100 protein-coding genes, 2 tRNA genes and 1 pseudogene (2 of these 103 cut by a window edge) are annotated in these 115,343 nt (G+C 70.0%); 54 read left to right on the top strand and 49 right to left on the bottom strand.

Annotated elements, in window-relative coordinates; translation table 11 throughout:
• Window positions 1–218: the final stretch of a DUF3800 domain-containing protein gene (locus B4915_RS09475; RefSeq protein ID WP_146120071.1), read on the top strand. Its footprint begins 358 nt before the window's first position; 218 of the gene's 576 nt are visible here — the last part of the coding sequence; its start codon lies off the left edge, out of view; its stop codon occupies window positions 216–218.
• 41 nt (window positions 219–259) lie between these two features.
• Here B4915_RS09475 and B4915_RS14495 read toward each other — a convergent pair whose 3' ends face one another.
• The 4 genes from B4915_RS14495 to B4915_RS14480 all read right to left on the bottom strand — a co-directional run bounded on the left by B4915_RS14495 (window position 260) and on the right by B4915_RS14480 (window position 3,552).
• Complete coding sequence (locus B4915_RS14495) at window positions 260–808, bottom strand: hypothetical protein (RefSeq protein ID WP_146120070.1); 549 nt, start codon at window positions 806–808, stop codon at window positions 260–262.
• Between the two features lie 114 nt (window positions 809–922).
• Entirely contained in the window at window positions 923–1,717 is a 795-nt protein-coding gene (locus tag B4915_RS14490) for a DUF6414 family protein (RefSeq protein ID WP_146120069.1), read from the bottom strand.
• Between the two features lie 297 nt (window positions 1,718–2,014).
• Window positions 2,015–3,343 (bottom strand): hypothetical protein, encoded by a 1,329-nt coding sequence (locus B4915_RS14485; protein WP_146120068.1) that lies wholly within the window; start codon window positions 3,341–3,343, stop codon window positions 2,015–2,017.
• 5 nt (window positions 3,344–3,348) lie between these two features.
• Window positions 3,349–3,552, bottom strand: a complete 204-nt coding sequence (locus tag B4915_RS14480; protein ID WP_146120067.1) for a helix-turn-helix domain-containing protein — start codon at window positions 3,550–3,552, stop codon at window positions 3,349–3,351.
• A gap of 150 nt (window positions 3,553–3,702) precedes the next feature.
• Here B4915_RS14480 and B4915_RS09465 point away from each other — a divergent pair, with 150 nt between their 5' ends.
• The 8 genes from B4915_RS09465 to B4915_RS14470 all read left to right on the top strand — a co-directional run bounded on the left by B4915_RS09465 (window position 3,703) and on the right by B4915_RS14470 (window position 8,336).
• On the top strand, window positions 3,703–4,008 hold the full coding sequence (locus tag B4915_RS09465; protein WP_105805531.1) for a hypothetical protein: 306 nt from the start codon (window positions 3,703–3,705) through the stop codon (window positions 4,006–4,008).
• Window positions 4,005–4,694: a hypothetical protein gene (locus B4915_RS09460; RefSeq protein WP_105805530.1), complete on the top strand. Its 690-nt coding sequence runs from the start codon at window positions 4,005–4,007 to the stop codon at window positions 4,692–4,694. Before B4915_RS09465 ends, B4915_RS09460 begins: the two co-directional genes overlap by 4 nt.
• Before the next feature lie 273 nt (window positions 4,695–4,967).
• Window positions 4,968–5,627: a hypothetical protein gene (locus B4915_RS14475; protein ID WP_146120066.1), complete on the top strand. Its 660-nt coding sequence runs from the start codon at window positions 4,968–4,970 to the stop codon at window positions 5,625–5,627.
• A 125-nt stretch (window positions 5,628–5,752) separates the two neighbouring features.
• Complete coding sequence (locus tag B4915_RS09455) at window positions 5,753–5,977, top strand: helix-turn-helix domain-containing protein (protein ID WP_181158526.1); 225 nt, start codon at window positions 5,753–5,755, stop codon at window positions 5,975–5,977.
• On the top strand, window positions 5,974–6,276 hold the full coding sequence (locus B4915_RS09450; RefSeq protein ID WP_105805528.1) for a hypothetical protein: 303 nt from the start codon (window positions 5,974–5,976) through the stop codon (window positions 6,274–6,276). Before B4915_RS09455 ends, B4915_RS09450 begins: the two co-directional genes overlap by 4 nt.
• The gene (locus tag B4915_RS09445) at window positions 6,263–7,054 is read left to right on the top strand and encodes a helix-turn-helix domain-containing protein (protein WP_181158525.1); all 792 of its coding nucleotides are present in this window, start codon (window positions 6,263–6,265) and stop codon (window positions 7,052–7,054) included. The genes B4915_RS09450 and B4915_RS09445 overlap by 14 nt, the downstream gene beginning before the upstream one ends.
• On the top strand, window positions 7,051–7,566 hold the full coding sequence (locus B4915_RS09440; RefSeq protein WP_105805526.1) for a helix-turn-helix domain-containing protein: 516 nt from the start codon (window positions 7,051–7,053) through the stop codon (window positions 7,564–7,566). The genes B4915_RS09445 and B4915_RS09440 overlap by 4 nt, the downstream gene beginning before the upstream one ends.
• Window positions 7,567–7,673: 107 nt before the next feature.
• Window positions 7,674–8,336, top strand: a complete 663-nt coding sequence (locus B4915_RS14470) for a hypothetical protein (protein WP_146120064.1) — start codon at window positions 7,674–7,676, stop codon at window positions 8,334–8,336.
• 551 nt (window positions 8,337–8,887) lie between these two features.
• Here the strand turns inward: B4915_RS14470 and B4915_RS09435 are convergent.
• The 3 genes from B4915_RS09435 to serS form a co-directional block, all read right to left on the bottom strand.
• Window positions 8,888–8,978 (bottom strand) — tRNA-Ser (locus B4915_RS09435).
• Between the two features lie 68 nt (window positions 8,979–9,046).
• Entirely contained in the window at window positions 9,047–9,907 is an 861-nt protein-coding gene (locus tag B4915_RS09430) for an HAD family hydrolase (RefSeq protein ID WP_105805525.1), read from the bottom strand.
• 3 nt (window positions 9,908–9,910) lie between these two features.
• Complete coding sequence (gene serS / locus B4915_RS09425) at window positions 9,911–11,176, bottom strand: serine--tRNA ligase (protein WP_105805524.1); 1,266 nt, start codon at window positions 11,174–11,176, stop codon at window positions 9,911–9,913.
• Between the two features lie 77 nt (window positions 11,177–11,253).
• Between serS and B4915_RS09420 the strand changes: the two genes are divergently transcribed.
• Window positions 11,254–12,261 (top strand): diacylglycerol/lipid kinase family protein, encoded by a 1,008-nt coding sequence (locus B4915_RS09420; RefSeq protein ID WP_105805523.1) that lies wholly within the window; start codon window positions 11,254–11,256, stop codon window positions 12,259–12,261.
• Between the two features lie 63 nt (window positions 12,262–12,324).
• Here B4915_RS09420 and pheA read toward each other — a convergent pair whose 3' ends face one another.
• Complete coding sequence (gene pheA / locus B4915_RS09415; protein WP_105805522.1) at window positions 12,325–13,281, bottom strand: prephenate dehydratase; 957 nt, start codon at window positions 13,279–13,281, stop codon at window positions 12,325–12,327.
• A 103-nt stretch (window positions 13,282–13,384) separates the two neighbouring features.
• Entirely contained in the window at window positions 13,385–15,043 is a 1,659-nt protein-coding gene (pgm, locus tag B4915_RS09410) for a phosphoglucomutase (alpha-D-glucose-1,6-bisphosphate-dependent) (RefSeq protein WP_105805521.1), read from the bottom strand.
• 143 nt (window positions 15,044–15,186) lie between these two features.
• Between pgm and B4915_RS09405 the strand changes: the two genes are divergently transcribed.
• Window positions 15,187–15,921 carry an HAD-IIA family hydrolase gene (locus B4915_RS09405; protein WP_105805520.1) on the top strand — a complete coding sequence of 245 codons (735 nt, stop codon included), beginning with the start codon at window positions 15,187–15,189 and terminating at the stop codon, window positions 15,919–15,921.
• Window positions 15,922–15,962: 41 nt separating this feature from the next.
• Here the strand turns inward: B4915_RS09405 and B4915_RS09400 are convergent, their stop codons facing one another.
• The 6 genes from B4915_RS09400 to B4915_RS09375 form a co-directional block, all read right to left on the bottom strand.
• Window positions 15,963–16,445, bottom strand: a complete 483-nt coding sequence (locus B4915_RS09400) for an FCD domain-containing protein (RefSeq protein WP_181158524.1) — start codon at window positions 16,443–16,445, stop codon at window positions 15,963–15,965.
• 358 nt (window positions 16,446–16,803) lie between these two features.
• Complete coding sequence (locus tag B4915_RS09395; RefSeq protein WP_105805518.1) at window positions 16,804–18,276, bottom strand: APC family permease; 1,473 nt, start codon at window positions 18,274–18,276, stop codon at window positions 16,804–16,806.
• The gene (locus B4915_RS09390; protein ID WP_105805517.1) at window positions 18,273–18,920 is read right to left on the bottom strand and encodes a nitrilase-related carbon-nitrogen hydrolase; all 648 of its coding nucleotides are present in this window, start codon (window positions 18,918–18,920) and stop codon (window positions 18,273–18,275) included. The genes B4915_RS09395 and B4915_RS09390 overlap by 4 nt, the downstream gene beginning before the upstream one ends.
• A gap of 134 nt (window positions 18,921–19,054) precedes the next feature.
• Entirely contained in the window at window positions 19,055–19,837 is a 783-nt protein-coding gene (locus B4915_RS09385; protein ID WP_105805516.1) for a sulfite exporter TauE/SafE family protein, read from the bottom strand.
• A gap of 53 nt (window positions 19,838–19,890) precedes the next feature.
• A complete protein-coding gene (locus B4915_RS09380; protein WP_105805515.1) occupies window positions 19,891–21,432 on the bottom strand; it encodes a gamma-glutamyltransferase family protein in 1,542 nt (513 codons plus the stop codon).
• Window positions 21,429–22,160 carry a FadR/GntR family transcriptional regulator gene (locus B4915_RS09375; RefSeq protein ID WP_105805514.1) on the bottom strand — a complete coding sequence of 244 codons (732 nt, stop codon included), beginning with the start codon at window positions 22,158–22,160 and terminating at the stop codon, window positions 21,429–21,431. Before B4915_RS09375 ends, B4915_RS09380 begins: the two co-directional genes overlap by 4 nt.
• A gap of 252 nt (window positions 22,161–22,412) precedes the next feature.
• On the opposite strand from B4915_RS09375, the gene B4915_RS09370 reads away from it, so the two are divergent.
• From B4915_RS09370 to B4915_RS09360, 3 genes are all read left to right on the top strand, one after another.
• Window positions 22,413–23,294: an ABC transporter substrate-binding protein gene (locus B4915_RS09370; protein WP_181158523.1), complete on the top strand. Its 882-nt coding sequence runs from the start codon at window positions 22,413–22,415 to the stop codon at window positions 23,292–23,294.
• An 81-nt stretch (window positions 23,295–23,375) separates the two neighbouring features.
• The gene (locus tag B4915_RS09365) at window positions 23,376–24,185 is read left to right on the top strand and encodes an amino acid ABC transporter permease (RefSeq protein WP_105805512.1); all 810 of its coding nucleotides are present in this window, start codon (window positions 23,376–23,378) and stop codon (window positions 24,183–24,185) included.
• Window positions 24,182–24,985 carry an amino acid ABC transporter ATP-binding protein gene (locus B4915_RS09360; protein WP_281258206.1) on the top strand — a complete coding sequence of 268 codons (804 nt, stop codon included), beginning with the start codon at window positions 24,182–24,184 and terminating at the stop codon, window positions 24,983–24,985. The genes B4915_RS09365 and B4915_RS09360 overlap by 4 nt, the downstream gene beginning before the upstream one ends.
• An 85-nt stretch (window positions 24,986–25,070) precedes the next feature.
• Here the strand turns inward: B4915_RS09360 and B4915_RS09355 are convergent, their stop codons facing one another.
• The 8 genes from B4915_RS09355 to B4915_RS09325 form a co-directional block, all read right to left on the bottom strand.
• Window positions 25,071–26,300 carry a glycosyltransferase gene (locus B4915_RS09355; RefSeq protein ID WP_105805511.1) on the bottom strand — a complete coding sequence of 410 codons (1,230 nt, stop codon included), beginning with the start codon at window positions 26,298–26,300 and terminating at the stop codon, window positions 25,071–25,073.
• Window positions 26,300–27,487, bottom strand: coding sequence for a glycosyltransferase (locus B4915_RS09350; protein ID WP_105805510.1), 1,188 nt, complete (start codon window positions 27,485–27,487; stop codon window positions 26,300–26,302). The genes B4915_RS09355 and B4915_RS09350 overlap by 1 nt, the downstream gene beginning before the upstream one ends.
• Window positions 27,488–27,604: 117 nt before the next feature.
• Complete coding sequence (locus B4915_RS09345; RefSeq protein WP_105805812.1) at window positions 27,605–28,873, bottom strand: MFS transporter; 1,269 nt, start codon at window positions 28,871–28,873, stop codon at window positions 27,605–27,607.
• Window positions 28,774–29,244: a 6TM ABC transporter family protein gene (locus B4915_RS14460; protein WP_146120063.1), complete on the bottom strand. Its 471-nt coding sequence runs from the start codon at window positions 29,242–29,244 to the stop codon at window positions 28,774–28,776. Before B4915_RS14460 ends, B4915_RS09345 begins: the two co-directional genes overlap by 100 nt.
• Window positions 29,245–29,295: 51 nt before the next feature.
• Window positions 29,296–30,249: a 1,4-dihydroxy-2-naphthoate polyprenyltransferase gene (locus B4915_RS09340; protein WP_105805509.1), complete on the bottom strand. Its 954-nt coding sequence runs from the start codon at window positions 30,247–30,249 to the stop codon at window positions 29,296–29,298.
• Complete coding sequence (locus B4915_RS09335; protein WP_245907424.1) at window positions 30,246–31,580, bottom strand: AMP-binding protein; 1,335 nt, start codon at window positions 31,578–31,580, stop codon at window positions 30,246–30,248. The genes B4915_RS09340 and B4915_RS09335 overlap by 4 nt, the downstream gene beginning before the upstream one ends.
• Before the next feature lie 141 nt (window positions 31,581–31,721).
• Window positions 31,722–32,645 carry a 1,4-dihydroxy-2-naphthoyl-CoA synthase gene (locus tag B4915_RS09330; protein ID WP_105805507.1) on the bottom strand — a complete coding sequence of 308 codons (924 nt, stop codon included), beginning with the start codon at window positions 32,643–32,645 and terminating at the stop codon, window positions 31,722–31,724.
• Between the two features lie 50 nt (window positions 32,646–32,695).
• Window positions 32,696–33,499: a VIT1/CCC1 transporter family protein gene (locus B4915_RS09325; protein ID WP_105805506.1), complete on the bottom strand. Its 804-nt coding sequence runs from the start codon at window positions 33,497–33,499 to the stop codon at window positions 32,696–32,698.
• 75 nt (window positions 33,500–33,574) lie between these two features.
• Here B4915_RS09325 and B4915_RS09320 point away from each other — a divergent pair, with 75 nt between their 5' ends.
• The gene (locus B4915_RS09320; RefSeq protein ID WP_105805505.1) at window positions 33,575–34,627 is read left to right on the top strand and encodes an o-succinylbenzoate synthase; all 1,053 of its coding nucleotides are present in this window, start codon (window positions 33,575–33,577) and stop codon (window positions 34,625–34,627) included.
• Between the two features lie 98 nt (window positions 34,628–34,725).
• Here the strand turns inward: B4915_RS09320 and B4915_RS09315 are convergent, their stop codons facing one another.
• The 3 genes from B4915_RS09315 to B4915_RS09305 are packed head-to-tail and all read right to left on the bottom strand — an operon-like array spanning window position 34,726 to window position 40,233.
• Window positions 34,726–36,501 (bottom strand): AMP-binding protein, encoded by a 1,776-nt coding sequence (locus tag B4915_RS09315; protein ID WP_105805504.1) that lies wholly within the window; start codon window positions 36,499–36,501, stop codon window positions 34,726–34,728.
• Window positions 36,488–39,622, bottom strand: a complete 3,135-nt coding sequence (locus tag B4915_RS09310; RefSeq protein WP_105805811.1) for a DUF2207 domain-containing protein — start codon at window positions 39,620–39,622, stop codon at window positions 36,488–36,490. The genes B4915_RS09315 and B4915_RS09310 overlap by 14 nt, the downstream gene beginning before the upstream one ends.
• Before the next feature lie 50 nt (window positions 39,623–39,672).
• Window positions 39,673–40,233, bottom strand: coding sequence for an adenine phosphoribosyltransferase (locus B4915_RS09305; protein WP_105805810.1), 561 nt, complete (start codon window positions 40,231–40,233; stop codon window positions 39,673–39,675).
• Window positions 40,234–40,420: 187 nt separating this feature from the next.
• On the opposite strand from B4915_RS09305, the gene B4915_RS09300 reads away from it, so the two are divergent.
• The 4 genes from B4915_RS09300 (at window position 40,421) to B4915_RS09285 (ending at window position 42,994) form a co-directional block, all read left to right on the top strand.
• Window positions 40,421–40,497 (top strand) — tRNA-Arg (locus tag B4915_RS09300).
• A 357-nt stretch (window positions 40,498–40,854) separates the two neighbouring features.
• On the top strand, window positions 40,855–42,240 hold the full coding sequence (locus B4915_RS09295) for an MFS transporter (protein WP_105805503.1): 1,386 nt from the start codon (window positions 40,855–40,857) through the stop codon (window positions 42,238–42,240).
• A 154-nt stretch (window positions 42,241–42,394) separates the two neighbouring features.
• Window positions 42,395–42,586, top strand: a complete 192-nt coding sequence (locus B4915_RS09290) for a DUF4113 domain-containing protein (protein WP_105805502.1) — start codon at window positions 42,395–42,397, stop codon at window positions 42,584–42,586.
• Between the two features lie 9 nt (window positions 42,587–42,595).
• Window positions 42,596–42,994: a VOC family protein gene (locus tag B4915_RS09285; protein ID WP_105805501.1), complete on the top strand. Its 399-nt coding sequence runs from the start codon at window positions 42,596–42,598 to the stop codon at window positions 42,992–42,994.
• Here the strand turns inward: B4915_RS09285 and B4915_RS09280 are convergent.
• Window positions 42,970–43,440, bottom strand: coding sequence for a helix-turn-helix transcriptional regulator (locus B4915_RS09280; protein WP_181158522.1), 471 nt, complete (start codon window positions 43,438–43,440; stop codon window positions 42,970–42,972). The genes B4915_RS09285 and B4915_RS09280 overlap by 25 nt on opposite strands.
• Window positions 43,441–43,982: 542 nt before the next feature.
• On the opposite strand from B4915_RS09280, the gene B4915_RS09275 reads away from it, so the two are divergent.
• Window positions 43,983–44,522, top strand: a complete 540-nt coding sequence (locus tag B4915_RS09275; protein WP_105805499.1) for a pyridoxamine 5'-phosphate oxidase family protein — start codon at window positions 43,983–43,985, stop codon at window positions 44,520–44,522.
• 70 nt (window positions 44,523–44,592) lie between these two features.
• On the opposite strand, the gene B4915_RS09270 is transcribed toward B4915_RS09275, so the two are convergent.
• The 3 genes from B4915_RS09270 to B4915_RS14700 all read right to left on the bottom strand — a co-directional run bounded on the left by B4915_RS09270 (window position 44,593) and on the right by B4915_RS14700 (window position 50,605).
• The gene (locus tag B4915_RS09270) at window positions 44,593–46,326 is read right to left on the bottom strand and encodes a sigma-70 family RNA polymerase sigma factor (RefSeq protein ID WP_105805498.1); all 1,734 of its coding nucleotides are present in this window, start codon (window positions 46,324–46,326) and stop codon (window positions 44,593–44,595) included.
• Between the two features lie 409 nt (window positions 46,327–46,735).
• On the bottom strand, window positions 46,736–50,212 hold the full coding sequence (locus B4915_RS09265) for an isopeptide-forming domain-containing fimbrial protein (RefSeq protein WP_181158521.1): 3,477 nt from the start codon (window positions 50,210–50,212) through the stop codon (window positions 46,736–46,738).
• Between the two features lie 201 nt (window positions 50,213–50,413).
• A complete protein-coding gene (locus B4915_RS14700; RefSeq protein ID WP_181158520.1) occupies window positions 50,414–50,605 on the bottom strand; it encodes an LPXTG cell wall anchor domain-containing protein in 192 nt (63 codons plus the stop codon).
• 192 nt (window positions 50,606–50,797) lie between these two features.
• On the opposite strand from B4915_RS14700, the gene B4915_RS09255 reads away from it, so the two are divergent.
• Complete coding sequence (locus B4915_RS09255) at window positions 50,798–54,892, top strand: DUF7927 domain-containing protein (protein ID WP_181158519.1); 4,095 nt, start codon at window positions 50,798–50,800, stop codon at window positions 54,890–54,892.
• A gap of 188 nt (window positions 54,893–55,080) precedes the next feature.
• Here B4915_RS09255 and B4915_RS09250 read toward each other — a convergent pair whose 3' ends face one another.
• The 3 genes from B4915_RS09250 to B4915_RS09240 all read right to left on the bottom strand — a co-directional run bounded on the left by B4915_RS09250 (window position 55,081) and on the right by B4915_RS09240 (window position 63,779).
• A complete protein-coding gene (locus B4915_RS09250; protein WP_245907423.1) occupies window positions 55,081–56,415 on the bottom strand; it encodes a carboxylesterase family protein in 1,335 nt (444 codons plus the stop codon).
• A 148-nt stretch (window positions 56,416–56,563) separates the two neighbouring features.
• Complete coding sequence (locus tag B4915_RS09245) at window positions 56,564–59,650, bottom strand: HtaA domain-containing protein (protein WP_105805493.1); 3,087 nt, start codon at window positions 59,648–59,650, stop codon at window positions 56,564–56,566.
• 250 nt (window positions 59,651–59,900) lie between these two features.
• Window positions 59,901–63,779 (bottom strand): SdrD B-like domain-containing protein, encoded by a 3,879-nt coding sequence (locus tag B4915_RS09240; protein WP_105805492.1) that lies wholly within the window; start codon window positions 63,777–63,779, stop codon window positions 59,901–59,903.
• Between the two features lie 443 nt (window positions 63,780–64,222).
• On the opposite strand from B4915_RS09240, the gene catA reads away from it, so the two are divergent.
• Both catA and B4915_RS09225 read left to right on the top strand, forming a co-directional pair.
• Window positions 64,223–64,900: a type A chloramphenicol O-acetyltransferase gene (catA, locus tag B4915_RS09235; protein ID WP_105805491.1), complete on the top strand. Its 678-nt coding sequence runs from the start codon at window positions 64,223–64,225 to the stop codon at window positions 64,898–64,900.
• Between the two features lie 35 nt (window positions 64,901–64,935).
• On the top strand, window positions 64,936–66,216 hold the full coding sequence (locus B4915_RS09225; protein ID WP_219845100.1) for a GNAT family N-acetyltransferase: 1,281 nt from the start codon (window positions 64,936–64,938) through the stop codon (window positions 66,214–66,216).
• Here B4915_RS09225 and B4915_RS09220 read toward each other — a convergent pair.
• Together B4915_RS09220 and B4915_RS09215 are read right to left on the bottom strand one after the other, a co-directional pair.
• Window positions 66,167–67,654, bottom strand: coding sequence for an acyltransferase family protein (locus tag B4915_RS09220; RefSeq protein ID WP_105805490.1), 1,488 nt, complete (start codon window positions 67,652–67,654; stop codon window positions 66,167–66,169). The two genes, B4915_RS09225 and B4915_RS09220, sit on opposite strands and share 50 nt — an antisense overlap.
• A 189-nt stretch (window positions 67,655–67,843) precedes the next feature.
• Window positions 67,844–68,530, bottom strand: coding sequence for a response regulator (locus tag B4915_RS09215; protein WP_105805489.1), 687 nt, complete (start codon window positions 68,528–68,530; stop codon window positions 67,844–67,846).
• A gap of 113 nt (window positions 68,531–68,643) precedes the next feature.
• Between B4915_RS09215 and B4915_RS15110 the strand changes: the two are divergent.
• The 3 genes and pseudogenes from B4915_RS15110 to B4915_RS09200 all read left to right on the top strand — a co-directional run.
• A pseudogene (locus tag B4915_RS15110) lies at window positions 68,644–69,288 on the top strand (sensor domain-containing protein); the annotation flags it as partial.
• Between the two features lie 508 nt (window positions 69,289–69,796).
• Complete coding sequence (locus B4915_RS09205; RefSeq protein WP_245907422.1) at window positions 69,797–70,717, top strand: cysteine hydrolase family protein; 921 nt, start codon at window positions 69,797–69,799, stop codon at window positions 70,715–70,717.
• A 181-nt stretch (window positions 70,718–70,898) separates the two neighbouring features.
• Entirely contained in the window at window positions 70,899–73,379 is a 2,481-nt protein-coding gene (locus B4915_RS09200; RefSeq protein WP_105805488.1) for a LuxR C-terminal-related transcriptional regulator, read from the top strand.
• 13 nt (window positions 73,380–73,392) lie between these two features.
• Here B4915_RS09200 and B4915_RS09195 read toward each other — a convergent pair whose 3' ends face one another.
• On the bottom strand, window positions 73,393–74,766 hold the full coding sequence (locus tag B4915_RS09195) for an MFS transporter (RefSeq protein ID WP_105805487.1): 1,374 nt from the start codon (window positions 74,764–74,766) through the stop codon (window positions 73,393–73,395).
• A 134-nt stretch (window positions 74,767–74,900) separates the two neighbouring features.
• Here B4915_RS09195 and B4915_RS09190 point away from each other — a divergent pair, with 134 nt between their 5' ends.
• Window positions 74,901–75,692, top strand: coding sequence for an SDR family NAD(P)-dependent oxidoreductase (locus B4915_RS09190; protein ID WP_105805807.1), 792 nt, complete (start codon window positions 74,901–74,903; stop codon window positions 75,690–75,692).
• Window positions 75,693–75,746: 54 nt separating this feature from the next.
• Here the strand turns inward: B4915_RS09190 and B4915_RS09185 are convergent, their stop codons facing one another.
• Entirely contained in the window at window positions 75,747–76,697 is a 951-nt protein-coding gene (locus B4915_RS09185; RefSeq protein ID WP_181158518.1) for an ABC transporter substrate-binding protein, read from the bottom strand.
• A gap of 40 nt (window positions 76,698–76,737) precedes the next feature.
• Between B4915_RS09185 and B4915_RS09180 the strand changes: the two genes are divergently transcribed.
• From B4915_RS09180 to B4915_RS09170, 3 genes are all read left to right on the top strand, one after another.
• On the top strand, window positions 76,738–77,787 hold the full coding sequence (locus B4915_RS09180) for a FecCD family ABC transporter permease (protein ID WP_105805486.1): 1,050 nt from the start codon (window positions 76,738–76,740) through the stop codon (window positions 77,785–77,787).
• A 74-nt stretch (window positions 77,788–77,861) separates the two neighbouring features.
• Window positions 77,862–78,872, top strand: a complete 1,011-nt coding sequence (locus tag B4915_RS09175; protein WP_245907421.1) for a FecCD family ABC transporter permease — start codon at window positions 77,862–77,864, stop codon at window positions 78,870–78,872.
• A 158-nt stretch (window positions 78,873–79,030) separates the two neighbouring features.
• Window positions 79,031–79,381 carry a hypothetical protein gene (locus B4915_RS09170; protein ID WP_105805484.1) on the top strand — a complete coding sequence of 117 codons (351 nt, stop codon included), beginning with the start codon at window positions 79,031–79,033 and terminating at the stop codon, window positions 79,379–79,381.
• A gap of 79 nt (window positions 79,382–79,460) precedes the next feature.
• Here B4915_RS09170 and B4915_RS09165 read toward each other — a convergent pair whose 3' ends face one another.
• The 3 genes from B4915_RS09165 to B4915_RS09155 all read right to left on the bottom strand — a co-directional run bounded on the left by B4915_RS09165 (window position 79,461) and on the right by B4915_RS09155 (window position 82,288).
• A complete protein-coding gene (locus B4915_RS09165; protein WP_245907420.1) occupies window positions 79,461–79,940 on the bottom strand; it encodes a BLUF domain-containing protein in 480 nt (159 codons plus the stop codon).
• Window position 79,941: 1 nt separating this feature from the next.
• Window positions 79,942–80,178 (bottom strand): hypothetical protein, encoded by a 237-nt coding sequence (locus tag B4915_RS09160; protein ID WP_105805483.1) that lies wholly within the window; start codon window positions 80,176–80,178, stop codon window positions 79,942–79,944.
• A 157-nt stretch (window positions 80,179–80,335) separates the two neighbouring features.
• Window positions 80,336–82,288 carry an amidohydrolase gene (locus tag B4915_RS09155; protein ID WP_146120061.1) on the bottom strand — a complete coding sequence of 651 codons (1,953 nt, stop codon included), beginning with the start codon at window positions 82,286–82,288 and terminating at the stop codon, window positions 80,336–80,338.
• Between the two features lie 163 nt (window positions 82,289–82,451).
• Between B4915_RS09155 and B4915_RS09150 the strand changes: the two genes are divergently transcribed.
• The 11 genes from B4915_RS09150 to B4915_RS09105 all read left to right on the top strand — a co-directional run bounded on the left by B4915_RS09150 (window position 82,452) and on the right by B4915_RS09105 (window position 95,775).
• Window positions 82,452–83,003 carry a TetR/AcrR family transcriptional regulator gene (locus B4915_RS09150; protein ID WP_105805481.1) on the top strand — a complete coding sequence of 184 codons (552 nt, stop codon included), beginning with the start codon at window positions 82,452–82,454 and terminating at the stop codon, window positions 83,001–83,003.
• A gap of 470 nt (window positions 83,004–83,473) precedes the next feature.
• Window positions 83,474–86,014, top strand: a complete 2,541-nt coding sequence (locus tag B4915_RS09145) for a LuxR C-terminal-related transcriptional regulator (protein WP_105805480.1) — start codon at window positions 83,474–83,476, stop codon at window positions 86,012–86,014.
• 239 nt (window positions 86,015–86,253) lie between these two features.
• Window positions 86,254–87,693: a tyrosine-protein kinase domain-containing protein gene (locus B4915_RS09140; RefSeq protein WP_105805479.1), complete on the top strand. Its 1,440-nt coding sequence runs from the start codon at window positions 86,254–86,256 to the stop codon at window positions 87,691–87,693.
• 4 nt (window positions 87,694–87,697) lie between these two features.
• Window positions 87,698–88,342: an arsenate reductase/protein-tyrosine-phosphatase family protein gene (locus tag B4915_RS09135; RefSeq protein WP_105805478.1), complete on the top strand. Its 645-nt coding sequence runs from the start codon at window positions 87,698–87,700 to the stop codon at window positions 88,340–88,342.
• A gap of 101 nt (window positions 88,343–88,443) precedes the next feature.
• Window positions 88,444–89,316, top strand: coding sequence for a beta propeller repeat protein (locus B4915_RS09130; RefSeq protein WP_105805477.1), 873 nt, complete (start codon window positions 88,444–88,446; stop codon window positions 89,314–89,316).
• Window positions 89,307–90,752 (top strand): sugar transferase, encoded by a 1,446-nt coding sequence (locus tag B4915_RS09125; protein ID WP_105805476.1) that lies wholly within the window; start codon window positions 89,307–89,309, stop codon window positions 90,750–90,752. Before B4915_RS09130 ends, B4915_RS09125 begins: the two co-directional genes overlap by 10 nt.
• Window positions 90,752–92,032, top strand: coding sequence for a nucleotide sugar dehydrogenase (locus B4915_RS09120; protein ID WP_105805475.1), 1,281 nt, complete (start codon window positions 90,752–90,754; stop codon window positions 92,030–92,032). Before B4915_RS09125 ends, B4915_RS09120 begins: the two co-directional genes overlap by 1 nt.
• Entirely contained in the window at window positions 92,002–92,802 is an 801-nt protein-coding gene (locus B4915_RS15105) for a WecB/TagA/CpsF family glycosyltransferase (protein ID WP_105805474.1), read from the top strand. Before B4915_RS09120 ends, B4915_RS15105 begins: the two co-directional genes overlap by 31 nt.
• The gene (locus B4915_RS15100; RefSeq protein ID WP_105805473.1) at window positions 92,730–93,674 is read left to right on the top strand and encodes a glycosyltransferase family 2 protein; all 945 of its coding nucleotides are present in this window, start codon (window positions 92,730–92,732) and stop codon (window positions 93,672–93,674) included. Before B4915_RS15105 ends, B4915_RS15100 begins: the two co-directional genes overlap by 73 nt.
• A 407-nt stretch (window positions 93,675–94,081) precedes the next feature.
• Entirely contained in the window at window positions 94,082–94,864 is a 783-nt protein-coding gene (locus B4915_RS14690) for a hypothetical protein (RefSeq protein ID WP_181158515.1), read from the top strand.
• Window positions 94,864–95,775: a glycosyltransferase family 2 protein gene (locus B4915_RS09105; RefSeq protein WP_181158514.1), complete on the top strand. Its 912-nt coding sequence runs from the start codon at window positions 94,864–94,866 to the stop codon at window positions 95,773–95,775. Before B4915_RS14690 ends, B4915_RS09105 begins: the two co-directional genes overlap by 1 nt.
• Window positions 95,776–95,843: 68 nt before the next feature.
• Here the strand turns inward: B4915_RS09105 and B4915_RS14455 are convergent, their stop codons facing one another.
• On the bottom strand, window positions 95,844–96,704 hold the full coding sequence (locus tag B4915_RS14455; RefSeq protein WP_146120059.1) for a hypothetical protein: 861 nt from the start codon (window positions 96,702–96,704) through the stop codon (window positions 95,844–95,846).
• A 780-nt stretch (window positions 96,705–97,484) separates the two neighbouring features.
• Between B4915_RS14455 and B4915_RS09100 the strand changes: the two genes are divergently transcribed.
• The 5 genes from B4915_RS09100 to B4915_RS09080 all read left to right on the top strand — a co-directional run bounded on the left by B4915_RS09100 (window position 97,485) and on the right by B4915_RS09080 (window position 100,059).
• On the top strand, window positions 97,485–97,733 hold the full coding sequence (locus B4915_RS09100) for a type II toxin-antitoxin system Phd/YefM family antitoxin (RefSeq protein WP_105805471.1): 249 nt from the start codon (window positions 97,485–97,487) through the stop codon (window positions 97,731–97,733).
• On the top strand, window positions 97,730–98,149 hold the full coding sequence (locus B4915_RS09095; protein ID WP_105805470.1) for a type II toxin-antitoxin system VapC family toxin: 420 nt from the start codon (window positions 97,730–97,732) through the stop codon (window positions 98,147–98,149). Before B4915_RS09100 ends, B4915_RS09095 begins: the two co-directional genes overlap by 4 nt.
• A 187-nt stretch (window positions 98,150–98,336) precedes the next feature.
• Window positions 98,337–98,900: a hypothetical protein gene (locus B4915_RS09090; protein WP_105805469.1), complete on the top strand. Its 564-nt coding sequence runs from the start codon at window positions 98,337–98,339 to the stop codon at window positions 98,898–98,900.
• Window positions 98,901–99,448: 548 nt separating this feature from the next.
• Window positions 99,449–99,688 (top strand): type II toxin-antitoxin system Phd/YefM family antitoxin, encoded by a 240-nt coding sequence (locus B4915_RS09085; protein ID WP_105805468.1) that lies wholly within the window; start codon window positions 99,449–99,451, stop codon window positions 99,686–99,688.
• The gene (locus B4915_RS09080) at window positions 99,685–100,059 is read left to right on the top strand and encodes a type II toxin-antitoxin system VapC family toxin (RefSeq protein WP_105805467.1); all 375 of its coding nucleotides are present in this window, start codon (window positions 99,685–99,687) and stop codon (window positions 100,057–100,059) included. Before B4915_RS09085 ends, B4915_RS09080 begins: the two co-directional genes overlap by 4 nt.
• An 18-nt stretch (window positions 100,060–100,077) precedes the next feature.
• On the opposite strand, the gene B4915_RS09075 is transcribed toward B4915_RS09080, so the two are convergent.
• Complete coding sequence (locus B4915_RS09075) at window positions 100,078–100,506, bottom strand: VanZ family protein (RefSeq protein WP_105805466.1); 429 nt, start codon at window positions 100,504–100,506, stop codon at window positions 100,078–100,080.
• Between the two features lie 188 nt (window positions 100,507–100,694).
• Between B4915_RS09075 and B4915_RS09070 the strand changes: the two genes are divergently transcribed.
• Window positions 100,695–101,861: an LCP family protein gene (locus B4915_RS09070; protein ID WP_245907419.1), complete on the top strand. Its 1,167-nt coding sequence runs from the start codon at window positions 100,695–100,697 to the stop codon at window positions 101,859–101,861.
• A gap of 189 nt (window positions 101,862–102,050) precedes the next feature.
• Here B4915_RS09070 and B4915_RS09065 read toward each other — a convergent pair whose 3' ends face one another.
• Window positions 102,051–102,674 carry a MarR family winged helix-turn-helix transcriptional regulator gene (locus B4915_RS09065; RefSeq protein ID WP_105805465.1) on the bottom strand — a complete coding sequence of 208 codons (624 nt, stop codon included), beginning with the start codon at window positions 102,672–102,674 and terminating at the stop codon, window positions 102,051–102,053.
• A 117-nt stretch (window positions 102,675–102,791) separates the two neighbouring features.
• Here B4915_RS09065 and B4915_RS09060 point away from each other — a divergent pair, with 117 nt between their 5' ends.
• From B4915_RS09060 to B4915_RS09035, 6 genes are read left to right on the top strand one after another with little or no spacing between them, the layout of a single operon-like run.
• Window positions 102,792–104,093, top strand: coding sequence for a polyprenyl synthetase family protein (locus B4915_RS09060; protein WP_105805803.1), 1,302 nt, complete (start codon window positions 102,792–102,794; stop codon window positions 104,091–104,093).
• Window positions 104,090–104,521, top strand: a complete 432-nt coding sequence (locus tag B4915_RS09055; protein ID WP_105805464.1) for a squalene/phytoene synthase family protein — start codon at window positions 104,090–104,092, stop codon at window positions 104,519–104,521. Before B4915_RS09060 ends, B4915_RS09055 begins: the two co-directional genes overlap by 4 nt.
• A gap of 11 nt (window positions 104,522–104,532) precedes the next feature.
• The gene (locus B4915_RS14780) at window positions 104,533–105,198 is read left to right on the top strand and encodes a phytoene/squalene synthase family protein (protein ID WP_146120058.1); all 666 of its coding nucleotides are present in this window, start codon (window positions 104,533–104,535) and stop codon (window positions 105,196–105,198) included.
• Complete coding sequence (gene crtI / locus B4915_RS09045; protein WP_105805463.1) at window positions 105,195–106,910, top strand: phytoene desaturase family protein; 1,716 nt, start codon at window positions 105,195–105,197, stop codon at window positions 106,908–106,910. Before B4915_RS14780 ends, crtI begins: the two co-directional genes overlap by 4 nt.
• Window positions 106,910–107,281 (top strand): lycopene cyclase domain-containing protein, encoded by a 372-nt coding sequence (locus B4915_RS09040; RefSeq protein WP_105805462.1) that lies wholly within the window; start codon window positions 106,910–106,912, stop codon window positions 107,279–107,281. Before crtI ends, B4915_RS09040 begins: the two co-directional genes overlap by 1 nt.
• Complete coding sequence (locus B4915_RS09035) at window positions 107,278–108,636, top strand: prenyltransferase (protein WP_105805461.1); 1,359 nt, start codon at window positions 107,278–107,280, stop codon at window positions 108,634–108,636. The genes B4915_RS09040 and B4915_RS09035 overlap by 4 nt, the downstream gene beginning before the upstream one ends.
• Here the strand turns inward: B4915_RS09035 and B4915_RS09030 are convergent.
• The 3 genes from B4915_RS09030 to B4915_RS09020 form a co-directional block, all read right to left on the bottom strand.
• Window positions 108,623–109,432, bottom strand: a complete 810-nt coding sequence (locus B4915_RS09030) for an anti-sigma factor (RefSeq protein ID WP_105805460.1) — start codon at window positions 109,430–109,432, stop codon at window positions 108,623–108,625. The genes B4915_RS09035 and B4915_RS09030 overlap by 14 nt on opposite strands.
• The gene (sigK, locus tag B4915_RS09025) at window positions 109,429–110,028 is read right to left on the bottom strand and encodes an ECF RNA polymerase sigma factor SigK (protein ID WP_245907418.1); all 600 of its coding nucleotides are present in this window, start codon (window positions 110,026–110,028) and stop codon (window positions 109,429–109,431) included. Before sigK ends, B4915_RS09030 begins: the two co-directional genes overlap by 4 nt.
• A 152-nt stretch (window positions 110,029–110,180) precedes the next feature.
• Complete coding sequence (locus tag B4915_RS09020; protein WP_105805458.1) at window positions 110,181–111,908, bottom strand: cytochrome c biogenesis protein CcdA; 1,728 nt, start codon at window positions 111,906–111,908, stop codon at window positions 110,181–110,183.
• Between the two features lie 229 nt (window positions 111,909–112,137).
• Between B4915_RS09020 and B4915_RS09015 the strand changes: the two genes are divergently transcribed.
• Entirely contained in the window at window positions 112,138–112,809 is a 672-nt protein-coding gene (locus B4915_RS09015; RefSeq protein ID WP_105805457.1) for a fasciclin domain-containing protein, read from the top strand.
• A gap of 188 nt (window positions 112,810–112,997) precedes the next feature.
• On the opposite strand, the gene B4915_RS09010 is transcribed toward B4915_RS09015, so the two are convergent.
• From B4915_RS09010 to B4915_RS09000, 3 genes are all read right to left on the bottom strand, one after another.
• On the bottom strand, window positions 112,998–114,128 hold the full coding sequence (locus B4915_RS09010) for a carboxylate-amine ligase (protein WP_245907417.1): 1,131 nt from the start codon (window positions 114,126–114,128) through the stop codon (window positions 112,998–113,000).
• Window positions 114,129–114,362: 234 nt separating this feature from the next.
• Complete coding sequence (locus B4915_RS09005) at window positions 114,363–115,010, bottom strand: DUF6328 family protein (protein WP_342747294.1); 648 nt, start codon at window positions 115,008–115,010, stop codon at window positions 114,363–114,365.
• A gap of 134 nt (window positions 115,011–115,144) precedes the next feature.
• Window positions 115,145–115,343, bottom strand: the 3' portion of a protein-coding gene (locus B4915_RS09000; protein ID WP_105805455.1) for a Dabb family protein. Its footprint extends 104 nt past the window's final position; 199 of the gene's 303 nt are visible here — the last part of the coding sequence; its start codon lies off the right edge, out of view; it ends in the stop codon at window positions 115,145–115,147.

The raw sequence follows: 115,343 nt of genomic DNA, 5'->3' as shown, positions 1-115,343 counted from the left end.
CGGAGTACAACCGGCGTGACCGGTTCACGTTCGGCGATCTGCGGCGTGCGGGCCGGCTGCCTCGTGACGTAACGGAGCATCATGCTCGCCCGTCTGCGGAGCCTCTGCTGGGGCTGCCGGATTTGTTGGCGTGGGCGTACCGTCAGCGGCTTATGGGCCGGGACAGGTCGTGGTTCACACCGTTCGAGAACGCAGCGCGGGTGCACGAACTCGGCTGAACTGCGGCGAGCGCAAGGTGCCTCTAGCAATTCGCCAGCGACTAGATCAAAGGGATTCGCAGTTCCCGGGACTCGGTGGTGCCTACGTTACGCCACTGCACGGCGATTAGATCGGCCCCAGGTCCGTACGCTCGAATCTGGTAGTACCGTAGCGATCCACCTTCGGGCACTTCGTAGGGAGGGGCTTGTCCGTCCTGAACCTGCACGAATCCTCCCACTGTTTCAGGGACGACCTCGATGGAAATGACTTCGATGGACGCGCCGGAGGTATTGACCATCGCACGCACTTTCTCGCTCACGTATTCGGGGCCGCTCCACGCTGGAGGGGTGCGGGCTTCGATCTCGAGGCGGTTCGCTTCCTCTTGAGCTGCCGCCTGACGTTCGGCTGCTGCCGTGGCTTTCCGCGCAAGCTCGAGAGCTTCGTCGCGAGCCGCCTCTGCCCGTCGCTGTGCAAGCTCGGCATCTTCCTGCGCTGCCTTAGCGTCATCGCGACTACCGACTGCTGCCTTGGCTTGCACCCACGCGAAGAGTGCTCCTCCGACGCCGCCTAGTGCACCGACAGCCGCGATCACGATTTCACCAGCGTTCATGAAACATGACGATATCTGGGAAGAGGCAACTTTGACTATCGCGAGGCTCGAGGGATTCCGCGCTAGGCGATTAACGATCGCGCAATGGCTGCACGAGCTCTATTCGCTGGCATTCTAACGATAGATGGCGAGGAACTTGAGAACTATTGCAGGGCCACTGATCCAGTTCTCTTCGTCGCCCTCTTTGGGAGCGTTCTGCATTTTTCGCCGCTGTTCACGGCTAAGAAGAGAGAGCCCTGGCAAGGCCATCAGCGATTTGTGGGTGCCTTCAGGGATTACTTCGACGATCTTCCCTACGAACTCGAGTGGGCCATCAACATCCTCGATATTTACGTCACTACTCAAAGTCCCAGCTACTGACCAATCACTGTCAGCGAAAAAACCAGTAACACTGATTTGATCGCCCATCGAATCAGCGAGTCTGCTGACGCCCTCCACCTGCACTGGGTCTATAGACGATGAGGTTAGTTCCTGGCCCATTAGTGGCCCGAAACTAGACATCAACGTCGACAGCTGAGCAAGCCCGCGCAACTGCTCCTTGCTACCTAGAACCCTACTGAAAGGGGTAACAGCAAAATCAGCCTCGCCAAGCACTGTGAATCCGCGGCCTACACCTTTGAGGTCAACTGCAGGGTCGTTCACTTCGACCCAAGAAAGTTCATCTGCACGATCTGAACCTGCTGCGACGAGACGGTCGAATGCCGCATAAGGATCGTCGGAAAACTCCACCTCAACGCCCTCGGAAGACTCTCTCGACCCCTCTACTCCCACACCCTTAAGCGAGGCCGAAAGCCTGCCTCGACGCCCTTTAGATTGCCGTTCAGTCGAGCGTGTGCGCTGCCCTCCATCAAGCTGAGAAGCAAACTTCAACACCATCTCTTCGTCGAAATAGACAAAATCTTTGAGCATGAGAACCTCTCTGACTGATCAATGCTCACAACCTACCGGGAAGTCATCAGAATGCCGACACCTACCGCAAATGCCTCATAGACGCCCTTGCGCAGGATACTGCTCCCCCACGGTGTGCCAAGAGCTAAGCGCAACTAGCGGGCGACCGAGGCATATCGAGAAGCAGGCCCCAAACCAAAGCGATGAATCTGAGGCGGCACCCTGTAGTCAGAAGCGGCAGGCGGTTCACTAGACGAAAGTCCGGGCAGCCCAGCCGCTTCTCTCGTTTGTTGGCAAGCACAGTTTACTCTGCACAAGTCAGGCCGGGTAGACGCTATCATCCTGAGCCCAATCTGGCGGCAGGTCTAGCTCCAATTCGCTTATCCAGTCGTCCGCTCCGGGCCACGTGTTCGGAGAAGCTGATGCAGAGTAGTACTGGGTGTCAGTTCTGTGCTGACCGCCTATGCCAAGTATCCAGCCACTTGGCAGCCTGCGCCAAGCGCGCCAGACCTTGCGGTCGTCCGTGACCTCCACATGAATTCCATGGTTTGGAGGAAGCTCAAAGCGCGCGGTGGGCTGGATAATTAGCTCTGCCTTCTCCGGACCCCAAAACTGATTCGCTTGCCGTTCAAACCACCCCATCTGGGAAGCCTGAATAAAGCGAAGTGCCCGTTTGGTGCCATCAAATTCTCTACGATCAAGTTGAGCACCCCACTTATCGGTACCGCCCTTGTTGGTCCAGACATCAAGAGTGTGCCGCTGTCTTTCGCGCAGGGTTTCACGCTCCTCGACATCCGACCGGAAGTATTTCATGTAGGCGCGGCCTTCTCGAAAAGTCTTGGCGTCACGAATTGCTCGATAGCGCCCGTTAAACGAGGCGGCCAGGTGAAGAGAACCCCTTAGCCCGAGAAAGAACGCCAGTCGGGAGCGCCTCGTCCAGGGTTCTCCACCGAAGCTTGTGCGTACCGCTGCGCTCTCCATCGCGGCGAAGAATGCGAATGGATACAGCAGCGGAAATAGTGCCAGAGGAAGCCAGATCGAGAGAGCAAATCTCATGAGCAGTTCGACGTGGTTCAGGGTTGCCCAGCTTTCAACGACTTGGAACGAGGTCCACGCCAGAAGCCCCAACCCTGCCAGCACCAACATGCCCCGAGGCCACTTCCGTCCGTCATCCTGGGCATCTGCGAACACGAGCACGATTATCACAACCTGTAGAGGTAGCTCCGCTAGATAGGGAAGCGGTGCGAGGTTCAGGTAGAAGACGAGTAGCGCCGAAACTCCAATGGCTTCACGGTAAACACTCTTGAAGAGTTCGCGGCCGTTCTTTTGCTCTGTCGCTTTTGCAAACAGGACCAGACCTACACCAAAGACAACTAGGATCGTGTCCTTTGTGAGAGCCCATCCCCAGAGCCCAATTCGACTCGCAAAATAAATACATCCGAATACCCATAGAAAGTAGATCGCGAAAGGGATCCAGAGCTTTGGGCTGGCAAGCTGAATTGCAAGATTCTTAAGTTCTCTCTTGAGCGTCCGCCTGGTTGCCGGTTTCCGCAAAGCGAGAAAAGCTATCAAGCCAAGAATGGTCAGCGTCGCTAGCTCGCGGCTGTCCAATGCATTGGCCGCCAGCGCTTCGCCTACTGCAGTCATCTGCCTCAACGCTTCCCGTCGCGGATTTGATAGACCCTCGACCGATGCAGGCCAGTGATCTCCGCGACCTCGGTAGCGCTGGCACCTGCGGCGAGCGCATCAAGGATCGCGACCTTGAGCGGTAGGGCGAGCGCATCGAGTGCCGCCTGATGTTCGCGACGCTGTTTACCGAGTTGCTCGAGTCGTTCTAGTGCTGTCTGTTTCGCCACTCGATCAGGCTACAAGACATACCATTATTATGCGAGCGCTCGACATCATGACTGATCTGTGGCATGCTCGACTCACGCCGAAGAAGGCGAGACCCCCGCGCCTGTTGGAGCAGGCCGGGGGCGTGGACACGATCACAGGAGGATCGCATCATGCACAACCCTACCCACCCGACCGCGGAGTTCGACACGTCGCACCAACTCGACACTGAGCAGGGAACCGTCTGTGTCGAGTCGAGCGCCACGTTCTGGGAAGGCGCCACCGTCGACGATCTGTTCGTGGACTGCGTCACGCTCGAGATGCCCGGCCTGAACCCCACGCCACTCTTCCTGAGAGAGGCGCGAGCGCTCGCCGCAGCCCCCACGGCGGCCGCAACCGCGGGAACGGCACTGCTCGACACCCACACCCGTGAAATGGCCGCAGAGCGCCGTTCAGCGCGCGAGGAGGTGGCTCGATGAGTAGCACCCTCGCAACCACCAGTGCCGTGCCCGACGTGGATCTCCTGCAGTTCACGCCGTCCCGCGAAATCACTCCCGAATCGGCGACCTGGGCGGCTGCGAACCTCGCAGATCTCCCGATCGTCTACACGTTCCATCCCGAGAGGCCGGTGAGGCAGGAAGCGGATACTACCGGTACCGTGTTCCGGCTGGCGTTCGCGATCGTTGCCAGCCCATCAGAGAAGCGCCATTTCAACGTGCACCTGCACTCCGGCGCGTCCTCGGACGACCTCAAGAAGGCGCACCGGCTGATCCAAGAGGCGAAGGCAGGGCTGTTCAATGGCGATATGTGGCGGCTCCGCGAGGACGGCAACTGGATCTGTCGGAAGTGGTGGGAAGTGCGCGACGGCGACCACTGCAACGAGTTGCGCGAGTGCCACGAGTCCGGCTGTGTAAAACTGTGGCACGAGTGGGTCGGCGGTGAGCAGTTCCTCGGGTGTGAGCTCGAGGGTATCGACACCGGCGATTACCTCGTCACCGGTTACCGCTACGACGGCAAGTGGGCTGCCGGCGCGTCCATGAGGGCTGATGTTCCCGAGGGGCCTGCGGGGCTGCGCATGATCCAGGATCTCGCGAACGACTACGCGTGGATGCAAGCCGAATGCGACCGCCTCAACAACGCGCCCCACGCCGTCAGCGCCGCATGAGCGAACACGTGGCATGAACGAGAAACACACCCCCGAACCAGTCTGGCTGTCACCTGTTCAGGTGGCGGAACGTTGAGGAGCTTCGCGCGTAAGGTCGGGGGCCGAGATATCACAAGCCCACTCCGAAGGTCGTTATCTACGAGCAGGGCGACGTCGATCGGTGGGTTCGGTCTACGGTAGTGACCACACGAGACGAGCAGCAGTGACTCTGCGGCGAGCGCGACACATTCGCTGTCGCGTTCGCCTCGAGAAGAGAGATGCGGGAGGCGAGGCATGCAGAACCACTTCGAAGAATGGCTCCGAGAGGCGGAAGCTCGAGATGCAGGCCGATGGCGGGAAGACGGCGTCTATGGCACCGCACCAGTCACCGCAGGAGCGCGCGAGAACGGCCGGCCAAGGGGCAGCAGGATCTACCTCTCATGCGAAGGATCCTCACGGCATCCTCACCCCGCTGCGACGGTAGGCCATGCCGACTTGTATCAGTTGGGGGCCTGGCGCACATGGGTGCTGTTCCCCGACGAGAGTGTGGGCGGCCAAATAGTGGGCATCGATGGCCAGACCGGACGCCCCGTGAACCAAGACGACGTGAAGGCTCGACTGGCAGCCGAGCGGGCCGCGGCTACGGCAGAAAAGCAGCAACGGAAACGCAGCAACGAACTGTTCGGCGATCCCGACTACCTGAGCGGCAATGGGACACCGCCAACAGTAGCACCCGACCCCACGCGACACGTGACCGCCACGTTCGCTTGCCCACGATGTACGGCAAAGCGGCGAGGCAGAGAAGGCGAACGCGTGGACGCTGCACTTGAGCGCTACTGGCAGGCCGCGATCGAAGCGAACGCGCTTCGCAGTGGCACGGAGACAGAGCGCCAGGAAGATATCAGCATGGTGACAAGCGCTCCGGTTCGGATCGTTGAGGCGCCCAGCGCCTAACCAGAATGCGCATACACTGCCCGATCTTGCATCATTCTGCTATCATGGGCAGCGTTCCCCGACAGGGGATCCAGACGCCAATCTGTGGCGGTCGATTTTGACGTACCCACAGAATGGCGTTTTTCATGTCTCCCCAGACCACCCCAATCGCACCGCACTCGCTCGGTACCGTACCGTCCTATGTGACGATGGACGAGGCCGCGCAGGCGCTCGCCGTATCGCGTGACACCATCCGTCGAATGATCCGTCGCGGCGACCTCGACGCACGCAAGATCGGCAAGAGTGTTCGCGTCACCGCCGAGAGTCTCGCAACCGTCGGCACCCCGCTCGCTGTGGCAGGTGCCCGATGAACGCGAAGACCCCGCACAATGGCGGGGCCTCCGAGATCCACAACCAGCCTAACCCCAAAGCCGTCGAGCTGCTCACCCGCATCGACATGCGCACTGTCCGTGAGGCGCTCGAGGGGCGCGGGATCGACCATGTGCGCATGGCCGACGGCAGCCCGCTCACGCGCGCACAGTTCGCTGTATTCATGAGCGTGCGCGAGGTCGATCTCGACGCCGCCCGCGAGCTCATGCGTGATCGCATGGTCACCGCAGAGATCGAACTGCACGAGGCCAAGGAAGGATCAGGCGGTGACGAAGCATGAACGCAAGCCTGGCTCGCTGCTCTACTGGGTCGAGTGGGCACGCAGCCGCTCAGGCCTCCGGGTCGCCGAGAAGGCGGTGCTGCTCGTGCTAGCGACCCGCGCTGACAAGAACGGCGAATGCTACCCAGGGATCAAGCTGCTGGCGCAAGAGGCAAGCCTGAGCGAGCGGGCAGCGCGCGATGCAACGAAGAGCCTCGAGGCCGCGGGCCTCATTCTGCGGAGTAGCCGCTATCGAGGCGGTGAAGGTGCAGGCGGGCGACGCTCGAACGTCTACACGCTGACGCCCACCAGCGCCGCATCTACCGGAAATGTGAGCGCAGGGTTAGAGGCAGATACTGCCGCTAACCCCCTGCAGGAAACTGCAGGGTTAGAGGCAGATGCTGCAGGGACTGTAGAAACTACCAGTGAAACTACCAATAGGAACAACCAGTATGAGGCGCAACCGGCAAGCCGATCGCGCGCGTCAGAGATAACCAATCGACAGATTGCAGCTACGCAGGCACAGCAGAACCTCATCCAAGATCTCTACCTTCACAACAACAACCAGCTGCCGAGCTTCCACGAGATAGAGCAGTGGTCACGCCTCACCGTGAGCCAGGCTTCTGCGCTCATCACCAACCTCTACCGCTCAGTCAACCGACATGGCTGCTACGAAGGCCCCGAGCAAGGAACACCGGAATACGAGGCGCTGTCAGATGCAGGACAAGTCGCAGCCGACCTCGGGATGATCCCCAACTGGACAGAAGAGCTAGCCGCACGAGAGGGATGGTTCGGATGACGGAGACGATGACGAACAAACGCGCACGCCTGCGCGAACTGCATGCTCGAGGGCTGTCTACGCGGGCTATCGCGTCCGCGCTCGGGGTACATCAGTCGACGGTGTCGAAGTGGGCGAAGCAGGACGGACTCACCTTCGACCGGACGCAGGTCGCGAAGGCTGTAGCTGCTCGTCAGATCGATCTTGCCGCGAAACGGCAGGAGCTCGCTGAGCGGATGCTGCTCGCGGTTGAGGCGATGTTCGACAAGCTCGACGAGCCATACACGGTGTACTCGTTCGGTGGCCGCGACAACACCTATTCGGAGCACACTCTCGAGCGTCCACCGATCGAGGTAGCGCGGCACGTGATCACGATGGCGGGGATCGTGTTCGATAAGCTCACCCGAATTGTTGAGCGCGAGCCGAACACAGAGGGCGCGGTGTCGTTAATCCAGTCCCTCGAAGCCGGCTTACTCGCTGCCGCTGACGTACTGCGCGCACAGCCTGTAGGCGGAGGTGAGGAGCAGAGCTAACGAGGATCGCCTTCTCTCTGACCGCACGAGGCCCTGGTGGAGCACTACTGCCTGCCGGGGCTTTGCTGCGTCTACACTCGATCCTGGGCGAGCGGAAAGGGCTGATCGTGAGGCAGATCACCAATCGGAAGTTCTACACCTACGACCAAGAAGCAGAACGCGTGCACCGTCACCCGCAGACGATCCGCAAGTGGCGCATGGCCGGCATGCCGATGACCTGGAATCAGCAAGGTGAGCGTGTTGTCGCGCACGAGATCTTGCTCGCCGAGTTTCGTCGTCGCTGCGAGCAAGACAACCGCAATCAGACCCCAGAGGGTCGGGCGGCAAGAGCCGAGTTCGAGGCCGACCCGCTTGCCTGGTTCGAAAGTGGGCACGACCCTGAGCTAGTCGGAGAAGCCACCGCCGAGCCGCGGACCGTCAATCTGCTCTCCGTAAGTACGAAGTCTCGTAGAGCGTCGCCCGTGGTCGGGGCAACCCCTGCGGCGAGCGCACCAAGCCGTCCACCGTCGCGTTCTCGTGATGGGTCACCGTGGGCTCGCCTCCGCGCCGCGCTCGCCTCGAGTGTGCCAGAGTGCGCCGAGGACGGACGCTTCACCCTCGACGCCCTCGTGCCCGGTGAGGCATGGCATCTCGCCCGGATCTGTTCAGGCTGCCCACTACTCGACGCATGCGCTGATTACGCGCGAGACGCGAACCCCACGGGCGGGTTCTGGCCAACGTCTGAGAATATGGCCGCGCTCGCCGCCGAACACAACCGGCGTCTGGCCTGAAAACGGGCACAGAGCGCAAGCGAGGGGCCGCTGCTGGCCTGTCCTCAGTCTCTCGACCATGGTGAACTGGCTGCAACGGCCCTCGACGGTAGGGGCTGTCCCCCGGTTTCTGTCGGTGCCTTATTCCGCACTCCCAGCGGGACCCCTAGAACCACCTTCGCATGTCGACCCGAGACACAGCAAGAGCCACGACTGGGCTGTACGATCTGAGCACTGCCTGTCATGGCCCGCCGTGCGGTGCCCTAGCCCGCGAGTTCAACCGGCGCATTATTTCGGCGCTTTCACGGGGAGGCCCTACGCCCACCAGTGTACGCCGGCACTGGACCGCGCAACGTTGCGCAGCAAACGCGCACAAGGACGAGAGCAGACGTTCGACGGCAAACGCGCGCACATCCGAGATGCACCAGTGCGCGGCAGCAGCGCGGCGACTCAATGAGCTCAATGAGCCCGATTCAGTATCCCGAGTACCACGTGAGTACCACGGCACCACTCAGTGCGCTCGAGCAGGAAGAACGATGCCCGACCAGAAATAGCTTCTGACCGGGCATTCGTGGCGGAGGGTAGGGGATTTGAACCCCTGAGACGGGGTTACCGCCTGCTTGTTTTCAAGACAAGTTCCTTCGGCCGCTCGGACAACCCTCCGCCGTCGAGCTTAGCAAAGCCGCGGTTCGTCGCGGGCCGTCCGGGGCTCGCCAGCCCCCCCAGCGGAGCTACAGCCAGTCGAAGCGCTCGCGCAGCGCGGTGAGCAGGCCGACCTCCTCGATGGTGCCGGTGACGCGGCTCGCGACGGCCTGCACATCGGGGGTGGCCTGGCCCATGGCCACGGCGTCACCGCGTCGCGCGGCCCAGCGCAGCATGTCGATGTCGTTGCGGCCGTCGCCGGCGGCGAAGACGCGGGAGCGGTCGACGCCGGTCTTCTCGGCGATGACCTCGAGCGCGCTGGCCTTCGTGACGCCGTCGGGTGCGATGTCGAGCCAGGAGGTGCTGCCGACCGCGTAGGAGACGTGGGTGAGGCCGAGGTTCTCGACGACGCTCACGAATTCCTCGAAGTGGTGGTCGGGCGAGACGACGACCACGCGGGAGGCCTGCACGCCGAGCAGTTCGTCGAAGGGCACGCGACGCTGCCGCGCGGGCAGCGTGCCGGCGGGGATCGGCTCCGTGTAGAGGAAGCCGCCGTCGGCGAGCTCGACCGCGAAGCGGGCGGTGACGAGCTGGGTGCGGATCTTCACGAGCGCGTCGCTGGGGTCGAAGGCTTCCACGTATTCGCGTCGGTAGCCGCGGTGCGCGAGGGGGTCGCGGCGCAGGGTGACGGCGCCGTTGGCGGCGACGACCCACTCGGGGCGGATCCCGAGCTGCTCGACGATCGGCAGGGTCGCGTCGACGGATCGGCCGGTCGCGATGACCACCTCGTGCCCGGCCTCGTGCAGGGACCGGATCGCGGCGCCCAGCTCGGGGTCGATGTGCCCGGACTCGTAGTCGTCGCCGGCCCCGCTGAAGCCGTGGTGCAGCACGGTCCCGTCGAGGTCGAGCGCGATCAGGTGCCGGCGCTCGGCCGGGAGGAGTTCCGTCACGCCTCAGGCCTCCGGGCTCAGGATCTCGAGCCCGCCCATGAAGGGGCGCAGGACCTCGGGCACCACGACGCTGCCGTCGGCGCGCTGGTGGGTTTCGAGGATGGCGACGAGCCAGCGGGTCGTCGCGAGCGTGCCGTTCAGGGTGGCGACCGGCGTCGTCTTGCCCGACTCGGTGCGGAAGCGGGTGCCGAGTCGCCGGGACTGGAAGGTGGTGCAGTTGCTGGTGGAGGTGAGTTCCCGGTAGGTGCCCTGCGTAGGCACCCAGGCCTCGATGTCGAACTTGCGGGCGGCGCTGGATCCGAGGTCGCCGGCGGCGACGTCGATCACGCGGTAGTGGAGGCCCAGCGAAGCGAGCATCTCCTCCTGCCATCCGACGAGGCGCTCGTGCTCGGCCTCCGCCTCCTCGGGCGTGGTGTACACGAACATCTCGAGCTTGTTGAACTGGTGCACGCGCAGGATCCCGCGCGTGTCCTTCCCGTGGGAGCCGGCTTCGCTCCGGTAGCAGGTCGACCAGCCTGCGTAGCGCAGGGGGCCTCCCGCGAGGTCGATGATCTCGTCTGCGTGATATCCGGCGAGGGCGACCTCGCTGGTGCCCGTGAGGAAGAGATCCTGTTCGGGGAGGTGGTAGACCTCGTCGGCGTGTTCGCCGAGGAAGCCGGTGCCCCGCATGATCTCGGGCTTCACGAGGGTGGGCGTGATGAGGGGCGTGAAGCCGTGGGCCAGGGCGCGGTCGAGGGCCAGGTTCATGAGCGCGAGTTCGAGTCGCGCCCCGACGCCCCGCAGGAAGTAGAAGCGGGCGCCGGAGACCTTCGCCCCCCGCTCCATGTCGATCGCGCCGAGCATCTCGCCGAGCTCCAGGTGATCTCGCGGCTCGAAGTCGAACTCGGGCTTCACGCCGATCTCGCGGAGGGTGACGAAGTTCTCCTCGCCCCCGACGGGCACCCCGTCGATGACGACGTTCTCGATGCGCTGCGCGACCTCGTCGAGGGCCGCTTCCGCCTCCCGGGCGCGCGCCTCCGCCGCCTTGACCGAGGCGGCCAGCTGCTGCGCCTCCGCGATCAGCGCCGGCTTCTCCTCCTTCGAGGCGGCCTTCACGCGCCCGCCGAACTCCTTCTGCTCGGCGCGGAGGGACTCGAACTCGGCGAGGGCCGCACGGCGGGCCGCGTCGGCGGCGAGCGCCGCGTCCACCACGCCCTCGTCGTTGCCGCGGGCCCGCTGGGAGCGCCTGACCGTCTCGGGATCGGTGCGGAGCAGTACTGGATCGATCACGGTTCCCAGCTTAGCGCTGCCCTCCGACAAGCTCCCGTGCGCGGTCTGGCGGAGCGGCGCGCAGTACCCTGGGTGGCATGACCAGCACCCCCGCGCGCCCGCTGCCGTGCGCCGCCGTGGTGTACCACCCGCTCAAGACGGATCTCCCGGCCCTGCGCGCAGCGGTCGCCGCGCAGGAGCGGCTGGCCGGCTGGTCTCCGAGCCGCTGGTACGAGACAGCTGCGGAGGACGCCGGCGTCTCGGCGACCCGCAGGGCGCTCGCGGAGGGCGCGAGCGTGGTGCTCGCGAGCGGCGGCGACGGCACGGTGCGCGCCGCCGCCGAGGCGCTGCGCGGGAGCGGGATCCCCCTCGCCGTGGTGCCCCAGGGCACCGGCAATCTGCTCGCCCGCAATCTGGGTGCGCCGCTGAACCGGCTCGACGCGAGCGTGCGGGCCGCCTTCGCGGGGCGCAATCGGCCGATCGACCTGGGGTTGCTGTCGATCGTGCGCGAGGACGGCTCGGAGAGCGAGCACGCCTTCCTCGTGCTCGCCGGCATGGGCCTCGACGCCCGGGCGATCTCCGCGACCCGGGCGACGCTGAAGAAGCGCCTGGGCTGGCTCGCCTACGTCGACGCGGGCGTGCGCACCATGCTGCACGAGCGGCCGCTGCAGATCCACTACTCCGTCGACGGCTCGCCCGTGCGGCCGCTCTCGGTCTACACGGTGATGATCGGGAACTGCGGCCTGATGCCGGGCGGGGTGCTGCTGATCCCGGAGGCGAAGCTCGACGACGGGCAGCTCGACGTCGTCGCCCTGCGCCCCCTCGGCGCCTTCTCGTGGCTGCGGATCTGGAACAAGATCGGCTGGGAGAACGGCGTGCTGCGCAAGACGAGGACGGGGCGGCGGATCATCGACCTCGTCAACGACACGCGGAGCGTGAGCTACACGCGCGCCACCCGGTACGCCCTGGCGGTCGCGCAAGCGGAGCCGGTCCAGCTCGACGGCGACGACTTCGGGCTCGCGGTGGCGGTGCGGGGCGAAGTGGATCCGGGGGCGCTGCTGGTGCGGGTGCTGCCGGAGTGGGCGCCGCGGGGCCTCTCCGCCTGAGTGGCGTGAGCGGCCCCGCGCCCTGGGCGGCCCGGGCCGCGCGATCCGGGCCCCGGCCGGTCGTCACTCGGCGGGGGCGACGCCGTCGATGACCTCGCGCAGCCAGTCGCGGGCGTCGCGGAAGGCGTCGTCGTCGTGGGAGTCGCGGACCGTGGCGCGCACCCGGTCGGCGCGCGGGTAGGAGCCGAGGAACACGACCCGCGGGCTGAAGCGCTTCACGCCGAGCAGCGCATCGGCGACGCGCTCGTCCTTGATGTGCCCCTCGGCGTCGATCACGAAGCGGTAGCGTCCCATGCGGTCGCCGATGGGCCGGGAGGCGAGCAGCGTCAGGTTGACGCCGCGCGTCGCGAACTGCTCCAGCAGTTCGAGCAGCGCGCCGGCGCGGTCCTCGGGGAGCTCCACCACGAGGGAGGTCTTGTCGGCCCCGGTGGGCTCGCCCACGGGCACGGTGCGGCTGACCAGCACGAAGCGGGTGACGGCGTCGGGGTTCTCGGCGATGCCCTCCGCGAGCACCTCGACCTCGTAGTGGGCCTCGATCCCGGGGGGCGCGATCGCGGCGTCGGCTCCCTTCTCGGGGTCGAAGAGGTCTGCGGCGGCCTGCACATTCGAGGTGGCGGGGAGGTGACGGTGGCGCGGCACCTGGTCGTCGAGCCAGGCGCGGCACTGCCCGTAGGCGACCGGGTGGCCGGCGACCACGGCGATGTCTTCGAGGCGGGTGCCGGGCCGGGCGACGAGCACGAAGCGCACCGGGACGAGGTACTCCCCCACGATGCGCAGCCCGGGCATGGTGGCGAGGGCGTCCTGCGCGACGGTCACGCCGCCGTCGATGGAGTTCTCGATGGCGATCATCGCCGCGTCGCTGAATCCCGAGAGCACGTCGCCGAGCGCCTCGCCCAGATTCGAGACCGGGTTCCACTCCTGCCCGGCCGCCTCGGGCACCTGCTTGAGCGCCGCCTCCGTGAAGGTGCCGGCCGGCCCCAGGTAGGAGTAGCGGCGGACGGGTTCGGACTGCTGCGGCATGGGTATCAGCGTACCGCGCCCGCACGGTGCGGAATCGCCTCGGAAACCAGGGATTCCCGGCGGCGCGGATCCGACGCGGATCCGCGGGTTCCGCGGCTCCGGATCAGCCGAGCACGCGGGCCACGAGCTCCTGCGCGGCGGCCTGCACCTCCGCGAGGTGCTCGGGCCCGCGGAACGACTCCGCATAGACCTTCATGACGTCCTCCGTGCCGGAGGGCCGGGCGGCGAACCAGGCGTGCTCCGTCTGCACCTTGAGGCCGCCGATCGGCGCGCCGTTCCCCGGGGCCGCGGTGAGCACGGCGGTGATCGGGTCGCCGGCGAGCTCCGTGTCGGCGACGTCCTCGGGGGTGAGCGCGGCGAGGCGCGCCTTCTGCTCGGGTGAGGCGGCGGCGTCCACGCGCGCGTAGGCGGGGTCGCCGAAGCGTGCCGTCAGCTCGCGGTAGCGCTCGGCGGGCGACTGCCCAGTGACCGCCTGGATCTCGGCGGCGAGCAGCGCGAGCAGGATCCCGTCCTTGTCGGTGCTCCACGCGGTGCCGTCGAAGCGCTGGAACGAGGCGCCGGCGCTCTCCTCCCCGCCGAAGACGAGCCCGCCGCCCGCGAGCCCCGGCACGAACCACTTGAAGCCGACGGGCACCTCCAGCAGGGGGCGCCCGTGCGCGGCGACCACGCGGTCGATGATGCCCGAGGAGACGAGCGTCTTGCCCACCCCCGCCTCGCGCGGCCAGTCCGGCCGGTGCTCGAGCAGGTAGTCGATGGCGACCGCGAGATAGTGGTTGGGGTTCATGAGGCCCTCGGCGGTGACGATGCCGTGGCGGTCGGCGTCCGCGTCGTTGCCGGTGACGAGCGGGTAGAGGGAGCGGTACTCCTCGACGGTCGACATGACGTGCCGGGAGGAGGGATCCATGCGGATCCTGCCGTCCCAGTCGAGGTGCATGAAGCCCCACTGCGGGTCGACGCCGGGTCCGAGCACGGTGAGGTCGAGGCCGTAGCGGTCCCGGATCGCGGCCCAGTAGGCGACGCTCGCCCCGCCCAGCGGGTGAGCGGCCATGCGGATCCCCGCCTCCCGGATCGCCGCCACGTCGATGACCTCCGCCAGCGACTCGACGTATTCGCCGAGGAAGTCGTAGCGGCCGACGGGCTCCGCGCCCGCGTCGTGCTCGCCGACGGGCGCGCTCTGGCGCGGGATCGACTCGACGCCGCGCTCGAGCAACTCGTTGGCGCGGGCCGCGATCCAGTTCGTCGCCTCGCTGTCGGCGGGGCCGCCGTGCGGCGGGTTGTACTTGAAGCCGCCATCGGCCGGCGGGTTGTGACTGGGGGTGACGACGATGCCGTCGGCACGCTGCGGATCGTCGTCGGCCCGGTCGCGGTTGTGGCTGAGGATCGCGTGGCTCAGGGCCGGGGTCGGCACGAATCGGTCCCAGCCGGCTCCGGCGCTCGCGAGCACCCGGACCCCGGCCGCGGAGAGCACCTCGGTCGCGGTGCGCTCGGCCGGCGCCGACAGCGGGTGCGTGTCGGCGCCGATGAACAGCGGCCCCTCGATGCCCTGCGCCGCACGGTACTCGGCGATGGCGGCGCTGATCGCCACGATGTGGGCCTCCGTGAAGGAGCCCGTGAGCGAGGAGCCGCGATGCCCGGAGGTGCCGAACACGACCCGCTGCGCGGGGTCCGCGGGATCCGGGACCGTCTCGGCATAGGCGGCCAGCAGCGCCTCGACGTCGATCAGATCCTCCGGCTGCGCCGGCCGTCCCGCTCTCTCGTGCATGCCCCCAGTCTGCCAGCGGCGCCCGGGCGCCTCCAGCGGGACCCGCGGAAACCCCGCGTTCACGCACGAGGATTACGCTGGGGGCATGACCGTGAGCGCGATCCACCCCCCGCCGCAGCGAGATCGAGTGCTGGCTGACCGACATGGACGGCGTGCTCGTGCACGAGAACCGCGCGATCCCGGGCGCGGCCGAGCTGATCCAGCACTGGCGCAGCAGGGAGATCCCGTACCTCGTGCTCACCAACAACTCGATCTTCACGGCCCGCGACCTCAGCGCGCGCCTCGCCGCCTCCGGCATCGAGGTTCCGGAGGACCGCATCTGGACGAGCGCGCTCGCCACCGCCGCCTTCCTGAAGCAGCAGCAGCCCGGCGGCTCGGCGTTCGTGATCGGCGAGGCGGGGATCCTCACCGCCCTCCACGACGCCGGCTACGTGATGACCGAGTCGGACCCCGACTTCGTGGTGGTGGGCGAGACGCGCAACTACTCCTTCGAGGCGATCACGAAGGCGATCCGGCTGATCATCGGTGGCGCCCGCTTCATCTCGACGAACCCCGACGCCACCGGGCCGAGCACAGAGGGCCCGCTGCCCGCGACCGGCGCGATCAACGCGCTCATCACGAAGGCCACCGGCAAGCTGCCCTACATCGTCGGCAAGCCGAACCCGATGATGTTCCGATCCGCGCTCAACCGGATCGGGGCGCACTCGCACAACACCGGCATGATCGGCGACCGGATGGACACCGACGTGGTCGCCGGGATGGAGGCGGGGCTGCACACCGTGCTCGTGATGACCGGCATCTCGAACCGCGCGGAGATCGAGCGCTTCCCGTTCCGCCCCGACGAGGTGATCGGCTCGGTCGCGGAGCTGCTCGACTAAGGCCCGCCGGCGACGGCCGGACCGGGCCCGCCGGGCCCGCCTCAGCCCGCGTTCGTGAGCCCGACGTACATGGAGTCGTGCAGCTCCTGCACGTGCGCGGCGGTCAGCCGGGCGGCCGCGCCGGCGTCGCCGGCCTCCAGGGCTGCGACGATGCGCTCGTGCTCCCGGTTGCTGTCGTGCAGGAGCCCCATGCTGTAGGGCAGGAAGTAGGGGTCGAGGGCCTCGGTGACGCGGGCGGCCTGGCCCTCGGCTCGGGGGGTGCGCGCGGAGGCGACGACGAGCTGGTGGAAGGCGCGGTCGAGGTTGCGGAACTCCGCCCAGCTGCCGGTCTCGGCCATGCGGGCGGTGAGGCGGCGCAGCCGGGCGAGATCGTCCTCGCTGCGCGCGCCCGCGGCGAGCGCAGCGAAACCCGCCTCGATCACGGCGCGCTCGTCGATGAGGGTGTGCACGTGCGAGTCGTCGTCGAGGAAGGAGCGGACCTGGTCGTCGGCGCCGTGGTGGCCGCCCTGCTGGGCGCCGCCCACGTAGCTGCCTATCGCGTGCAGTGCCAGATGTGTAAAGTAGCGGGGCCGGGGGACGGGCGGGCCCGCTTGTGCGGGGGGCGACGCTCACGCCGAACGACTCCGCCATCTCGGCGACGCCGGGCAGCCGCTCCCCGGGCTGCAGCAGGCCGAGGTTGACGGCGAGGGTGAGGCGCGCCCGCACGGTGTCGACGGCGCTCAGCCGGGAGATCGCGGCGACGCGCGGGGCGGCGGCGTCGGGTCGAGCGGTCAGCGGGCCCCGCGGCGTCGCATCGGTCATGCCCCCAGTGTAGGAGGTCGGAACCGGGGCGAGCGGACCCCGGCCCCGGCTCCGGCTCCGGCCCCGGCCCCGGTCCCGGCCCTAGAGCTTCTCCAGCTGGATGTCGACCGTGCGGCCGCCGTCCTTCCGGTTCACGATGGCGCCCGCGACGAGGGCGGCGGGCGGGATGAGGGCGAGCCCGATGCTCACCGCCACGCTGCCGCTGGTGATCATGGTGAAGTTGGAGAGGACGAGCCAGGCCGAGACCGCGAGGGCGAGGACCGCGACGACCGGGATCACGGTGCCCGTCCAGGGGTTCTTGCGCAGCCGCGGGTTGCGGAGGAAGAACACGACCACCGCGAGCGTGGTGAGGAGCATCATCATGACCATGCCGATGGTGGCGACGCCGGCCATGAAGCCGAAGACCTGGACGAGCGGGTCGAGACCGATGACGACGAAGATCCCGATGATGACGAGCGCCGTGACGCTCTGCACGAGCGAGGAGGCCGCGGGGCTCTGATGCCGGTCGTGGACGCGGCCGAGCGCCGCCGGCATGGACCCGATGCGCGCGAGCGCGAACTGGTAGCGGGCGACGATGTTGTGGAAGCTGAGCACGCAGGCGAAGAGGCTGGTGATGAGGAGGATCTGCATGACGCTGCGGGTGAGGCCGCCGGCGAAGTCCCCGGCGGTGTCGAGCAGCATGTTCTTCGATCCGAAGAGCGTCTGCTGGGCCACCTCGACGACGGAAGCCGGACCTGCCGCGACGACGAGCACCCACACCGAGATCGTGTAGAAGACGCCGATGATGCCCACGGCGAGGTAGGTGGCGCGCGGGATGGTGCGGCTCGGCTCGCGCGCCTCGTCGCGGTAGATCGCCGTGGACTCGAAGCCGATGAAGCCGGTCAGCGCGAAGAGCACCGCGACCCCGAGGCCGGGCGTGAGGAACACCTGCGGGTCGAAGGAGGCGAGCGAGCGCCCCTCGGGGCCCCCGTTCACGATCACGGCGACGTTGACGATCATCATGACGAGCAGTTCGAGCACGAGCGCCACGCCGAGCACCTTCGAGGAGAGCTCGATGTGCCGGTAGCCGAGCAGCCCGACGACCACGAGGGTGAGGATCGCGAACACGGACCAGTGGATCTCGGGTCCGCCGAGGGTGCGCACGAGATCCATGATCGCCCAGCCCATATAGCCGTAGATCCCCGCCTGGATCGCGGTGTAGGCGACGAGCGCGACGTAGGCCGTGCCCATGCCGAGGCGGCTGCCGAGGCCGATGGTGACGTAGCTGAAGAAGGCTCCCGCCTCCTTCACGAAGGGCGTCATCGCGACGAAGCCGACGGCGAAGAGGAGCAGCACGAGCGAGGCGAGCAGGAAGCCCACCGGCGCGCCCGCGCCGTTGCCCTGCCCGATGGCGAGCGGGGCGTTGCCGCCGATCACGGTGAGCGGGGCCGCGGCGGCGATCACCATGAAGGCGATGCTGCCGGTGCCGAGATTGCCGGTGAGGCGGGAGCGCCGCGGCGGCGCGGCCTCGGTCGCGGCCGCGGCGGTGCGGGGGCTGGTGGACTCGTGCGTCATTGAACTTCCTCGTTCTCTTTTTCACATCTTACGCTGCCCACCATAATAAGGGTGGGAGAATCTGTTGGGGGCGGCCTCTTTTTAAAAAAAAAAAGAAGAAAAAACTGTCGCGACGGGGTCAGCACGGCGACGAGCTCGGCTCCGGCGCGGGCGGCCGCCCGGACCGTCTCGGGGAACTCCACGTCGAAGCAGATGAGGATCGCGATGCGGTGCCCGTGGAAGTCGGCGAGCGTGCACGGCGCCTCGCCGGCGACGAAGAGCCGCCGGTCCAGTTCTCCGAAGAGCTGGATCTTGCGGTGCCTGGCGAGGACGGTCCCGTGCTCGTCGATGAGCCAGGCCGCGTTGGCGATGGGAGCGTCCTCCCCCTCGGCGAGCGGCTCGGGGCCGCCGGCGATGATCCCGATGCCGTGCCGGCGGGCGATCTCGCCCACCCGCTCCAGCGGCCGGGCTACGGCGAGTGGCCGCAGCCGCTCCCCGATGTTGTAGCCGGTGACGAACATCTCGGGGGTGATGAGCAGTTCAGCGCCGCGCCCGCTCGCCTCGGCCGCGGCGCGGTCGAGCGCGGCGAGATTGGCATCGACGTCGGCCGGGACGCTCGCGGCCTGCCAGAGGGAGATGTTCAGGGTGCGGGCGCCATCGGTCATACGCCCATTGAAACACAATTATCCCTAAATGAGCTAATTAAACTTCCGCTCCGGCCGATACCGGGAGCAGCCCGCCCGCGGCGACGGCCGCGGACCCGGCCATGCCGGGCGGGCTGCATGCCCGGCCCGGACGGCTACTTCCCCGTGCGGCTGCGCAGGGTCTTCACCAGCATCTGCGCGAGCACGAGCACGAGCAGGACCGAGAAGGCGATGTTCGACCAGAACGGGGTGATGTGCGTGGCGACCACCGATCCGATCGGGGAGCACAGGCTCGCGGCGATCCCGAGCACCGCCGCGGCTCGCAGGTCCACGTTGCGGCGCCTGACATTGCCGATCGTTCCCGACAGCGATCCCGGGATCATCATGAGCAGCGAGGTGCCCTTCGCGACGAGGTCGCTCGCCCCGAAGAAGAACATGAGCACCGGCACGACCACGACGCCGCCCCCCACGCCCAGCAGCCCCGAGAGCACGCCCGTGATGAGGCCGGTGACCACCAGCAGCGCGCCGCTGAGCACGGTGATGTCGATCGTCGCGTCGCGCTGCGGCACCACGAACCACAGGCTGATGACGACGCCGAGCAGGAACGCCATGAACATCCAGCGCAGAAACCCCGTGGGCACCCGGGCGAGCAGGTAGCTGCCGATCTGGGCGCCGATGACGATGCCGACCGCCAGCAGGGCCGCGGCGACCCAGTCGACATTCCCCTGCACGGCGTAGCCGATGCTGCCGAGCACCGCCGCGGGCAGGATCGCGGCGACCGAGGTCCCCGCGGCGAGTCGCTGCTGGAAGCCGAGGATCATCACCAGCATCGGCACGAGCACGATCCCGCCGCCGATGCCGAACACCCCCGAGAGCAGGCCGGTGAGCGCCCCGAGGAGGGCGAGGACGATGATGCTGGGACGTGGGGATTCGGACATGAGTGATTCGATTCTGCGGTTCGCGGGCGGTCGGGGCGTGGGGCTTCCGGCGCTCATCCGGCTCCGGGGAGCACGATCGCCGAGCCGTCGGAACGCGGGTCGCTCGCCGCGTCAGTGCCCTCCCGGGTGATCCGGATGAGGTTCGAGTGTCCCAGATCCTCAGCGTAGGGCGGCACCGTCTTCAATTCGAATCCGGCGGCGAGGAGCGAATCGCGGGCCGCCGCGGGCACGTCCTCCTCGATCGTCACGCGGACCCGGCCGTCCGCTCCCGGCTCGTCGACGATCCAGCGCGGCGCGTGCGTCGCCTCGCGCGGGGTCGCGCCCGCCAGCGAGCGCAGCAGCAGCTGCGTGTGGATCTGCGGCTGGGCGGATCCCCCCATCGTGGCCGGCACCCAGGCGAGCTCGCCGTCGCGCAGGATCAGCACGGGCATGAGCGTGTGGCGCGGCCGCCGTCCGGGCGCGAAGGCGTTCGGCGAGGCGGGGTCGAGCGAGAAGGAGGTCCCACGGTTCTGGAAGAGGATCCCCGTGCGCGGCTCGAGCACCGCCGCGCCGAAGGCGAAGTACACGGAGTTGATGAGCGAGATCGCCCAGCCGTCGGCGCTCACCGCGCTCAGGCCCACGGTGTCGCCGCTCGGCTTCGCCTCGCGCGGCGGGGCGTGCTCGGGACGCGGCATCGAGATGAGCTCCGCCCCGCTCGGACCGCCGGCGGCGGGGTCGGCGAGGAACGCCGCACGCACGGCGTTCGCGTCGCGGAAAGCGGCGGCCAGCGCACCGGCGCCCGCGCCGAGGGGGTCTGCGATCCCGGCCTCGATGGCGGCGAGGGCGCGCAGCAGGATGAAGCCGGAGGTGTTGGGCGGGCCGGTGAGGACGCGGTGCCCCGCGAAGTCCCCCGCGAGGGGCTCGTCCCAGAAGGCCCGGTAGGCCGCGGCATCGGCAGGAGCGATGCGCGATCCGAGCTCGCGAAGACCGCCGATCCAGCGCTGCGCCAGCTCACCCTCGTAGAACTCGCGCGCCCCCCGCTCCGCGAGGAGCCGCAGGGACTCTGCGAGGGCCGGCTGCACGAGCGGCTCGCCCTCCACGAGGGGCAGCCCGCGCGGGATGAAGACCTCACGGCACCCGTGGTCGAGCTCCAGCACCTCCCGCTCCTCCACGATCGCGGCAGCGACGGAGCGTGCCGTGGGCACGCCCTCGGCGGCGTAGCGGGTGGCCGCTTCCAGGTGCTCTGCCCACTCCCGCGTCGCGCCGTGCTCGTGCAGCTCGGCCCAGCCCTGCACCCCGCCCGGCACCGTGACGGTGTCGATCCCGCGCAGCGGCAGCAGCTCGCCGTACTCCGCGCGGAGCGCGTCGAGGGACTGCGCGGCGGGAGCGGTGCCGGTGGCGTTGAGGAAGCGCACCTCACCGTCGGGGCTGCGCACGAGCGCGACGAGGTCGCCTCCCAGGGCAACATTGTTCGGGTACACCACGCACAGGGCAGCGGCGGCGGCGAGCGCCGCGTCGATGGCGTTGCCGCCGGCCTCCAGCGCGGCCGCCCCGGCCTCCGTGGCGAGGTGGTGGGAGGTGGAGATCGCGCCCCGCGGGCTCCGGGCTTCCGTCATCGTGGTTCCGTCCTCTCCGAGCCGCGCTGCGCGGCGATCGCGATCTGCTTGCTGATGTCGAGCACGTGGTCCCGGGCCTCCTGCTCGGCGCGCTCCCCGTCCCCCGCCGCGATCGCTTCGAAGATGCGGCGGTGTGCCACGCTCGACGCCTGGCGCCGCGCCTTGGTCTGGTAGCGGCTCGCGCGGCTCGGCGCGATCTGCTGGGCGATCTGCTCGTTGATGAGCGCGAGCAGGGGGTTGTGCGCGTACTGCGCGATGGCCTGGTGGAAGGCTCGGTCGAGCTCGGCGTAGCGCTCCTTCGACACGTCGGCCTCCATCGCCTCCACGAGCTCGCGCAGCTGCGCGAGGTCGCGCGGCGTGGCCCGCGCCGCGGTGATGCGCGCGATGGGCGGTTCGACGATGGCGCGCAGCTCCATGATGTCGCGCAGTTCCGGCCGCATCGCGCTGATCGCCTCGGCAACCACGTCCGAGCCGTTGGAGCGCTCGCCCGGGCTCAGCACGATCGTGCCGCGGCCCGGCTTGCGGTCGATGAGCCCGCGGTTCTCGAGCTCGCGCAGCGCCTCCCGGATCGAGGGGCGCGACACGCCGAAGTACTCGGCGAGCTCGCGCTCGGGCGGCACCTTCTCGCCGGGCGTGAGCTTGCCCTCGAGGATCAGCCGTTCGAGGTCGACGGACAGGCGATCGGGCACGGAGAGGATCGTCGCGCGATCCACCGCCTCCCAGTCCATATCGGCTCCTTTCGCCGTGCTCGACACCGGATACTCGTGCATCGGGCCGCGGCTCATCGGCTCGGCCCGGCGGCGCTGTGACGGGTTCCTCACCGCGATGTTTCGGTTCAGTTACGCGGTTGACGATACCGCCGCGGCCGAGTATCGTCCATCACAGCTTAGTCAGTTGGTCTGACCATCAGCCACCGTCCACAGCATACTCCTTCGCCGTCGAAGGGCAAGCCGAACCACGATCAGTTAGGAGAAACCACCGTGGCTTCCTCCCCCTCCCCCGCCCGCGCCATCACCGGATCCCTCACCGCCCTCATCGCCGCCTCCGCACTCGCCCTCGCCGGCTGCGCGCAGGCGGCGCCCGACACCGCGAAGGACGAGACGAGCGGCGCGAGCGCCGCGGTCGCCCCGCCCACGATCATCAAGGAGGGCACGCTCACCGTCTGCACCGGCGACAGCGCGCCCAACATCTACTACGACGAGAACAACGAGCTGCAGGGCGTGGAGATCGACATCGCCAACGCCCTCGCCAAGCAGCTCGGCCTCACCACCACGCTCGGCGAGTACGCCTTCGCCGGGCTGATCCCCGCGCTCCAGGCCAAGCAGTGCGACGTCATCATGGGCTCGCTCTACATCAAGCCCGAGCGCGAGGAGATCGCCAACTTCGTCCCCTACCTCTACTCCGGGACGGCGGTGTCGGTCAACAAGGCGAATCCGAAGAAGATCACCGGCTTCGACGACTCGCTCTGCGGCACGAAGGTCGTCGCCATCAACGGCGCCACCGGCGCGAGCTCGGCGCAGGAGAAGTCCGACGAGTGCGTCGCCGCGGGCGAACAGGCCATCAACATCACCCTCGTCGACGAAGCCACGAGCGCCCTGCAGCAGGTGCTCGCGCAGCAGGCCGACGCCTTCATCGACACCACCGAGATCGTCAGCTACTACGAACAGCAGTCGGACGGCGAGCTCATCGCCGTCGGCGAGCCCTTCGGCAAGATCCGCATCGGCGCAGCCACGCTCAAGGACAACACGGAGCTGAACGACGCCCTCGACGAGGCGTTCCAGGCGCTCGTCGACGACGGCACCTACCACGAGATCCTCGCCGAGTGGGGCGTCGAGAGCAACGACATCACCCAGCCGGAGTAACCGGGCGCGCCGACACGACCGGGTGGGGGTGCGGCCACCGAGCGCGCACCGCCACCGCTTCCCGACACAGAAAGACGCCGCATGAAATTCGACTGGGACTACTTCTGGCAGAGCCTATTCACCCCCAGCGAGAGCTTCCTCAACGGTCTCGCACTCACCATCGTGATCTCGGTGGTGGCGATGTTCCTCGCCCTGATCCTGGGCCTGCTCATCGCGCTCATGGGCCGCAGCCGCTTCATCCCGCTCCGCATCCTCGCCAGCCTCTACATCTGGATCATCCGCGGAACGCCGCTGCTCGTGCAGCTCGTCATCATCTACACCGGATTCGCCGCAGCCAACATCTTCCGCTTCGAAGACGTCACCGTCGGGATCCTCATCAAGGGCGCTGTGCAGGCTGCCATCGTCGCACTCATGCTGAACGAGAGCGCCTACATCTCCGAGATCGTGCGCGGCGGACTCGAGTCCATCGAGAAGGGGCAGACCGAGGCGGCGCTGTCGCTCGGCATGACTCCGCTCGGCTCCATGCGCTGGATCATCGTCCCGCAGGCGATCCGCGTGATGGTGCCGCCCCTGGGCAACTCCTTCAACGGGCTCATGAAGAGCACCTCGATCCTCTCGATCATCGGCGTCGCCGAGATGTTCCAGGTCGGGTCCTCGATGAGCGCGGCGACCTTCAAGGTCTTCGAGATCTACATCGTCGTCGCGCTCTACTACCTGCTGCTCACCACCATCTGGACCGTGATCCAGACCTTCATCGAGAACTGGCTCAACGCGAAGGCCGGGCTGCCGAAGGCCGAATCGGTGTGGAAGCGCCTCTTCGGCTTCCGCAGCAAGCGCGACCGGGTCGCGCCGAAGAACCCGCTCGCAGAGCTGGAAGGAGTCACGGCATGACCGCCACGGAATTCACCGCCCCCGTCACCACCTCGGACGGTCCGATCGTGCGCACCGTCGACATCAACAAGTGGTTCGGCGACCGGCACATCCTCACCGATGTCTCGATCGAGATCGAGCGCGGCGAGGTCGTGGTGCTCGTCGGCCCCTCGGGCGCCGGCAAGACGACCTTCCTGCGCACCCTGAACCGGCTCGAGCCGATCGACAGCGGCGAGATCTACGTGAACGGCGAGCGGATCGGTGAGCGCGTGCGCGAGAACGGACGCACCGCGGAGATCTCCGCCAAGGCGCTCGCGAAGCAGCGGTCCAACATCGGCTTCGTCTTCCAGCACTTCAACCTGTTCCCCCACATGACCGTGCTCGAGAACATCTGGCACTCTCCCGTGCGGGTGAAGGGGGAGAAGAAGTCGGAGGCCGTGGCCTACGCCCGCGAGTTGCTCGCCCGCGTCGGCCTCTCGGACAAGGCCGATGTGCGGCCGCGCTCGCTCTCCGGCGGGCAGCAGCAGCGCGTGGCGATCGCGCGTGCGCTCGCCATGCGCCCCGCGCTCATGCTCTTCGACGAGCCCACCAGTGCCCTCGACCCCGAGATGGTCGGCGAGGTGCTGCAGGTCATGAAGGATCTCGCGGCCGCGGGCATGACCATGATCATCGTGAGCCACGAGATGGGCTTCACCCGTGAGGTCGCGGACCGGGTCATCGTCATGGACGCCGGCGCGATCATCGAGCAGGGCGATCCGGAGCTCGTCTTCACCGCTCCGAAGCACGAGCGCACCCGGCAGTTCCTCTCGAAGGTGCTCTGAGCGCACGCCGGACGGAACCCGGCACGGGGGGCGCCCGGCGCCCCCCCTCGCACGGGCGCCCCGGACCAGCGCACCCGGGCCGGCCTCAGTGTCCCCCGAGCACCCGCTCGTAGACGTCGAGCAGCACGGTCGTCTGGGCCGACTGCAGGAAGCGGCGGCCCTCCGCCTCGGGGACGCGGTGCGCTGCGGGGTCCCCGGCGAGCGCCGCCACGGCGTCGCGCAGCGCGGCGGCGAGCTCCGCCACACTGCGGCCGGGCACGCGCCAGCCGGCACGCACATCGACATCGTCGGCGATCGCCGGATCGCAGAACACGGTGGGCGTGCCCAGCGCGGCCGCCTCGAAGGGGGTGAGCCCCTGCGTCTCGAAGCCGATCGAGGTCTGCACGAGCGCATCGGCGTCGCGCATCGCGGCGAGCGCTCCGGCATAGGGCACGGGACCCGCGAGCGACACCCGGTCCGCGATCCCCAGCCGCGCGATACGCTCGCGCACCCGGGGCAGCAGCAGGCCGGCTCCGTGCAGCACGACGTCGGCGTCGACGTCCGACTCGCCGATCGCCTCCACGAACTCGAGGATCCGCTTCTCGGGGCTCATGCGGCCCAGCCACACGAGGCGGGGGCGCGGGCGCGGCGAGCGGGGACGCGAGCGGGCCTCGGCGATCGCCTCGTCGTCGACGCCCCCGCGGGTCACGAGCACCTCCGGGGCGACGCCGTGCCGCTCCAGCTCCTCGGCGAAGTGGCGGGAGGGGGCCGTCACCGCGGCGGCCTCCGCGGCGAGCTCCGCCAGGTAGCGCCACGCACCGCGCGCCAGCGGCGACACCGCACCCCTCGGCCGCCCGAGCGCAGCCGCCCGCCACCCGCGCAGCCCGGCGAAGGCGAGCGGCGCGAGCGGGGTGACCGCCCGCGTCCCGGCGTCGACGTGATTGTGCATCGTGAGGACGAGCGGCACGCGCCTCCCCCGGGCGGCGCTCAGTCCCCGGGCGGCGCGCACGCCGGTCATCGCCCCCCAGAAATCGCCCTGCACGTGGACGAGGTCCACGGGAGGCAGCCCGCGCAGGCCGCCCGCGAGGGCCCGGTCGGTGCGGGCGCCGGGCAGGCTCAGGCCGTATTCGCGGTCGCGGGTGATCGGGAGCGAGGGCAGGTCGAGGTACGCCTCGCGGTCCGCGGCGTCGGCGACATAGCCGGGCCGGTGCAGCGCGGGCGCCGCGACCGTCACCCGGTGGCCGAGCCGCTCCAGGAACCTCCGCTGCAGGCGGATCGCCACCTGCACCCCGCCGAGCGAATCGGGGTGCTGATCGGTGACGACGAGGATGTGCATCAGCCGGCCACGGCCTCGCCGCGGTAGAGCGCCTCGAAGGTGTCGAGGGTCCGGTCGATGTCGTGCACCTGCACAGCGTCGAGGGAGGCGCGCTGCATGCGCTGGTACTCCTCGGGCGAGAGACGCAGCACGCGCTCGATGCGCTCGGCGAGCTCGCGGTCGTTGCCGGGCTGGAAGAGATAGCCGTTCTCGCCCTCGTGGACGAGGTGCGGCAGCGCCATCGCATCGGCCGCGACGATCGGCAGGCCCGAGGCCATCGCCTCCATCGTGGCGATCGACTGCAGTTCGGCGATCGAGGCGATCACAAAGGCGCTCGCGCCGGTGAGCTGCGCGCGCAGCTGCTCGTCGCTGACCCGGCCCGTGAAGCGCACGCGGTCCGCGATCCCCAGCTCGACCGCCAGCTTCTCGAGGTTCCTGCGCTGGTCGCCGTCGCCCACGATCGTGAGGCTGACGTCGAGCGCGGGATCGATGCGCGGGATCGCGCGCAGGATCACGTCGATCTCCTTCTCGAGCGTCACCCGGCCCACGAACACGAGCCGGTTGCTGCTGCGCGGGGTGAGGTCGGCGGTGTAGTTCGCGGCGCGCAGCCCGCAGCTCACGGGCAGCACGCCCCTGCGGTGGGTGTTGCGCTCCAGGAAGTCGGCGGCTCGGCGGGGGGGGGGCGTCACCGCCGAGGCGAGGCGCAGCACGCGGGCGGCGGCGGTCCAGCCCCCGCGCACGAAGACGCGCTTCGCCTTCTCGGGGGGGGGCGTGAAGTCGAGCACGTTCTCGGGCATGACGTGGTTGGTGGCCACGATGCGGATCCCGCGCTTGGCGCCCTCGATGGCGAGCGCGCGGCCGATGACGATGTGCGACTGGATGTGGATCACGTCCGGCCGCACCCGGTCGAGCAGGCGGCGTGCGTAACCGCGGGCCCGCCAGGGGAGCACGAAGCGCAGCCAGTCGTGCGGGTACCAGCGCCAGCTCGCCCAGCGGTGCACGGTCATGCGCTCGCCCTCGATGGTCTCCACGAAGGTGCCCGTGCGATTGTGCCGCACCGAGGGCGCGACGACGTGCACGTCCTCGCCGCGCTGCACCAGGCCTGCAGCGAGCCGCTCCGCGAAGCGGGCGGCGCCGTTGACGTCGGGCAGGAAGGTGTCGCAGCCGATCAGGATGCGGATCGGGGCGGGGCGATCGGTGGTGCTCACGGGTGCGGGAGTCCTTCGGTCGGTGAACGTGCGCGGGTGCGCGGACGGCGTCCAGTCTAGGCAGTCAGCCTCGGAACGCCCGGAACGCCCGGAGCGCCCGCGAAGCGGGCGGCGGGCTCAGGGGGTGCGGGGCGGGCGGGAGCGGGGGATGTAGCGCGGGATCCAGCGCGCGAAGCCGAGGCTGCCGAGCACGGCGAGCACCCCGAGGGCCGCGCTCGACAGCGGCAGCGAGGCGACGGCGATCGCCGAGACGGCGAGCGGGGCGAGCGCTCCCCCGAGGTCCGTGAGGGTGCGCCACGCGGCGAGATAGGGGGCGGGATCGTCGCGCGGGGCGAGGTCGGCGCCGAGCGTCAGCAGGATCCCGCTCGACAGCCCGTTGCCGAGGCCCGTGACGATCGCGCAGCCGAGCAGCCACGCCCCCGCGCCCGGCAGATCGTGGGTCAGCGCGAGGACCAGGAAGCTCACCGCCATCGCGACCGTCGCCGGCAGCGCCGCCCACAGCCGGCCGTACCGGTCCATCACCTGCCCGCTCGTGTAGAAGAGGGCGAAGTCGATCGTGCCCGAGACGCCGACGACGAGCGCGATGCTCGCGGCGTCCATGCCGATGGAGACGCCCCACAGCGGCAGCAGCACGTCCTTCGCCGAGCGCAGCCCCGAGAGCACCGCCGCCGCGCCACCGACGCGCAGCAGCGGCCCGCGCCCCGCGCGCACCGCGGCCAGGATCCCGCCGCCGCGATCTGCGCCCGCCGATCCGGTGCCCGCCGCCGGAGCGGGCGCGCCCGCCCCGCCGCCAGCTCCCGCCACCGGCACGAGCCGCTCAGGATCGGGCGCGAAGCCGACGAGCAGCGCCGCGAGCGCGAGACACACCGCGAAGGCCCACACCGGCGCGGCGCCGAAGCCGGTCACGGCGAGCAGCCCGGCCGCGAGGAACGGTCCCGCGAAGCGGCCCAGCCGGTGGGAGCCGCCGATCAGCGAGAGGGCGCGAGCACGGAAGGAGAACGGCACCCGCGTCGTCATGAAGGAGTGCCGCGCGAGGCCGAAGGTGGCGGCCGCGAAGCCGATCACGAACACCGAGATCGCGAGCACGGCGAGATTCGGCGCGAGCGCCACCCCCGCCGCTCCGATCAACGCGACGCCCGCGGCGAGCAGCATCGCGATCCGCTCTCCGGAGCGCGCCACCACCCAGCTCGCCGGGAGGTTGCCCGCGAGCTGCCCCACCACGACCCCCGAGGCGATCGCCCCGGAGAGCCCGAGACCGGCCCCCATGTCGACGGCGAGCACCGGGATCAACGGCAGCATCGCGTACTCGCCGAGCGTGAAGAGGATCGTCGGCCCGTAGATGCTCGGAGCCAGGCGCCACAGCTGCGAGCGTGAGGAGTTCGACATGTCCATCCAGCGTACTCCGGGCCCCGCTTCACCTCGGTGGTGGGGGTGAGCAGGAGCGCGCGGCGCAGGAAGACGAGCAGCGCCTCGGCGAGTCCGAGCGCGAAGACCGCCGCGACGCCCCACAGCACCGCGGTCCGGTCGCCGTCGGTGATGGGGCCGTCGATCACCCACTGGATCACGAGCGGCACGGCGAGCGTGAGCATGGTGGCACCGAGCGCCACGAGGCCTCCGCCGATGAGCCGGGGCAGCGCCGGCCGGGCGAAGGGGACGAGTCGGGCGAAACCGCGCAGCAGCGAGAGGCGCGCGGGGGCGGCGGGCGGCGCGGACGCGGGAGTGGCGCCAGCGCCGGGAGAAGCGTGGGAGGAAGTCATGAACCTGATCGGGCCGGCAGGAATGTGCGGACTCGGCGGGGCGGGCGGGCCTCAGAAGGCGAAGGCGACGCCGAGGAGCACGCCGTAGGCGAGGGCGGCGAGGCTCGTGAGCTGCAGCACGAGGATCAGCTCGCGGGGGGTCTTCGCGGTGATCACGATGAGGACGCAGGGCAGCACGAGCAGCAGCACGAACCACACGAGCAGCATGCCCGGGTTGACGAAGCCGAAGATCGCGGGCACCGCGAAGGGCAGCACCACGCAGGCGACGTAGAGCGCGCGGCTCGCGCGGTCGCCGATGCGCACCGAGAGGGTGCGCTTGCCGGCGAGCCGGTCGGTGGGGATGTCGCGCAGATTGTTGACCACGAGCACGGCGACCGCGAACAGCCCGACGCCCGCCCCCGCGTACCACGCCTCCTGCGTCTGCACCTCGGTCTGCAGGTAGACCGTGCCGACGGTGGCCACCAGCCCGAAGAAGAGGAACACCATCACCTCGCCCAGCCCCGCATAGCCGTAGGGCCGCTTGCCCCCGGTGTAGAACCAGGCCGCGAGGATCGCGAGCACTCCGAGCGCCAGGAACCACCAGCGTCCGCTCAGCACCACCGCCACGAGACCCGCCACGGCCGCGAGCGCGAAGAACGCGAGCGCCGTGACGAGCACCCGCTTCGGGTCGACGAGACCCGAGCCCGTCAGCCGCGCGGGCCCGACGCGGAAGGCATCCGTGCCGCGCACCCCGTCGGAGTAGTCGTTCGCGTAGTTCACGCCGATCTGCAGCAGCACGGCGACGGCGAGCGCGAGCAGGCTGAGCGTCAGCGAGAAGCCGTGCACCATGTGCGCCACCCCCGCGCCCGCGGCGACGGGGGCGATCGCCAGCGGCAGCGTGCGCAGTCGCGCACCGCCCACCCAGTTGCGCCAGGTGATCGCCGGCGCCTCGCCCGCATCGAGCTGCCGCTCGGCCGCCGCGCGCACCGCCGGGTTGCCCGATCTGCGCCGATCCCTCGTGCTCACCGCTGCTCCTCCGCTGTCCGCTCGTCCTGACCCTGCTGCCGTTCCCGGCTCTGCGGCCGCCCGGCGGCCTCCGCTCCCCCGCCGCCGGCCTCCGCCGAGCGCAGCTCGGCGAAGCTCGCCCGCAGCCGCCGCAGCCACTCCCCGAGCGCCACGAGATCGGGCTTGCCGCCGTCCAGGCGCGGGATCCGCTCCGTCTCCGTCGCCCACTCGGGCACGGCCGCGGCGCCGAGCCGGTCCCGGACCGCATCGCGCACGGCGCCGAACGGCGCCGCGCCCGCCTCCGTCTCGACCACCAGGCTCACCCGCTCCCCCCACTCGGGGTGCGGGGCCGCGAGCGCCACGGCGCTGTGCCAGCCGGGCAGCTCGCGCACCACGCGCTCCACCTCGTCGAGCGAGACGTTCACGCCGCCCGAGATGAGCACCCGGTCGAGGCGGCCCGTGACCGTCAGCATGCCGCCGAGCAGTTCGCCGGCGTCCCCCGTGCGATACCACCGCACCGGCTCGCCCTCGCGCCCGGGCTCTTCGACGAAGCGCTGCGCGGTGAGCGCGGCGTCGCCCACATAGCCGAGCGCGAGCGTCGGCCCTGCGAGCTGCACCTCCCCCGCGCGGATGCGCACCCGCGTCTCGCCGATCTCCACCCCGTCGTAGACGCAGCCGCCGGCGGTCTCGCTCATGCCATAGCTGCGGCGCAGCGCGACCCCGAGTTCGTGGGCGCGGCGGCGCAGCGCGAGCGACACGCCCTGCCCGCCCACCAGCACCGCGTCGAAGCGGCGCAGCGCCTCGGCGGCGGCGGCCTCGCGCTCGGCGAGGTCGAGGAGGCGCGAGAACTGCACGGGCACCAGCGACACGTAGCGGCGCTCGTGCTCCATCGTCTCGGCGGCGGCGAGCAGCCGCGCGGGATCGAAGCCGCCGCGCGGCGATCCCGCGCCCTCCGCCCCCGGACCATCCGATCCCGCGGCCGCGAACACCGGGGCCACCCCCGCGAGCTCGGACCGCACGAGCATCTGCAGTCCCGAGATCAGCTGCGTCGGAAGCGCCACGAGCCACTGGCCGGGTCCGCCCAGCGCCTCGTGCGTCGCCTCCGCCGAGGCCCGCAGCGCCGCCGCGCTGAGCGCGACGGCCTTGGGCATCCCCGTGGAGCCCGAGGTGCGGATCACCACGGCCGTGCCCTCGGGCAGCGGGGCCCGCTGCAGCCCGGCGGCCGCCGCCGCGTCGACGCCGGGGCCGAGCGGCAGCACCGGGGCGCCGCCCGACAGCGCGTCCGCGAGCGCGGCCATGAGCCAGGCGCGGTCATCGGTGGGGATGGCGCGGAGTCCGTTAGGCGCAGTCACCGTTCCAGGGTACTCGCGTCGCGGTGCGCACGAAGCGAGCGGGGCACGGGCGGGCACGGGCGCGGGAGCGAGGCCGGCGCGGGGACGGGCGCACAGCCCGGCCGGGGAGCTGAGCCGGCTCCCGAGCCGCAGCGGCCGCGCTCAGAAGTGGTACGGGAACGGGCTCCAATCGGGATCCCGCTTCTCCAGGAAGGCGTCGCGGCCCTCCACGGCCTCGTCCGTGCCGTAGGCGAGGCGCGTCGTCTCGCCCGCGAAGAGCTGCTGGCCCACGATCCCGTCGTCCACGGCGTTCATCGCGTACTTCAGCATGCGGATCGCCGTGGGCGACTTGCCGAGGATCGTGCGCGCCCACGCGATGCCGGTGCGCTCCAGCTCCGCGTGCGGCACCACCTCGTTCACCGCCCCGATCTCGCGGGCGCGGTCCGCGTCGTACTCGCGCGCCAGGAAGAACACCTCCCGCGCGTTCTTCTGCCCCACTTGCCGGGCGAAGTAGGCGCTGCCGTAGCCGGCGTCGAAGGAGCCCACATCGGCGTCGGTCTGCTTGAAGCGCGCGTGCTCGCGGCTCGCGATCGTCAGATCGCAGACGACGTTGAGCGAGTGCCCGCCGCCCGCGGCCCAGCCCGGCACGAGCGCGATGACGACCTTCGGCATGAAGCGGATGAGCCGCTGCACCTCGAGGATGTGCAGGCGCCCCGCACGCGCCGCAGCCTCCGGACCGACGCCCGTCTCGTCGTCCGAGTACTTGTAGCCGTCGCGGCCGCGGATGCGCTGATCCCCGCCGGAGCAGAACGCCCAGCCGCCGTCCTTCGGGCTGGGGCCGTTGCCGGTCAGCAGCACCACCCCCACACGCGGGTTGACCCGCACCCGGTCGAGCGCGTCGTACAGCTCGTCGACGGTGTGCGGGCGGAAGGCGTTGCGCACCTCCGGCCGGTCGAAGGCGATGCGCGCGATGCGGCCGTCCCGGCTGAGGTGCGCGGTGAGGTCGGTGTACCCCTCCGCGCCGGGGGCGAGCTGCCACTCGGCCGGATCGAAGAGCTCTGAAACCGGGTGATCCTGCTGCGTCATGGCCCCAGCCTAGCCGCGGCCGCAGCCCGCTCCGCCCGGCCCCGCACCCGCTACGACACCGCCACCCCGAACACCATCCCGATCAGGTACGTCGCCGCCATCGTCGCGGAACCCATGAGCACATTGCGGAGGATCGCGCGCAGACGCGGCGCCTGCCCGAGCGCCGCGCTGATCCACCCGGTCAGCAGCAGCCCGATCACCACCGCGAGCGCCGCCGCCCACACCCGGTGCTCGCCGAGGGGGAGCAGGATCATGACGAGCGGGATGAGCGCCCCGACCGTGAAGGACACGAAGGAGGAGAAGGCGGCCGCCCAGGGACTCGTGAACTCCTCCGGGTCGATGCCCAGCTCGACCTCGGCGTGCGCGGCGAGCGCGTCGTGCGCGGTGAGCTCCTCCGCGACCTGCCGTGCCAGCCCCGGCGAGAGCCCCCGCTGCCGGTAGAAGCCGGCCAGCTCCTCGAGCTCTTCCTTCGGCTCCTCGCGCAGTTCGCGGATCTCCTTCCGGATCATCGCGCGCTCCGTGTCGCGCTGCGTGCTCACCGACACGTATTCGCCGCCCGCCATCGAGAACGCCCCGGCGACGAGCGCCGCCACGCCCGCGGTCGCGATCGCGATCACATTGCCGGGCGCGGCCCCCGCGACGCCGATCACGACGCCGGCGGTGGACACGATCCCGTCGTTCGCGCCGAGCACCCCGGCGCGCAGCCAGTTGAGGCGCTGGCCCAGGCGGTTGTCGTGGGGCTCGCCGGGATGGGAGCCGTCCGCGAGGGATCCGGCATCGCGGCCCGCGCGCTCCTCCCCCTCGCGAGCCGTCCGCGCACCCCGCTCGGCTCCCCCGGATGGTTCCTGCTGCATGGGCCCATCATCCCCCCGTGCCGGGAGCCCCCGCAAGGACACCCCGGCGAGGCGGGGGCGTGGGAGGATCGAGGCATGAGAGAGCAGGATCCGGTCCCGCCGCTGGCCGAGGTGCTGGCGGCGACCCGGGTCGTCGCGATCCCCACCCGCACCCGCTTCCGCGGCATCACCGTGCGCGAAGCCGCCATCCTCGACGCCCCCCAGGGCGCCAGCGAGTTCTCCCCGTTCCCCGAGTACGGCGACGCGGAGGCGTCCGCCTGGCTCGCCGCGGCGCTCGACTTCGGCTGGGCCGAGCAGCCGCCCGTCCTGCGCGAGCGCATCGAGGTGAATGCGACGGTGCCCGCGGTCCCAGCGGCCGAGGTGCCCGCGATCCTGTCGCGCTTCCCCGGCTGCCGCACCGCGAAGGTGAAGGTCGCCGAGCGCGGGCAGTCGCTCGCCGACGACGTCGCCCGCGTGCGCGCCGTCCGTGAGGCGCTGGGTCCGGAAGCGCGCGTCCGCGTCGACGCGAACGGCGGCTGGACGGTCACGGAGGCGGCGACGGCGCTGCGCGCGCTCGCCGAGTTCGAGCTGGACTACGCCGAGCAACCCTGCGCGACCGTGGCGGAGCTCGCCGAGGTGCGGCGGCAGACGCGGGGCCAGGTGGCCGGCGACTCCGGCTCCGCCCCGACCGTGCGGATCGCCGCCGACGAGAGCGTGCGCAAGGCCGCCGACCCGCTCGCGGTGGCGCGCGCGGGGGCCGCGGACCTGCTCATCGTGAAGGCGCAGCCGCTCGGCGGGGTGCGGCGCGCCCTCAGCATCGTGGCGGAGGCGGGCCTGCCGGTGGTCGTGTCGAGCGCGCTCGACACCTCGGCGGGCATCGCGATGGGCTTGCGCCTCGCCTCCGCACTCCCGGAGGGGCTGCTCGCCGGAGCGTGCGGGCTGGGCACGGTCGCGCTGCTCGACGGCGACGTGACCGCGGATCCGCTGCTGCCGCGGGAGGGATCCATCGCGGTGCGGCGGCCCGCGCTCGACGGCGCCGCGCTCGACCGCTTCGCCGCCCCGCCGGAGCGGAAGCGCTGGTGGCGCGAGCGGATCGCCCGCTGCCACGCCCTCCTCGCGGCGCCGGCGCGTCGACCTCACCAGCGCTGAGCGGCCGCGAGCCCGAAGCGCTCGGGGACTTCACCCCGGCACGGCCCGCCGCAGTCATGCGGGCACGCTCAGCCCCGCCGCTTCAGCCCTTCAGCCCTTCAGCCCTTCAGCCCCGGGAAATCCTCCTCGCGCCACTCGGTCTCGATCCGGCGCCCCTCGCCGTACGCGGACACCTCGCGCTGCCGCAGTTCGACCCGCCGGATCTTGCCCGAGCTGGTCTTGGGCAGCTCGAAGAACTCGACCCGGCGCACCCGCATGTACGGCGGCAGCGCCGCGCGGGCGTGCGCGAGGATCGCGTGCGCCGTGTGCTCGTCGGCCTCGACGCCGGCGGCGAGCGCCACATAGGCCTTCGTCACGTTGAGGCGCGTCTCATCGGGGGCGCCCACCACCGCGGCCTCGGCGACGCTCACGTGCTCGATCAGCGCGCTCTCGACCTCGAAGGGCGAGACCTTGAAGTCGCTCGACTTGAAGATGTCGTCGGTGCGGCCCACGAAGGTGAGCACCCCCGAGTCGTCGCGCACCGCCACGTCACCCGTGCGGAAGAGCCCGCCGGCCGTCGCCCGCGCGGTCGCCCCGGGGTCGCCGAAGTAGCCGGGCATGAGGTTCACGGGCGCGAGGCGCGGGGGCGCCTCGGCGTCCCGATCCGGCTCCGGGTCCGCCTCGTCGGTCCGCAAGCAGATCTCGCCCTCCTGCGCCTCCTCGCCGGTGACCGGGTCGACGAGCACGACATCGACGCCGGGGAGCGGCAGGCCCATCGCCCCGGGCACGACCCGGTCACCCGGCATATTGCCGATGAGCGCCGTCGTCTCGGTCTGGCCGTAACCGTCGCGGATGTCGAGCCCCCACCACTCGCGGATGCGCGCGATCACCTCCGGGTTGAGCGGCTCGCCCGCGGAGACGAGCTCGCGCAGTGCGCGCGGCCGCCGCTCGAGGCGGTGCTGGATGAGCATGCGCCACACGGTGGGCGGCGCGCAGAAGGTGGTGACCCCGTGGCGGTCGAGCTCGGCGACGAGGAACTCGGGGTCGAAGCGGGGCGAGTTGACGACCAGGATCGTCGCGCCCACGTGCCACGGGCTGAAGAAGCTGGACCAGGCGTGCTTGCCCCAGCCGGGTGCGCTGATCACGAGGTGCACGTCACCGGGCCGCACCCCGATCCAGGCCATCGTCGAGAGGTGCCCCACCGGGTAGCTGGTGTGCGAGTGCACCACGATCTTCGGCAGGCTCGTGGTGCCCGAGGTGAAGTAGAGCAGCGCCGGGTCGGTGCTGCGGGTCGCCTTCGCGATGGGGGCGAGCGAGGCGGCGCTCGACTCCTCGTAGCGGTGCCAGTCGTAGAGCTGCGCGCGATGGTCACGGGAGGCGGTGTCGAGGCCGACGCCCACCCCGCGGTAGTCGCCAGGCACCTCGGCGAACTTGACAGCGTCCTCGGCGGCGGCGAACACCCACCGGACGCTGCCGCGCTCGACGCGGTCCTGCAGCTCGTGCGCGCCGAGCACGACCGAGGTCGGCAGGATGACCACGCCGATCTTCATCGCGGCCAGCATGATCTCCCACAGCTCGACCCGGTTGCCGAGCATGAGCATCGCCACGTCACCGCGTCGCGCCCCGATCGATCGCATCCACTGCGCCACCTGGTCGGAGCGCCGCTTCAGCTGCGCGAAGCTCCGTACGGTCTCGCCGCCGCCCTGCTCGACGATGTGCAGCGCGGTCGCGTCGTTCCCCTCTGCGATGCGGTCGAAGACGTCGTGCGCCCAGTTGAAGTCGGGGCCGACCTCCGGCCAGCGGAACTCGGCGCGGGCGCGGGCGGGATCGCCGGCGAGCGCGAGCAGCTGGTCGCGGGCGGCGAAGAACGCGGCGGACGGGTCATGGTGCGTCATGGGGACCATTCTGCACCGTGCCGCTCCTCCTGCCGACCATGATCATCTGCGCGAACACCCCCGTCAGCATCAGCGCACCGAGCCACACCCCGCCCCAGATGCGCTGATCACCGCCCGGCATGGGTAGGAGCGCCCAGCAGAACAGCACGCACTGCGCCGCCGCGGCGAGCGGGATCGCGCCGAAGGCGATGGTGCGCAGCGAAGCGCTCGCGCGCCGGCGCAGGCGCAGCGCGAAGACGAAGGTCCCCGCCGAGGCTGCGGCCACCGCCCCGGCCAAGGCGAGCACCGTCGCGTACGGGAGCTGATACGCGCTGCGATACCGCTCGTAGCCGTCCACGTCCACGTTCGAGAAGGTGCCTGCGGGGAAGTTCAGCACCGCGCCGAGGTCCCCGGTGAGGTCCAGCTCGTACTTCTCGAGGCCCGCGTTGATCTCCTCAGACACTCCCCACGGCCCGGCGGGGGTCTCCGAGCCCAGGTCCTCGGCCACGCGTGACTGCACCGCGTCCGCGTCGAGCGAGACGATGAGCGATCCGTCGCCGCCGTTCCGCTCCTCGCCGATGCGCAGATCATGGAGCACGGAGTCCTCAAGGCCCTCCCCGAGATACACGCGCTGCTCGGACACCCACGGCCGGAACCCGTTGCCACGCTCGGCGGGCACCCGTTCCGCGTCCCGGTCCGAGGCGATCCAGCCGCCGGTCCGGATCTCCGCGACCAGCTCGGGGGCCACCGTGAGCTCGACGCGCAGCGGACGGACGGGTGCGCTGCCGTCGAAGGGGTTGGCGGGGTTCGTGTAGTAGCTGTCCTCCCAGAAGCCGAGCGCTGCGGCCCAGCGCAACTGCTGCTGCGAGTCGGGCCCGTCCGGCGCGTCGACCACGGGCCTCGACAGCGTGTACCGGACCTCGACGTCGGAGGGCCCGTCGCGCACCTCCGACATCCGCGTCACCATCGCCGTGGTGTGCGCCCCCGCGGTCTCCGCGAAGGGCACCTCCTCGCCATCCACCCGCACCGATTCGACGGCGAGGCCGAGGCTCTGCCCGAGCCGCTCGCGCGGCCATTCCCGCGCGAGCTGCGGCACCGAGGAGCCGCCGGGCGTGAACCGGACCCGCAGTCGCTCGGTCACGCTCAGCCGGGCGCCCGCCTGTTCGTCGCGATCCAGCTCCGCCGCGATGTCGAAACCCTCGATCTGCGCCCAGATCGCGCCGGGGGCGTTCGAGCTCGGCCAGGTGACGAACTCGGCCTGCTCGTAGGGGGAGGGTCGCGTGGAGACGGTGAAGATCGCGGCGGCGAGCGTCGCGAGGGCGAGCAGCAGCGCCAGGATCGCCGGCATCGAGACGAAGTGCTCGGTGCGCCAGCCGCGCCACAGCCAGCGGTCGCCGGACTCCTGAGCGGCGAGGCGGGCGACGCCCCGGCCCCCGCGCCGCGGGCCGACGCCGAGCAGCGCGTAGGGCAGCAGCGGATCGTCGACGGGGCCGCGGTCCACGAGCCGCGTCGCGCGCGCGTAGGCGTCGATCCCCTTCAGCTGCTGCATCGCGAGCGCACCCGCGCGGGTCAGCGGCCGCGGTCGCCACACCGCCCAGACGGTGAGAAGTGCCAGCACCGTGGAGCACAGCACGAACAGCGCCGGCCACCAGACGACGGTGAGCATCACCTGATGCGAGAGCTGCCGCAGCAGCCCCCACTGGAGCAGGGCGATGGCGAGGGAACCGAAGATGAAGCTGTCGCGCACGTAGCTGTCCGGCACCCAGCGCAGCTCGGCCGCGACGGCCCGGTCGTCGCGATCCCAGCGCGCCTGTCGGCGCAGCACGCTCGGGAGGTTGCCGAGCCGGCCGGCACGCATGCCTGCTCGCGCCACCGCGGTCAGCCACTGCCGAGAGGGGGGCTCGGCGCGCTCCTTGCGCCGCTTCCGCCCGGGCCGAGGAGGCACGCCCCGGCTCAGCGCGTCGATCAGCTCCGCATGCCAGGGCCGCTGGCGCAGCTGCGCGGCCTCCGCGGCGGTGAGCTCGTCGGGCGGCTCGGCGCGCGGCAGATACCACGGCTCACCCGCGCTGTCCGCCCACACCACGCGACGGGCCGCCAGGGCGAACAGCGCGAAGACGCCGAGCACGGCGAGCGGCAGCAGCGGCCCCCAGCTCTGCCACCAGAACAGGGCCGTCGTCGCCGGCAGGGTGAAGGTGCCCCGCTCGAAGCTGAGGTCGATCACGAGGTCGGGGTAGGGCGGCAGCGTGTCGTCGTTGGTGAAGGCGTAGCGCACGCCCTCCGCGGTCTCGGCCTCGGGGCTGAGCCATGCCGTGCCGCCGATGAGCAGCCAGCCGACATGGGCCCGCGGCGCGCGCAGCAGCGCCGCGTCGAGCTCCGGCGTCAGCGTCACGGAGACCGCGAGGCCCTTCGTGGCCTGCGGCCAGCTCGCGCCGAGCAGATCCCAGGACCACCGCTCGACTTCGGTGCCGGTTGCGTCGTCGTGCTTCTCGGTCACGAGATCGCGCAGCGCGAAGGAGAGTTCGATCTCGCTCGAACCCTCGAAGCGTTCCCCGCCGGGCGGGGAGATCAGCACGCGCGTCACGGTCGCGCCCCGCCGGAGTTCCACCTCTGCGGGTTGCCCGTCGACGGTTGCGGAGCTGAGTTCGAAGCCGGTGTCGCGCCCCTGGAACTCGGTCGGGAAGACCCGTTCGATCCGCGCCTCGGGGCCGTTCGTGAAGTTGGCCGTGTAATGCTCGGTGCCGGTCACCGCGAAGCGGCCGCCGGGGTCGCGCGAGACGGCGTAGTCGATCCGCGCGTCGCTGGCGATCCAGTCCACCTCGTCGATCTTCGCCGAGGCGAGCACATCGTCGATGTCGAGCGGCTCGTTGACGATCGGGCCGACGAGGAGGAAGGCTCCGACGAGTGCGACGATCGCCCAGAGCGCCCGGATCGCGTTGCGCACGGTCGCGTCCCCGCGCGCTCGCAGACGCGCCTCCACGGCGGTGAGGATCCGGGCGAGCCACGCGAACAGCGGCGTGTGGGCGGGCTGCGGGTCGGGAATGCGGCCCGAGTTCAGCAGTTCCGGGTCGGAGCCGGCGAGATCGAAGGGGTCGAACCCGGGTTCGCTTCCCCGCCGCGGCCCCCGTCTCCGTCCCCGTCTCATGCGTTCCGCCACGGCGGTGCGAAGTCCCTGCGCGCGATCATGGCACCGCCTCAGCTGTGGAAGACGGTGTGCAAGGCGGGATCACCGAAGGCCTCGCGGCCGCCGAGCCCGTCGATCTCGAAGAGGATCGCCGTTCCGGCGGTGACATAGCCGAGCTCTGCGAGCAGGGTCCGGGCGGCGATCAGCGTGCCGCCGGTGGCGAGCACATCGTCGATGAGCAGGACGCGCGACCCGGCGGGCAGATCGTCGTGCGCCTCGATCTCGGCCGTGCCGTATTCGAGCGCGTACCTCGCGCTGGCGGCGGGCCGGGGCAGCTTGCCGGCCTTGCGGATCGGCATGAGCCCGGTCCCGCTCGCGTAGGCGGCGGGGCCCGCCAGCAAGAAGCCGCGCGCTTCGAGCCCGGCGACCACGTCGAAGGCGCCGCGGAAGGGCGCGATGAGCGCTTCGACGGTGGCACGCAGCGCCTGGCCGTCCGCGAGCAGGGGCGCGATGTCGCGGAACAGGATCCCGGGCGAGGGGTAGTCGGGCACCTCGCGGATCAGGCGGCGCGCGCGTTCGAGCTCGGCGGGGTGGGGGCTCTGCGGACCGCTCGGTTCCGCCTGCTCAGTGATCGTGTCGGGCACGCGATCCAGGGTACCGGCACGCGGCCGCCTGGCGCTCGAAGCACCCGGCCATGTATCCGGCCGTGCGCGCGGCCCGCCGGTTCTCGCGGGCGCCCGGCACTGACGCGCCCGGGCGACCGCGATTTTCCTTTTCCCCACCGCTCGTGTAATGTCTTTCTGGTCGGGAAGCCGATGTGCGCCCCTAGCTCAGCTGGATAGAGCATCTGACTACGGATCAGAAGGTCGGGGGTTCGAATCCCTCGGGGCGCGCCAATCACCTGAAACCCCCGTCGCGGAAGCGGCGGGGGTTTTGTGTTCCACGGGCGAGACGCTCTCGATCGGCAGGCGGCCGACCATGGAGTGACCACTCGAATCGCCAGCGCGCCATCTTTCCTCGCAACTCGCTCACTCCAGGCGCGGACACCGGACACAGAATGGTCCTGTTGATTCTGATATGCTGCCTCGGTGGCCGGCACGATGCCGGAGTGGTCGCGGAGAGCGATCCGGGCTGAAAACCCCGCATCACTCTCCTCGAAAGGGTCATCCCCCATGCCCGCCGCACCCCCCGAGACCACTTCACACTCGACGCTTCCGCACCCCTCAACAGACCGGATCAGCGGTCGAGACTTGATGGTGCTGATCACCCTCGCTGCGGCACAGCTACTGGTGATCCTGGACACCACGATCGTGAACATCGCGATCCCCCAAGCTGCAGAGGCCTTGCAGCTGAGCGCGGACGGCCGTCAGTGGATCATCACTGCATACGCGCTCACCTTCGGTGCCCTGCTGCTGATCGGAGGCAGGATCGCCGACTACTGGGGGCGCAAGCGCACCTTCATCCTCGGGCTGATTATCTTCGCCGCCGCTTCCCTGCTCGCGGGCGTGGCTACAGGCCCCGGCATGCTGATCGGCGGACGCGTTCTGCAGGGCGCTGGAGCCGCTCTCATGGCTCCCGCGGCTCTGTCGCTGGTCACCGTGACATTCCCGTCCGGCAAGGCCCGAAACATCGCCTTCGGCGTGCTCGGCGGCATCACCTCAAGCGGCGCAGCGGTCGGGATCCTGCTCGGAGGTGCGCTCACCGAATTCACCGACTGGCGCTGGTGCCTGCTCATCAACGTCCCCGTCGCGGCCGCCGCCGTCACTGCCGCGTCCTTGGCGCTGCGCGAAAGCCGAGCCGATGCACGCGGCCCCATCGATTGTGGCGGGGCCATCACGATCGCGCTCGGCTTGAGCGCGCTGGTGTACGGATTCACCCTCGCAGAGAGCGGCTGGATTGAGGGCGGCGCACTGCTGTTCGTCGCGATCTCCCTCGCGTTCCTCACCGCGTTCGTGATCATCGAGCTCAAGGTTGCGGCTCCGCTCCTCCCCCTGAGAGTGGTGCTGGACCGCAATCGCGGTGGCGCACTGATCGTGCAAAGCTGCGCTGGCGCCACAATGGCCACCGTTTCGCTCTATCTCACCTTCCACCTGCAGCAAGTCCTCGGGATGGCACCGCTGATCGCCGGCGTTGCCACGCTGCCCCTCGCGCTCACCATCGGCCTATCGATCCCGCTGTTGTTGCGACTCGTCAACCGGATCGGCCCGAAGCCGCTTCTGGTCGCCGGCCCGATCGTCGCAGCCATCGGCGGTGTTGTTCTCGCGCGCATTTCTGTCGCGGGTTCGTACTGGGGCGAGGTGCTGCCTGGGCTGATCGTCCTTGGTGTCGGGATGGCCGCTATCTTCATCCCCGCGCAGAATCTTGCCCTCTCACAGGTACGCCCCGAGGATGCCGGCGCTGCCGCTGCCGCGGCCAACGCCACCAACCAGATCGGCGGCGCCATCGGGCTCGCTATCCTCACAAACCTCTACGTGGCTGCTTCTGCTGGCGGTCAGACGCCCGAAGCTCTCGTGTCCGGCTACTCCGCGGTGTTCATGGGTACGTCAGTCGTCATGGCGGTTGCCGCCGTGGCCGCGCTCTTGCTCATCCATAAGCCGCAGCTCGGTGACCCTGGCGAGAACGTGGTCGCCATGCACTGACCCACGCAGACGCCCCTCCCCGTTTCGGGGTGAATCCCAGGAGGCACGGCAACACGGCCACTTCCGATCCTAAGAAATGGTGCCCCTCCCGTGAGACGCCGCGGTCACGCAGGTGCTCAGTGACGCTGTCCAGAAGAAAACGGGCGGCCGCGAGATGATCGGGCTCGGCTACGGCGGGCTCAGGCCGGGGGCCGTCCTGGACCCGGGGCCGTCCTGGTCGATGACGCGGGGAATGCTCACGCCGCGAGCCACGACGCGCTGGGATGAGCTTGCAACCGCCCGGGCCTCAGGCATGTCTGAGGCTGGTGGCCGTTCTGTTCAAGATCGGCTGACGTCTGGCTCGTAGCTTGGTTGCATGACACTTAAACTCGGCTTCATCGGCATCGTCACCCGTGACATGGGCTCCTCCCTTGCTTTCTACAGGTCCCTCGGCGTACCAATCGAGGAAGGTCAAGACACGGCACCGCACGTGGACGCCAAGCTCGATGACGGGGTGACCCTCGCCTGGGACACTGTCGAAACGATCCGTGACTTCGATCCCACCTACATGCCGGGCTCGGGCGGACATCGCATCGCCCTAGCGTTCGACAAGGGCTCTCCGGCCGCAGTGGATGCGGCGTTCGCGGCGCTGGTCGAAGCAGGCCACACCGCGCATGTCGAGCCGTGGGACGCCCACTGGGGCCAGCGATACGCCACCCTCCTCGACCCAGACGGAAACTCCGTCGACCTCTACGCCGAGCTCCCGGCGAACTGAGCGGGGGTGATGCCGACCAGTCTGCGAAACTCCCGGGTGAGGTGCGCCTGGTCGGCAAAACCCGCTGTGGCAGCAGCCTCCGAGGGTTTGGCTCCTCGCTCAAGGAGGTGTCGAGCGTTGGCGGCCCGCTGGATACGGACGAGGGTGGCGTATCCGTAACCGAAATCCGAGAGCATGCGTCGGCGGAACGTTCGCTCGGACTCTCCCAGCTCAGCGGCGACTGTGCGCACCGATGCGGCTCTCCCCGCTGCATGCCGAATGAAGTTCAGACGTCGACGGGGCGTGGCCATGCGATCGAGAACTCGGGCGGAGAGCGCGTCGGACAGGCCAGGGTCTCGGGCGACGGGAAGCATCGCCGCGCGCAGGCCGGCGGCGGCGTCGTGAGGTATGAGATCCTCAATTGCTGCTGCACGGTCCACCAGGTCGACGGGGCTCGTTCCCAGCACAGCACCAGCGAAACCCGGGGGCAGCCTCAATCCCACCGATCCACTGTCGCCATCGCTACTCGTGGCGATCCATCGGGTTGACGGCCCTGCAACGACCAGCTGACCGTCGCGCACGATGAGGTCGGTGCATCCATCAGCCGGAACCATGGACCCGAAGTCGCTCCGCGATTGCCACAGGGTCAAGCCCAAGGGCAATCGGGTCTCCAAGTACACCGCTTCATTCTTCCACGCCGTGACCCGACTGTCGGCGTGACCATCAGGCGGCGGCCCTTTCGTACTCGCCAATATGGATATGCCATGCGGTCTGCTCGCCGGAGAGCCTCTTCACACCGTGCGGTCGTGGATTTTCCCCCAGATCCTCAAACGCATCAAGGGACGAAGTGTTCGTGGCGGTCGATCGCCGCACGGCTGCCGGTCCTGACGCTACGGTGCAGCTCGGCCGGTCAATCCAGGACGAGCCGCACCGGCTGACGATCAGTTCGAGCGGTTGCGAGAAGCTACAAACGAATGCCCCCGACGCTCGCAACCGTTACTGTCGAGTCATGGGCAAGCTCTTCGAGGAAATCGACGCCAGGCTGGCCTCCTGGATCGAGGCTCAACCACTCTGGTTCGTCGCCACCGCACCGCTCGCGGAGAACGGGCATGTGAACGTATCTCCCCGCGGTCATGACACGCTATCCGTCCTCGGCCCGCGCCGCGTCGCCTGGGTCGACTACACCGGCAGCGGAGTCGAGACAATCGCGCACCTTCGCGAGAACGGACGCATCTGTCTGATGTTCCTGTCGTTCGACAGCCGCCCTCGGATCGTGCGACTCCATGGGAATGGTTCCGTTCTGCTCCCCGGCGATCCTGGTTTCGATGAGGTTGTCGATCGGCACCCGGACAACCCGAGCACGCGCGCCGTCATCACAGTAGACGTGACCAGGATCAGCGACTCTTGCGGGTGGGGAGTGCCGATCATGGATATGCGCGAGGAACGCGACCTCATTCGGCTCCATGCGGAAAAAAAGGGGCCGGCGGGGATGGAGGACTACCGCCGGGAGAAGAACACGCTCAGCATTGACGGCCTGCCTGGGCTGTAGCGGGCCATGGAATGGAGACATCGTGGGGGCGGTGCTCGACGCGACGGTGAGCTGATGCTGCAATGCGCGCCTACTGCTCCAGGGTCCGCCACCAGGTTCGCCTCGGGCCCTCGGATGTCGCTCCCTGCCAGAACCGGAGATCACCGAGCGCTGAACGCGCGTAGGCGACGATGATGAGCACTTCGCCCGGCGCCGTGGCGGGGACCTGCTGAGCGAGCATGCCCTGGGCGGTGGATTCCACATTCACCACCTGATTCTTCGTGGGTGCTGAGAGGCCGCTCACGCGAATCGTAGTCTGCCCTGGCCCGGAAGCATCCACCTGAATGTCGAGACCATAACCGACGTCATAGACGCCCAGATGCACCACGCCATCCTGGCGGCTCTCCCCCGAGAACGAGTACTCCTGATAGCCCGTAACGGTCACTTGACCCATGAGCTGTGTGGGCGTGTACGCCCAGCGGCCCTGAGCGTCCGCAGTAACCGTATCCTCAGCGGCCTGCCCGTTCTGATTCACCATGGCCAGATGCACGGTCGCATGCGGAGCGCCCTCACCGAGCAGCCGTGGATAGACGCCGACCTCGATCCCGTCTGCCGGGGTGGCTGTCAGCTGAGGCGGGGCACTCGGCGGGGCTTCAGTCAGCGAGTCGGCCGCGCCGTCGGCGTCCGCAGCATCCGCCGCCGCAGACTCGCCCGCCCCCGCCTTCGCGTCGTCGACCGGGTCCTCCCCCGTGCTCTCAGCAGGCCCAGCAGCTGCCCCGTCCGCGCCGCTCGCAGGATCCCGGTCCTCAGCCGTGCGGGCATCCTCGTGGCCATCGCTGTCCGCAAGCGTCTCCGCATACCGAACGGGGGCGTCCTCTGCGTGCAGCGTGCCTGGGCTCTGCGAATCGAGCGGTACTGAAAACACGATCGAAGCCGCCAGCGCCGCCACCGACAGCACCGCCAGCGGCGCCACCGCAGCCTTGGCCGCGCTGCTCCCGACGAGAGAACCCGCCTGCCCGGCGTGCGCGCTCCCCGATGCCACAGCCGCCGCCGGCGCGGCCCCCGACTGCAGCCATGCCGCATACCCAGTGAAGGCGGCACCGCCGAACACGGCGGGAAGGAGCACCATCGCCAGACGCTCATGCACACCTTCGGCCTCGCTGGAGAGCACCGCGCATCTGGTGCAGTTCTCGAAATGTTCGGCTAGCTTCCGCTCGGCTCGCGCAGTGGCCTTTCCCCGAACGAACTGCGGGAGTCTCTCCACCACCCATCGGCAGTCGGCGGATAGGCCAGATGCAGCTTCGAGGTTCGCAGCGATCCACGCCTGCTTGAACCCCTCACGGGCACGCTTCAGGAGCACGGACGCCGCATTGTCGCTCATACCCAGGTAAACGGACAGCTCCTGGACCTGGAGCCCCTCGACTTCCCGGTACCAGAGCGCCTCCTGCCACCGTGTCGGCAGCGACGAGAACACCTGTTGCGTGAATGCGCTCTTCAGCACCGTATCCGCCGTGTCCGGCATGTCCGTGGCCCGCGCATCGAAGACGTGGTCTTCGACACCGGTGATCTCGTCACCGCTCCGGCTGCGGGCCATGTTTCTGGCAACATTGCGGGCGGTCATAATCGCATAGGCGCGAAACGCGGTCTCCGGGCCGCGACCCTCCTGGAGCTGCTGCAGCAGGCGAAGGAACGTCTCCTGCACGACATCGTCGGCGTCGAAGCCGGTGAAGCACCGCACCGCAACGAGCAACGCGGAGTGGTGCCGCCGCCACAACTCCCCGTACGCGTCCATGTTTCCGCTGCGGGCCAGCTCGACCAGCACCATGTCAGATGCCGCAGCAACCGCGATACTCTTCACCGCTGCACCCGCGCACTGCGCGCCCGTGCCGCATGCACGCTATTCGCCCTCATCGCAGGGCGGATCGTATTCGTCAAGGTACTTCGGAACCTCCGTCAGAAATCCAGGACCGCTCGTGTCTATGTTTCTGAGTGGCTGAACTCCCCGACAGGCACTCGCCAGGAGCAACATAATCTTGAAGCCACACTTCTGTCGTTCAGATTCCCTGTTGCGCCCGACTTCGCCCGCCAGGCCAGCTCCCCTGCGCCTGGCGGGCGACGTCATACTCGACGTCTGTACCGAGCCTAGACGCTTCCCCCGCTCAGTGCGCTGAAGGAGCGGGATCAGTGTCATGATCGACACTCACCCCGCCCCTCCATCGCGGGCGCGTGCTCTCCTAGCCGGCGACCACGCGAGAGCGACGCCGCTGCACCCACAGAATGAACGCGATCACCAGACCGGCACCGCCAGCCCCGAGGAAGATCGCAAACGTCCCTGTCCCTCCGGTGAGCGGCAACTGCGGAACCTCCGACTGCACATTCTCGATGGGGACTTCGAACGCCGTTTCACCGCGCACGGTGATCTGACGCGGCGTGTCGTCGAGAACATACCCCGCGGGGGCGCGCGTCTCCGTCAGAACATAGTCCCCGGCAGTGAGCCCGGTGATCCTGAACTTCCCCGGCTCCGGATCCACATCGGCATCACGGCACCCGGCGGCCGTGTCTGCGATGCAATCCTTCACCGCGATCGGGGAGCCGATCGGGCTGCCCTTCGAATCGACTCGCACCAGCGACCACTCCGAAGCAGCGAGATGCTCGGTCGTGTCTCCCGCGTTCACCTTCTCCCACGAGAGCGCCGAGGTGTCGACCTTGATCCCTGCGGGATCGCAGGATTCATCGACCTCCGTGTCTGCGGGGATCGCGCACGCGTTGTTGATCAGCGGCCCGCCAGCGGCTTCGTCGCCCAGCACGATCGAGTACTCGATCGTGACCGCGTTGTCGTCGCCAGGAAGGAGCTCCGGGATCACGGCCCCGGCCGCGAGGCCGTCCGGCAGTGGCTTCAGGGAGGCGAGATCCACCCGGTCATCCGTGATCCGCACATCGGTGAGCGCTTGGTCGCCCGTGTTGGTCACGACCAGGCGGTACCGAACCGTCTCCCCCGCGTAGCGGGTGGGGTAGTCGTCCACGTTCTGCGCGTCGTGCCATTCCCCGGCGGAGTCCTGCACGTACTTTTTCAGGGCGATCGAATTGACTGCTGCGATCTCGAATCTGCTCGAGGTACGCATCTTGAGCTTGGTCCGCTCAGCACGCGCCTCTGCGACATTCACGTAGACGTCTTCAGCTGCTGCCCCCGCGGTGATCACGGGGATGGTGAACTCCTGCTGTGCGGACGGTGCCAGCGCGGGCCCGATGACGCGCACTGCCGTCGCGTCGGGCATGAACGTGGTATCCCAACCCGCCGTATTCCCGCTCGGGTCGTTCGCCGCTCCATTCGCCGGGTCCGCAGGGTCGGCCTTCAGCGTCGCGGGGTCGGCCCGGGTGTAGTAGACGGTAGCGCCGGCGACCGCCTGAACCGGTCCGCTCAGCTGGTAGTCACCGGAGAACTGCGTTCCCCGGCCGTCACCGTTGTAGGGGAGCACATCGATCGTGTCCGTGAACGCTTGCGGCCTGACGTCTGCTGAGGTGATTCGCACCGTCCACGAGTCCTGTGCGGTGCCATCCTGGTGGGGGACCTTTGTGTGCTCCGCAGTCTTGGTGAGGAGGGTCAGCCCGCTCTCGCGGATCGTGGTCGTGGCGTTCGCTGTTGCCCGGTGCTGGCCGATGCTCGAAGCGGCGGAGTTCACGATCTTCGCTCCGGGAACGGCGGTGCCCGGGATCGTCGCTTGGAAGGTGATGACGTAGTCCGTATTCGTGTTGACGGTTGCGAAGTCCCAGGTGAGGGTTTGCCCGCTCACCGAGCTCGGAGCCACTGAAGCGCTGCCGGGCACGAAGCTCATCCCCGCCGGGAGGGTATCGACCACCTTGTAGCCGGGCACGGTGATGTTCGTCGCTCCTTCAGCGCGGTAGCGCAGCGTGTAGGTGACCGTTGCGCCGGGGATCGTCTCGCTCGCATCCACTTCCTTAGTGATGGTGGGCTGGGCTGCGATCACCCGCATGACGTCCCGGAACGCTCCGGTGAAGGGGTAGCGAGAGTTCGGTGTGGCTGTGCCGTAGGCCGGCTTCTTCGCCGGGTCCATCTCTCGCTGCGGGGACACCCAGGCGTCCGAACCGAGCTTGTACGACCCCCACTCCCAGATGTCCTGGCCTTCTGGGACTCCTGCCTTGATCTTCGAGTCGACATACAACATCACCAACTCACGACCGGTCATGTCGAAGCCGCTCTGGTTCCCGATAGCAGCGCGGACGGCTTTCACGCGGCTTCGATCTGCCGGCGGAGTGGAGACCCAGTCGCTGGTTCCCCAGCCGGTATCGCAGTTGAATCCGTTCGGGTTGTAGGAGGAGCTGCTGGGATTCACCAGGGGGTCGGCGCCCACGTAGTACCACTCCGTGACGTTCGGGTCTGGTGTGACTTTCCCGCCACTGGACACACCCACGGCGGCCTGCTCGAACTCGACGTACTTCGTGTCGAGAATGGTGCACACCTGGTTCGTCGTGGTGTTCGTCGTCGGCACGACCCCAACGCCCTGACGGACCGGACCGCCGGCAAACTGCCGGAACGTGTCATCCCAGTAGCTCCCGATCGGGCGCGGCCTCATGGCTTGAGGCTGCCATCCGCCGGTGGCGCTGCCACGCGTGTAGCTCACCGGGTGAGCATTGTTCGCGGGATCGTCAGCGGAGGTCGCACTGGAATTCTGGGCGGTGTACGTCGGCGCGCTCGCCGTCACCGTGAGGTTGCCCGGAGCCGTGTACGAGAAGAACATCCTGAGCTTCCCCGATGCGATCACATTCCAGCCCGAAGGCAGGTCGATCCCGGCGCCGTCCTGCGTCGGATAAGACGCCTGTGTGTAGTTCAGTCCGCTCAGGGTGAGCGTGAAGTTGTTCTTCGAGTCGCGCGTGATCGTGCATGAGGGGAATGCGGCCCGCTGGTCCGCAGGAGCGGCGCCATCGGATCTCGGATACCCGGAGAAAACGAGGTCCAGAGCCTGGCACGGGCCGCTCCCCAAGAGCTGTATATCCTGGTTCAGCGAGTCGGTGACCTGGATGCGGTACGAAACCGAGCCGGGACCCGCGGGTCCATTGGGTCCGTGCCGGAGCGACCACGGCAGCTCGAACTCTTGATTCGCTCCGTTCTGGCTGGGGCGACTCGTCGCCGTCCCGTCGAACTTCAGATCCATCGCGAACACGTTCGTCACGGACAGGGGAGGCAGTTCCGCGGAGGCGGCACCCGCGCTCCCGGACACGGTGACGCGCTCGCCATCCACGGCCTGCACCGACATCCCGGTGATCACGAGTTCGGCGGTGCCCTGGTCCCGTGTTCCGAGGTTGCACGTCATCGTCTTGCCGTCTGCAGAAATCGACGAGGCCGGGCTGACCCCCTCGACCTTGCACACGCTGGGAAGCGTGGTGAACACCGCCCCCTGTGCGGCGAAGGTGAGGGTGACGTTGTCGACGGGATCGTTCGTGGGCGCGGGACCGTCGTCGTTGATGTTGTAGCGCCACGTCGTGCTGACCACGTCACCGGTCTTGACCGTGCCCGGGGTGTTCTCGCCCCACGCGCCCTCGATTTCATAGACGGTGGCAGCCTGGGCCGACGCGGGAAGCTGTGCGGCGGCGAGGCCGCCCAGAACCACCACTGCCAGAGAAGCCGCACTGACCTTCCTCAACCGGGCTCGCAGGCGTTGTGAATGCGAAGGTGCCGGATCCTGCGGCGGCACTGCTCTGACACTGGATGTGACCATAGTTCCGTTCCTCGAAGTTGTTCGAAGCTTGCTCAGGCAACGACTCGGGTGCACCCGACTGCATCACCCCTCGGAAGAGGGACGGGCAATGGGGATTCTTGCTGGGTGAGCAGGGGCTCGATAGACGCCGGATCTGTGTGGGCCGCGGAAGCGCGACCCACACAGATGCGTGCCTATTTAGGCGTCCAGGTCCTGCCGGCGGCGGTTCACCAGCACGAGCCCCGCAGCGATGGCGACCGCTGCGATCGCAGCTGCGATGAGCATGGCCTGACCTGCAGCACCGGTGAGGGGCAGCTCGGGCACGTCCTGCTGCGTGTTCACGATGTCGACGTTGTCCGAGACGGTGGTCTCGCCGATCTTCACGGCCACCGCAGTGAACGGATCAGCCGGGAGGACGTAGCCCGCGGGAGCTGCGACCTCCTTGAGGACGCGGTGTGGGGGCTGAGCTTCTCGAATCCCGCGATAGCAGCGGGACCGAATACAGAAAAGAGCTCGTCCATGCATCACCCGCCTCCCTCGGGGTCACTCCCGAGGCGCCGCTCAGCCACGTCTCTCAAGCGCTTGCTCGCCGGAACCCTCGCGGTCGCCGTCGTCGGCGCGGGCATGTCCCTGGCGAGCTTCACGCTTGCCCCCTCCGATCCCGCGCACGCGGCACCCGGTGACGCCTTCAGCCCGGCAGCGCCAACCGTGTTCATCGCCCAGGAGACGCCGACGCAGCTGCAGCGAGCGGAGACCACGGGCACCGGCAAGTTCGCCTTCATCGACGAAGGCGGTCCCTCGGTCACGACCTACAACGCCATCGGCTTCAACACGGCGGACAACTACATCTACGGCATGGTCTCCGGCGCCTCCAGCGCAACCACCGCCTTTCCCTTCGGCGCTCTGGTACGCGTGGGCCAGGACGGCGTCACCCAGCGCGTAGGCACCCAGGTGTATCGCCACCCCGACGGCACTACGGCCTTCTACTCGGGCGCGTTCAACCCGGCCGACGGACTCTTCTACGTCGGGACCGCGGAGAAGTCTTCCGTCCTCGCGATCAATGTCGCCACCGGCGCGCAGCGCACCATCACCCTCTCGGCGAATCTGGGGGCATTCGACTTCTCGTTCAAAGACGGCTTCGGATGGGGCGCGGACGCCACGGGCACGCTCTTCCGCTACAACTTCACCACGGGTGAGGTCCGGACGTTCCCCAATACGCTGCCCGCCGGCGGTTCGCCATACGGCGCCTCCTGGACCTTCGGCAATGGGAACCTGGGTTTCTCGGACAACGGCTCGGGTGACGTCTTCCAGCTCGCAATCCAGAACGCGGCTTCGAACAACCCGACATTCACCGTGTTCCCGGGAGTCGACGGTCCCCATTCCTCGCTGAACGACGGCACCGCGATTCCGGGCCTCCCGGCCGACCTCTCGATCTCGAAGACGGGACCGGCGTCCTTCACCCCCGGCAACCGGATCAGCTACGACGTCAGGGTGACCAACAACGGCGAGGGCGTCTCCAGCGGATGGACCGTGACCGACTCGCTCCCCGCCGGCCTCACCAACCCGACCGTGATCGGCAACGTCACGCCCAACATCTCCGGTTCCAACGTGACGGTGAGCGGCGGCCGCCTGGGGGTGGACCAGTCGATCACCTTCCGGATCGAAGCGGACGCGAACGCGAACCCGTCCGAGTGCATCGTGAACGGCGCCTCCGTTCTCGGCAACGAGGAGGATCCGAACGCGGAGAACAACACGGACGACACCCGATCCTGCGCGCCAGGCCTGTCGATCGCCAAGACCTCGTCCGCGGGTGCGGACTCCGCCGTCGGTGACGTGGTCGACTACGAGATCACGCTGACCAACACCAGCGAGGCGGACTTCACGGCCGCCAACCCTGCCTCCTTCACCGACGATCTCACGCGAATCCTCGACGACGCGACGTTCAACAACGACCTCGCGATCGCCTTCTCGGAGGGAACCACGAGTGCAACGCCCACGCTCGACGGCACCGAGATCAGCTGGTCAGGTCCGTTGCTCGCCGGCGAAACGGCGACCATCACCTATTCGGTCACCGTGACGAACGCCGGCGACGGGACGGTGCTGAACACCGCCTGCATTCCGGAGGCGCTGTCCTCCGGCGAAGAGAACTGCGCATCGACGACGACGGAACTCCCGAAGCTCACGATCGCCAAAACCTCGAGCACCTCCGAGCTGCCCACCAACGGCGGCACGGTGAACTACCAGATCACGATCACGAACCAGGGGCCGGGCGACGCGACGGCGAGCAACCCCGCCTCATTCGAGGATGACCTGTCAGACGTGCTCGATGACGGCGACTTCGTGGATGGATCGTTGACGGCGTCCTCGGGCACCCCGGCGCGTGACGGGGATGCCCTGTCGTGGTCGGGACCCCTGGCAGCCGGCGACTCGGTGACGGTCTCTTACGACGTCGAATACGACGCGAACAAGGGCGGCACCAAGCAGCTGGTGAACGTGGCGTGCCTCCCGGTGGAGCTCGCCCAGGATCCCTCGGATCCGTGCCGCCAGGTGCAGATCCCCGGAGCCGCGCTGCAGCAGTGGAAGACCGCGGATCCGTCCTCGGGGAACGTCGCCGCGGGCGAGCAGATCACGTACACGCTGCACTTCCGGAACACGGGCCAGGCCGACGCGACGGTCGAGAACAGCGACGATCTGTCCGCCGTGCTCGATGATGCGAACCTCGTGTCGGGGCCGAGCTCCTCTGGCGCCGGCCTCTCCGCCACGCTGGACGGGAACACCGTCCGCGTCTCGGGCGCCGTCCCTCCCGGCGGGGACTACACCGTGTCGTACACCGTCGAGGTGCGGCCGTTCGCGGATCGCGGCGACAGCGTCCTGACGAACGCGCTCGCCCAGTGCGAGGCGAACGACACGGCCCTGTGCGATCCGATTGAGCACCGGGTCCCGCACCTGTCGATCGAGAAGAGCTCGGACGTGGAGACCGCCCGCACGGGCGACACGGTCACCTACTCGATCGAGGTCACCAATGACGGAACGGGCGCGTTCACCGCGGACGCCCCCGCAAGCTTCAGCGATGACCTGACGGGCGTGCTCGATGATGCCAGCTACGGCGAGGATGCGCAGGCGACATCTGGCACGGTGTCGTACGCGGCTCCGACGCTGTCGTGGGAGGGCGCGCTGGCGCCCGGCGAGTCCGCGACGGTGACGTACTCCGTCGTCGTCACGAACGAGGGCGATCACCAGCTGCTGAACGTGGCGTGCGCGCCCAACGCCGGAGAAGACCCTGCGTGTGCCGACAACGCCGTGCTGCTGCCCCACTTCGTGGTCTCGAAGAGCGTCGACCCCGCCTCCGGCACGAAGGTCGACGCCGGTCAGGTGGTGCGCTACACACTGTCCTTCGAGAACGACGGAACGGCGCCCGGCGGCATCGACTATCGCGATGACCTCGCCGACGTGCTCGACGACGCCGAGTTCGGCGACGGCCCCACGGCCTCCGATGCGGCGCTGACGGCCGTGCGCGACGGTGAGAACATCGGCGTGACGGGCACCCTCGCCGCGGGACAGGCCGTGACGGTGGACTACACGGTGACGGTCAAGCCCGATGGCGAGCGCGGCAACAACAGGCTCGGCAATGTGCTCGCCGACAGCGACAACCCGGACCCCGCATGCGGGGACGAGGGCGTGTCGTGCACGGAGAACCCGATCGGCGAGCTCACGACGTGGAAGAGCGTCGACCCGGCCTCCGGGACGACGCTGCGCGCCGGGGACACCGCCACCTACACGCTCCACTTCGAGAACACCGGCACCGCGCCGGTCGATGTCGCCCGCGATGACGTCCTCACGGCCGTCCTCGACGACGCCGACGTCACCACCCAGCCGGAGGCGTCCAGCGACGCGCTGACGGTCTCGCCGATCAGCGACGGCCGCTTCACCGTCACCGGCTCGCTCGATACGGGGGCGCAGGCCACCGTCACCTACACCGTCACGGTGAAGGCCGACGGGTCGCGCGGCGACGACCGCCTGGGGAACTTCCTCGTCCCGCAGGGCGAGGACCCGCCAGCGGAGTGCGTGCCGACCGCCGGCGAGCGCCCGAACTGCACCGTCAACCCCGTGTCCGCGGTGTTCGTGGAGAAGTCCTCGAACCCCGATTCGGGCGCCTCGGTGGAGGAGGGCCAGAACGTGACGTACACGCTGACCTTCACGAACCGTTCGGAAAGCGCCGACTCGGCGCCCGCCGCGATCGACTACACCGACTACATGAAGGACGTCCTCGACGATGCCACCCTCACCGCGGGGCCGGCAGCGTCCAGCACCGATCTCACGGCCGTGACCGAGGGGAACACGATCCGGATCACGGGCTCGGTGCCCTACGGCGAGGTGTACACCGTGTCCTACACGGTCAAGGTGAAGGCCTACGACCAGCAGGGCGACCATCAGCTCGATAACGTCGTCGCGATGACCGGTGTGGCGCCGGTGTGCACACCCGACTCGCCGCTGTGTACCCAGCACAACACAACGCCGCCCAAGCCGGGTCTGCCCGTCACCGGTGGCGAGATGGCGACCGCGGCACTCTGGACGACACTCGTGCTCCTGCTCACCGGTGGCGGGATCCTCTGGATCGCACGACGCCGCGCTCGCGCGGCCCGGGCGACGGAGAACTCGCGTCACCTGATCGAGTAACCGGGATCAGCTGCCTCTTCGGGGGCGGCTGCCATGAGGCGGGTGTGGCGCAGAACCGAAACCGGTTCTGCGCCACACCCGCCTTCCGCATTCTCGGGCCCCGTCGGGGGACCCGAGTGGATCAAGGGCGGCACGCCGGATCGAGGACGACCGCAGGGCCGATCAGCGCGACCAGCGCCGCACGCGCGTCAGAGCGATCGGACCGCGAGGGCGCCCGGGATCGTGGTCCTCTGCGGGAGCCCGGCGCCCGAGGCGAACTGGCCCCAGACCTCTCGAACCCGCCGTCCGCGCCCGTCGAGGTCGTCCCACGCGGCGCCCCGCACGATCTCCGCGTCAGCCCACGCCCGCCGATCCCCGAAGAGCAGTGCCAGATCGATGGTGTGCGCTGCTCCGAGCGCATTGCCCGGAGCCGACCAGGAAAGCCTGTAGAAGTGCACCCGGCCTCCGGCCCGGCGATATCCGCGCGCCCACCGCAGGGCGGGCCACCGGTACACGAGCCCAGTGAGCAGCCACGCCACGGCCTGCTGCAGGCGCCCGCCGACGAACGGCACCCGGCCCAGCGTGGAGAGCGCAGGCACCGCGTCCGCGAAGAACCTTGCCTCGTGCGCGTTGTGCCCGATGAGCAGCTCGACGCGCGGTGCCGCATCCCGCCATGCTCGGCGCAGCGCCTGCCGTTCGGGCACCGGGTGATGCCCGGTCTGCGGCCCAAAGGGCATGAGGGAGGCGGGCCCGAAGCCCCGCGCAGCGCGCTCCACCTCCGCCTGGAGGGCGAGCGCATCGTCCACGGTTGCCGATTCGTCAAGCGCTTCCGCCGCGGCCGTCATCGCGTCGTGCATGCGGCCCCGCCTGCGCGTGAGGACGCCGATGGGCGCGCTCTGCACGATCGCCCGCCGCACCTTCGCGGCGATGCCGTCGGTGGCGAGGAGGTGGAGGATCGCGTCTGCCCCGGCGGACTCACCGAAGAGCGTGACATTCCCCGGATCCCCTCCGAAGGCGGCGATGTTGTCGTGCACCCAGTCGATCGCCATGAGCTGATCCAGCAGCCCGGCGTTCGCCGTTCTTCGGGTGCCATCGCCGATGAAGCCGAGCAGGCCGAGCCGGTACGTGACCGTGACGACGATGAGACGCTGCTCCGCGACGAACGCGGCGGGGTCCATGAAGGGAAGGTCCCCGGCCCCGGAGACGTACGCGCCTCCGTGCAGCCACACCATCACCGGAAGCGGCTCAGGATGCGGCCCGCGCGGCATGGTGACCGACAGCCGCAGGCACGCCTCGTCCACCGGGATGTCCGCGGTGCGGTATCCGAGCCGGCGCTCGAGGATGCTCACGGGGTGCTGCGGGCACGCGGGGGCGGGAGTGACCGCCTCGCGCAGCTCCGTGCCGGGGTCCAGCCGCGATGGGGCCCCGAACCGCTCAGCGCGGGCGAATGGGATGCCCTGTGCGCGCACGACGGCGCCGTCGACGCGACCCCTCACCGGACCGCTGGGCGGGGCGAACAGGGGATCCGTCTCGTCCCCGGCCACGGACATATCGGATTCCCCTCCACCTCTCGCCGCAGAGTCCTGCATGCCCCCGCGCGCTTCTGCTTCCCCCTGCGAGCGTACTCGGCCTCGCTCGGGATGCGGCTCCGGGACGCGCCGTCGAGCGGCGCGCCCCGTTCCCTGCGACGGCTCAGCGGGCCGGGGCTGCGCGCCGGCGGCGGGCCACGAGCGCGGCGCCCCCGAGGAGCAGGAGCACCGCACCGGAGCCGGCCCACAGCCACAGCGCCCCGGCCCCGGTGGCGGCGAGCTGCGCACCGGTCACGGCAGCGCCGGGCGCGGAGCCCGGAGCGGACTGGGCGGGAGCGCCGGGCGCCACCAGCCCGCCGCCCTGAGTGCCGGACTCGGTGCCCGGCTCCCCTCCCGGTCCCGGCTCCCCTCCCGGTCCCGGCTCCCCGCCCGGTCCCGGCTCCGACGGATCGGCGACCTGCACCCGGGCGCTGTCGCTCACCGCAGTGCCCATCGCGTTGCGGAAGACCGCGCGGACGACGAACGTCCCCTCGCGCAGCTCCGTCAGCTCGAGCGCCGGCGAATTCGCCCCCTCGATGTCCGCCCACGCTCCCGCGACCTCCCGCTGCCACTGCACCGTCGGCGCCGGGTGACCGACCGCTGCCGCCGCGACCGTCGCGGATCCGCCCGCCGCCGCACGCACGTCCGCCGGCTGCGCGACGATCCGCGGCGCTGAGTCCGCGAAGTGCTGGGCGCCGTCACCGAGGGGGTCGAGCGCGTCGATCCGGTCTCCGGTGGTTCGTGCCGGCCGCGTGGTGAGCGTACCGCTCACCGTCACCTCCGTCCCCTGCTTGCGGACGTCCTGGTTGCCCGTCGGCAGGAACCAGGGACGCAGGCCGCTGTCGAGGTGGTCGAGGAACGAGGCAGGGAAACTGCTCGGATAGACGGTCGCGTCACCGAGGCCGGGTGCGAGGTAGCTGCGGTGGTCCCACTCCGGGGTCGCCTGCAGCGCGATCGCTGCGGGACTGCGGGTGAGTCCGGCCTGCGCGAAGGTCGCGATGACGACCCGCGTCCGGCCGTCGCTCTCCCCGCTGCTGCCGGCACCACCCGCTCCGCCGCCGTTGTTCCAGAACAGCTCCGCGGTGAGCGTCGCCTGTCCTGACGCATCCACCGCGAGGTACATGTTGGCGAAGGAGAGCTTCAGTCCGTTCATGCCGCCGTAGGGACGGTAGTCCGCCACGCCGCTCCACGATAGCTGCGCCGCCCCGGTCCGCGCATCGAACCAGCCGACGCCTCCGGTGAAGTCGAAGCCGTGGTCCCCGGCAAGCTCGACCCCGCCGGACGCTTCCCGTTTCCAGTCGCGCGAGTACTGGTTGAGCTCCCAGCGCATGCGGGCATCGGCGATCGTGACGGCACCCGCGGGCGCGGCGCCGAGCTCTGCCGCGGCCTCGCTGAGCACCGTCAGGGTTGCCGGGTTCGACTCGACGCGGCGCTCGCCCTGCACCGCGACGGCGCGCAGCCGGGCGCCGTCATCCGCGGTCGTGGCGGCGGGGATCGTCAGCTCCGCTCCGCTCGCGTCAAGGTCCTCCCACTCGCCTCCGGGGCGCTTGATCTGCCAGGACACCGCGGGCTCCGGGGTGCCTGCCACGGCGACGCTGAACACGGCCGGAGATCCCGCCGCGACCTGGACGGGGGACGGATGACGGGTGAAGCTCGCCGGCTCGCCCGCCTCCGACGGCCCCCAGCTCACGGTGCGCGCCTCGCTCACCGTGGTGCCGTAGCCGTTGGTGAGCTTGACCCGCCACAGCGCGTCTTGGGCGTGCTCGGGCAGGGTGACGGATGACTCGGTTGCCGAGTATCCGCTCGTCGCGAGCGGCCCGTCTGCGCTGACGTCGGTGCGTGCGGCCCGCGCCGGGCCGATCGCGGGCGGCAGCTCGGGGCGCGGGTGGACGGCGGTGCGTTCCGCGGCGCGCGCTTCATCCCAGGACTGGGTGCGTCCGGCCCAGTGCGCTCCGCCGTCCAGGCTGTACTCCCAGGCATAGTCGACCGTGTCGCCGGGTGCCTCCGCGCCGAGGCTCGCGAAACTCAGCTCGACCGCCTCGCCGCGCTCCTCGGCTCGGAGCTCACCGAGGTAGCTGATGCGGTACGGCTCGAGGTACTGGGCCACGTACCGGAAGCTCTGGCCCTCCACGCTTCCCGCGAAGGTGTAGGTGGTGTCGTAGGAACTGGCAGCGTGCAGCGAGCCGTGCTGCACGCTCGCGCCTCCGAGGTCGATGGCCTGGTGGGGGGTTCCGTCGAAACCGTAGCGCCACATCGCCGAGCCGTCGGCGGCAGAGGCGATCACCTCCGCGGTCTTCTCGCCGAGGACCACGCTGCCGGCAGGGCCGGGAAGCGCAACGCGGGAGACGAGCTCGAAGCTGGCGTTGTCCAGCACCGCGACCCGGCCCGCATCGTCACTCACCAGCACGTGGCTGGCGCTCGGCACGACTCGGGTGATCTGCCCCATCCCGTGCAGCGCGGCGGTCTGCACGGTGCTCGCGTCGTAGAGGGACACCCGCTCCAGGACCCCGGCACCCGCCGCATAGAAGTTGCCCCAGTTGGCGTCGAAGGAGAGCTGCGCTCCGGGGTTCAGGGGAAGCTCGACCGCCGGCCGCGCCGTGTTGGGGGTGAGATCGTAGGCGTAGCGCTGGGCCACGAGGGCTCCGTCCGCGTTCGGCGCGACTCCGACGAGGCCGCTGCCGATGTCGCCGAGGAGGCGGAGCCGCTCGGGGTGGAATCCGTCTCGCTCCGTGATCGTCGCGATCTGGGAGCCGTCCCACGTGGTCGACTCCGGTGATGCCACGCGCACGAGCGCGGAGGTCCCGCCCGCGAGGCCGCGCACGTAGGCGACGAGCGCCCCGTCGCCTTCGTCGACGAGGGCGACGGCGTCGATGCGGCCGAGGACGTCGGAGAGCTCGATACGGCTCGTGACGAGGCTGTCGGAGCTCCCGACGGTTTCGAGCGAGGTCCGGCCGCCGTCGTTCACGGCTTGGACGTACAGTCCGTTCTGCGTGACGGCGCTGTAGCTGCCCGCGGGGATCTGCATGAACTGTGCGTCAGCCGAATGCTCATCGACCGCAGCGGGGGCGAGCTCGAAGAACGAGCGGAACGAAGGATCCACCCCTGGCACCGTCGTGTCCTCGGCGAGGGCGGGAGCCGCGAGGCCGGTGACCAGCGCCCCGGTCGCGAGCAGTGCCGCTGCCAGGCGCAGCGTGCGTGATCGTGCGTTCATCGAGGCGGAGCCCTCCTTCAGCGCAGGGACTTCCCTGGCGGTGCGTGGCGGTTGACGAGTGCGCCTCCGTCGCATGGTCGCGGAGCGACGTCGGCGCAGGCAGGTCCGATGATAGTTAGGTTATCCTAATCATCGGCACGATCCATCACAGTACCCGCCTTTCCACCCGAACGAGAAATCCCATTCGCGCCGCAGCGCCGGAGGCCCCTCCCGGGAACCTCCGGCGCTGCGGCACCACGCCTTCGCGCGATCACTCCGCGGCGCGTCTCCCCCTGCGGAGCACCAGCGCCGCTCCCGCCGCGCTCAGCAGCACGGCGACCCCGGAGAGGCCGAGCAAGGCCTGTCCGCCCGTCACCGGGAGTCCCGGCTCGGGGCTCCTCCCTCCCGGCTGGCCGGGCTCGTGCGGCTGCGGGGGTGCGGGAGGCTCCGTGAAGGTGTTGGTCACGTGGACGGTGGCACGGCCCGCGACCTCGGAAACGACCCCGTCGCTCGCACCGCCGCTGCCGCGATCATCGCTGTCGAGGATCGCGACCGTGGCTCCGCGGCCATCCTCCTCGGCGACGGCGCACGTGACGCCGGCGATCACCGATATGGTCCGCTGCTCACCGTGACTCAGGGTGAATCGGGCGTCTGCCGCCGGGAGGGGGTAGTCGACGCCGTTGAGGGTGCATGTCGCGGTGAAGGAGTAGGGTCCCGCGGGTCCCGGGCCCTGCACGGTCTTCGAGACGACGATCTCCGCGGGGGCGGCGATGATCCCCTGGTCGACGGACAGGTCCTCGGTGTTCGCGCCCAGCTCGATCGGTCCAGCCACGCCCGTCGCAGGATCGCCATCCGAGTCGAGTCCGTCATCGTCTCCCTGGTGCTGCAGGGTGAAGGACTGGCCCGGGCGCAGCCCGGCTGGGTCGAAAGTCACCGTGTACGTGCCGGACTGCAGCCCGGTGAAGAGATACCGGCCCGAGGCGTCGGTGCGGGTCGTCAATTCGACCCGGTTCCCGCTGCTGTCCGTCCCCGACAGCGCGACCGGGAAGCCTGCGGCAGGGAGCTCGCCGTCGTCCTGGATCCCATTGCCGTTGGCGTCAAACCAGACGTAGTCTCCGATCGCCGACGCGATGATCGTCTCGGGCGCATCCACGGGACCGACGGGCAGCACCAGGCCGTTGACCCGCGCAAAGGCCCGGTTCACATAGCTGTCGCCCGCTGCATTGCCCACCGGCGTGAGCGACACGACGACGCTAACGAGATCGCCAGAGGCGAAATCGCCCGGCCGGACGATGCGGATGGCCGTGACGTCCTCGGCGCTCGCCGGGCAAACGGAGGCCTCGGCGCCGATGACGACGCTTCCGCCGGCCGCTTCGCTGCACCAGGCGGTGGAGCCGCCGGGCGCGTTGCTGGGGTCCTGAGGATCCTGCACCGGGTCGCTCGCCGAGGTGTAGAGGATACGGACGCCGTCCCCGCCGGAGTCGACGGCAGCGTCGGAGAAGGTCAGAGAGCCGGTGAACTCCGACCCGCGCTCCCCCGACCGCGGCAGAACGTCGATGACGTCGACGTCGCTGAGCGCCCCGGGCGCCTGCACGTTCGCCAGCTCAATCCGCCACCGGAGCGGGTCGAGATTCGACTCCTCCGGACGGTTCACCTCCGAGACCGGGGTGAGCGGCACCTTGTCGATCTTCACGCCGGCGGGTTGGTCGATCTTGACCTGGGCTTCGTCGCTGCGCTGCTCGGGCGTCGAGAGGTCGCCGGTAGCGGACACGCGAACCCGGTTGGTGTAGGTTCCGGAGGCCGCCGTCGGCGACACGCGGACGCTCACCTCGATCGGGTCGATCGCGGCATTCGGGACGCGCTCGCCGAGATCCCAGCGCAGGTACGTCTCCCGCGGACCACACTCGATCCCCGCTCCGGCCGGCACCTCCGTCGTCACAAGCGACGGCGCGGGCGCCGCCGACTGGAAGCTCTGGCCGAGCGGCAGGCAGTCCTCGACGATGACGCGCTGGGTCACGCTCGGCGTCGCCGCCGAGGAGGTCAGCGTGGGAGCGAGGCGGTACTGCACCGTATCTCCGCCGGTGGTGATCGGGACGATATGGGAGAAGTCCGAGTCCCGCGGGCCCTTCACGGTCTTCTCGATCCGCGAGTACGCCGGAGCCGCGATGAGGCGGTCCCCCAGGCTTCCCGAGTGGTTCGCGGGGTCGTAGCTGGAAGAGATCCACTCGTTTCCGGGATCCGCGAGAAGCTCATCGAGCGATTGCTGCTCGCCGAAGTGGAAGAGCACCCCGGCGTAGTTCGGGATCTTGGTGCCTTCCGTCGCGGCGTCGGAGACGCGGAGGGCGATCGAGAAGAAGGTCTCGTTGATGTCGTACTGGCTGCCTGCGGCGAGCTCCACCCAGATCCGGACGCGCGAGACCGCGTCGATGCCTCCGGGAACTTCCTCCGGATCGTCGAACCACTGCCCGGAGGCGCACGTGGAGGCGTCGCCGGAGCCCCCGGGGCCGGTCGAATACTGGATGCGGAACCCCGGATCAGGGTCGGCCTCGTACTCACCCGAGCGCCAGACCGCTGCGCCGTTCGAGGGGTACCGCTGGCCGACGGAGCTCACTCCCGGATAGTCGCCCGGTGCGAGGGTGAGGAGCGCGGGATCCCAGGCGTCGCAGGCGAGTGCGGATCCGGGACGATCGGCGGCCGCGTTGCTCCCCTTGATGAGGAGCGATGAGACGACGGTCTGCCCCGGCGCCACCGTGATCTGACCGGAGTGGAGCCGCTGCTGGCCGGGAGGGCCTTCGGCGAAATCGTAGCCGGGGTTGAAGTCGGCCGCGGGCGTGTTGCCTGCGGCGCCCGGAACGCAGACAAAGTACTTGTCGAAGCCGCCCGGCGCCTTCACCTCCAGGTTGATCGTGCGGAAGTTGTTCCACTCCGCGTCCGCGCCGGGCACGTTTGGCGTGCCGTCGAGCGCGGTCGCCGCGAAGTCGCGGAACCGGTTCACGATCTCGAAGGACTGCGTGCTGCCGTCGCTCGACCCGAGATCGCGGACGGCCGCCACCGGAATCTCGAACTCAAGGGACTGGGAGATGATGTAAGCGGTGTTCGCGGGAAGGGTTGCGCCGGCGGGCGCGCCGACACTGCTGGGGAAGGTCGCGAGCGAGGAGTCGGTGCCGGTGACGGTGACCGAGACCGGGGCGCCAGGACCGGACTGCGTGCACGCGACGGAGCCGCTGTCGCGCACGGCGTTCTCCTCGGTTCCGGTGCCGCCCCAACCGGACTGCCCGATCCCCTGGATGGGGCTGGAGTAGAGGTTGCTGTCGTAGCAGCCGATGAGGCGCGCCCCGTACCGCGCGAGCGCGTCAGGGCCAGCCGCGAGCCATGCCGGCGAGGCGGTCGCGCCCTCGGGGTAGAGCGATTCGGGCGAGAGGTCGTCCAGGAAGGTGATCGGACCGGTCAGCGGCGATGTGCCTTTCGCCCCGTTCTGGGCGCCGACGAGAATGCTGACGGTGCGGCGGAAGCAGATCTGCTCGGGGTCGAAGGAGCAGGCCCGGCTGCTGCCGGCGACATAGCCCGTGTCGGGTTGCAGCGCGGTGGAGTTCTTCGACAGGTCCCACTTCGCGGCGGACGACACCACCGAGGACACCGGGTTCGACCGTGCGGGCTCCGGCACCTGATCCGACACCACGGACACCGTGACGTCGTCGGATGCCGTGCCGTTAGGCACTTCCGCGCGCACCTTCGCCGAGACCGGGTAGCTCAGCGTCGACCCGGGCGTGCGCTCGCCCACATTGCACCTGAGCACTTGCTGGCCGAGCCCCTCATAGGAGCTTGCGGTGAGCGGGAGCTCAGGCGCAGGCAGGCGCTCGGGAACGAGCGAGGAGCCGGGACCCGTGCAGATGGCGGGCAACGCTTCGAGCTCATAGCCCAGCGGGAGCACGAGCTCGAAGGTGGTGTTGCTCGAGGCGCCCCCTTCGGCCCGGATCTCGACGTTGTACGTGATCAGGTCGTTCGTCCGGATCACGGAGTTGTCCGGGGAGGAGTCGTTTCCGGGCGCGTCGTCCGCGTCGAAGTCCGGCGTGCCGGTGACCTGCGAGAGCTCGACTTCGAGCGTCTCGCCAGCGGCGACCGCCGGAGTGGCGAGCCCGGCGGTCAGCACCGCCGCTCCGCACAGCGCGAGTGCCGCCTTGAGCCTGCTGCGTGACGACCCGCTGCGGGGTCGAGTCAGGGCACGCGCTGCGTGCCTGAACCCGGGGGTGGAGTGCATCTGAAACCTCGATCGGGGTTGGGCGCCGCGGGACGCGGATCCCGCCACGCCCGTCGGAACGGAACGCGTGTCGCCCGGCCTGCCGGGTGACACGTCATGAGTCGCGTTCAGTGTGCGCGCGGCTCGGATGGCGCGCTGGTCGGCGGACGCGAATTCACCCCTGATTTCACCCTCGCGCAGCGTGGGGTGTTGCGCAGCCGTGGCGAGCCGGGGCCTTCGGGCGGCGGCGCAGCTCCCCCGTGGCGCAGCTCCCCCGCTGCTCGTCTCCCGCCTGCCGGAGGAGCGGCGCTGGGCGATGGGCAGCGGCGAAGCGGGGCGTCGGGCACAATGGGGGGATGCCCGATCCCGCTCCCATCGACCTGGATTCCTGGCCTCGCCGGCCGCACTTCGAGCACTACCTGCGGACGGTGCCGTGCAGCTACGCGATGACCGTCGACATCGACGTCACGGCGTTCGTCCCCGCGGTCCGCGCCGCCGGAAAGCGCGGCTACCTCGCGCAGATCTGGGCGATCACGTCCGTCGTGAACCGTCACCAGGAGTTCCGCATGTGCCTGGACGAGGAGGGCGCGCCGGCGGTCTGGGCGGAGACGCACCCCGCCTTCACCGTGTTCGACGCGGAGCGCGAGACCTTCGCGAGCCTGTGGGTGCCGTTCGACCGGGACTTCGCCGCGTTCCACGAGGCGGCGGAGCGGGTGATCGCCGAGCACGCCGGCAGCCCCGAGATGTTCCCGCAGGGTGCGCCCCCGGCACACACCTTCAACGTGTCGAGCCTGCCGTGGACCGGCTTCACCGGGTTCACCCTCAACGTCGACGAGCGCTCGGGGTACCTTGCTCCGATCTTCACCATCGGCCGCTACCAGCAGCGGGACGGGCGGGTGCTGATGCCGCTCGCCGTGCAGGTCCACCACGCCGCGGCCGACGGGTTCCACACGGCGCGCCTCGTGAACGAGCTGCGCGAGCTCCTCGCCGACCCCTCGTGGGCGGATGCGCCGGCGCGTCCGCGTTCCGCATGAGCCGCGGGCCCTCGCGCCCGGCCCCGGCGCCGCGTGTGCGTCCCCTCGTCGTCGAGGACTGGAACTGGGTGCGGGAGTGGTTCGAGGACGCCGAGCTCGACCGGGCCCTCGGTCCCGTCGACGAGGAGTGGCTCGCCGCCGCCCTCGGCGATCCCGAGGGGGTGCAGCTCGTCGTCGAGCTCGACGGAGCCGTTACGGGGCTCGTAGGCGTCGCCTGGGATCCGGACGGAGACGCCCACTCCGTCACCGACATCGCGGTGCGTCCCGCTGACCGGGGGGCGGGCATCGGCAGGACCGTCCTCACAGCGGCGACGTCGTGGCGCGGTCACCCGCCGGCGCACGGCTGGGTGGCGTTCGTGGAGCCCGCGAACACGCGAGCCCTCGGCTTCTTCGCCCGGCAGGGATGGACCGACGAGGGGCTCGACGACGGCATGCACCGCTTCCGCGGGCGGACGGCAGCGCCGACGCCCACTCCACCGGCGCCAGCCGCTGGCGTGCGGCCGCATCCCGGAGCGACCGAGCGACGCATCGCCTGGCATTTCACCCTGCTCACCTTCGCCATCGCCGGCGTCTTCTCGGGCGGGCTGATCGTCGCCGGCCGCTTCGGGTACGCCGTCAGCAACGTGGTCTCCACGGTGCCGGAGTTCCTGGCGAACGTGCCCTTCTCGATCTACATCCTCTCCCCCGCCATCGCCTCCTATGTCGTCCTCAGGGCGCATCGGCGGGTCACGGGGCCCCTGCAGTGGATCCGCCTGGTCTTCGTCCTCCGCGGCCGCCCGGCGGGAGCGCTGCTCGCGGTCGCGGCGCTCCTGATGTACTTCACGATCCACCTGTGCATCTCGGGGCCGTCCGCCACAGCCCTCCCGTGGACGATGTTCCTCCTCTCACTGCCGGGGAACCTCGTCATCGGCGGCATGGAGGAAGCCGGATGGATGTCCGCGCTGCAGCCCGAGCTCGACCGCCGGTGGGGATTCGTCCGGTCTTCGCTCGTGGTCGGCGTCATCTGGCTGCTCTGGCATGTCCCCCTGTTCTTCATCCCGGGCACGAACCACGCCTCCGGCGTGATCGACTTCGGCATGTTCGCCGTCCAGGTGCTCACGTTCCGCTTCCTCTACGGGGCAATCTTCCGGGCAGGCGGCGGCAACGGCGTGCTGCTGTGCATCCTCACCCACACGGTCTTCAACGCGGCGAGCTTCACGCTCGGGATCCCGCCGACCTCCTGGCCCGGCACCCTCGCGGCGAACGCGGCGGTGCTCGCCCTCGCCCTCACCGCCGCAGCGCTCTTCCCGCGCTCGGGAGCAGCGGTCCGGCGCTGAACCGGGACACACGCCCGGGGGCGCGCCGGGAGCCGCGCCGCGCCGCGGCGCCGGTCGGCATCGGGATGCTGAGCGTCACCGCCAGAGCGAACGCCAACAGTGCCGCGAGGTACGGAATCGGCGCGTCGACTCCGACGAGCAGGACGATCGCGGTGCCCGCGACGCCGCACAGCACCGAGCTCACCGCGCGGGCCACGCTCCCATGCGAACGGACCGCGCTCCCCCGCAGCTGTCGCGCGGACCCTGCCGGCAACGGCGACCACGCACGCAGCATCCCGGTCACGCGCCGGTCCAGCGCGGTCGCGGCGGGGGCGACGAGGCACACCCCGGCAGCGACGGCGAGCAGCCACGGTGCGCGCGTCGCCCACCACGCAGCCGAGTGGGGCGGGGGAAGCGGCGCCCCGACCGCCCACAGCAGGAGCACGAGCACCAGGGTCACCGGCATGTGCCAGAGGTAGACGCTCATCGCGCACGCGTTCGCACGTGCGACGAGGCGCACGAGCCGGGACGTCCGCAGCAGCCTGTCGAGCGCCGGGCGGGCGAGGTTCAGGACGAAGAACTGCGCGAGGCCCCAGAGGGCGAGCACCAGGGTGGGCGGGTTCAGGTTCACGAGCATGTCGGCGGACCGTCCACCACCGGTCAGCAGCCCGACGAGCAGGAGCAGCGGCGCGCTCGCCGCCGCGAGGAGCGCCGGACGGGACCACCGTGCGCAGCCGCCGTCCCGCATGACGAAGCCGAGCTGCTGCATGAGCGCCCAGACGAACAGCAGGTTGAGGAAGCCGACGGGCACCCCGCAGAGCGTGTGCGTGAGATCGACGGCCACGACCGCGGCGCTCAGGCCGGCGAGGAGGAACCCCGGCCGACGCTCGTGCGCCCAGGCCATGGCCGGGACGAGCGCGGTCACCACGAAGTAGACCGCGAGGAACCACAGCGGCTGGCCGACGCGCAGGGCGGACTCGGCGACGAGGCGCTCCTCGGCGTCCGCCCCCAGAGCGCAGAGGAACGCCCCGCCGACGACGGCGGTCATGACCCCGGCCGGCACCGCAAGCCGTCGGACGCGGCCCAGCACGTACTCAGAGGCGGTGCCTCCGCCGCTGCGGAGGCGTCGCCACTGCGTCAGGGAGGCGAAGCCCCCGGCGATGAAGAAGAGCGGCATGATCTGGAAGGCCCAGGTCAGTGGCACGAACCAGGGCTCTCCGGAGAGGGCGACGCTCGTGAGGATCGACCCGTCGGGAGCCGTCTGCACCCCCACCATCAGTGCGTGGAGCACGACGACGGCAAACAACGCTCCAGCCCGCACGGCGTCGATCGTGGTGTCTCGGTGCACCTCGGCGGCGGAGGCGGGGTAGGGGGCCCGGGCTGCGTCGCTGCGCGTTCCCGGCTCGGTGGCGGGCGCGGCGGGCGCCGCTGCCGCGGGCGGACTGCTGATGAGGGTCACTTCGGCTCCTTCTCTCGGGTACCGGGAGCGAAGCTACGGGCGGGGTGCACGGAAGCGCGTCCCCCGGCAGAGTGAACCGCGGCGGCCGGAGGGGTGACTCGGGAGGGCCCGGGCTGCACGACTTGCCCGGGCCGCCCGGCGCTGCACGAGTTGCCCGGGCCGCCCGGCGCCCCGCCCAGAGGGCCGCGGTCAGCGTCCGGCGCGCACTAGCCCGGACTCGTAGGCCGCGATGACCATCTGCGTGCGGTCGCGCAGTCCGAGCTTCCCGAGCACCCGGGAGACGTGGGTCTTCACCGTCTGCTCGGCGAGGAAAAGCGCGCCGGCGATCTCTGCGTTCGTCTTGCCGTCCGCCACCAGTCGCATGACGTCGAGCTCCCGCTCGGTGAGCGCGGAGAGCAGCCGCGAGTCCGAGCGGGGTGCCGGGCGCGAGACGTAGTCGGCGATGAGCTTGCTCGTGATGGACGGGGCCAGGAGCGCGTCTCCAGCGGCGACGACGCGCACGGCGGCGACGAGGTCTTCCGCGGTGGCGTCCTTGAGCAGGAAACCGCACGCGCCGGCCTGCAGGGCGGAGAATACGTACTCGTCCGCGTCGAAAGTGGTCAGCATGATCACCCGGGGATGCTCGAGGCCCGGCATCCCGAGAACGGCCCGAGTCGCATCGAGGCCGTTCATCCCGGGCATGCGCACGTCCATGAGGATCACGTCCGGGCGGGTGCGGCGCACGAGCTCCACGGCCCCGCCGCCGTCCGGGGCGTCACCGACGACCACGATGTCGGGCTGCGCATCGAGCAGCGCGCCGAATCCCTGGCGCACCATCGCCTGATCATCGACGATCGCCACCCGGATGGGGGCGCGAGCCGGGTCGGGGTGGGCCATGTCTCAGAGTGTATCGGGGCGCTGGCCCGGCGGCGTGGCTCGCGGGTATCACCCTCGTTCCCCCGGAGGGGTGATGTCCCCGGGCCGCGCGGCCCGTAGCCTGAGCGGGCAGAATGGAAGGAGCCGAGATGGCGAGCAAGAGACGAGGGACGCCGATGCCGAGTGCCCACAGGATCGCGCGCGCTGGACGCGACGCCGCGCTGATCGCCGACGGTTTTCTCAGCTCGCTCCTCGCCTGCGTCGCGCTCGTCCCGCTGACCGCGGTTGCCGTGTCGACGTTGATCGTGTGGCTGGGGGCCCTGCTCCTGCCGCTGACGCTGCGCCTGGCATCTGTGTTCGCCGAACGCTCCCGCGCCCGGGTGCGGCGGTGGGGGCTCGCTGTGCCGCAGGCGCGGTACCTGCCGGTGGCAAACGGCTTCTCCGGGCGGCTTCGGCCGCTCGCGGATCCTCGGCGCTGGACAGACCTCGCGTTCGAGGCGCTCTGTGCGCTGCCCCTGCGCTGCTTCACCTTCACGGTGTCGCTAAGCTGGGCCGCCGGCGCACTGGGGGGTATCACCTTCCCGGCCTGGGGTGCGTTCCTGCCGGGGAACAGTTCAGGGCTCGGAACGCTGCTCTTCGCGGCCCTGGGCCCCGGGAGCGCAGCGGCGGATCCGGCGTGGACGTTCTGGCTGGAAGCCGGCACGAATCTGCTGCTCGGGGCGATCCTGCTCGTCAGCCTCCCCGCGGTTCTGCACCTTCTCGCTCGCCTCGACGCTGCCGTGACCGCGGCGGCGCTCGGAGCTCCCGTGGCCGCTCCGGGCACGAGCCCCGCTGCCCCCGCCTGGTCCCCGCTGGCGTGGGCGCACATCACGGCGGCCTACGCCGCAGTGGTGACGGTCGCGGTCGGCTGGCCGCTGCTCGCGGTGGGGTACGGCCTCCCGGTGTTCATCGCCGGGCTGTTCGCCTGCGTCCAGGCGGCGGCCCTCGTGCTCGCCGTCCGCCTTCCCGTGCTCGGCGTCGCTCTGCAGCTGGGTGCGGTGCTCGTTCCGGCCTGGCTCGCCGACGACCGCGACGGATGGCCGTGGCCCTGGCCGGTGATGTCACTCATCGCGCAGACCGTCCTCGTCCTGCTCGTCTCGGCGCGGCGCCCGTGGCCGATGGCGCTGTTCGCATGGGCGGTGCCGGCGGTGGTCTCGGTGCTGCCGGTGCTGCTGCTCCCGCGTGCCGGCGGGTGGGGGAACTGGATCGTTGCGGCCTCGGTGTCTGCGGGTCCAGGCGGCGGCCCTCGTGCTCGCCGTCCGCCTTCCCGTGCTCGGCGTCGCTCTGCAGCTGGGTGCGGTGCTCGTTCCGGCCTGGCTCGCCGACGACATGAGCAGCCCCGGGCTCCCCACCCCCGACAGCACCCCCGACAGCACTGCAGACAGCTCCCCCGGCACGGCGGGCGAGATCACCGACGCCGACATCGACGCGCTCGCCGAACGCTACTACGGCACCATCGGGGCGGTCGGCTACGCCGATCCTCTCCCCCTCGACCCAGCAGACACCGTGCTGGTGGTGGTCGACGCCCAGCAGCACATCGCCAAGCCGGCGATCCGCGCATCGCTCACCGCCGCCGGCCTGTACGAGCCGGGCGTCGAGCCGGTGCTCGACGCGATCGAAGCCCGCACGCGTGCCGCCGCCGCGAACATCGGCGAGGTGCTCGCCGCGTGCCGGGCGATCGGCATCCGCGCGGTGCACGTGGGAATCCAGGCCCTCCTGCCCGGGGCGGAGGACACCGGGGCGCTGCACCGGGCCGGCGGCATGCTGTATCCGCCCGGCTCGGCGGCCTCCGAGTTCCTCCCCGAGGCCGCTCCGGCCACGGGGGAGATCGTGCTCACGAAGACGTGCTCGGGCATCCACGTCGGCACCCGGATCGATCAGGTGCTGCGCAATCTCGGAGCGGACAAGGTCGTCATGGCGGGCTTCTACACCGACCAGTGCATCAGCGCTTCGGTGCGGGATCTCGCCGACATCGGCTACCGCGTGAGCCTGATCGAGGACGCCATGGGCGCGATGAGCCCGCAGCGTCATCGCAACGCGCTCGAGAGCATCCGCAAGCTGTACGCGAACTCCGAGACGACGGCCGAGTTCGTGGCTCGTGCTGGCGCGCTCGCGGAGCGGTCCCGCGGCCGCCGCGGCGGCTGGCTGACCGGCCGACACCGCCGGTAGGGGCCCGGATCGCATCCGCGCGGTCTCGCGGACGGGCGTCCGCCGGCCCGGCGGACGCGCACGCCCGCGGGAGGGCTGCGTCACCGCGGATCTTCCGCACCGCTCCGGTGTCGCCTAGGGTATGTCAGGGGGACCCGATCAGCCGTGCCCCTCTCAGCTCGCCCAGCAGCACCCACCCCCCATGACGATCACCGCCATCCACGCCGCGTCCGCCGCTCGCCTGCGCCTGCTCGACGGCGGCCCGAGGGTTCCGCGCACGGCTGCCGTCCGCCGGCTGGACGCCGCCTCGGATCGGCCGATCTCGCTGCTGCGCGCTCCCGCGGGCTTCGGCAAGACCGACGTGCTGCGTGAGTGGGCGCACGGCCACCGCGGCCCGGTCGAGTGGCTGGCGCTCCCGGATGAGGATTCCGCGCAGCAGCAGGCCGCGGCGCTGACTGGGCTCGCCGCCCGCCTGCGGGAGACCCCGGGTGAGGCGCCGCACGGCCGCGACGCCGAGACGGCGGCGGTCGTCGTCGACGGGCTCGCCCACCTCGGCGCCCCGGAGATGCGCGACTCGCTGCACGCGCTGGTCGATGCCCTGGGGGCGCGACGGCTGCTCATCGCCACCCGGGAGGATTCCCCGCTCCCCCTGCCCGCTCCGATCGAGCCCGTGCTGCTGCGCGCCGAGCTCGCCTTCTCCGAAGCGGAGGCGGCCGCGCTCGCTCACGCCCTCGAACTGTCCCTCACCCCGGAGACCACGCGCAGCCTCTGGCGGGCCTCCGCCGGCTGGCCGCTCGGCCTGAGGCTGCTGCTGCGGCACGCGCGCGCGGCGGATCGTTCCGAGTGGAGCGATGTGGCGCAGATGACCGACGCCGCGGGTCACGAGCTCCTGGGTACGCTGCTCGAGGGGCCCGGCGCCCGCTCGCTGCTCATGGCCGCCGTGCCGGAGCGCTGGCCCGAGCGCCTCTTGCCGGTGCTCGCGGATCCGTCCGTGCTCGACGACGCGGCCCGGCAGGGGGCGGGCTGGTGGGAGCGGAGCGGCGTCGAGCCGGTCTTCGTCTTCCAGCCGCTCGTGCGCGGGGTGCTCCGCACCGCCGCGGGCGAGGAGCTCCGGCGTGAGACGCAGAGCAGGCTGGCTCGGGAGTCCCTCGCGGCCGGCCGGGTGCGCGAGGCGTTCGCTGCGGCCGTGGATGCCCGCGACTGGGAGCTGGCCCGCGGGTGCGCATCGCGGGACATCGTGGAGGTGACGGCGCTGCTCGGCGCCGAGCCGCGGCTGCTCGCGGCGGCGCCGAAGTCGGTGCTGCGGCGGGATCCGCTGCTCGGCATGCTCCACGCGCTGGGGCTCTACGTGCAGGGGCGCACGGCCGCTGCGCTGTCGGGGTTCACGGCGATGGTCGCGGATGTGGAGCGCCGGCGGCTGATGAGGCGGGCGCTCCCGGAGGCGGATCAGGTGTGGGCGCAGGGCCTGCTCACGGTCGGGCTGCGCCTGCTCGGACGGTACGAGCTCGTCCGGCCGGCGCTGCGGAGGTTCACGGGGCTGCTCGAGGTCGCCCTCCGGCGCACCTCGGAGCTCGATGCGGCCGAGGATCTGTTCTGCACGGAGTCCGCGGTCACCGCGCTCCTGCTGGGCGACCCGGGCGAGGCGATCGAGTTCCTGGATCGCCGTCCGCTGCGAGCGGAGCGGAGGAAGCGGCAGCACTTCTACGGGGACGCGCTGCGGTTGCTCGCCCTGGCGCAGCGCGGCGAGATCGAGGCGGTCCGGGCGGGGGTGGAGGAGCTCGGCACGCGCGTGCTGCCCCCGGGCTTCGCGCAGAGCTTCTACGCGATCCCCCTGCACCTGGCGTCGGCGCAGCTGCACCTGGAGGCGGGCGAGCCGGAGGCGGCGCGATCGGAGCTCGAGCTGACCGAGGCGCACTGGTCCACCGCCGAGTACTGGCCGCTCATGCTGCTGGCACGCATCGATGTCATCTGGGCGGGCGAGGGCGCCGCGGCCGCGCTTGACGCATTCGCCGCGATGCGGGCGGAGCAGCGGGGTCGCGCCGGCATCAGCCCCGCCCTGCAGGCGGAGCTCGACGCGCAGCAGGCCCTGCTGCTCGCTGCTGAGGGTCGTGTCTCCGAGGCGCTCCGGCTCCTCCCCGAGCGGTCGAGCCGCCCCGTCACCGTCGCCTCCCGCGCGCTGCTGCAGCTCCTCGCGGGGTCCCCGCAGTCGGCGCTGCGCAGTGCGGAGGCCGCGCTGAGCCTCGAAGGCCGCTCGCCTCGCCGCTCGCTCGAACTGCACCTCTGCGCCGCCGTGGCCGCGCATCGGGTGGGCGACGAGCGGCGGCTGGCCCGCGCGCGCTCGCGGATCGAGGCCCTGAGCGTGCGGACGGGCCTCGTCTCCCCGCTCGCGGCGGTGCCCTCCGCGGAGCGGCGTGATGTCTTCGGGGGCTCGCAGCCGCTCCTCGCCCGGATCGAGGGGCTCCCGGAGCAGTTCCCGGCCCCGCCCGAGCGCCCCGCGCTCACGCGGAAGGAGCTCGCGGTGCTGCACGACATCGAGGCAGGGGCGACGATGGCGGAGTCCGCGCAGCGGCACTCGGTGTCGCTGAACACGGTGAAGAGCCAGCGGCGGTCGCTGTACCGCAAGCTCGGGGTGTCGCAGTCCTCGGCGGCCGTGCAGCGGGCGCGGGAGCTCGGGCTCATCTAGGCAGGGGTTCGGCTCAGGGCGCTGGATCCTCGGGGCCTGCCCGCAGGGCGCCGGCGGGCCGGGCGAGGGCGGTCGCGCGGCGGCCCGGCCTCGGACGCGGATCCGGGATCACCGCCGCAGCCGAGCAGAGGGCCGCGACGGCGGCCAGCACGAGGAAGAGCGCGGAGTATCCGCCGTCCAGCGCCGCTCCGTGCGTGGCGGCGCGCACCACCGCCAGCCCGGCGAGGGGGCCGGCGACCTGCCCGAGGGCACCGGCGGCGCTGAAGGCGCCGATGTAGCTGCCGTGCCGGCGCTCGGGTGCGGTCTCGAGCGCCGCGCTGAGCAGTGCGCTGTTGTTGAGCCCCACGGCGGTCCCGCTGAGGGCCGCCGCGGCGGCGATCCACGCGGGGCTGGGGCTCAGGGTGCGGAGGACGAGGGAGGCTGCGAGGAGCACGCCGGCGAGCGCCACGATGAGACGGGGGGATCCGAGGGCCTCGGGGCGCCGGTAGAGCACGCCGGTGGCGGCGACGAGGCCGAGGATCGCGGCGATCGCGGCCCAGGAGCTGGCACTCACCGGGAAGTCGCCTGAGCCGGCACGCGCGTGGAGGTCGAGCGGGTGGTATGCCACGAGGGCCGCGATCACCGAGCCGCTGAGGAACTGGAGCGCGAGCACGCGGATCGGCGAGAGGCCGGATCGGAGGAACGAGCTCGGCCCCGGTGCCGGCACCGGTGGTGCCGCCGATCCGCGGTCGTGCGTGCGTGGCGGCTCGGGCGCGGTTGCGAGCGGACTGCCGCGGCGAGCAGGCGGGAAGAGGACGAGCACGGCGAGGGGAATGAGCAGCGCGGCGGCGGCGAGCCCCAGCGTCACCGCCCAGGCCCGGCCCGGCAGGGCGATGAGGAGGAGCAGGGGGATCGCCAGGCCCCCGTAGGCGGCGACGACCACGACCACGGCGCCGCGCCGGCGGTGCGTGCGCTCGACGGAGACGAGCACGGTGCGCAGCACCGCCATCGCTCCCGAGTATCCGAGCTGCGCGAGGGTCCACCCGCCGAGGAGGGCCGGGGTCGTGTCCCCGGCGGCTGCCGTGAGCAGTCCGGCGGTGCCGACCGCGGCCCCCACCGCGACCCAGAGCCAGCGCGTGCGATGGCTCTGGGTGCCGGCGTCGCAGGCGATCCCCAGTATCAGCGCGCCGAGGACGGCTGCGCCGGCGCCGGCGCTGACGGTCATGGCGACGATCGACGCCGCCTCGCCCGGTCCTGCGATGCGCGTCGCGCGTTCGGCGATCCCGGCGATGACGGGGGGTGCGAGGGCGGCGAGGAGCGCGATCTTGGCCACGTTCACGAGGACGGCCGTCTGCCGGGATGCGCGCGAATCGAGCTCCCCGGCGTGAGCGTGGTTCGTGGTCCGCACGCAGACACGTTACCTGGACGGCGTCCAGTGCGCCAGCATGGATCCGCCGGGGCGTGGCAGGGCGACGGAGACGGGCCGCTCTGAGAGGATCGTCCCGGGTGCGCGCCGCTGCGGCCGCCGGGAGGGAAGCCATCATGCACACCACGTCACCGATCGAGGAGCCGCGGCCGGTCGCCGTGATCACGGGCGCGGGCGCCCCCGACGGCATCGGAATGGCCTGCGCACGCGCGCTCGCCGCGAGCCACCGCCTGATCGTGGCGGCCACGAGCGAGCGGATCCACGAGCGCGTGGCCGAGCTGGCCGCCGAGGGCGCCGATGCGCTGGGCTTCGTCGGCGACCTCACCGCAGCTGAGGCGGCGGAGGAGCTGATCGCGCTCGCGATGACGCGGTGGGGACGGGTCGACGCGCTGGTGAACAACGCCGGCATGGTGGCGGTCACCTCGAGCGATGCGGCGACGCCGCTGGCCGAGTCCTCCCTGGAGCAGTGGCACCGCTCGCTCGCCCGCAATCTCGACACCGCGTTCCTCGTGACGCGTGCGGCGCTGGGGCCCATGGCGGCAGCGGGTCACGGCCGGATCGTGACGGTGGGGTCGCTCTCCGGCGCGCTGATGGCGTACCGGGGCGACGCGGCGTATCACGCGGCGAAGGCCGGTCTCGTGGGGCTCGCCCGCTCGGTCGCGGTGGACTACGCGCGATCCGGGATCACCTGCAACGTGGTCGCGCCGGGGTGGATCGCGAGCGGCTCGGCGACGGACGAGGAGCGCGCGATGGGCTCGCTCACCCCGATGGGCCGGCCGGGCCGCCCCGAGGAGGTCGCCTCGCTGGTCGCGTACCTCGCCTCCCCCGCCGCCTCATATCTCACGGGCCAGGTGATCGCGGTCGACGGCGGCAACACGATCGACGAGGAGCCGGGCGCCGCGGCCTGATCCGCTCCGGCGAGCGCCGGCCGGATCGGGCCGCAGCGAGGGCACCGGCTGCGCTCAGGCGAGCAGTCGCTCCACGTCGTCGATCACGAGCTCGGCACCGAGCACGCCGATGCCGATCATCCAGGTGTCGTCGTCGACCTCGTGGGCATTGCCGCGGCTGGGGCCCGGGAGCGCCGACCACAGTCCGGTGACGCGCTTCTGGGAGGTGGCGGCGGGGTCGCCGCCCGGGCTCATGTAGAAGACCACCTCACCGTCGATCTGCTCGTACAGCTCGGGGCTCAGCTCCTGCATCGACCACTCGTTCCAGTCGCGCTCTCCGAGCTCGAAGCCCATCTCGCTGAGGAGCGATCCCGAGAAGGTGCCGGGTCCGTAGAGACGGAAGTTGTCGGCGCGGAAGCGCACGATGGAGGCGGTCGTGCCTGTGGCGCCGACGGCCTCGCCCACCTCGGCGGCGCGCTCGGAGACCGCGTCGATCCGCTGGCGCATCTCCTCCGAGCGGTCCACGGCGGCGGCGGTGAGCTCTGCCTGCTCCGTCCAGTTCGTGCCGGTGTCTTCGGAGAACACGGTGGGCGCGATGGCGGAGAGCTCGCGGTAGAGCGCCTCGTGCCGGACCTTGGAGCCGAGGATCAGGTCGGGGGCGAGGTTGGCGATCGCGTCGACGTCGGGTTCGGCGATGTATCCGACGGGCTCGGTGCCTTCGAGCTCGTCGGCGAGGTAGGCGGGGAAGCCTCGCCCCTCGCCGATCTGGGGAGCGCCGACCGGTGTGATCCCGAGCGCTACGAGGGCGTCGATCATGGGCGAGTCGAGCACCACGATCCGCTCGGGCACCGCGTCGAGTTCGGTTTCGCCCATCGCGTGCTCGACGGTGTAGGCGCCTTCGGCCGGGGCGTCGGCGTCCGATCCCGGGGGCGCAGAGGCGCCGCATCCGGCGAGGATCAGGGCGAGACCCGCCACGGCGGCGGTGCGCAGGATTCGTCGTGCTGAGGAGATTCGGTTTCCGGTCACGACTATTCATCATATGAAAGTAAGGGTAAGCTAAGCAACCGTGATCCATCCGCCCCAGCCGGAGCCCCGGGTGACGGTCCCCCGGACCGCCGCCTCCGCTCGCCGCTGGACCGTCGCGCTCGGTGCGGCGGTCGTACTGGCGGCTGCGGTGCTGCTCAGCCTCGCCGTCGGCGCCCGCTTCGTTCCCCTCGACCAAGTGTTCCACTCCCTGCTCGGCGCGGGCAACGAGCAGGCGAGCGGCATCGTGGGCACGCTGCGCGCCGACCGCACCGTCAATGCCGTGCTCTGCGGCGCTGCCCTCGGCGCCGCGGGTGTGCTCATGCAGTCGCTCACCCGCAACCCCATCGCCGATCCGGGCCTGCTCGGCGTGAACACCGGAGCCGCATTCGGCGTCGTCGCCGGCCTCAGCCTGGTCGGCACGATCGGGGCCGCCGGGACGGTGTGGTTCGCCCTCGCAGGGGCGCTGATCGCGAGCGGGGTCGTGTTCGCCTTCTCCGTCAGCCGATTCGCCTCCGGTTCCCCGGTGCGCCTCACGCTCGCCGGGGTCGCGTTCTCCGCCGTGCTCGCCGGGGCCTCGCAGGCGCTCGTGCTCGCGAATCAGACGGTGCTCGACGCCTACCGCTTCTGGCGGGTCGGCTCCCTCACCGCCCGTCCCTTCGAGGAGGCGCTGCCGCTCGCCGGATTCGTGCTCGGCGGCCTGCTCCTCGCGCTGCTGCTCGCACCCGCGCTCAATCTGATGGCGCTCGGCGACGACACCGCGGCTGGGCTCGGCGTGCGGCCTGCCCTCGTCCGCGGTCTCGGGCTCGCCGCCGTCGCGCTGCTGTGCGGCGCGGCGACCGCGCTCGCCGGGCCCATCTCCTTCGTGGGCCTCGCGGCCCCCCACCTGGTCCGCCGTCTGATCGGAGCCGAGCTGCGTCTCGTCCTCCCGCTCTCGGTGCTCGCCGGCCCGTGCCTGCTGCTGCTCGCGGACGTGCTCGGCCGAGTCATCGGCAACGGCGCCGAGGTGCCGGTCGGCGTCGTGATGGCATTCATCGGCGGCCCGCTGCTCATCGCCCTGGTGGCCGGCCGCAGGAGCGGGGCCCCGCTGTGAGTCACGACGAGGACGCATCGGCCCTCCGGCCCCCGGCGCCGAAGCCTCTCGGGTCTGCGCCGCCCGGGGAACGGGTGCTGCGATTTGCGGGCGGCCGCGCATCGCTGCGCCTGCATCGGCGCACCGCACGGGTCGGCGCTGCGCTGAGCCTGCTGCTGCTCGCGCTGCTCTGCGTCGCACTCGTCGCCGGCGACTTCGTGGTCACCCCGGCGGAGGTCGTCGACACGCTCCTCGGCCGGCCGCCGGAGCCGCGAGCGGAGTTCTTCGTGCTGGGCAGGCGGCTGCCGCGGGCGCTCGTCGCGATGGCCGTGGGAGCGTGCCTGGCGCTGGCCGGCGCGATCTTCCAGTCGCTGAGCCGCAATGCGCTGGCGAGTCCCGACGTCATCGGCGTCAGCGGCGGCGCCTCCCTCGGCGCGGTGGCCGCGATGCTGCTGTTCGGCGGTGCCGCAGCGGGACCCGGGGCGGTCGCCGGGGCGGTCGGGACGGCGGTGATCCTGCTCGCGATCACCGCGCGAAGCGGCTTGCACGGCGCCCGGCTCGTCCTCACGGGCGTCGCCGTTTCGGCGATCGCGGTGGCGGCGGTCGAGTACGCGCTCTCGCAGGTGTTCCTCGCGAGTGCGACGACCGCTCAGACCTGGCTCGTGGGGTCGCTGCAGGGCGTCGGCTGGCACTCGCTGCCCCCGGCGCTCCTCGCCGTCGCGCTCGCGACGCCGGTGCTGTGGTGGGCCGCACCCGCGTGCCGGGCGCTGGCACTCGGAGAGGAGACGGCGCTGGCGCTCGGCGTGCGCGCCCCGCTCGTGCGCGGGATCCTGCTGGGCGTCGCGACGCTGCTCGTGGCGGCCGCCGTCGCGACGACGGGACCCGTCTCCTTCGTCGCACTCGCGGCCCCGCACCTCGCCCGGCGCCTGTGCCGCTCAGAGAGCATGGTGTGCGCCGCGCTGTGCGGGGCGTGCCTGCTCCTCGCAAGCGACCTCGTCGCACTCACCGCCTTCCCGGCACCGGTGCCCGCGGGTGTGGTCACGGTGACGCTGGGCGGCGCTTTCTTCCTCTGGCTGCTCTGGAGGGAGGGCCGGGGCCGGGGTTGATCGCGGCACGGAAGGGCCTCGGCCTTCCCCGCGCGCGGAGCCGCGCGCGGAGCTGCGCGCCGATGTTAGGTGAGGCCGGGGGCAAGTTCAAGGCCGTCGTGCTGCGGGACGAGCCCCGCAAGGCTGGACACACGACAACGGAAGACGGAGGTGCGCACATGAGCGAGTTCACGACGCCCGGGTCGACGGACCGGCAGCCGGCCGGGCACGACCCCGGCGATCTCTCGCAGCAGACGCCGAGGGCGGATGGCGCCGGCGAAGCCGCGTCGGGCCACGAGCCGGCGGACCCGGCGCGCGACGCGGAGGCGATCGGCACGCCGGCCGGCGCTCCCTCCGGCGGCGAAGGCGGGGAGGCACGCTGCGACTTCGCCGGGACACGGCCGGCCCCCGCCGGCCCGGAGCCCGGCCCCTCGGAAGAGGGCTTCACCGCCACCCTCGCGCCCGACGAGGACGATCCCTGCGACACCGCGACAGCCTTCGACGAGCTGCGCCGCGCCCAGGGGCGCTGAGCCCCGGCGCCCGAGGCCGGACCGGTGCCGGAGTCCCGGGCCGCCGAGCGCCCGCGCGGCGGCCCGGCTGTTCCGGGCCTCAGGCGGTGACGAGCCCGCCGCCGGAGCGGACGCGGAACCACAGCGCGAGCTCTTTGGCAGCGCGTCCGGTGGCGACGCGATCGGGTGCCGATCTGAGGTCCGCAATCGTGTCGCGGAATCCCTCGGGGGCGGGGGTCACCGCCTCGCGCAGCGTCCGGTAGCCCATGCTCCAGTCCTCGAAGCGCCGCTGGAGCGCGAACTCGTCGAGCACGACTCGCACGCGCGTGTGCCGCGGATCGCGCTCGATCTTCTTCATGAGCGCGTCGACGTGTCGCGGCGGGCCCTCGAGGAACTGGATGAACTGATCGTTGCGGTACAGCAGGAGCCCGGTGATCCCGAGTTCGGTGTTGCGGGCTCGGGCCTCGACGAGCAGCGTGTCGAGATCCTCCTCGTAGAAGCGGGTCACCGCCGAGCTCGTGTAGACGAGGAACTTCAGCGTCCCGTGGGGCAGCGCGGGGGTCTCGGATGGACGGTCCAACTCAGTCTCCCTCCGCCGCGAGCTGGGGACTGAGGTGCGTCCCGTGCACGGCGTTCATGGCGTCGTCGAGCGAGCCGTACTCGCCGATCGGATGCGAGAACATGTTGCAGGCGAGGTATCGGCCGTCGGCGCTCTGGTCGACATAGCCGAGGAACTCGCCTGCGCGGCTGCCGACGTAGAAGTCGTCCTCGACCATTGCCCAGGTGACCTCCGCCGCAGGGGGGAGGGTGTCGTCCATCGCGGGCGCCTCTCTGCGGCCTGTCTGACGGCATCGGCGATGTCGAGTGGGGACGCGGGCCCCCGACCACTCCGGCAAGCCTACACTGCGCCTGGTCGTCTGCTCCGCCGGTCCGCCGGGAGGCCGCCGGTGTGCGGCCGCCTCCCGGGGCCGGTCGTTACGCCGGGTGCGCTGCCCCGCAGCAGACGGCGTGGCGCCCGCCCGGAAGCGCGGCCGGGACGACCGCGGGAGCGGCGAGGGCATGCGCGGCGACGGTCCGGTTGACGAATCGCTTGCCGTCCTGCGTGGAGACGTCGTGCACCACCTCACCGTCGATGAGGGTGTAGTTCACGGTGGTTCCGCTCACCTCTGCGATGGGCACGCCGAACAGGTCACGGTCGAGCACCACGACGTCGGCCTGCATGCCCACGCGGATGGCCCCGGTGATCTCATCCTGGAAAAGCTGATACGCGGCCCCCGCGGTGTGCATGAGCAGCGAGTCATTGAGCGCGATGCCCTGATCCGGCGAGAGCGCCCCGCCGGTCTCGGAGAAGGTGCCCGTCCGGTCGACGGCCGTGCGCACCTGGTTCCACGGATTGAGCTTGTCGACGGGCCAGTCGGAGCTGCCCGCGAGGCGGGCGCCCTCGGCGGCGAGCGAGCCGAGGGGGTACTGCTTCCGGTGGCGCTCGGGTCCGACGTAGGGTTCGAGCGCGTCGAGCGTGAAGGAGAAGGGCGCGGCCCACTGCGCCTGCATGTTCGCGATGACCTCGTTTTCCGCGAAGCGCGGCAGGTCCTGCTCGGAGCAGAACTGGATGTGCGTGACGGTGTGCCGGTTGCGCGCGCCGCCATTGGCCCGCTGAGCGGCCTCGAAGCCGTCGAGGCTGGCGCGCACGGCGTGGTCGCCGATGGAGTGGGTGTGGATCTGCCAGCCTTCGCGATCCAGTTTCGTCGCGATCATCGCGAAGTCGTCCTCGGAGACGTAGAGCTCGCCGCGGTGATCGGTGGGCGTGCCGTCGGGATCGAGGTAGGGATCCAGCATCGCGGCGGTCTGGGCCGGGTACTCCGCCACCCCGTCCATGAACACTTTCGCGGTGCCGACGGTGAGGCGCGGGTGCTCCGCGAAGCGCGCCCTCACCCGCTTCATGGCGGCGAGCGTCTCGTCGGCGTTGGCGATCTCCTCTGCCGCGACGCCGCAGGCGATGCTGATCCGCTGCGGGATGACCCCGGAGTCGCTGAGTTCGGCGAAGGCGTCGGCGCGCTCGGCCGGCCCTGCCGCGTCCATGAAGCTCGTGATCCCCACTCCGGCGAGGAAGGCGAAGCCGTACTCGTGCGCCTCCCGCTTCTGCGCTTCGGTGAGCTCGGGAGCCTTGCCCGAGACGAGCCACATCGCGGCGTCCTTGAGGAGTCCGGTGGGACCGTCCGCCTCCTGCACGATCACGCCGCCTTCCGGGGACGGCGTTGCGGCCGTGATCCCGGCGATCTCGAGCGCGCGGCTGTTCGCCCAGCCGTTGTGGAAGTCCGATCCGCGGAGGAAGATGGGTCGCTTCGTGCGGAGCGCGTCGAGGTAGCGGCGGTGCGCGACCGCGTCGGTGAGGCCGGCGGGGTTCCAGTCCACGACGACGAGCCAGTTGTCGGGCCGGTCGTCGCCCTCCTTGTCGAGGATCGCCTGGAGCTTCTTCTGCAGCTCGGCGACGCTCATCGACGCGTTCTCGAGGCTCGGATAGTACAGTCCCTCGGCGCCGCTGAAGGAGTGCATGTGCGAATCGTGAATGCCCGGCATCACGGTTCCGCCCCCGGCGTCGATGCTCTGGGTGCGGGGTCCGTTGAAGCGCCGCACCTCGGCCTCGGTGCCGACGGCCACGATGGTGCCGCGCGAGTCGATCGCGATCGCCTCCGCGAAGCGTTCAGGGCTGCCCGTCCAGACGCGGCCGTTCGAGATGATGATCGCGGCGTCCCCGGCCGGGCGGCGGCTTGCCGCCCCGAAGGCGACTCCGGCGGCGACGGCCGCCAAGCCGACGGCGCCTCCTCCGATGAGCAATCCTCGTCGGCTCAGCTTTCGCGGCGTTTCTCCGGGCTTCGCGGTGTCGTGCGGCGTGGTCGCGCCCTGCGGCGCTTGAGCTTCTTCACTCATGTTCTCTCCCTCGGGATGCGCGGTCGTGTCCCCCGCGTCTCCGTTAACCTATACCCTAGGTCAACGCTCCCGCCAACCCCCGCGCAGCGCGTAGACTCGGAGGCGTCCGCCGCGCGGCGCGGATCAGGCCGACGTCGCAGCGCATCGAATGGAGGGGCACCCCATGCCGCGATCCCGGCGACCGGGCCTCACCCGGGAGACGATCGTGGCCGCGGCGCTGGAACTGGCGGCGCAGAATCGCGAACCGACGCTCGGCGCCGTTTCCCGGAAGCTGGGCGTGCACATCACCTCCCTGTACAACCACGTCGAGGACCGGCAGGATCTCATCAACGCCGTCCGGGCGGCGATCTCGGCGGAGCACGCCGGCCGAGTTCTCCCGGAGGGGTGGGAGGCGGTGCTCCGCCTCCTCGCCGCCGGCATGCGCGACATGTTCGCGCGCTACCCGGGGGTCATCGTCCCCTTCGCCACCACGCCCGTCGGCGGTTCGCCGGTCGCCCCGCTCTACGAGCGATTGACGGAGGCGCTCGTGCGCGACGGCATCCCCCGCCCCGGCGCCGAGCACGCCATTCACGCCCTCAACGCGCTCGTGATCGGCGTCGCGCTCGACTCGCTCGACCCCGACACCGACCCGGTCGCCTCCCGGTCGGCACTGGAACTCGGCGTGGAGGGCCTGATCCTGCGATTGCGCGCGATGGCCGGCTCCCGGTCCGGGTAGCGCACGCCACGCGGGCAGAGGCCCGCGGCCTGACGGCGGCCGCACCGCCTCGAACAGCGTCCGTCACGCCGCGGGCACAGGAAGGTGGTGGCCGGGGGGTTCTTCGGGAAAAGGGCCGACCACCACCTGCAAGGGGCAAGAGATGCCCTCCTGAGGGAACGGTCCATCGCAATTTTGTCTTGGGGGGGACTTGCGAGGACCACCATCAGGTTATGCGCCCGGTACACCCCGCTGCGGGGTCCCGCGGCCCGTTGAGTGACATGGGACGCACCATGGAGTAACGATTGCAGCTTCGCTAGGTATTTTTGTCACTTATGAGGTGATAATGGAATTGCCGAAGCCGTGGCGCCCAGCGTGGGGCGCCGAACGAGCGGCACCAGAACACCGGCATCGCCGCCGCCCTTCCCGGCTCCCACCGGGAGCCCCCGCCCCCCCGCGTGGCGGCCGCAGCCGGAGAATCCGGAGAGCACATGTCCGAACGACGCAGCCGACAGCTCAGCTGGGCCCAGCGCGCCCTCGAGGACCGCGCCGTGGTCGTCATCGCCGGCGACCGCGGCAGCGGACGCTCGCACTTCTGCCAGCACCTCAGGGATCACTTCGACGCTCAGGGCTGGCAGGTGCTGACCGTGCACGGCATCTCGGCCTTCCGCGCCGCGCCCCTCACCGCCCTCACCCTCACCAACATCGGCTCGGAGCGGGAGGCGGCGGGCCGATCCATCGCCGCCGTGTCGAGCGAGCTGCTGAGCTACCTCTCGGCGCAGCACTCGCTCGTCATCGTCGACGACTGGGACGATCTGGACGAGGCCAGCTGGGGGGTGATCTGCGAGCTGCGGCGCCGGCTGGAGGTGCCGCTCGTCCTGACGCGCCGCCCCTCGCGGAGGGGGCAGTCGGCGCCGGGCAGCATGAGCGTGCTGGGGGACGTGTTCCACCTGCAGCTCGCGCCGATGGACCTGCGGGGCATCGAGGGCGCCCTCTCGGCCCGCCTCGGCGGCAAGATCGAGGGCGGCACGCTCTCGCGGATCTTCGCCTCCTCCGGCGGCAACGTCGGCCTCGCGATCGCCATCTGCGACGCCGCGGTGCGCGACGGCACGCTGGTGCACCACCAGGCCGCCTGGGTCGCCCGCGGCGACCTGTGGTCGGAGTCGCTGCGGGAGTACGTCGACGCGCTGCTGGAGCCGCTCGCGCCCGACGAGCTCGATCTGCTCGAGACCATCGCGCTGCTGGGGGCGGTCGATCTCTCCGAGTTCGCGGAGGAGGCGGATCTGCGCACCGTCGAGGAGCTGGAGCAACTGGGCCTCGTCGAGGGCTACGCCTCGGGCGAGCGCGCGATGGTGACGGTGTACCCGCCGCTGCTCGCCGACTACTTCCAGCATCAGGCGCTCCCCATCCGCGGCGAGCGCCTGCGCCGCTGGGCCGCCGAGGTCTCGGCGACGCCGCTCGAGCCCGCGGCCGCCTCCGAGGCGCGCGGCTCCCACTCGCTGCTCATCCGCCTCATCGAGGCACGGCAGCGGCAGCGTCTCGTCGAAGCCCGCGAGCGGTGGGAACGGGAGGGGGACACCGCTTCGGCGGTGGCCTTCCTCGACGCGCTCGCCGACTGCCCCGGCACCGACGAGGCGGTCCGCGAGCTGGCACGCGACCCGCGCCTGGAGCGCCGGGAACGCCTGGACAGCGCGGCGCACGCGGAGTGGCAGCTGCGCTTCGCCGAGTGGCTCGCCTACGGTCAGGGCCTGCCGGAGGAGGCGATGCAGCGGCTGGAGGCCGGCGCCGCCGCGGACCCGGAGCACGGGCCAGCGCTGCTCGCCCTGCACGCGGAGATCGAATGCGAGCTGCTGGGCACGATCCCGGACATCTCCCGGCTGCCCGATCCCGACGACGAGGCGCTCGTCCCGACCACGCGGGTGGCGGTGCATCGCGCACACGCGCTGCTCGCGACCGTCGGCCTCCGCATCGAGGACGCGCACGGCCACCTGGAGGCGATCCGCGCCCTCGACCCCGAGGGCGGCGGGCTGCGGGCCCGCATCATCGAGGGGCACGTGATCCTCGCGCGCGAGGGCCCGCTCGCCCTGCACCGCTACGGCATGGCGGGGCTGCTCGCCGGCGAGGAGCGTCTCGACCCGCGGGCGATCCGCGCCTACGGGGCGCTGTGCGCCTTCGCGGACTTCATGCTCGCGCGTCACAGCCGCGGCTCGGCCATCGTGGAGTTCGCGACGCACCTGGGAGAACCGTCCTGGTATCCGCCCTTCGCGCAGCTCTCGCTGCTGGTGCTCGACAGCGTGTCCGCGTCTCGCCAGGGCGCCCGGCAGGTGAGCGCCAATCGGCGTCAGGACGCGGCCGAGGTGCCGGGGCCCGATGGCCCGCTGCCCACCCAGTCGCGACTACTCGCCGAGGTGCAGGCCGTCGCCGACACCGCGGACCCGGTCGCCGCTGCCGAGCTGGCGACCTCGGGCGGCCTCGACATGTGGCGCCGCGGCTGGCGCTACAGCGCGATCCTCGCCATGGCCGGCGCCATCGAACTCGACCCGAGCCCCGCACGCTACGAGTCGGTGCGCGAGTACCTCGAACCCCTGGAGGGCGGCTTCCTCACGACACTGCGCATCTACGCGACGGCCATGGCGCTGCAGAGCGCCGAGGAGGTCGCTGCCGAGGCGGAGCGGCTCGTCCGTGAGGGGCAGCCGGGCGCGGGTCTCGCGCTCCTCGCCCGCGCCCTGCAGGTGGCGCGCGCCTCGAATCCGCAGGCGGTCGAGGGGATCGAGGCCCGCATCGCCGAGCTGGCGCCCTTCATCGCCGGCGACACCTCGGAGATGCGCCGCCTCGCGGTCGGCCGCATCCAGCTCTCGGAGCGGGAGCAGGAGGTGGCGATGCTCGCCGCCCGCGGCCTGAGCAACGCGGAGATCGCAGCCGAGCTCGTGCTGTCGCGGCGCACCGTCGAGAACCACATGCGCAGGATCATGGCGCGCCTCGGCATCAACCGCCGCACCCAGCTGAAGGAGCGACTCCCCCGCCTCTCCTAGCCCAGCTCCACCATTCCGGCCGCGAGAATACTCAAAGCCCTGTGAGATTCCACCCCTGAGCCCCTCATGAGGGGGCGCATTCGCGCGCCCGACGCTTCTCGCATACTCCACTCAGCTGCGCACCCGCATCGCGGCCGCCCCCACGCCATAGGCTGCAAACGATACTGTGCGCGATCCCACAGGCGCAACGAACGCGACTCACGGGGTCCTCAAGGGATGATGAGGGTGATTGGCGAGGCATGGAGCTGCGGGATTACGTTCACATTCTGCGCAAGTACTGGGTCCTGATCGTCGCCTGCACGCTGCTCGGCATCATCGTCGGCGCGGGAGCCTCCCTGCTCATGACGCCGGAGTACGAGGCCCGCACGGAGCTCTACGTGTCGGTGCGCAACGAGAGCCAGACCTCGGGTGATCTGGTCGCCGGGTCGAACTTCGCCCGGCAGAGCGTGCAGAGCTACGTGAGCATCGTCACGACGGAGAGCGTGCTGCGCCCGGTGGTCGAGGAGCTGCAGCTCGATGACTCGGTGACGGATCTCGCGAAGCGCGTCTCGGCGGAGGCCCCGCTGAACACCTCGCTCGTCAACATCACCGTCAGCGACGACGACCCTGAGCGCGCGGCCGAGATCGCGAACGCGATCGGCGCGAGCTTCACGCAGCTCGTGCAGGACGGGCTGGAGATCATGGGGGCGGAGGACGGCGCGAGCCCCGTGAAGCTGACGACGGTGCAGCCCGCACTCGTTCCCGCGTCCCCGGTCAGCCCGCGCCTCGCACTCAATCTGGCTCTCGGCGCGCTCGTGGGCCTCGCGCTCGGCGTCGCGATCGCGGTGCTGCGCACCGTGCTCGACACCCGCGTGCACTCGCTGCACGATCTGGAGCAGCTCACGGACGCGCCGCTGCTGGGCGGCATCGCCTTCGATCCCAATGCGAAGAGCCGCCCGCTCGTCGTGCACTCCGATCCGAAGAGCCCCCGCGCCGAGTCGTTCCGCACGCTGCGCACCAATCTGCAGTTCCTCTCGGTCAACGAGGATTCGGAGCAGCGGGGCCGCAGCTTCGTCGTCTCATCGGCCAGCCCGGGCGAGGGCAAGTCGACCACGATGGCCAATCTCGCGATCGCGCTCGCCGAGTCGGGTGCCACGGTCGCGCTCATCGACGGGGATCTGCGCCTGCCACGGGTGGCCGAGTACATGGGCCTGGAGGGCGGCGTGGGCCTCACCGATGTGCTCATCGGCCGCGCCAAGATCACGGAGGTGCTGCAGCGCTGGGGCTCGAAGCGGCTGTTCGTGCTGCCCGCGGGCAAGGTGCCGCCGAATCCGAGCGAGCTGCTCGGCTCGGCGGCGATGGTGGAGCTGATGCGCCAGCTGCACGAGCACTTCGACTTCGTGCTCATCGACGCGCCGCCCATCCTGCTGGTGACCGATGCTGCGGTGCTGAGCAAGCTGACGAACGGCACGATCCTGGTCGCCGCCTCGGGGTCGACGCGCAAGCAGGATCTCGCGATGGCGGTGCGTTCGCTGGCCGCCGCGGGAGGCACCCTGCGGGGCATCGTGGTGACGATGCTGCCGACGCGCGGGCCGAACAGCTACGGCTATGGGGGCTACGGATACGGGGGCTACGGCTACGGCTCCGCGGAGTCAGAACTGGATCCGAAGGCCCCGGAAAACGCCGGACGGAAGCGCTGAGGCCATGTTCGAGCTCTTCGACGAGGCCCCGAAGGCCGGGCCCTTCTCCATTCTGACGGTGTGCACGGGCAACATCTGCCGTTCGCCGCTGGCGGCTTCGCTGCTGCGGCGGGAGCTGCGCGGCCTGCCGGTGTCGGTGACGAGCGCCGGCACCCGGGCGATGGAGGGTGCGCCGATGGATGCGCCGATGCGGCGCATCGCCGAGGAGCTGGACCTGCACGACGCCACGCGGCACCAGGCCCGCCAGATCACGGCGGAGGCCGTCGCCGAGGCCGATCTGGTGCTCGCCCTCGCCCGCGAGCACCGCCGCGCCACGGTGGAGCTGGTGCCGCGGGCCAACCGGACGGCATTCACGCTGCGCGAGTTCGCACGGCTCGTCCCCCACGCCGCGGTCGACGGCTTCGGCGCCGACCCGGGGGATGCGGGGGCGAGGATGCGGCTCGCGGTGACGCGCGCCGCGCAGGCCCGCGGGGCCGCGGCGCCCCCCGACAGCCCGGAGGACGACGAGGTCGTGGATCCTTTCGGTTCCTCGCACGAGGTGTACGAGCGGTCGCGCGCGCAGCTCGTCCCGGCAGTGCGCACGGTTGCGGAGTTCCTGCGCGCGGCGGCGGCTCCCGCTGGCGCGGGCTCCGCGGAGGTGAGGACGTAATGGGCATTTCCGCGTTTTCGCGGGGGGGGGGTGATTTCTCAGTGACCTTCTTTCAGCGGCGAAAGAGGCCGCGCGAGGCGAGACGTCCGGATCACACTCCGGTGTCCCGCCTGCTGGTGGGGCTGCTGCTGGGGGTGCTGGCGGTGATCGCGGTCGCGATCACGATCCTCGCGGTGCTCGCGACGCGCCCCTCTCCGGCGAGCCCGGAGGCCCCGCCCGTCCCCACCTCGCTGCAGCCGACCCCTGATCCGGATCCGACGCCCTCGCCCACCGCGACCGCGTCCCCGGCCAGTGCGCCCCCGCAGCGGCTGCTGAGCGTGAGCGAGGACGAGGGCGTGCTGCTGCGCGCGCGGATCGATGCCGATGTCGTCGAGTATTCCTCTGACGGCGGGGCGAGCTGGGAGACGGCGCCGGTGAGCGCGGTGCCGGGCGCGGCGGTGCGGGCGCTCGACGCCCTCGATCCGACCGCGAGCCGCGCGGTGTATTTGGACGCCGATGGCGAGGCGCTGGTGGCTCGCTCCTTCGTGGGCGGGGCGCAGTGGCAGGACGACCCAGACCAGTCGGGCCTGTGGCTCGTGGGCAGCAGCCTTGTGGTGGGGGCGCAGGCGCCGCCGTGCGATGCGGTGGGCTTCGCGGTGAGCGGGGCGCGCGGGGCGGTGCTCTGCGCGGATCAGCGGGTCGCGGTTTCGGAGGATGCGGGCGCGAGCTGGGCGGAGCCGGTGGCGGTGCCCGGCGCAGCCGCGGTGGGTCTCACCCCGGAGGGGGTGGTGGTGGCGAGCGCCGCGGAGCCGGAGTGCGCGGGCGTGCGCACTCGCACCTTGATCGCCGGCACCCTGGGCGATCCCGGCGCCTGCCTCGAACTGCCCACCCTCGACCCCGCCCAGATCGCGGTCGCCGGCGGCACGGGCTCGCTCTCCCTGTGGGCCGGGGACCGCTTCGCCCGTTCGACGGACGGGGGCGCCTCATGGGGGTAGGGGCCCGGGTGTGGGAGCAGGACTATCGGCGGCGTCTGCTGCTGAGCGACGCCGTGGTGGTGCTCGCGAGCGTGTTCGCGGCGCAGTGGCTGCGTTTCGGCGCCGCGGAGCAGGATCTGCACATCGAGCCGACGCGCAGCCTGGGGTTCGGGATCGGTTACACGGTGCTGTCGTTCGTGCTCGCGGCGTGCTGGCTGGCGGCCTTGGCGGTGGGCGGCACGCGCGACCCGAAGGTCTTCGGCGCGGGACCGGCGGAGTATCGCCGGGTGCTCGACATGACGCTGCTGGTGTTCGGCCTGTTCGCGATCGTGGGCTTCGCGTTCCGGGCCGAGATCGGCCGTGGCTATCTGCTGATCGCGCTACCCATCGGCCTGGTGCTGCTGCTGCTTTCGCGCTGGCTCTGGCGCAAGCGCCTGCACCGCGAGCGCTTGCGGGGCCGCAACACCTACCGGGCGATCGTCGTGGGCGACCCCGAGATGTGCGTGCGCCTCGCCCGGGAGGTGTGCGGCAAGCCGCACACGGGGTTCCGGCTGGTGGGCGCGGTCACGAACGGCGGCTCGCTGGTGGGTGAGGATCTGGCGCCGGGCCTGCCGGTGGTCGCCGGGTATGACGGGCTGCTGGACGCGGTGGACGCGCACCGGGTCGACGCGCTGATCGTGACGAGCACCGACTCGGTCAGCCCGGAGCGGCTGCGGTGGCTCGGCTGGGAGCTCGAGTCGCGGCGGGTGGACATGATCCTGACCCTCGCCCTGACCGATATCGCGGGATCGCGCATCCACATGCGCCCCGTCTCGGGCCTGCCGCTCATCCACGTGGAGCATCCGGAGTTCACGGGGCACCGGTTGCTCGAGAAGCGCCTCTTCGACCTGCTCGCCTCGGCCCTCCTGATCGTCCTGCTCAGCCCGGTGCTGCTGGTGCTGGCGCTGCTGGTGCGCCTCGATTCGCCGGGGCGGGTGATCTTCAAGCAGCGGCGGATCGGCGTCGGCGGCCGCTCGTTCTGGATGTTCAAGTTCCGGACGATGGTGGAGGACGCGGAGGACCGGCTGGCGTCTCTTCTCGATCAGTCCGACGGCAATGGGGTGCTGTTCAAGATGAAGGACGACCCTCGTATCACCCGCACGGGCCGGTGGCTGCGCAAGTACTCCGTCGACGAGCTGCCGCAGCTGTTCAACGTGCTGCGCGGCGAGATGTCACTCGTGGGACCGCGGCCCCCGCTCCCCGCGGAGGTGGAGCAGTACGACAAGTGGGTGCACCGCCGTCTGCTGGTGAAGCCGGGAATCACGGGCCTGTGGCAGGTCAGCGGCCGCAGCGACCTCTCCTGGGAGGAAAGCGTGCGCCTCGACCTCTACTACGTCGAGAACTGGTCCCTGACCAGCGACCTCCTCATCCTCCTCCGCACCGTCAAAACCGTCACTCACCCCCAAGGAGCCTACTGATGACAACTAGATCAAGCACCCGGCAAAAGCTTGTGGTTGTCGGCCAAGGATACGTAGGGCTACCCCTCGCCTACGCCGCAGTCAGCGCAGGGCTGGAGGTGGTGGGACTCGACTTGAATGAGCAGCGGGTCTCCGCCTTGAATGCCGGTCAATCAGTCATCGATGATCTTGGAGACGCCGAAATAGCGGAGATGCTAGCCCGCGGCTATCGCGCATCAACCTCCTCGAGCGAGTTTCGAGATGCGAACGTGATTGTCATCTGCGTCCCGACGCCTCTGGGTGCTGGCAATGAGCCCAACCTAGGTGCGGTTCGCACAGCAACCTCTTCCATCGCACGCGAGCTTTCCGCGGGAACACTCGTGATCCTTGAATCCACCACTTACCCTGGCACCACCGTCGAAGAAGTCGTGCCCGTTCTACTGGAATCCGGTCTCGAACTCGGCACTGAGTTCTTCGTGGCCTACTCGCCAGAGCGAATAGATCCAGGAAACAAAAGGTATGGCATTACGAATACTCCGAAAGTCGTCGGCGCTGACGACCCCGAATCGTTAGACCGGGCTACCGCGTTCTACTCGAACTTCATCGATGAGGTGGTGCAAGTATCCGGCACGGCGGAGGCAGAGCTCACCAAACTGCTCGAAAACACCTATCGTCACATCAACATCGGACTGGTCAACGAACTGGCAGTGGTATGTCACGAGCTCGGGATCGATGTCTGGGAGGTCATCCGTGCCGCTTCAACCAAACCGTTCGGCTTTCAACCCTTCTATCCCGGGCCCGGTGTTGGCGGTCACTGCATCCCGATCGACCCGAACTACCTCAGCCACCGGGTGCGGCAGGCGCTGGGGCGACCATTTCGATTTGTGGAACTGGCTCAGGACATCAACTCATCCATGCCAGGATACGTCGTATCCCGCGCCCAGGATCTCCTCAACCAGCAGAAGAAAGCGCTCAACGGCAGCAATGTCCTTCTGGTCGGCGTCACTTACAAGAGCGGCATTTCAGACACCCGCGAAAGCCCTGCCTCCGAGCTTTTCCATCTGCTGAGACAGAAAGGGGCGGTTACCACGTTCTACGACCCTCTTGTCTCGACCTGGCAGATGGAGACAGGTGAAACCCGACTCAGAGTTGACGATCTCGAACTTGCTACTCGACGAAGTGACCTCACCATTCTGCTTCAGGGTCACGAAGGACTCGACCTCGCTGCGCTCGTCAGGGACTCTTCCCTGCTTCTCGATACCCGCGGTCTATGCTCTGGCGAACGAGTAGTGAGCCTATGACACCGGTCAATTCACCTCTTCGTATATCATGCGCAATTCTCGACGTGGAGGTAACACCGACAACCCTTTCAGGCCTTGTGCAGACCGTCTCGGCCACGCTTCGCAACAGAGAACGTTTAATCATCGTTGGCCATAATCTGCACAGCGCGTTCCTGTACCACACTGACGACGGGTTCAGGAGTTTCTACGACCTAGCGGACACAGTGCTGTGTGATGGCGCACCAGTACTCTGGGATGCTCAATTCACTTTGCGTCACTCAAAGAAGAGACTGCAGCGAATCGAGCGAATTGGTTCCACGGACTGGATTCCGTCGATCTGCGGCCTAGCGGAGCTGTCGACGATATGTGTCGTAGGCGCTTCGAGAACCTCGAACGAACGTTTTGTCTCATGGTGCGAGCATCAGAACCCTCGGGCAACAATCATCGGGATTCCTGGCGATCCGTGGGATGAACGGCAGGCAGAGAGCGCGAGAGAAAAAGTCAGTAGGTCAAGGCCGCAACTCATACTGATCGGCCTTGGCATGCCTCTCCAAGAACAGTTCGCGCGCAGTCTGACCGAGCTCCCCACACCTGCTGTCATCGCAACTGTGGGAGGCGCAATAGACCAGTTGTCTGAGGTGCAGAAGAATGCACCGCGCGGGATCGGAAAGTACGGGCTGGAATGGGTGTGGCGCCTGTCCACTCAGCCTAAGCGCCTATGGCGAAGATACCTCATAGAACCCTGGCAACTCCTAGTCCTTCGCTTTTACAAGTGGAGTTCAGGGAAATGAACTCGGTATCTGTCATCGTTCCGACCATTGGCCGCGATTCGCTGCAAGGAGCTGTCGAGTCAGTTCTAAGCCAAGCCGGATGCGTGCCAGAAGTAATCGTCGTACTGGACAACCCGGACCGACTCGACATCACGTCGCGTATGCTTGAGAGGCTCGATCACACGCTCATCGTCGCTGACCGTGTCGGGGCGGCAGCGGCCCGCAATCTGGGATTAGAAGCCGCGAGAGGCGATTTCGTGGGCTACCTGGACGATGACGACCTCTGGTTACCCGGAAAAGCTCACAAACAGATCCAGGCAATTAGAGCATCCTCAGATCCAGCTCACACATTCTCGGTTTGCGCTTCCCGTTTCGTAAGGCGCAATGGAAAGCTCAGTCATGGAGCCAGCAGACAGTACGAACGTGGTCGCATGTCTTTCCCGAATTATCTGGTTGAACGAAAGCGAGTTCGATATGGGTCAGTATTCTTCAATACACCTTCAGTTCTGGGCCCGATGGAGGTAATGAGAAAATACACGTGGGATACAACCCTCTTGGCACATCAGGACTGGGACTACTTCATTCGCCTTATGAGCGACCCGTCCCTACACCTTCAAGTAGTGAATGAGCAGCTAGTGGAAGTCCATCAGGGATCTCCGGGCTCGCTGTCTGCGAATCCAGACTGGCGCCGAGGTTCCGCTTTTCTGGAAAAACACAACGCAAGCATCTCTGGACGTGCGCGGGCCGATTTCGTGCTCTTGCATGTAATGCTCCCTGCGATTCACGCAAGAAGTCTGCCAGGCCTGAAAATCGCTCTGCGACAACTCCATCCTGCTCCGCCCCATACGGGGGCGTTGGCAAGATTCGCCCTCGGCACTCTCACACGTCGCTAACGGCCATGCCAGACTACCTCTACTCAGTCGCAGGAAAGGGCACATCTGCGCTTGTACAAATGGTGATGCTAGCACTCCTTGCGATGCGCCTTCCCCCTCACGCGCTTGCTACAGTGCTCAGCATCTATGCCAGCTCCGCGATTATCTCCGCGCTCGGCGATCTCGGGCTCGGTACCCTTGCGGCCCGCGAACGCGCCTACGGAGACCCGTCCCGCGCCGACCGAGCTATTCGCTTGGGTGACAGGATTGGCCTCACGATAGCGGGACTCAGCATCTTGATTCTTGGCTTCTTCGCTATCCCCAGGCCAGAACTGTGGGCCTGCCTGCCACTGCCTCTCTGGGGCGTCCTAGAGCGTTCCACGGAAACTCGCTCCCTGAGGCTCGTTGCTGACCATCGAATCGCGCGAGTGGCGCTCCTTAACGGCGGCAGAAGGGCATTGGGGCTCTGCCTGTTCGTCATACTCCAGTTGTCGGCCCCGGTCGACTGGGCGTTTTCTGCATCCCTGGCGCTTGCAGGGCTAGTCTCTCAACTCGTAATGAAGAAGTGGGTGCCTCTAGAAGCCGCCAAAGACACAAAGACCACCATTGAACTCCTGCGACGGGCTCTGCCTTTCGCGCTTACTGGGGTCTCGGGTCAATTCAGGAATGCCGATGTGCCAATCGTGACGATGGCACTTGGAGGCACTGCCGCCGCAGCATATGGCCTTGGCTCCCGGTTAGCCAGCCCGTTTCTGCTCGTCTTTTCATCGGCATCCAGTCTGATTCTGGTTCGTGCCCGCTCGTTCACGCGAAGGCAGGTGCGGATGCTGCTGATTCTACTGTTAACAGGAACAGCCCTGTTGGCAATTTCGCTGGTCTCTGCTTCGCACTTGCTCGTCTCACCGTTAAGCAATGTCATTCCTTGGCTTACGCAGGAAGAGACAAGCATCATAGCGTTGGTCGCCTCTGGCTACCTCTTTGCCGGCTCAGCCATCGTTCTTGGCTCTTTATGTGTTGCATTCGGCCTTCAGCTTGCGCTGGTGACGATCAATGTCACGACAACGATTGCTTCGCTCACACTCGTCGCCATACTTTCACACGTGACGGCAGCGGGCCTACCGCCAGCGATTGCTTCAAGCTGTTGCTACGGCCTCCAAGCTTTCATTCTCACACTACTCCTCTTCACTCGGCGCAAGGAAGGAAGTGTGTGATGTCGTCGCACATCACCATCGCCATTGCAACCTACCGGCGACCGGAAGAACTCGACTCCCTTCTGCGTTCGCTACCCCCCGCAATCGCGCAGGTGGCAGATCACGTGTGCCGCGTCATTGTCGTCGACAACGACCCAGACCAGTCGGCGAGCACCACCTGCGCACGGTCTGCCCTACCTCTCGACTATCTCTGGGAGCCGAAGCCGGGAATCTCGGCCGCCAGGAATAGGGCAATAGCCCACGCCAAGGGAACGGACTGGATAGTATTCCTTGACGACGATGAAATCGTTGGCCGCCATTGGCTCGCAGAACTGATTCGGATGCAGTCCCTCACAGGGGCCGAGATGATTGCGGGGCCTGTCAAATCACTCTTGCCTGCGACAACGCCGAGCTACATCGTAGGGTCAAGATTGTTCGACCGTCCGCCGAAAGACAACGGCTCGTTCCAGAACGAAGCCGGTAGCGGTAACCTCCTCTGTAAGTATGCCCTGTTCTCAGAGCGGGAGCCGTCGGAGTGGTTCCTCGACAGCTTTGGCCTCACCGGAGGCGGGGACTCTGAACTCACCCGGCGCTTCAGACGAGAAGGAGCCCGGATCGCCTGGGCTGCACACGCCGAAGTATACGAAACCGTGCCCCTTGCCCGAACGTCATTGAGATGGTTGGCCAGACGATACCGGCGAGTGGGTGCGATCGACTACCGCCTTGGCGAGGACTCCAGATACAAGCGGCTGCGGGGAGTTCTGGGGGGCGCAGGACGCATCGCATCCGGGGCAACCTCACTGGCGTGGAATCTCCTAGCGCACGCCAGACTCGACGCTCCAGCATTCCGCCGGATCTTCCGTGGAGTTGGTTTTATCGAGACCGCTCTGGGCGGCGGATATCGGGAGTACGCGCGTCAAGGCGATGTTTAGCTGATGCTTCGGTCGTTCTTCGTGGCAGCTCTGTTCAGACACACTCATGCACAGGCATGCGGAATGAGTCAGCCTGATCTAATGGGATATCTCGATGAGTTCCGGGACGGACGCGAGTAGCGAATGCTCGGCCACGGATGGGGCCCGGTGAGCGCTCCCGGGACGACAGGGGCGAGGAGTATTGCCAGCAGTATCGGGAGCAAGACATATGGATTATTCGGACCGCTCACAGATGCGCTGTTCGCAATAGCGATGCCCAGCAGCGTTAGCGAGAGCAATCTGCTCACTTTAGCCCTCCGCATCAGAACGAAGATCCCCCCAAAGGCCAGGAGCAAGCCGAGTATGCCCGAGTCGAACAGTACTCTGAGCAGGAACGCATGAAGGATCACCGAGTAACAGGTGCCATCATCCGCGCTTGAAAACAAGCTCTCGTAGTATGAAAGCGACCTACAAGCAGCGCCACTGAGCGGGGTAATGGCGACAGTTCCGAGCACCCATTCCAGCGGACCCCAGTTTCGCGTCTCATCTAGAAAGACCGCTAGGAAGTTCAATCGGTCAATTGCTCCCGAAGCTCCGGCTCGACTCAGGAAGACTTCTACAACAACCCATGCGACTGCGAGCACTGCCAGCGACGAAAGATACTTTGCAAAAACCTTCAGCCTAGATTGTGCGACGGCGAACACATAAAGAACAAAAAAAGCTACGACGCCTGATCGCGAGCCGGAGAGTACCACAAGCAAACCGAGACACGCCAGCATCAAGAACTGGTGCTTTCCGGTCAGGAATCGATAGACCACAGCGGCAAGGCCGCAGAATAGCGCTAATTCAAAGTTGTTTTCCAGCAACAGGCCTGGGCGTTCTCCCGGGCCGAGAAGAACCAAAGTGATCACCGCTTTGCAAAGAGCAAGCAATATGAGGGTCCAGGTCACCCGAATAAGGCCACGCCGATTGGTCCACTCCTTCCCCACCGCAAGAACGAGGACGAACAGGTACGCAACCCAGCGGTAAGCCTGTAGGAAATCCAGAATTGGTGCCGCAGTAATCAACGCACCCGCAATTCGGGTGAGCGTAAAAACACATAGAACGGCCAGGACTCCGCCAGGAAGAATCGACCCTTTGCACAATGCAGTGACAGCAAATAGGCCGAGCCACACATCTAAGACCGTCGTGATTGGAAATGGGCTGGCTTGACCGACGAAAGGGAAAGCAACTGCCGCAGCAACTAACAGGGGTACTAAAAGTAGCCTTTCCAACCGGGGGAACCGAATGTTTAAGGCGACAGGTTCGCTAAGCTTCACGACCTTGACTCCGCTTCTTGAATAATCAACTTCCCCAGGGAGCCCCATAATATCCCGCTATCTTCTTCCTAGGCATGTGACAACCGAGATCCCTCGCCTATAAGGATGTTGCGTAACGGACATTCAGATAGAACGGTGCGGCGATCTGGTGCGAAATCACGGCGCATCGTGGATACTGTTTCTCTTGACTTTGGCAACGCCGAGTCTCAACGCTCTAAATGATCTGCGCGCGCCTTCGGATGACCGTGGCGCGCAGCACGCGGGCACTTCGCGTGTCTGATCCACACGGAGCCCGCCGCTGCCCCAGGGACGCTCGGTCGGCGGCATCAGGGAGGCGATGGCCGGTCGATCACGGGTATCACGAAGCGCTCACAAGGCACCGAGATAGCACATGTGCTACACTGGGGCGCTATGACGACGGTAGGGCTTCGTGAACTGCGGCAGGATGCATCCGAGCTGGTGCGGCGGGTCGAGGCGGGCGAGGAGATCACGATCACCGTCTCGGGGCGACCCAGCGCGATCCTCGTGCCTGCGCGTCCCACCCGGTGGCGCACCTGGGCCGAGGTCGAAGACCTGTTCCACGGCCCGGCCGACCGGGAATGGGAACACGACCGCGGCCTTCTCGATGAGACGCTTCGCGATCCGTGGGAGGCTCGATGAGCCCCAGCGAGACGGCACCGGAGGTTCCGTCGACAGAACGCGCGATCCTTGACACCAGCGTGGTCATCGACGAAGGGATCCGCCCCCTCCCCGGCGTCCTTGCCGTAAGCGCCGTAACCCTGGCGGAACTCCACTCCGGCGTCTTGGTGGCCCGGTCCAGTCAGGTGCGGGCCGAACGGCTGAGGCGGCTGAGCATCCTGCAGCAGCGCTTCGACGCGCTCCCGGTCGACGAGGCCGTGGCCGCGAGCTATGGCCGCCTGTCGGCAGCCGTCGTCGAGGCGGGGCGTCAGCCGAGACGACGGGTCATGGATCTGCTCATCGCCGCCACCGCTCACGCACACGGTGCCAGGCTCTACACCCGGAACATCGCCGACTTCGTGGGACTCGAAGACCTGATCGACGTCGTTGAAGTGTGAGCGAACGGCTCCGACGCGGGGAAACCCTCCCCCCTCGCTCCCGCGCCGAGCACGCTCCGATCAACCGAACCAGCGGGTGAGACGCCCCAGCCCGGGCGTTCCGCCGGCGCCCCATTGATGTTCTCCACGAGGTCCTCGTGTCTCACGCTAAATTGTCACTGTGAGCTCTCCATCCCTGCACAGTTGGGTGGACGAGTCGATCCACACAGCGGGCGGGCCGCTGGCCGAGGGCATCTACCTGCTGGCTGCGACCGTCGCAGACCCCGCCGCATGCGAACCGATCCGCGACACGCTGCGAGGCTTGCTGCTCGGCAAGAGCACCCGTCTGCACTGGTACGACCAGACGCCCCGGCGAAGGCGGCTGATCGCCGGAGTGCTCGCGGACCTGGATGTGACACACACCATCATTGTCGGCGCACCCATCGACCCGCACCGGCAAGAGCGCGCCCGTCGCCTGTGTCTGGAGCGACTGCTGCACGAACTGCACAGCCTCGGCGTCGAGCGGGTGTGGGCTGAGACTCGCACCCAATCGTTGAACGACCGCGACCGTACGATGGTCGCCGCGCTGCGCTCACGCGGCGCGATCCCCGCACACCTAGCCGTCGAGTTCGCCCAGCCCGACCAAGAGCCCATGCTGTGGCTGCCCGACGCCGTAGCCGGGGCGGTCGGCATGCATCACCGGGGCCGCGACCCCGAGCCCTACGAACGGCTCCGCCACACGATCACTGAGCACACCATCCGGCTCCGCTGACCAGCCGCCGCACAGAGCGGATACGATCATCGCCGGGAAAGCGTCAGGGCCGAGTCCCACGACGACGCGGGAATCTCGGCCCTTCCTTCCTCACACCCCTCGGGGGGAGGCACACCCCTATGCTAGCACCCTCGGACGCGACCCCGCTTGTGGTCCCGGGCACCCCAGCACTCCGGGTCAGGGGTTGAGAAGAGCGTTGCAGCCCCTCGGGACGCGCAATCCTCGAACGGGACCTGGGAGAAACGCGCCGCGGGCGCGAAGACGCTGCGCGCCGAGCAGCGGCGCAAGCTCCCCAGCCCGCAGGCGATCGCCTGGCTCTCAGCCGAGCCGGTACCCCGCGGTGACCCCATCACCGCGTCTTCAGGCCGGGGCAAGAGCGCGTGAGCTGAACTCGTTCGCCATCCAGTTCGGAGTCGCGCCACCGGCCACGTGTATCGCCGATCGAACGCAGGCGTCGAAGGCGCACTGCTCACCCACCTCGCACGGGGCTGACGCCCGAGCGGCGCCGCCCCATTGACCAACTTGGTCAACAGGCGTATGCTGGGCGCATGAATGGTGGGATGGTGAACGTGTACGAGGCAAAGACGCAACTCTCGAAGCTGCTCGATCTTGCCGCGCAGGGCACCGAGACCGTTATCGCGAAGTCAGGCAAGCCCGTCGCGAAGCTCGTGCCCTGGCAACCCGAGACTCCCCGCACCCCCGGGGTCTGGGCAGGCCGGGTGCGCATCGGCGCCGACTTCGACGCGCACACCGAGCAGGACGAGCGGGACTGGTACGGCGAGCCGTGAATCTGCTGCTCGACACGCACGTGCTGCTCTGGTGGCTGGCCGACTCGCACCGGCTGAGCGCTCGGCACCGCGAACTCATCCTCGATGCCAAGCGCCGCGTGTTCGTCTCCAGCGTCTCGGTGGCGGAGATCTCGATCAAGTCCTCGCTCGGCAAGCTCGACGCGCCGGAAGGCGTCGCCGATGCGATCACCAGCAGCGGCCTGGAACTGCTCGCCTTCGACGCCGCCCACGCCGAAGCGTTGCGCGAGCTGCCCTGGCACCACCGCGACCCCTTCGACCGCATGCTCATCGCCCAGGCGCAGATCGAGCGCCTGACCCTGCTCGCCGTCGACGAGCGCATCCCGCACTATCCCGGCATCACCACGGAGTGAATGCCCCGCTCCGCCGTCTCAGCGGCGGCGCGAGTGCCGGCGCTCGCGCGGGAAGATGAGGGCGGCGACGGCCAGCCCCAGGCAGGAGCCGACCGTGTTCGCCACCACGTCGCGCACATCCGAGACGCGATCCGGGAGGAAGAAGCGCTGCGCCAGCTCCACCGCCGCCGAGAGCAGGCCGAGCAGGATCGCACCCGCCCAGCGATGCCGCAGCATCACAAGCCCCAAACAGAAACCCAGCGGCCCGAACAGGGCGATATTCGCCGTGAACTCCAGCTCCGCGTACTGAAACCACTCGGGCGCACCCAGCGCGTGCAGCCGATCGAGCACCCGCAGCGCGAGCCACCGCTGCCGGGCGTCGAGCTGCTGCGGAGAGAGCGTCACATACAGGGTCACCGCGAGGCCGGCCAGCAGCCCCGCAAGCCCCACGAGCTGCCGGATTCGCACCGGACCAGACTACCGGCGCCCCGGCCAGGGGCCGCCTCCGCCGAGACGCGAACGAGCAAAACACCGTCCGCCTCGATGCGAGCCGGGGCGCCACCAGGGACTGCATTCACGCTGCATCAGCCCAGAAACGCCAAGCTATGCTCTATGCATAGCCTCTCCTCCCACACCGAACCGCGACGGAGCACGCCGTGACGCAGCAGCCCGACCCCATTGAGCGCCTCTTCGAGACCCAGCCCGCCGAGGGGCCGCGGCGCGGACGCGCGGGCGCGGCAACAGCGGGGGCGTCACCAGCGGCGACGCGGACCGGGGACGGGGGCGGCCGGCGAGGGCGCAAGAAGCGGCGCCGTCTGCGCAACACGCTCATCGTGCTCGGCTCGATCGTCGTGCTGCTCGGGATCGCGGCCGGCGTCGTGTGGGCGTTGCTCGCGAACAGCTACAACGAGGTGGAGCGGGTGAGCATCGCCCAGGATCCCTCGCTCAGCCGCCCCGACCCCGTCACCACGGCGCCCGGCACGCGGGCGCCCATCAACATCCTGCTGCTCGGATCCGACTCGCGCGAGACCACCGACCCCGACGCCACGGCCGAGGAGCTGCGAGGCTTCCGCAGCGACGCGATCCTCGTCGCCCAGGTCTCCGCCGACCGCGAGCACCTCACCGTCATGTCGATCATGCGCGACAACTGGGTCGAGATCCAGGGCTTCGGCCAGGCGAAGATCAACGCGGCCATCGCCTACGGCGGCCTCCCGCTCGCCGTGAACACGATCGAGAACTTCATTGGTGCGCGCATCGACCACGTCGCCCTCATCGACTTCAAGTCCTTCAAGGGCCTCACCGACGCGGTCGGCGGCGTCACCGTCCACAACGAGATCGCCTACACGGCCCAGAACGGCGGAGGCGGCTACACCTTCGAGCAGGGCGACATCATCCTCGACGGTGCGCGGGCGCTCTCCTTCGTCCGCGAACGCTACGCCTTCTCCGACGGCGACTACCAGCGGGTGCGCAATCAGCAGGCCTATCTGAAGGGGCTCATGCGCAGGCTGCTCAGCTCGGACACCCTCGGAAACCCGGGCCGGCTCAACGCGACCTTCCAGGCGGTCAAGCCCTACCTCATCCTCGACGAAGGCCTCGATCTGCAGACCGCCATCGGCCTCGGCGTCGAGATGCGGAATCTGCGCAGCGACGACCTCGCCATGTTCACGAGCCCCACCCTGGGAACCGGCACCTCCGCCGACGGGCAGTCGATCGTGCTACCCGACTGGGACGAGATCGAGCGCGTGCGCGCGGCCTTCCGCGACGGTACCCTCCACGAGTACGCCGCAGGACGGCAAACCGGATCGGAGCTTCCGCAGGGCTGAGCGCCTCCGCCCGCGCGCGCCCCGCGCGGCCGCCGTCCTCAGGACGACGACCGGGCGGGTGCTAGCGTTGGGGGCATGGATGACGCGGCTCTGGCGGTGCTCTGCTGGGTGATCTTCGTGGCGGCGGGGGCGACCGTGGGCGTCGCCATCTGGAAGCAGCGCCGCGACAAGCGCTGACGGCCGCGCACCCTAGCTCGCGCCTTCGGATCCCTCGCCGGCGGCGGCATCGGCCTCCTCCGCGCCGCCCGCCCAGCCGGCGCGCGACAGCGAAAGCTCGTCCGCCATGTCGATGAGAAACCGGGTCACCGCCTCTCGCTCCTCCCGGCTCAGCCGCGCCGCCGCGTAGAAGCGCCGAGCCTGCGTGCGGCCGACCGTGGCCCGCGCGGACGCCGCGGTCTCGGGGGTCACCTCGATTGCGAAGGCGCGCCGGTCCGTGGGGTGCACCCGGCGCAGCACGTGCCCGTCCCGCTCCAGCCGGTTGAGCAGCTTCGTCGTCGACGCGGCCGAGATGCGCAGGTGCTGCGCGATCATGCCGGGGGTGACGATCTCACCCTGCTGCTGCGCGACGATCAGATAGTGCAGGGCGCGCATGTCCTGCGCGCTGAGCCGCATGTACGCGCTCGACGCCTCGGACAGCAGTTGCTCGGCCTCCCGCAGCCGGGCGAGCGCCTGCATGAGGCGCGCGATCTGCTCGACGTCCTCCTGCGCGACCCCCGTGGCATCGACGAGCGAGCTCGGCCCGCCCGCGGCGTTCGCCACATAGAGCCGCTCGGCGATCCGATCCCGAGCAGCCGCAGCCGCGCCACTCTCCATGAACCCATCCTCACGATGCTTGTGAACTTGAGAATATATTAACCTTCGCGATACATTCTACGAATAGTTATCGCTCTCGCGGTGACCGTGAACAGCCGCTGGACCTTGGGGGGCCGCATGCGCATCACAGCACCACAGTCCGCAGCCGCGAGCGCGCCGAGCGCCGGTGCCGGTGCCGGTGCCGAAGCGGACAGCTCCGGGGCCGCGACCGCAGCGGACGAGCAGCGGCCCGCCACGCCTGCCGAGGATCCGATCGCCACCGACCGCATCGAACGCGAGATCGCGGCCGCCTTCGCCGCGCGCCGGGCCCAGGCCGAGAGCTACGGGGCGCCCTTCGCGCGCCTCTGGATCCACGCCTCCGAGTGCGTCGCCGGCGGCAAGCTGCTCCGCCCGCGGCTGCTCCTCGGTGCCTTCGACGCGCTCACCGGCCACGCCCCAGAGCCCGCGGATCCGGGAGACGCCGGCGAGCAGGCGAGCCCCGGCAACCGCACGACAGACGCTGAGACACTGAAACGCCCAGCGCCCCGGCGATCCCGCGAGGCAGCGCTCCGCGTCGCGGCCGGCGTGGAACTCCTCCACTACTCCTTCCTGTTGCACGACGACGTGATCGACGGGGACCTGCTGCGGCGCGGCCGCCCCAATGTGATCGGCGCGATCCTGCACGACGGCGATCCCGCAGCACCCGGCGGCGAAGGACCGTGCCGCAGCGCGGACGAGCGCCGGCTGCACTGGGCGCGCACGAACGGAATCCTGCTCGGCGACCTGCTGCTCTCCGCCGCCTACCAGGTGTTCGCCCGCGAAGACCTCCCCCACGACACCCGCCTGCGGCTCCTCGACCTCGTGGACCGCACCATCACCGAGTCGGTCGCCGGCGAGCAGGCAGACGTCGGCCTGAGCGACGGCTTCATCGCCCCCGAGCTCTCCACCGTGCTCGAGATGAGCCGCCTGAAGACCGCGAGCTACACCTTCGAGCTGCCGCTGCGCGCCGCGGCGCTGCTCGCCGGCGCAGCCCCCGCCGCGGAGAACGCGGTCGGCGAGGCGGGCCGCCACCTCGGCATCGCCTTCCAGTTGCAGGACGACCTGCTCTCCACCTTCGGCTGCGAGGCGGAGCACGGCAAGGACGCCTTCTCCGATCTGCGGGAGGGCAAGGAGACGGCGATCATCGCCTACGCGCGGATGACGAGCATCTGGCCCGCACTCGAGGCCGGCTACGGCAACCCCTCGCTGAGCATCGCCGAGGCGCGCGCCATGCGAGACAGCCTCGCGGAGTGCGGGGCCGAGGGATTCATGCGCTCGCTCGTCCAGGAGCAGACCCAGGCCGCCATCGACCTGCTCGCCACGCAGCGGGCCGCCATCCCCGACGCCCTCGCCCGCTACCTCATCGAGCTCGCCGGCTCCCTCGAAGGGAGGCGGGCATGAGACGCGCCCTCGACGAGCTCACCCCGCTGGGCCGCTACACCGCGGCCTCCGAACGCTCGGCCGCCCGCGTCATCGGCGCGTACTCGACGTCCTTCGGTGCGGCCACCCGGCTGCTCGCGCCGAACCGCCGACGGCACATCCGCAACATCTACGCGCTCGTGCGCATCGCCGACGAACTGGTCGACGGCGTCTGCACGGAGGCCGGCATCGGCCGGGAGGCGCAGCACGAAGCCCTCGACCGCCTCGAGGACGAGACCGAGCTCGCCATGCGGACCGGCTACAGCAGCAATCCGATCGTCCACGCCTTCGCGACGACCGCGCGCGGCTCCGGCATCGACACGACGCTCACCGGACCGTTCTTCGCCTCCATGCGAGCCGATCTGCGGTCCGCAGATCGGCTCGCATCGACGCGCAGAACGGTCCGGTGAGCCTCGGGTCGATGCCCGCGCCGCGCGCGGTCGCCGCGCAGGCGGGGGCGCGCGGAGTGCTGCGGTGGGCCGGCCGGGCCGCGGGGGCCGGATCCGCGGGAGCCGGATCCGCGGCGGCCACGGCGGCCGGATCCCCGGGGGCAGCCGAGGCGCCGGCAGTCGAGCGCGACGCCGACGGCCTCCTCGTCTTCGGCGACGAGGCCCACGCGGCGTACGTGTACGGCTCCGCGGAGGTCGTGGGCCTCATGTGCCTGCGGGTCTTCACGGCAGACGGCGGCTACACCCAGGGCGAGCTCGAACGGCTCGAACACGGCGCACGGCGCCTCGGGGCCGCCTTCCAGAACGTGAACTTCCTGCGCGACCTCGCCGACGACACCGAGCGCCTCGGCCGCAGCTACCTCGGGCAGCGCGCCACCGTGGACGAGGCGCTGCAGGCCCGCTGGGTCGCCACGATCCGCGAGCAGCTCGCCGACGCGGCAGACGCGCTGCCGCTGCTGCCGCGCGACGCCCGCGTCGCGGTCGGCTGCGCGCTGCGATTCTTCTCCACGCTGACGGACCGCATCGCTGCGGTGCCGGCGGCGACGCTGCACGAGCGCCGGATCCGGGTCCCGGGTCCGCAGAAGACGTGGTTGATCGCGCGATCGGTGCTCGGCGCGCAGAAGGGCGGGAGGACATGACGCGCACGGTGATCATCGGGGCCGGGATCGCGGGGCTCGCGACGGCGGCGCTGCTCGCCCGCGACGGGCACGAGGTGCGAGTGCTGGAGCGCGGCGAGCGCGTGGGCGGCCGCGCCGGGACCGTGGACGAGGGCGGCTTCCGCTTCGACACGGGGCCCTCCTGGTACCTCATGCCCGGCGTCTTCGACCACTTCTTCGCCATGCTCGGCACCAGCACCGAGGAGCAGCTGGAGCTGCGCACCCTCGACCCCGGCTACCGGGTCTTCGGGGAGCCGGATGGCCGAGACCGGGATGAGGTCGGGGCCGGCTCGAAGCTCACCGTGCCCTTCGGCGTCGAGCGGGTCGTGGAGGCCTTCGAGCAGCTGGAGCCCGGCAGCGGGCCCGAGCTGCGCCGCTACCTCGCCTCGGCGCGCCGCGCATCGGAGATGGCGGAGCGCTACTTCCTCTACAACCCCTTCACCCGGCTGCGCTCGCTGCTCGCGCCCGAGGTGCTCGCCGCGGTGCCGCAGCTCGTCTCGCTGCTGGGCACCTCGCTCGAACGCTTCGCGGCGAAGCGCTTCGCGAATCCGCTGCTGCGGCAGGTGCTCGGCTACCCGGCGGTGTTCCTCGGCACCGATCCGGCGAGCGCACCGGCCATGTACCACCTGATGAGCGCGCTCGACCTCGACGAGGGAGTGCAGTATCCCATGGGCGGCTTCGGCGTCCTGGTCGAGCGCCTCGCGGCGCTGGCCCGCGAGGCGGGGGCGGAGATCGTCACCGGGGCGGAAGCGGTCGAGGTGCTGACGCGCCGGGAGCGCGCCGGCGCCGGGACGAACGGGCTCGTCGCGAGCGGGGTGCGGTGGCGTGACCGGCAGGGCGGCGAGCACGTGGAGCACGCGAACATCGTCGTCTCGGGCGCGGATCTGCACCACACGGAGACCCGGCTGCTGCCCGCCGAGGCGCGCAGCTACCCGGAGTCCTGGTGGGAGCGACGCACCAGCGGGCCGGGCGCGGTCATCGCGCTGCTCGGGGTGCGCGGCGAGCTGCCGGAGCTGGAGCACCACTCGCTCTTCTTCACCCGCGACTGGGGCGCGAACTTCGACGCGATCTTCGGGGACCGTCCGGCCGTGCCCGATCCGGCCTCCATCTACGTGTGCCGGCCGAGCGCCACGGATCCGGGGGTCGCGCCGGAGGGGCACGAGAACCTGTTCGTGCTGATCCCCGTGCCGGCGGACACCTCCATCGGGCACGGCGGACCGGACGGCACCGGCAGCCCCGAGGTGGAGCGCGCGGTCGACGCCGCAATCGACCAGGTGGCGGCGTGGGCCGGGATCCCGGAGCTGCGGGAGCGGATCGTGCTGCGGCGCAGCCTCGGCCCCGCCGATTTCGAGAGCGACTACCACTCGTGGCGGGGCGGCATGCTCGGGCCCGCGCACATCCTCTCGCAGAGCGCGCTCTTCCGCGCGCAGAACGCCTCCAAGCGGGTCGCGGGCCTCTACTACGCGGGAGCGACGACCGCGCCCGGGGTGGGGGTGCCGATGTGCCTCATCAGCGCGGAGCTGGTGCTCAAGCGGATCCGCGGGGATCACAGCGCCGGCCCGCTCCCCGTGCCGTCCGCGTCCAGGACCGCCTCCGCGCCGAGCACCGCCTCGTCCGCTCCCCCGGCCGCCGCCTCGCCCGCTCCCCCGGCCGCGGCATCGCCCGCGTCGGCGCGAGGGGCGGCGCACCCCTGATGCCCGCCCTCTACCTCGTCTGCCTCCTGCTCGGGATCGGCTGCATGCTGCTCCTCGACCGGCGCTTCCGCCTCTTCTTCTGGAGCGACCCCGTCGCCGCGACGATCGTGACGGCGGTGGGCGTGGTGCTCTTCGTGCTGTGGGATGCGGCGGGGGTCGCCTCCGGCATCTTCCTGCGCGGCGAGGGGGCGATCGCCACCGGGATCCTGCTCGCGCCCGAGGTCCCCGTCGAGGAGCCCGTGTTCCTGCTGTTCCTGGTGCTGTGCACGATGGTGCTCTTCAGCGGGTCGCGGCGCATCGTGACGCGGTTCGCGCGCGGCGCCGGGCGGCGCGGGGACGGCCGCGTCCGAGACGGGGAGGGCGGGCGATGAGCTATCCGGCGCTGGCGACGCTCGGGATCGGGATCGCTGCCGCGGGCGCGGCGGCGCTGCTCGCCTGGACCCGGGCGCGGCGCGGACCCGGCGCCCTGCGCGGGGCGGCGGCGGGGATCCTGGTGGCGGCGCTCGCGCTGATCCTGCTGACGGCGGTCTTCGACAATGTGATGATCGGCGCCGGGCTCTTCCACTACGCCCCCGAGAACCTGCTGGGCTGGAGCGTGGGGCTCGCCCCGCTCGAGGACTTCTCCTATCCGATCGCGGGGGCGCTGCTGCTGCCCGCGCTGTGGCTCGCGCTGGCGCGGGAGGACGGCCACGGGACCGACGTTCCGGGCGGTGCGGGCGGCCTCGGCGCGGGCGCTGAGCGCCGTCGCGTGTTCCGGCAGTTCGTGCTGTCCTCTCGCCCGGTCAGCTGGATCAACACGGCGTTCCCCTTCGGCGCGGCCTACCTGCTGACGACGCACGAGATCGACGCGGTGTTCGTGGTGGGCGTGCTCTACTTCCTGATCCCCTACAACCTGGCCATGTACGGGATCAACGACGTCTTCGACTACGCCTCGGATCTGGAGAACGCGCGGAAGGGCGGGATCGAGGGCGCGCTGCTCACGCCCCGCCTGCACCGGCCGATGCTGTGGACGGCGCTCGTGACGAACGTCCCGTTCCTGGTCTTCCTGGCCGCGGCCGGGGGGCCGCCCGCCTGGCTCGCGCTGAGCGTCAGCGTCTTCGCGCTCGCCGCCTACTCGGTGCCGGGGCTGCGCTTCAAGGAGCGCCCCTTCCTCGACTCGGTCACCTCCAGCACGCACTTCGTGAGTCCAGCGGTGGTGGGACTGGCGCTCGCGGGTGCGGAGCCGAGCCTGCCGCTGACGCTCGTGCTCGGCGCGTTCTTCCTGTGGGGGATGGCGGCGCACGCCTTCGGCGCCGTGCAGGACATCATCCCCGATCGCGCCGCCGGGATCGCTTCGATCGCGACCGTCATCGGCGCCCGCGCCACGACGCGCCTGGCGCTCGCCCTCTGGGCCCTCGCCGGGGTCGCGATGCTCGCGACGCCCTGGCCCGGCCCCCTGGCCGCGATCCTCGCCGTGCCCTACATCGTCAATTGCGCACCCTTCTGGAACGTGACCGACGAGACCTCCGAGGCCACGAACCGCGCCTGGCGCCGCTTCATCTGGCTCAACTACGCCTCCGGCTTCCTCGCGACCCTCCTCCTCATCCTCAGCTGGTCGCCGGCAGTTCGTGCTGTCCTCTCGCCCGGTCAGCTGGATCAACACGGCGTTCCCCTTCGGCGCGGCCTACCTGCTGACGACGCACGAGATCGACGCGGTGGCGGGGGCGGGAGGCTCAGGCGGAGCTGACGACGAGCACCGGGTCGGAGGTCGGCAGGCCCGACGGCGAGCCGCCGCGCTCCTCGACGGTGAGCGCGAGCGCGTCACCCGGCTGGAACCCCTCGGCGAGCATCGCGCCGCCGCCGCCCTCTTCCGGACGCATCACGCCCAGCGAGATGGGCTCGCCGTCGCGCACGATCCACGCCTCGTAGTCGCGGTCGTCCGCGAGACCCGGCAGATCCTCCACCGTCAGCACCGCCTGCCGTTCCGCATCCGACCAGTGCAGCGTCGCCAGGCCCTCCCCGGCCTCGCCCGCCGAGACCGAGCGCGCGTCCGGCGCCGACTCGACCCGCTCCAGCGCCACCGTCACCGGGTCGGGCGGCTGCAGCACACCGCGCATCGGCAGCGCGAGGGCGAGCGCCAGCAGCACGGCCACCGATGCGGCGAGCGCGAACCAGGCTGCGCGGCGGCGGCGGGGTGAGCCGCCCCGCTCCCGATCCGAGCCGAGACCCCGATCCGCGCCGAGATCCCGCTTCGGATCGCGATCCTGCCCCGGATCGCGATCCGCATCCCGATCCGCATCGACGCCGGCCGGCCGCTGCGGCAGATCCTCGATCGCGTCCAGGATCGATGCGCGCAGAGCGGCCGGCGGCGCGATGCCGCCGCTCGACTCGCCCAGGGCCGCCGCGGTCTGCAGATCCTCGTCGACGATGCGCTGCCACTCGGGGTGCTCGCGCAAGGCGTCCGAGAACAGCGCCTCCTCCGACGGCGAGAGCGCCTGGAGGGCGTGCGCGGCCGAGAGCTCCCGGAACTCCTGCTCCCTCATCGCGTCACCTCCAGTTCCGCCCTCAGCCGGGACAGTCCGTCCCGGATCCGTGTCTTGATCGTTCCCAGCGGCGCATCGAGCAGCACCGCGATCTCGCTCTGACTGTAGCCGCCGAAGTAGGCGAGCACGATCGCCCGCCGCTGCGGCTCCGGCAGTTCGCGCAGCCCGCGCACCGCCCGCGAGCCGTCGACCATCACCTGCACGTGATCCTCGACCGCGGGTGCGGCGGCGGCGAGCTCCCGTGCACCGGCCGCGAGATCCCGTCGCGAGGCGGCCTGCGCGGCCCGCACCCGGTCGACGGCCCTGCGGTGGGCGATCGTCAGCAGCCAGCTGCGCGCACTGCCGCGGTCCACGTCGAAGGACGGAGCACGCTCCCAGGCCTCCAGGAAGACCTCCTGCAGCACCTCCTCGCTCTGCGAACGATCCAGGAGCACCCGGACGATGAGGCCGAACACGCGCGCAGAGAGCAGATCGTACAGGGTCGCGAAGGCGCGGCGATCACCGCGAGCCGCCCGCGCGAGCGCCTCGTCAGCGGGATCGGCGCTCGCGCCGTCCTCCGGTATCTCCACCCCGTCGATGACCATCTCTCTCAGCATGCCGTACTCACCTCCGTTCCTCGTGCCTTGTCCCACCGCGAGTCTCCTCCCGCGGGTCCGTCCCGTCTCGCCTCCTGCCGCCGGTGCCGGGCCCCTCCGTGCCCCGCGCTCCGGCCCGGCGCTCCCGCTCACCCGCTCACCCGCTCACCCGCTCACCCGAAGGTGAAGGAGTAGAGCTGCACCCCCTCCGGCACCCGCAGTTCGAGCACGCCGTCCACCGGATCGCCCTCCTGCACCAGCCGGTACGACTGGGGCGTGCCGCCGACCTCGACGGTGCGCGATCCGCCCCCCTCGATGCTCAGTTCGAGCGCTCCCTCGCCTGCGGCGACGACGCGGACCTCGCGGCCGCGGTAGTCGAGCCGCACCGTGCGCTCCCCGCTCGCCCCGGCCGTGGGCGTGATGAACTGCGTCTCCACCGTCCACTCGCCGTCGAGGGCGAAGGTATCGGCCGGCTGCTCGCGCGGCAGCCGGAAACGCTGCTCACCCGCCCGGTACTCGCCGGGACCCGCGAAATTGCGATCCTTCGAGGAGCCGAGGAAGGTCTCGGGCGTCGTGCTGCCGAGCTCGGGGGTCTCGTCGGGGGTCCGCGACTCCGCGGGGAGCTCCGCGCCCGGGTCGGCCTCCCGCAGCAGCTCGCGCAGCAGCTTCTCGGTCGTCTCGTAATTGCCCTCGCCGAAGGAGATGTGGCGCACGACGCCCTTCGCGTCGATGAGGTAGTGGGCGGGCCAGTAGCGGTTGCGGTAGTTCGTCCAGCTCGCGAGCGAGTTGTCGAGTGCGACCGGGTACTCGATGCCGAAGTCGGCGACGCCCGCCTCCACGTTGGCCCGCTCCTTCTCGAAGGCGTACTCGGGCGAGTGGACCCCGATCACGGTCAGGCCGGCGTCGCGGTAGGTCTCGTCCCAGCCCACCACGTGCGGGATCGAGCGCTGGCAATTGATGCAGGAGTAGGCCCAGAAGTCGATGAGCACCACCCGCCCGCGCAGATCCTTGAGGTCGATGCCCTCGCCGCCGGGCGTGTTGATCCAGCTCTCGATGCCCCGGATCGCGGGCGCGGTGCCGCAGGAGGCAAGCTCCGGCGCGTCGTTGGCGCAGTTGTCGAGCTCCCGGTTCTCGTCGGTGACGAGGCCGCCGAGGCTGAGCGCGCTGCGCCCCGCGTCACTGTCCGCGAGGTCGCGCTGCAGCCCCGCCGTGTAATCGGGGACGAGACGCTGCAGCGCCTGCGGCAGGTTGAAGGCGATGCCCACGGCGAGGGCGATGAGAGCGACCCCGCCCACGATCCTGATGGTGCGCTCGCGCTTGCGGAAGCCACGGATGCGCTCGGCCACCCGGTTCCCGGCCAGCGCGAACACCAGCAGCGGGATCGCGACGCCGACGGCGAAGGCGACGGTGAGCAGCACCGTCTCCGGACCGATCGAGCCCGTGGCGCCGGCGACGATGATCGCGGCGAGCACCGGGCCGGCGCACGGGACGAACACCGTGCCGAGCGCGAGCCCCATGCCGAAGCCGTTGCCGCCGTCGCCGACCTTGCGCCGGGGGAGGCGCTGGAAGGGCTTCTCGAGCAGCTGCTCGAAGCCGGGGAAGAGCATGCCGACGCCGATCACGGCGAGCACCGCGACCCCCGCCCAGCGGATCGCGCTCTGCGGGATGTTCAGCAGCCCCAGCAGCAGGGAGCCGAGCAGGGTCACCGCCGAGAAGCTCAGCACCAGGCCGAAGATGATCCAGAAGGGGCGACTGCGCCGCGCCGGGATGACCTCCGGCGCGCTGCCCCTCGCCGCGGGCTTCGCGCCCGCCGTGAGGAAGATGACCGGCAGCACCGGCAGAATGCACGGCGAGATGCCGGTGATGAGTCCGCCGAGCAGACCGATGAGCACGATGTCCATGAGAAGCCCTCCTGTTGCGGAGCATTCGGAGCGGAGGCGCGATCGGATTGCCCCGCCGCCGGCTCGGGGTGAGGCTCGCAGGTGCTGCGGAAGGAACGCGCGAGCGCGCGCGAGCGCTGGCTCCGGAGGGGCCGGCAGCGGTTTCGAACTTTTTTCAATCCGATGCCGCGCGGGCTCCGAAGAACCATGCAAGCCGCAGAGAACTGCGGATCACCACCGAGGAGGAACCATGTTCACGACGAAGAAGACGATCGGCACCGTGTTCGCAGCGACGCTCATCGGGGCCGCGGCGCTCACGGGCTGCTCCATGGACGCATCGAACGACGAGGCGCAGGAGCCTCAGCAGTCGCAGGAGTCGATGCCCGAGTCGAACGACACGATGGACGGGATGGATCCCGCCGCCAATCTCGTCGGGCCCGGCTGCGACGCCTACGCCGAGGCCGTTCCCGAGGGCGCCGGCTCGATCCAGGGCATGTCGCAGGATCCGGTCGCGGTCGCGGCCTCGAACAACCCGATGCTCACCACGCTGGTCTCGGCGGTGAGCGGCGAGCTGAACCCGGACGTGAACCTCGTCGACACCCTGAACGGGGGCGAGTTCACGGTCTTCGCCCCGGTCGACGACGCCTTCGGCAAGATCGACGCCGCAACCATCGACACCCTGAAGACGGACAGCGATCTGCTCACCTCCATCCTCACCTACCATGTGGTCCCCGGTCAGATCGAGCCCGACGACATCGATGGCAGCCACAAGACCGTCGAGGGCCAGGAGCTCGAGGTGACCGGCTCGGGTGACGACCTCAAGGTCAACGGCGTCAACGTCGTCTGCGGCGGCGTCCAGACCGCCAACGCGGTGGTCTACCTCGTCGACGGCGTGCTGATGCCGCCGAGCACCGAGCAGTAAGCGCCGCGCAGCACGCACCGCGCAGTACGCCTCCACCGCGCAGCACGCGCGGTGACGGGTGCCGAGGCGAAAGCCCGGCACCCCCAGGAGCCCCCCGGGTGGCCGCACGGCCATCCGGGGTCACGGCGGGCCCCGGCGATCCCCCATACTCGCCGGGGCCCGTTCTCATGCCCGCGCGGCCGCGGGGCTCAGAGGGAGCCGGCCGCGGATCCCCCGCCGTGCGTCACCGCGATCGCGTCGCGTACCACCGCGCCGAGATCCCCCTGCTCGCGCAGCACCCGGCGCTGCCGCTCCGCGCCGGTGCCGCGCGCCACGATCCCCGCCACGATCTCGGCCACCCGGTCGAGCTCGCCGCTGTCCCGCAGCACGGGCGCGGTGCGCTGCAGCAGCGCGTCGAGCGCCGCCTCCGCCGGCACCTCGGCCCCGGAGCGCGGATCGACCAGGCGGCCCCGCAGGCCGTCGGCGCTGGCCGCCCACATCGCGAGCCGCAGCACGGCCGTCGGAGCCCCGAGCGGAGCCAGTCCACGCCGCCAGTCACGGGCCGCCGCCTCCACGAGCGCACGCGTCAGCGCCACGATCGCGACGGTGTGCTCGACATCCATGCACACATCGGGAACGCGGATCTCGACGGTGGGCACGTGCGCGCTCAGCCGGGCATCGAAGTAGACCATGCCGTGATCCCCGGGCACGCCCGTGTCGAGCATCGCGCGCACGCGGCGCCGGTACGCCTCCACCGAGCCGAAGAGTTCCGTGGGCCCCGCCGAGGGCCAGCGCCCCCACACCTGATAGCGGTAGCTCGCGTAGCCGGTGTCGGTCCCGTGCCAGAACGGCGAATTGCCGCCGAGCGCGAGCAGCGTCGGCAACCACGGGCGGATCCGGTCGAGCACCCCGACGCCCTCCCGCGCGCTCTCCACCCCCACGTGCACGTGCAGCCCGCAGGTGAGCTGCTCGCGCATGGTGATCCCGAAGCGATCCGCCATCGCCAGATAGCGGCCCGACGGCGTGAGGTGCCCGTCGCAGGCGATCGGGCTCGTGCCGAGCGCGACCGCGCGGGCGCCGGCGCGCCGTGCCGACTCGTCGGCGACGCGCCTCCCCTCGCGCAGCACCCGATCCACCTCGCCGAGCTCGGTGCAGGGCGGCGAGATCGACTCGATCTGCTCCAGCTTCGCCTCCCGGTCGAGGAGGCCGGGTGACAGCACCTCGGCGTGCCGCCGCACCTGCTCGCTCGCGGCGAGCGGTGCGCCCGTGCTCCCGTCCACCAGCAGCAGCTCTTCCTCGACGCCCACGGTGCGCAGGCCGTCCGAGCGCGGGTCCGTCACGCGCGGCCCGGGACGCGGCACGGCAATCGGCCCTCCGGCCGGGATCGGCGGCGGCAGCCGCCCCGGGTGCGGGCGCGGCGCGGCGGTCCGCGTCCCTGAACTCCGTGGAACCGTGAGTGGCGTGGGTATCGTCGTCATGGGGTCCCCCTCGATCCGTCAGACGCAGCCGGATCCCCCCGGCGAGTTCACGGTACGCCCGGCCGGAGCCGGCCCGCACCCCCCTTGACAGCGGCCTCAGCGAGCGGGAGTCGCCGACTCGTGCCGGGGGCGGCCCGCGCGCCGGCGGATCCCGAGCCGCGGCAGCACCACCCACAGGCCCACGACCACCACCGCGCCCGCGCCCAGCGCGGCGAATCCCGCGGTGCGGCCGAGGATGAAGTCGAAGATCAGGCTCGTCACCCCGGCGGCCAGCAGCGCGAGCACCACGAGGTCGGCGGCGAGCAGCCGGCTGGCGATCCGGACGATCCGCACCTTCTCACCGCGCCCGAAGTAGGCGCGGTGCAGGCTGACCGGTGCGAGCCCCAGCGACGCGGCGACGCCGGCGAGGGCGACGAGCACGAGATACAGGCTTCGCTGGTACTCGTCGAGTTCGGTGAACCTCGGCTGGAACGCGACCGCGAGCAGGAAGGCGCCGAGGATCTGCGTGCCCGTCTGCGCGACCCGCAGCTCCTGCAGGATCTCGTTCCAGTTGCGGTCGGCGCGCTCGTTGGGCGTCTCGTCCCGGCCGTCGTCCCGGTCATCGGCGACGCGGGACGCCATGCCGGGCTCGCTGGCGACGACGCCGGGCTCGCCGACCACGACCCCCGGCCCGCCGGCCGCGGCACCCGCCTCGCGGGGGCCCTCCCCCGCGTCGGGCGCCGCCGCATGCTCAGCTGATCGCATGTGCGCCTCCCCGCAGATCTGCGGACCCCAGGGGGCGGGCCCGCCGGCCGCCGGGAGATACCGTCGGCCTGAGCCGATGGTAGCTCACTCGCGTGGCGCTTCCGCGAGCCGTTGACACGGAATCGCCGGCGTGCTCAGATCGTGAAGTCGGTGGCGGCGCGCGCCACGGAGATCCGGCCCATCAGCTCCACCACCGGGAGATGCTCCGGGTGGGTCGCGTAGGCGGCCAGGCCATCGGCGTCATCGAAGTCGGCGATGAGCGTGAGGTCGAAGTTCTGGCCGTCGAAGAGCTCATTGCGGTGCACCGACAGGGCACGCAGCGACGGGATGCGC

This window comes from Leucobacter massiliensis (assembly GCF_002982315.1).
Taxonomy (GTDB): Bacteria; Actinomycetota; Actinomycetes; order Actinomycetales; family Microbacteriaceae; genus Leucobacter; species Leucobacter massiliensis.
This window is presented reverse-complemented; position numbering and strand designations above follow the sequence as displayed.

Coding starts and splice junctions, on each gene's coding strand:
- B4915_RS09135 (WP_105805478.1), top strand. CDS start 87,698: ATGTTCGAGCTCTTCGACGAGGCCCCGAAGGCCGGGCCCTTCTCCATT.
- B4915_RS09295 (WP_105805503.1), top strand. CDS start 40,855: ATGGTGCTGATCACCCTCGCTGCGGCACAGCTACTGGTGATCCTGGAC.
- B4915_RS09290 (WP_105805502.1), top strand. CDS start 42,395: ATGATCGGGCTCGGCTACGGCGGGCTCAGGCCGGGGGCCGTCCTGGAC.
- B4915_RS09345 (WP_105805812.1), bottom strand. CDS start 28,873: ATGTCGAACTCCTCACGCTCGCAGCTGTGGCGCCTGGCTCCGAGCATC.
- B4915_RS09190 (WP_105805807.1), top strand. CDS start 74,901: ATGCACACCACGTCACCGATCGAGGAGCCGCGGCCGGTCGCCGTGATC.
- B4915_RS09215 (WP_105805489.1), bottom strand. CDS start 68,530: ATGGCCCACCCCGACCCGGCTCGCGCCCCCATCCGGGTGGCGATCGTC.
- B4915_RS15105 (WP_105805474.1), top strand. CDS start 92,002: ATGCTCTGGCGAACGAGTAGTGAGCCTATGACACCGGTCAATTCACCT.
- B4915_RS09030 (WP_105805460.1), bottom strand. CDS start 109,432: ATGAGGGAGCAGGAGTTCCGGGAGCTCTCGGCCGCGCACGCCCTCCAG.
- B4915_RS09140 (WP_105805479.1), top strand. CDS start 86,254: ATGGAGCTGCGGGATTACGTTCACATTCTGCGCAAGTACTGGGTCCTG.
- crtI (WP_105805463.1), top strand. CDS start 105,195: ATGACGCGCACGGTGATCATCGGGGCCGGGATCGCGGGGCTCGCGACG.
- B4915_RS09200 (WP_105805488.1), top strand. CDS start 70,899: ATGACGATCACCGCCATCCACGCCGCGTCCGCCGCTCGCCTGCGCCTG.
- B4915_RS09155 (WP_146120061.1), bottom strand. CDS start 82,288: ATGAGTGAAGAAGCTCAAGCGCCGCAGGGCGCGACCACGCCGCACGAC.
- B4915_RS09285 (WP_105805501.1), top strand. CDS start 42,596: ATGACACTTAAACTCGGCTTCATCGGCATCGTCACCCGTGACATGGGC.
- B4915_RS09020 (WP_105805458.1), bottom strand. CDS start 111,908: ATGGACATCGTGCTCATCGGTCTGCTCGGCGGACTCATCACCGGCATC.
- B4915_RS09065 (WP_105805465.1), bottom strand. CDS start 102,674: ATGGAGAGTGGCGCGGCTGCGGCTGCTCGGGATCGGATCGCCGAGCGG.
- B4915_RS15100 (WP_105805473.1), top strand. CDS start 92,730: ATGGCGAAGATACCTCATAGAACCCTGGCAACTCCTAGTCCTTCGCTT.
- pgm (WP_105805521.1), bottom strand. CDS start 15,043: ATGCACGAGAGAGCGGGACGGCCGGCGCAGCCGGAGGATCTGATCGAC.
- B4915_RS14475 (WP_146120066.1), top strand. CDS start 4,968: ATGCAGAACCACTTCGAAGAATGGCTCCGAGAGGCGGAAGCTCGAGAT.
- pheA (WP_105805522.1), bottom strand. CDS start 13,281: ATGCCGCAGCAGTCCGAACCCGTCCGCCGCTACTCCTACCTGGGGCCG.
- catA (WP_105805491.1), top strand. CDS start 64,223: ATGCCCGATCCCGCTCCCATCGACCTGGATTCCTGGCCTCGCCGGCCG.
- B4915_RS09440 (WP_105805526.1), top strand. CDS start 7,051: ATGACGGAGACGATGACGAACAAACGCGCACGCCTGCGCGAACTGCAT.
- B4915_RS09270 (WP_105805498.1), bottom strand. CDS start 46,326: ATGGTGCTGGTCGAGCTGGCCCGCAGCGGAAACATGGACGCGTACGGG.
- B4915_RS09160 (WP_105805483.1), bottom strand. CDS start 80,178: ATGGACGACACCCTCCCCCCTGCGGCGGAGGTCACCTGGGCAATGGTC.
- B4915_RS09420 (WP_105805523.1), top strand. CDS start 11,254: ATGACCAGCACCCCCGCGCGCCCGCTGCCGTGCGCCGCCGTGGTGTAC.
- B4915_RS09390 (WP_105805517.1), bottom strand. CDS start 18,920: ATGACCGATGGCGCCCGCACCCTGAACATCTCCCTCTGGCAGGCCGCG.
- B4915_RS09150 (WP_105805481.1), top strand. CDS start 82,452: ATGCCGCGATCCCGGCGACCGGGCCTCACCCGGGAGACGATCGTGGCC.
- B4915_RS09095 (WP_105805470.1), top strand. CDS start 97,730: ATGAGCCCCAGCGAGACGGCACCGGAGGTTCCGTCGACAGAACGCGCG.
- B4915_RS09395 (WP_105805518.1), bottom strand. CDS start 18,276: ATGACGCACGAGTCCACCAGCCCCCGCACCGCCGCGGCCGCGACCGAG.
- B4915_RS14460 (WP_146120063.1), bottom strand. CDS start 29,244: ATGACTTCCTCCCACGCTTCTCCCGGCGCTGGCGCCACTCCCGCGTCC.
- B4915_RS14490 (WP_146120069.1), bottom strand. CDS start 1,717: ATGCTCAAAGATTTTGTCTATTTCGACGAAGAGATGGTGTTGAAGTTT.
- B4915_RS09320 (WP_105805505.1), top strand. CDS start 33,575: ATGAGAGAGCAGGATCCGGTCCCGCCGCTGGCCGAGGTGCTGGCGGCG.
- B4915_RS09355 (WP_105805511.1), bottom strand. CDS start 26,300: ATGCACATCCTCGTCGTCACCGATCAGCACCCCGATTCGCTCGGCGGG.
- B4915_RS14780 (WP_146120058.1), top strand. CDS start 104,533: ATGCCCGCGCCGCGCGCGGTCGCCGCGCAGGCGGGGGCGCGCGGAGTG.
- sigK (WP_245907418.1), bottom strand. CDS start 110,028: ATGCTGAGAGAGATGGTCATCGACGGGGTGGAGATACCGGAGGACGGC.
- B4915_RS09385 (WP_105805516.1), bottom strand. CDS start 19,837: ATGTCCGAATCCCCACGTCCCAGCATCATCGTCCTCGCCCTCCTCGGG.
- B4915_RS09060 (WP_105805803.1), top strand. CDS start 102,792: ATGCGCATCACAGCACCACAGTCCGCAGCCGCGAGCGCGCCGAGCGCC.
- B4915_RS09055 (WP_105805464.1), top strand. CDS start 104,090: ATGAGACGCGCCCTCGACGAGCTCACCCCGCTGGGCCGCTACACCGCG.
- B4915_RS09330 (WP_105805507.1), bottom strand. CDS start 32,645: ATGACGCAGCAGGATCACCCGGTTTCAGAGCTCTTCGATCCGGCCGAG.
- B4915_RS09310 (WP_105805811.1), bottom strand. CDS start 39,622: ATGAGACGGGGACGGAGACGGGGGCCGCGGCGGGGAAGCGAACCCGGG.
- B4915_RS09275 (WP_105805499.1), top strand. CDS start 43,983: ATGGGCAAGCTCTTCGAGGAAATCGACGCCAGGCTGGCCTCCTGGATC.
- B4915_RS09145 (WP_105805480.1), top strand. CDS start 83,474: ATGTCCGAACGACGCAGCCGACAGCTCAGCTGGGCCCAGCGCGCCCTC.
- B4915_RS09405 (WP_105805520.1), top strand. CDS start 15,187: ATGGACGGCGTGCTCGTGCACGAGAACCGCGCGATCCCGGGCGCGGCC.
- B4915_RS09360 (WP_281258206.1), top strand. CDS start 24,182: ATGACCGCCACGGAATTCACCGCCCCCGTCACCACCTCGGACGGTCCG.
- B4915_RS09120 (WP_105805475.1), top strand. CDS start 90,752: ATGACAACTAGATCAAGCACCCGGCAAAAGCTTGTGGTTGTCGGCCAA.
- B4915_RS09380 (WP_105805515.1), bottom strand. CDS start 21,432: ATGACGGAAGCCCGGAGCCCGCGGGGCGCGATCTCCACCTCCCACCAC.
- B4915_RS09100 (WP_105805471.1), top strand. CDS start 97,485: ATGACGACGGTAGGGCTTCGTGAACTGCGGCAGGATGCATCCGAGCTG.
- B4915_RS14495 (WP_146120070.1), bottom strand. CDS start 808: ATGAACGCTGGTGAAATCGTGATCGCGGCTGTCGGTGCACTAGGCGGC.
- B4915_RS14485 (WP_146120068.1), bottom strand. CDS start 3,343: ATGACTGCAGTAGGCGAAGCGCTGGCGGCCAATGCATTGGACAGCCGC.
- B4915_RS09170 (WP_105805484.1), top strand. CDS start 79,031: ATGAGCGAGTTCACGACGCCCGGGTCGACGGACCGGCAGCCGGCCGGG.
- B4915_RS09245 (WP_105805493.1), bottom strand. CDS start 59,650: ATGAACGCACGATCACGCACGCTGCGCCTGGCAGCGGCACTGCTCGCG.
- B4915_RS09085 (WP_105805468.1), top strand. CDS start 99,449: ATGAATGGTGGGATGGTGAACGTGTACGAGGCAAAGACGCAACTCTCG.
- B4915_RS09465 (WP_105805531.1), top strand. CDS start 3,703: ATGCACAACCCTACCCACCCGACCGCGGAGTTCGACACGTCGCACCAA.
- B4915_RS09105 (WP_181158514.1), top strand. CDS start 94,864: ATGTCGTCGCACATCACCATCGCCATTGCAACCTACCGGCGACCGGAA.
- B4915_RS09450 (WP_105805528.1), top strand. CDS start 5,974: ATGAACGCGAAGACCCCGCACAATGGCGGGGCCTCCGAGATCCACAAC.
- B4915_RS09325 (WP_105805506.1), bottom strand. CDS start 33,499: ATGCAGCAGGAACCATCCGGGGGAGCCGAGCGGGGTGCGCGGACGGCT.
- B4915_RS09040 (WP_105805462.1), top strand. CDS start 106,910: ATGCCCGCCCTCTACCTCGTCTGCCTCCTGCTCGGGATCGGCTGCATG.
- B4915_RS09315 (WP_105805504.1), bottom strand. CDS start 36,501: ATGACGCACCATGACCCGTCCGCCGCGTTCTTCGCCGCCCGCGACCAG.
- B4915_RS09125 (WP_105805476.1), top strand. CDS start 89,307: ATGGGGGTAGGGGCCCGGGTGTGGGAGCAGGACTATCGGCGGCGTCTG.
- B4915_RS09365 (WP_105805512.1), top strand. CDS start 23,376: ATGAAATTCGACTGGGACTACTTCTGGCAGAGCCTATTCACCCCCAGC.
- B4915_RS09460 (WP_105805530.1), top strand. CDS start 4,005: ATGAGTAGCACCCTCGCAACCACCAGTGCCGTGCCCGACGTGGATCTC.
- B4915_RS09005 (WP_342747294.1), bottom strand. CDS start 115,010: ATGCGATCAGCTGAGCATGCGGCGGCGCCCGACGCGGGGGAGGGCCCC.
- B4915_RS09035 (WP_105805461.1), top strand. CDS start 107,278: ATGAGCTATCCGGCGCTGGCGACGCTCGGGATCGGGATCGCTGCCGCG.
- B4915_RS09015 (WP_105805457.1), top strand. CDS start 112,138: ATGTTCACGACGAAGAAGACGATCGGCACCGTGTTCGCAGCGACGCTC.
- B4915_RS09455 (WP_181158526.1), top strand. CDS start 5,753: ATGTCTCCCCAGACCACCCCAATCGCACCGCACTCGCTCGGTACCGTA.
- B4915_RS09375 (WP_105805514.1), bottom strand. CDS start 22,160: ATGGACTGGGAGGCGGTGGATCGCGCGACGATCCTCTCCGTGCCCGAT.